A 109042-nucleotide genomic window follows, 5' to 3' on the forward strand; every position below is an offset into this window, starting at 1 on the left:
GTGGCCACAGACGGCACACGCGACCTCGCTTGCGGCCTTCTCGAAGAGCGTCTGTTCGTTCTCGCAATCCGGACAGGCGACGGTGACGAAACTACCTGCCATGGTTACTCCTGGAACTCCAGTCGACCGGCGCGCCATCCCTCTCGGAGGTGGGCCTTCCCACAGTCCGAGCAGATGTACTTCAGGTCGGTCTTCTTCGTGGGCTTGTCCCCACCGGGGACCTTCGAGAACTTACCTTTGTTCCCGATACCGGACCCGCGCCGCTTTCGCTGGCGGTCGTTGACCTTCTTCATACCGGACGAGCGGCCCGAGCGGACCTTCTCGACCTCGTGTTCGTTGTGCTCGTTACAGTGCGGACAGTACGTGTTGAAACGTCGCGGCATCTCCATAGATATCGACCTTACAGGTCGGTTTGGCATGACCGCTTAAAACCCCGACGGTTCGAGTTCCCCGCCGAGTGCCCGGTCGCGCTCCTGCGATACGTGACCCGTCTCTCGGCCGAGTACACAGCAGTGGCTCAGAGGTGTTAGAGAGACGGGATAGGTCAGTCAGCGGTGACCCAGGTGTTGGACACGTGGGCTGAAAGGTGCTGTCAGACCGTGCCGTCTACGTACTTCTCTCGCCCCGCGACGTAAAGCCCCTCCGGTCGGCGCGGCGCCCGGAAGCCGACGGCCAGGGGCTCCTTCGAAGTGAATAAGTACGCCGTTTGCCAACTGTGGGGTATGAAGAAGCTCATCATCCGCGGCGACCCCGGCCTCCGGAAGGGCGGCCGCATCGAGTACGACGGCGAGGAGTACGAGGTCTTTGCGGTCGCTCGGCAGGGCGACTGGCACGGCCCCGACCGGGTCCAGCTGTGGTGTACTATCGGTAGCGAGGACGAGCAGGAGACCTTCTCGAAACAGGACTACATCCCGATGCATCTCGAGACCGACAACGTCGACGCCGAGGCCGTCACCGTCCTGCGCGAGCGAGCCGAGGCCTGACGTTCTGTCGCCGCAGTGGAGCCGACGATTCTACCAGTGCAGTCTGGTTGACGTGGGAGCTACGATTCTGCTAACGCAGTCTGGTTGACGCGGTAGATGACGACCTCGCCAGAGCGGTGGACTTCCGTCACGCCCTCCAGTCTGTTGACCGTGATGGCGCCGTAGCGGGCGCGTTCGGCCGGCCCGTTGTAGACGTACTCGACGGCGTATTTCTGGAGCAGCTCGCGCTGTCGGTCGGGATCGCCCCGATAGATAGCGCCGACGTCGTCGACACGGGCGTTGTAGACACTGGCGTTGCGGTACTGTATCTCGTGGTTCCAGCCGGCAACCGTCGGAATCCCGGTCAGGCTCGACGGGGCGCTTGCGCCTTTCCCGTCCTCGGGTTCCCAGTAGTAGCCGGACGGGGCCGCAGTGACGATGGTCGGACGGCCGTCTATCTCGCGGTCCAGCCAGCGGATGGCTTCGGCCTCACCCGGATGGGAGTCATTGAGATACGCCCGCCCGTCGAGGGTGGGCTCGTCGGCGCGGCCGACGTGGTTCGGCAGCGCGATGGCGGCGTACACCGACGTCGAACAGATGAGGACGACGACGAACACCGTCGTCCCGTTTCTGACGAGCTCTCGGGTCGTCTCGCTGTCCGGGCGCCAGCGCGTCAGCAACCACGCGAGTATCGGCCCGACCGCAGCGGCCCACAGCACCCACACCTGCATATACGTCTTGAACACCGTGTTCATCCGCCCGACGTTCTCCTTGATGAAGACGAACTCCACGAGGATGACCAGCCCGGCGCCGGCGACCAGCAACACCGTCTCGAAGCCGACCGAGCGCTCGCCGCCGTCGGCCAGCGCCGGCAGCGGGCCCTCGGTCGACTGGCCGGTCGGCGACCGGGCGAACAGCCACGCGCCGACGAGCAGTGGGAGGACGAGCCCGATAGCGGCCAGGTCGATGAGCGCGCCGACCGCGACCGTCGCGAGAAAGCCGAGCCCGACGTACCGGGTCTGTCTGGTGTCGAGCGACCGGCCGACCTGGGCGTACAGATACAGGGCAAACGGTGCGACGAAGAGTCCGTGAATGCCTATCAGCTCCGCGATGGAGCTGCGGTCGGGGAGATACGTCACTTCGCGGCCGCTGCCGACCCCAAACCAGAAGGGAAGCGACCAGAGCAGGCCCAGTCCGACCACGCCCACGGCGACGGCGACTGCGAGGCCGATGCGAGACCCCTCACCGGCCGCCCCCTTCCGGGGGATTGGGTCACGGAGCGCGGCCGGTAGGAGCGACCGCGGGCTGGCCGGCGCCATGGCGACGGTCACCATCGCGAGCCCGGCGATAGAGGGGAACGACCAGGTGTTCGTCACTGCCATCAGTCCGGCGACCGCCGGCAGCGCCCCGAAGAGGAGCGCCAGGCGGCGTCGGCGCTCCTCGGCAGGCGTCTGGTAGTAGCTGAAACACAGCGCCGCCGCCAGGACGAGAAAGCCCGTGCTCATCATGTGGGCGTGGAGGTCGCCGTTGAGCCAGGCAAAGAGCGGGAACTCGTTGACGCTGTACCCTCGCGCGGGCGTGTACGTGGCGAAGTCTGCGGGGTCGTCTTTGATCACGCGACTGGCGTCCCAGAAGTAGAACTCGTCGGGCCCGTTCGCGAGGCCGCTCAGTTCGTAGCCGACAGCGCCGGCCAGCGCGCTGGCGACGCCGTCGGGCAGCAGCCAGAGCAGCCCGCGGGCCGGCGTGGTGAGGTTGGACGCGATGCCGACAAAAAACGCCGAGAGGCCGGCGGCGAGACGGCGAGGGACGTCCCGGGCGGCGGCGACGGCTCCCGCCAGCCCGTAGACGCCCGTCACCAGCGTCGCGTAGAAGCCGGCCAGCGCGAGGTTGTAGGCGTACTGCCCGGCCGTCCCCGTCAGCGTGGTGAGAATCGCCGTCAACAAGTGGCCGCCGTAGTAGTAGGCGACGGGTTCGCCGGCGAACCACATGTCCTCCGGTGGGAGGGTGTCGGCCCGAAGCAGCGACTGGACCAGCCCGAAATCGAGGAACTTCTCGCCGGCCAGCGGCGAGATGGCCGGGTCGAGCGCGCGAATCCAGACGACGAACAGAAAGGCGACGGTGAAGACGGCGGCGACCTCGCCAAAGGAACGGAGGTCGACCGGCTCACGGCGAGAGGCGACCGCGACGGCGCCGGCGACGAGGGCCACCACGCCGAGCCAGATGCCGGCCGTTATCGAGACGCGACCGAGGAAATACGTGGACAGCCAGAGCACCACCAGTGCGACCGGCAATCCGAACGCGATGCCACGTTCGGCAAAGCGGGGGAACAGCACCGAGGCGATGGTCGCCCCGACATAGGTCAACAGGAGATAGAGAGCGAGCCAGATGACAACGAGACCGTACTCCATCAACGGAACAGAGTTGGGGGAACCCCTATACGTTTTTTGTTTTATTCGGCCAGAGCCCGACCGAACGGTTTTTACTCACAGACCGTACAGGGTGATACTATGTCGACGACCGTCGGTGTAGTGATTCCCGCATTCCGCCCCGATATCGCGGAACTGCGGCGGTACGTCACGGCGATCGAGGAGACGCTGGCACCGGAGACGGTCGTCATCGAACTCGACTCGCCCAGAGACGGTGTCGCGGCAGAACTCGACGACCTCCCGGCCGCCGTCGAGACCGTCCCATACCGGCGCGGCAAGGGAGCCGCTATCACCGCCGGCTTCGAATATCTCGAGACGGACGTGCTGGTGTTTGCCGACGCCGACGGGTCGACGCCGGCCGACTCGCTGGCTGCCGTCGTCGACCCCGTCACCGACGGCGAGGCCGACCTCTCCGTCGGCTCCCGTCGCCACCCGGAGTCGGAGGTCGGGAGCCACCAGACGTTCGCCCGGCGGTTCCTGGGTGACGGGTTCGCGTGGCTCGCCGGCACCTTGCTTACAGTCTCGCTGTACGACTACCAGTGCGGAGCGAAGGCCATCACGGCCGACGGGTGGGGACAGGTCCGCTCGCACCTGTATGAACCCGGCTTCGCGTGGGACGTCGAACTCGCCGCCATGGCAGGGGCGCTCGACCTCCGCGTCGCCGAGGTGCCGATTCACTGGGAGGACCGCCCCGGCTCGACGGTTTCGCCGGTCCGGGACTCGCTGGCGCTGTTCCGGGCGCTGCTGTCGGCCAGACACCGCGCGAAACAGCTGAGTGACGACCGGCTGCACACGGCCATCGCAGCCCGGCGCGAACAGCCCACCGCACTTATCGAACGGGACCGATGAACGTCGGCGACCGGCTCCGCCGGGTAGTCCCCGACCGCTTCGAGTCGCTCGTCTCCGGCGTCCGGTTCGGTCAGTTTCTCTCGGTCGGTATCGTCGGAGCCATCAGCGACAACGCCACGCTCGCAGTGCTGGGCCTGGCCTTTGGCGTCCCCGAGCTCTGGGCGAAGGCCGCCGGTATCGAGACTGCTATCCTCGTCATGTTTCTGGTCAACGAACACTGGACCTTCTCAGAGGACGGCAAGGCCGGCCTGCGGCCGTTTCTTCGGCGGCTTGGGAAATCCCATCTGGTCCGAACCGGTGGCGTCACCGTCCAGCTGGTCGTCTACTGGGTGCTGACCCAGCAGCTGACCGTCGAGCTCGTCGTCGCCGGCCGGGACCTGTGGTTCATCGCCGCGAGCCCCATCGCCATCGCCGCCGCGATGTCGGTCAACTACGTCTTCGAGAGCCTCTTTACCTGGCAGGTCCACCGCGACGACACGCCGTAGCGCGACAAGAATTCACGGACGGCAGTCGAATCACAAGTCTTAATGAGGGCACTCGGGTATGAACAGGTAGCGGGATGGGATAGCCAGGAGATTCCGGCGGGCTCATAACCCGCAGATCGGTAGTTCAAATCTACCTCCCGCTATACTTTTGCTGCGAGCAAATTCGCGAGCAGCAAATATCGCCGAGTAGATTTGAACGAGAGAGTGCCGAGCGAAGCGAGGTACTCGCGTAGTTCAAATCTACCTCCCGCTACTCTCGATTTCGGTACCGATACCTGCCTGAGAACCGCCGTGAGTATGTTCGAAATTCAGTGCGACCCTGAGCGAAGCGGCGAGGCAAATCCGGTACCGGATATTGCCTACCGGTTGAGTGGGAAAAAACACTGACCAGAGCCGGGACCGCCCTACCCGTCGCCGTTCTCGTCCGTAATCACCACGTCGCCGTCCTCGACGACGACGTTGATGAGCGTCTTGGCGTCGTAGCCCGCCTCGGCGAGCTTGTTCTTCCCGTCGTCTTTCTTGATGACACAGACGATGTCACAGATGTCCGCGCCGATGTCCTCCAGGGCGCCGGTCAGGGCCGCCAGCGTGCCGCCGGTCGAGAGGACGTCGTCGAGGACGAGTACGCGGTCGCCGTCGTAGACGTCGTTGACGTACATCTCGTTCTCGGAGTAGCCGGTGACCTGCGAGAGCGCGACCTCGCCCTCCAAGCCGTACTGGCGCTTGCGCACCACCACGAGCGGGATGTCGGTCATCAGCGACACCGCCGTCGAGAGGTGGATACCCATCGCCGCGGGTGTGACTATCTTGTCGACGTCGTCGAGTTCGGCCTTGCGGATAATCTTGATGACGATCTCGCGCAGGAGTTCGGGTCGCAGCATCGGCACGCCGTCGCTGATGGGGTGGACGAAGTAGTGGTACCCCTCCTTCTCGATGATTGGCGCGTCGAGCAGCGACTCTTTCAGCTTTTCCATAGCCGTGCTTCTGGGACGGCGTACTAAAGTTCGTCGTCAGGCGTCGCTGATCGGCTGATAAATCGACAGGTGAATCGGACGGGCCAAATTGCGGAGCGCCTGCCTAGCACTCGGCGATTATCTGGGAGCCGCTACCATCTGGATTGTTCCATCGAATCTCCTCGTCGCCGTCGATTGCCGGGGTCCCCGAGACAGTGGAGCCGTTTACCAGCTCATCACCAGCAGTGTAGGTGCCGCTGTCAATCGACTTGGAACTGCTGCCGGCGTTGAGCACGTCCAGCTGGTCACCCTCGACGTTGTCGCCACCTTCGTGCGTGATGACGTCGTCCGCGGCGTTACACTCGATACTGACCTGCGGTGCCACGTTCCCCGTCGAGTCGTCCAGCCCGAGCACGAAACTCCCGGCGACCGCAGCGAGGATGACCGTGATTGCAACCATCAGAATGACCCCGACAACCGGCGAGACCCCAGCATCGTCCTCGAATATTTGTTTCCCCACCATATGAGTAATATTTTTCCTGATATTATTTAAATCTGTACGTTCGGTTGGTAGCAACTGACCGCTCCGGACGACGACGATGCAGTGGCAGTGTTCTCACAGTGATGTCACTGGTCAGCTGATAAATTGGAAAAGGAATCGAGCGGACCGACTAGTTAGCGGGCGTTAGCACTCCGCGATGATGGAGGAGCTACCACCGTCGGGGTTATCCCAGCGGACTTCCTCGTCGCCGGAAACGTCAATATTATCATCGCTGTTGTTTGCGAGGTCCACTCCAGAGGTATAGGTCCCGTCAGGGATATCGTAGTCACCGCTGTTGTTTATCAGTGTGAGTTCGTCTCCTTCGACGTTATCACCACCGGCATGTGTGATGTTGTTATTCGCTGCGTCACACTCGATACTGAGCTGCGGTGCGGCATCCCCTGCTGAGTCGCCGAGCCCGAGAACGAAGCTCGCGATAACAGCCGCGAGGATAACTGTGATAGCGACCATCAGGATGACCCCGATGACCGGCGACACTGCGTCGTCGTCGTGGATGAGTTGTTTGATGTCCATAGTTTGCCCTTTGTTGTGAATGACACATCGCGTGTCTCCGACTGCCACCCCAACCTGGGGGAGTCCCGCGAGTGTGCTGTCTGGGGCCCATGCGCTATCCGACCTTATATTCACCCTATCCTTCATTGATTCAGCACTGGCTTGAATCCGGTCAAGGGCGACTGTCCAGGTGGAATCGGCTTTGAGAGCGGGCGCGTCGAGTCTTGCGATTTGCACTATCTGACCTGACTGTGCGAGACGACAAAACGCAGTAATCGAGGTAACAAATGTCATGGAGAATAGTCACACGGGGCAGTGTCGTGCTCTGCCGCGCCACCTGCCCGTCTTCACTGTCGGTAGCGGCCAGTCGACTGGCGAGGCGCGCGCTGGTTCGATATCGGCGTTGCCACTACGGGACTATCGGTCAAAAAACGAAAATCGGTTAGTGACTGTCCGTTAGCACTCGGCGATAATCGAGGAGCTGCCACCGTCTGGGTTGTCCCATCTCAACTGATCGCCGTCGTCAACGTCATCAGCGATGGTATCGCCAGCCGTGAAATTCGAAGCGGAGCCATCGACAGTACCGTTACCGACAATTTCAATATTCGATGGGTCAAGTTCGTCACCGCCATCGTGATCCATCGTCGTCGGGGTGCTTCCGAGGTCACACGAGACACTGACCTGCGGTGCTGCGTCTCCGGCTGAGTCACCGAGACCGAGCACGAAGCTCGCGATGACTGCTGCGAGAATAACTGTGATAGCGACCATCAGAATGACCCCGATGACCGGTGAAACTGCGTCGTCGTCGTGGATTAGTTGTTTGATATCCATGTGTTGTGTCCTCCAACACACCGCGTGTGTCCGGGCAGGCACCTCCAACCCATGAGATGGACCCCGAGGGTGTGTTATCTACTCCCCATGTGGGGTCCAAGCTTATACCCAGCCCATGTTTCACGCGTTCAGCACCGCCTTGAAATCGGCTTCTAAAGACTAATAATGCCAGATTTTGAGTTGAGAGGAGAAGTTGTTTGTCGGAGTGAACGTTCCGTCCAGACTCCGCCGTAACGGTGCCTGCGTGAAACGCAACCAGTCTGTCTCGTCGAACAGGTCGCTATTGGGAGCGGTCTCACCAGAACTCGTCTGTCGGCGTTGCCACTGCAGGACGAGCGGTCAAAAAAACGAAAATCGGTTAGCGACTGTCCGTTAGCACTCAGCGATGACCGAGGTGCTGCCACCGTCGGGGTTTTCCCAGATGAGCTGGGAGTCTTCACTGACGTCCTTGGCGATTGTGTCGCCAGCACTATAGTTACTACCCTGGAGATCTCCCCCGTTTTTGATATCGAGAGTGCTGTTGTCCAGATTGTCACCACCAGTGTGATTCATATACGTGTCACTGCCACCGAGGTTACAATCGACACTGACCGATGGTGCGGCGTCTCCGGCCGAGTCGCCGAGTCCGAGTACGAAACTCGCGATGACTGCTGCGAGGATAACTGTAATCGCGACCATCAGAATGACCCCGATGACCGGTGAGACTGCGTCGTCGTCGTGGAGTAGTTGTTTGATATCCATGTGTTGTGTCCTCCAACACACCGCGTGTGTTTGGGCAGGCACCTCTAACCCGTGAGGTGGACCCCGAGGGTGTGCTATCTACTTCCCATGTGCGGTCCAACCTTATACCCACCCCACGTTTCACGCGTTCAGCACCGCCTTGAACGCCATCAAGAGCCACCTGTACTGCCGGAATTCGGTTTCAGGAAAGACAACAGTCTGTCACGATTCTGCACCATGAATTATCATCGTTGATTGCCGAGGACTCAGGCGTCGTCGCGGTCGCCGTCGTCGGCGAACTCGGTCAGCGTCATCTCACGGGCGACCATCGTGTGATACAGCGCCGAGATAGTGAGTACGACCGCAAACAGCGTCGCCCACACCAGTGGAGGAATGAGCGAAAAGGGGTAGACGCCGACCCACAGCACCGTCACGACGGCCAGGCTGATTGCGCCAAAGGAGAGGTAGTACTCGCGCCAGGGGAACTCCCCCTCGGGGACGATTTCCAGGTAGACCGTCAGCTCCTCTGTCTGGTCGGTCGTGCTGATGACGCCCTCGTCGCTGTCGTACTCGACGATACCCACCTCGTCCATCTGGGGGAGGTGAGACTGCTGGAGGGTGGTGTAGACGCGCTTGCGCTGGGCGCTCGTGACTTCCTCGCAGTTGCAGTCGTACTCCGCGGCGGCGACGTGGTCGGCAAGGTCACCGAGCGAGACCGGCCCGCCGTGCCGGCGGAGATACTGCAGGACGTGCCGACGGCGCTCGTTCTGGAGCACGTCGAAAATCTCCTCGTTCGACAGCCCCTCCTCGGATTCCGCGCGTCGAAGCTGCTGACTCATCTGCGACGCTCACCTTGACCCCACGGCAGTGGCATTCTATCACGCAGTGAGAGACAGGAGCTAATAATGTTGATGGTCGATTGGAATAATTAAAGTTCAGCTGACGTGTTAGTCCGTCCAGGCGTCAGATTCCCGCTGTCAGCGGCTGGATTAGGCCGAATCCCCGTCCCAGGTCGCAACCGTGGTCGAACTGCCGTCCGTGGCGTGGACGAGCCTGACCGTCGCGCCGGCGTCGACGGTGACAGTCACGCTCGAGCCGGCCGTCACCTCCCCGCTCCAGCCGAGCGCGCTCTCGCCGGCCGTCCCGCCGGGCTGGGCCCTGACCTCCAGGTCCGACGCGTCCATCGTGTCACCGCCCGCGTGAGCGATGGTCAGCGCCCCGGAGTTACCGCTGTCAGTGAGGTCAGCGCTCCCGGTGGTACCGGCGTCGTAGGTGAACTCGAACGACGCCTGCGGGGACGTCGAGACGAGCGCGTTATCACCAGCGACCACGACACCCGCCGTGACGGCTGCGAGCGTGATACTGATGGCAAAGAGCAGGACGACACCGACGACTGGTGAGACCGCATCGTCGGCCGGCCTGAGCGCACTGACACCCATATTCCTGTTCACGGACCGAATAATTGTATTTAGTTCCGCGATTATATGACTGTTAGGAACTGATTGGAATCTTATATTCCCCGTGTCGCCACTGTGCGTGTAAGTGAAAGATAGCGGCCAAAAAGTGGCCGTAGAGGCGGTCGAATCAGCCCGTCAGCAGGGGGCAGATCGGAGCGTCGCCGAGCTGCCGTCCGCCTCCCAGGTCAGCGGGGCCCGGGATTCGTTGAACTTGGTTGCAACCGTGTCCCCAGCTGTGACTGAATCCGGACCGTACGTACTCAGTGAGTCTGTGTTGTTCGCCAGGTACAGATTATCGCCATCAAGTTCGTCACCGCCGTCGTGCACCAAGTCGCCAGCGTCGTTACACGTGAAACTGGCCTGTGGCGCCTGATTACTGAGCGAGTCACCCAGACCGAGCACGAACGTCGCGATAACGGCCGCGAGGATGACCGTGATTGCGACCATCAGGATGACCCCGATGACCGGCGAGACTGCTTTATCGTCGTTGTGGAATAGCTGTTTGAGTTCCATTGGAATATGAAGTAGGTTTCTGGTCAGATTCAGCTAGTCAGACTATGCACAGGTACTACTTCGGAGGGTAGCCGAACTCCCATCAGACCTCCATGTGAGGGGAGACTGGTCATCTCCGAAGGGGCTGACAATCGTGTCGCCAGCGGAGTACGAGTCTCCGAGCGAGTTGTCACTGTTGTTTGCCAGGTACAGGTTGTCTCCGTTTAGTTCGTCACCACCGTCGTGGACTAGCGCGTCTCCATCACACGTGAAACTCGCCTGTGGTGACTGGTCGCTCAGCGAGTCACCGAGTCCGAGCACGAACGTCGCGATAACGGCCGCGAGAATAACTGTAATCGCGACCATCAGGATGACGCCGATGACCGGCGAAACCGCGTCGTCGTCTTGAATGAGTGTTTTCAGATCCATTGTTGTGTCCGACACGTTCTGAGAAGCTGGTTTCACACCGCTACCAGTTTCGTCCCAGTCGTGTCCCTACCCCCAGAACTATCGCAGATACGTATAAAGGTACAGCACCGATTATCCGCTGTGAAAACACCCTGTATATTCAGGGCAAGAGAAGTAGCACGACTGTCACGAAAACGGCGAGTACGAGGATGCTGACGCCGATACCGGCCCGGAGTGGGTTCGAGTGGTCACCCTCGACTACCTCCTCGTAGACGGTATCAGGATTTGTAACTGAGTTGACGACGGTGCTCGCCCCGGCGACGGCCGCCCGGTCGACGGCAGCATAGAGGTCGGTGAGGCCGACGACCAGTCCGCGGGTCCCGTAGAACACGGCCGGGTTGGTGAGACTATCTATGTCGGGGACTCGACCGAGTTTCGAGAGCGGTTTCTTCGCGAGCGCGAAGCCGACGAGGCCGATGAGTCCCAGGATAACGCCCTCGACGACGTGGACGACGGTGTAGGTCGTGTACACCTTCTCGACGGCGGCCTTGCTGGTGACGTCGAAGGGGAGCAAAGAGAAGAGCGCCCCGTCGAACAGCCCATAGAACACACAGAGGGCGGCGATACCGACCATCGCAACGCTCTGGCCGCGGTTGGCGTCCTCGACGTCGCCGTCGTACTCGCCGTGGAAGAAGGCGTAGTAGCCGAACTTGATGAACGACATGAACGTACCGACCCCACCCAGCAGGAGGAGCCACTCCAGGGTCGTCCACTCGTACACCGGCACCGGACCATCCACGAACGTGTAGTGAGCACCGTCGATGACGATACCTTTGCTGACGAAGCCGTTGAAACCGGGGAAGCCGGCGATAGAGAGCGCCGCCACGGTGAACGCACCGGCCGTAATCGGCATCTTTCGTGCCAGCCCGCCCAGTTTCTTCAGGTTCTCCTCGCCGGTTCGATAGACGACGACGCCGGCGGTCATGAACAGCAGCCCCTTGTAGAGGATGTGGTTGAACACGTGGGCGAAGGCGCCGGCCTGCGAGAGCGCCGACCCGATGCCGACGCCGGCTATCATGTAGCCGACCTGGGACTGGATGTGATAGGAGAGCAGCCGTCGCATGTCGTTCTGGAAGAGGGCGAAGGTGGCGCCGAAAACGGCCATCCCGCCGCCCATGTAGGCGATAGCGACGTGGCCGTCGGGGAACGCCCGGTACATCCCGTAGACGCCGGTCTTCGTCGTGAACACGCAGAGGAAGACGCTAGCGGCAATGTGTGGCCGGGGGTAGGTGTCGGGCAGCCAGGCGTGCAGGCCGATGAAGCCGACGTTAACGCCGATACCCACCGCGGCGAGGGCCGCTGGCAGACCCGCGGCGATACCCATCGTCTCGGGCCCACCGGGAACCGAGCCAAAGAGGAAGGTCCCCTTGATGGCGTAGTTCTGGAGGATTGCAGCCATCAGGAGGGTCCCGCCGATACCGTGGAAGATGGCGTACCGGTAGCCGGCACGGACCGCCTTCCCGCGGTAGTGCCACACGAGCAGCGTGCTGGTGACGGCCATCAGCTCCCAGAAGAAGAGGAGCGTCAGCCAGTCACCGGCGAAGACCGCGCCGTAGCTGGTGGCGACGTAGGAGTACGCGAAGGCGGTCTGGACGCTCTCGGCCTCGCTGGCGTACGAATAGAGGACCGCCGCGACCCCGATGATGCCGAAGATGACGCCCATCAGCCGGGAGAAGTCGTCGACGTTCAGCAGCACGGCGTCGAACCCGAGGAACGTCGTCCGGAGGAAGGCCCCGGAGGGGACGGCCCACGCCCAGGCGAGTGCCGCCCCTGAGGCGACGATACCGAGTGCGTGGCCGGCTCGCCGGGGCAAAGCGGCGATAGCTATCGCGACGGCGAGCAGGACGACCACGGGCGGAACGGTAGTCAGCGGGCCCGCCATCAGCCCATCACCCCCGGCAGTCCGCCGACGATACTCTCGACGATACGCAGGAACACCGCCAGTCGCGGCGCGATACCGAGTGCCAGCGACAGCGTCGCCGCGGTCAGAATCGGGCCGAGCATGAACCAGGTGCTCTCCTGACCCTGCCAGCCCCGGCGGTCCCAGCCGCCCTCGGGCGGGCCGCCGTGGTGTTCCTCGTCCTCGTGGAACTTCCCGAGGTGGTCGACGTGAGCCGGGTCGGGCACCGACTCGTCAGCCTCGGAATCCGGTTCGTCGCCAGCGCCGGGGTGGTCGGCGTCTTCGGCTGGCTCTTCCCGGGTCAGGTCTGGCGAGCCCGACTGGCTTGCCTCGGCGCCGTCAGACTGTGAGTCCGACGAGGAGCGGGGACTGTCGGTCCCCTCGCCGCCGTCGGAGCGAACGGCCTCGCTCCCCCCGAAGACGGCGCTGACAAGCGGTTTCTCGTCGTGGTGTTCGGGCGTCTCGAAGTACGCCTGGTAGACGATGGGCCAGAAGTACGCGATGTTCAGCACCCCGGAGACCAGCAGGGCGGCGGCGAAAATCGACTGGCTGCCCTCCAGCGCCCCGATGACGAGATACCACTTGCTGACAAAGCCCGCAACGAGGGGAATGCCGGCCATCCCCGCCGCGGCGACAGCGAAGGCGGCCATCGTCAGGGGCATCCGTGTGCCGATACCGGCCATGTCGCTGATGTCGTCGGTGTGGGTCTCGACGTGGATGGCGCCCGCACAGAAGAACAGGGTGAGCTTCATGAAGGCGTGTGCGGGGATGTGGAGCAGGCCGCCTATCAGGGCGTTCCCCTCGAGGAGCGCGAGCCCCAGGACGATGTAAGAGAGCTGGCTGATAGTGGAGTAGGCCAGCCGGCGCTTGAGGTTGTCCTGGCGCAGGGCGATGACACTCGATGCGAGCAGGGTGAAGGCGGCGACCGCGGCGAGGGGCAGTGCGACCCCGAGGTCGGCCATGAGGTCGGTCCCGAAGACGTCCAGCACGACCCGGGCGATGCCGAAGACGCCGCTCTTGACGACCGCGACGGCGTGGAGCAGCCCAGAGACGGGCGTCGGCGCGACCATCGCGTCGGGCAGCCAGGAGTGAGCGGGCATCAGCGCCGCTTTCACGCCGAAGCCGGCCGCGAGCAGGGCGAAGGCGGCCTTCGCGAGCGTGGGGTCGGCCGTCGCCAGCGCCTCGATACCGCCGGGCGTGAACGCGGTCGTTCCGGTCAGGAAGTAGACCAGCAGCGTTCCGCCGAGGACGGCGACACCGCCGCCGAAGGTGTAGGTGAGGTACTTCCGGCCGGCGGCGCGGGCCTCGTCGGTCTCGTCGTGGGTGACCAGCGGGTACGTCGACACCGTCAGCAGTTCGTAGAAGACAAAGAGAGTCAGCAGGTTCGCACCGAAGGCCACGCCGATGGCTGTGGCGACGCTGGCCGCAAAGGAAGCGAAGTATCTGGTCTGGGCGTGTTCGCTCAGCCCGCGCATGTAGCCGATGGAGTAGAAGCTGGTGACGACCCACAGCAGGCTCGCGAGCAGGCCAAAGAGGATACCGAGCGCGTCGGCCTGGAGCGCGAATACGAGCCCGTTGCCCAGGTCGACCACCTCGGTAACGTACGTGGTCCCCGACAGCACACCGGGGACCATGCTGGCGACGATGGCGAGTTTCGACCCGGCCACGAGGAGGGTGACGCCCTCGCGGACGTCGGGTCGCGAGTCCAGCGAGAGAATCACGGGGATAGCTAGCGCTGAGACGAGCACGGCGGCCAGTGGTCTGAGGGATGCGACGTCTGTCATTGTATGAGTGGCGGCAGTGTCTCTGTCAGGAGCTGTTCGAGCGCCGGGACGGCAGCCGTCAGCGCGACGGCGAGGACGGCGGCGACGACGAGCACAGCGAGCATCCCGGTGGAGACAGCGTTCTCACCATCGTCCCCGTCACCGCCCTCAGAACGGGGTTCTGACGAACTTCGCGACCCTTCGGCTCGCTCACCCCCGTCGGACCCCTCTCCCCCGTCGGCGATGGCCCCCTCTTCGCGGATGGTCGGCTCGGCGAAGTAGAGCCGCTCACCGAGCCGGGCGAAGTAGGCAAGGGTCAACAGCGTGCTCGCGAGCAACACGGCGACGACCGGCCATAGCTCGGCCTCGACGGCGCCGACGAGGATGTACCACTTGCCGACGAAGCCGATAGCTGGCGGGACGCCGACCATGCCCAGCGCGAGAACGGTAAAGGCGCCGGCGGCCAGCGGCGTCCGCCCGCCCATCCCGGCGTAGCCGCCGATTGTCGTGGTGCCCGTCTCGCGCTCAATGATGCCGGTCGCGGCGAAGAGCCCGCCTTTCATTACGGCGTGGCCGACGAGATGGACGGTCGCGCCGACCACCGCGATGGGCGTCGCGACGGCGAAGCCGGCGATGACGAGCCCGAACTGCGACACGGAGGAGTATGCCAGCATCCGCTGGACGCTGGCCTGCGAGACGGCTAGCGCCGACCCGGCGACGATGCTCACCGACGCGACGACGATGAGCGCCCAGCGCGCTGCGGGTACCGCGGTCAGGAAGTCGACGGTAAAGACCGAGAACAGCAGGCGCGCGAGCGCGTACGCCGAGACCGTCGAGACCAGTGCCGAGATAAAGGCGCTGACGCTGTCGGGGGAGTTCGCGTAGGCGTCGGGCTGCCAGGTGTGTAGCGGGAACAGCGCGACTTTCACCGAGAGGCCGCCGACCATCAACCCGAAGGCGGTCAGGACCAGCGTCGAGTCGTAGCCGACCGCGGCGAGTTTCCCGCTCATATCGGCCATGTTGAGCGTGCCCGTCACGGCGAGTGCGTAACCGACGCCCAGCAGATACAGCGAGGCGCCGACGGTCCCGATGATGAGGTACTTCAGCGCCGCGACGGCCGCGCTGGCCTCGCGACCGCTGGCGACGAGCCCGTAGGCCGCGAGCCCGGTGATTTCGAGGAAGACATAGAGGTTGAATACGTCGCCGGTCACCGTCATCCCCGTGAGCCCGGTGACAAGCAGGAGCAGCTGGCTGTAGAACGTGTTCTCGTGGGGCCCGGCGTGTCTCGCGTACGCGAGCACGCCAAGCGTGATGGCGCTGATGAGAAGCACCACGGCAAGCGAGAGCCCGTCGACGACCAATTCGATGCCGTATGGCAGTGCGAACCCGCCGACGGCGTAGCTGACGACGGTGTCGGGCCAGACCTGCTGGGCGAGCAGACCCGCGAGCGCGGCATAGGCGAGCATCGTGAGGACGGCGATTGACCAGCCGATCCGATCGGTGTACAGACTCGCAACCAGCGGCACCGAGGCGCCGATAATTGGCAGAACGACCAGCAGGACGGGGAGATGTTCAATCATAGTAGAGTTCCTCCAGGGTGTCTTCGTCGAGCGTGCCGTACTCCGAGTAGATACGGACGATGAGCGCGAGGGCGACCGCAGTGAGGGCCACCCCGACGACGATGGCAGTCAGGATGAGGACGTGTGGCAGCGGGCTCGCGTATGGACCCCCTCCCTTCGTCACAATCGGCGGGTTCCCGCCGGTCCGGTAGGCCAGCGTGACGAAAAACAGGAAGATACCCGTCTGGAAGATGTTCATCCCGATGACCTTCTTCACGAGGTTGGGCGACTCGATGAGGGTGTACAGCCCGATACCCAGCAATAGCATGACCGCGTAGTAGTTGTACCGGCTCGTCAGCAAGTCGAGCTGGAGGGGGTCGGCCGTCATCGCTCACCCTCCCCCGTGACGTGACCGAAGCCGGCCGCAATCAGGAAAAAGAGCCCGATGGCGACGCTGGCGACGATACCGCCGATACCGAGCTCGACCAGCTCGATACCGTACTTGCTGGCCTCGTAGTAGTACGGTTCGTAGACGTTGTACTGGAGGAAGTTCCCACCGAGCGCCATCGCCCCCAGCCCGATACCGGCGAAAACGAGGACGCCGCCGGAGGCCAGCGCCGCGACGACGCGCACGTCGACCCACTGGCGCGTCGAGTCGATGCCGTAGGCGAAGGCGAGCATCATCACGACCGAGCCGGCGATGACGCCGCCCTGGAACCCGCCCCCGGGCGTGTCCGCACCGTGGAACATGATAAAGAGGGCGAAGGTCAGCACGAAGGGGGCGACGACCCGGACCGTCGTCATGATGATGGTGGACTCGACGTACAGCCCCGGCCCGTCGTCGGCGCTCATGCGAACACCTCCCGACGGAGCACGGAGAGGGCGACGACGCCGGCCGAGAAGACCACGACGGCCTCCCCGAGGGTGTCGAAGCCACGGTAGGCCGCAAGCACCGCTGTCACCGCGTTTTTCACCTGCGTCTCCTTCTTGGCGTTTTCCAGGTAGTACTGGGTGACCTCGCCGCCGACGACGGGCGCGGTCGGGTCGCCGATGGCCGGCAGCGACGGCACCGTCGCGGCCATCACGAGCACGAACCCGCCGACGAAGAAGACCGTCCGCCAGCGGACCGACTCGAAGAGCGTGTCTACCTCCGGCGTGACCGTGTTGGCCAGTGCCAGCAGGAACAGGATGGTCATGATACCAGCGCCGACGGCGGCCTCGGTCAGCCCCACGTCGGGGGCCTGGAGGACGAGCCAGATGATGGAGATACCCAGGCTGTAGGCGGCGAAGGCGATGACTGCCGCCAGCGTGTCCTTCAGTAGCGCCGTGCCCAGCGCACAGGCCAGTACGAAGAGTAGCAACGCCCCTTCGAGCAGGGTCAGACTCATTGTTCGTCCTCCGTCGTCCACGGTTCGATACCCTGGTCCTCCGCGGCCCGGGCGATTGCGTGGGCCGCCGTCGGGTTCGTGAGGAACATGAAGATGACCAGGAAGACGGCCTTGACTGTCGAGAGACTCGATTCGAGAGCCAGGGCGACCGCGGCGATGGTGAGCACCGCACCGAGCGTGTCACTCTTCGATGCCGCGTGTGCGCGCGTGTATATGTCGGGCATACGAATGATACCGATGGCGGCGACGGCACCGAAGAAAGCGCCAAGCAGCGCCAGCGCGACGATGGCCCACTCGACTGGCGTCATAGCACACCCCCGTGCTCGACGTTGAACTTCGAGAAGGCTATCGAGAGCAGGAAGTTCAGCAGTGCGTAGACGAGCGCGACGTCCAGAAACGCCGACTCCTCGAAGGCCGCGGCGACCAGCGCGATGGCTATCACGGTGTTGGTGCCGGCGACGTTGACGGCGATGACCCTGTCGTGGATGGTCGGGCCGACGAACACCCGATAGAGGGCGACGACGGCGAAGAGGACGAAAGCCGCGGCGATAGCTAGCAGCGATGTCGAGAACTCAACCATCGCTGTGCCCCCCGTCGTCCCCGCGTTCACGCGGGGTCGCGATGGCCGCAGCCTCCCTGCCGTAGAAGACGAACCGAACGGCGCGTTCCAGCCCGCCGTCGAAGAGGTCCGCCCGCGAGCCGGCGGTCAGCGAGTGGATGGCGAAGGCCCGGTCGGTGACGCTTACCGTCAGCGTCCCCGGGGTGAGCGTGATGCTGTTTGCCAGCGTCGTCACCGCGGTGTCGCCCCAGACGGCCGCCTTGAGCTCGACCACTTCGGGGTCGATAGGCAGGTCTGGGTGGAGGACCACGTAGGCTATCTGGAGGTTCGCGACGGCGATCTCCTTGAACAGATAGGGCGTGTAGATTGCCATCCTGACGGTCTGTTTAGCCACGCGGGTGAAAGAGGGCTGGTCGCTGAACGCGACCGGGGCGAGCAGGACGGCGACAAGCGTCGCCGTGAGAAAGCCGGTGAAAACGTCGATGGGTTTCCACGCCGAGAGCAACATGTAGAACAGGTAGGAGGCGCCGAAGACGGCGAGGTACTTCGGGAGCGAGGCCGCCCGGGTGAGCACTGTCCGTTCCGTCCGGCGCTCGACGGGCGCTTCCTCTATTGCCACGTCGCCGCGGGCCAGCTCGATTGTCAGGGGCCGCAGCATGGGACCTGCGCCTCCGGGGCTGTATTCGGGGTCCAGAACGATTCGGTCGATAGCCTGTTCGTCGGCGTAGGAAAGCAAGACGTCGGCGTAGTCGCCGGGACTGAACAAGTACTGGTCGGCGCCGAGAACCTCGGTGACCAGCGAGAGATTCGACGGGCGCTCCCCGCCCGTGTCCTCGTCCACCCAGGCCTCGACCCGGTCGAGCAGGTCGCTGGCGGCGGCCAGTTCCGCCGGCGCGTCCGGGTCGACCGCGCGGGTCGAGGCGACGTCGACGACGTGGAGTTCGACGGGCCGGTCCGCGGCCGCCTCGGTGGCCACGTCGACCGCGTACGCGACGGTGTTTCGCACCGTCACGGAGTCGGCGACGGGCACCAGCAAGCGGAAGGCGTCGGAAGTAGTCACGGTAGGTTATGAGAATCCTGAATCTGTGTCTCTGAGAGGCGCTACAGTCGTTACCGGAAGCGAGCGTCGGGATACGCAAAACTATTTCGCAATCACTCGGCCACGGACGATTGTTCGCCCACTTTTTCGGCCAGTTTCTTGGCGACAGCGACGCCAAGCCCCTGTTTGTCACCGGTGTACTCGGCGTGGCCCTCGCCCTCGACGAGCAGGGCTCTGGTCCCCGCTTCGCCCATCACACCGGCGTCGTTCGCGACGACGAAGGCGAGGTCGACCCGTTCGATGAGGTCACGGGCGCGGGCGAGCAACCCCTCGTCCCCGCCCGTCGACTCGACCTTGAACCCGACGATGGGCAGGTCTGGATGGTCGGCCCGGACGGTGTCGATGAGCTTGGGCGTCGGTTCGAGCTCGAGGGTCAGTCGCTCCTGGCCGCTGCGTATCTTCTCGGCGGCGGCGTCGACGGTGTAGTCCGAGATGGCGGCGGCCGAGACGAGCGCGTCGGCCTCGTCGGCGACCTCGGCGACGGCGGCGGTCATCTCGGCGGCCGATTCGACGCGTTCGACGGTCGCGTAGGGGACCTCCATGCCATCCTGAACCAGCGTCACCTCGGCCCCGAGAACGTGACAGGCCCGGGCGACCGCTCGGCCGGTCCGGCCCGAGGCGCGGTTCGAGAGGGTCCGCACCGGGTCGATTGCCTCCGTGGTCGCGCCAGCGGTGACGACGACGTGCCGACCCGTGAGGGGTCGGGCGCCCGCCGCCCGCGCGACCGCCGTGACGATGGCCTCCGCCGTCGCGATTTTCGCCTTCCCCTCTTCGATGCGGGGGTTCACAAAATCGACGCCCCAGGACTTGACCCGGGAGATGGCGTCGAGCACGCCGGGATGGTCGTACATCGGCTCGTGCATCGCCGGGGCCACGACGACGGGCAGACCCGCACCGAGCGCCGTCGTCGCCGTCGTCGTCACTGGCGTGTCGTCGACGGCGGCGGCGACCTTCCCCACCGTGTTCGCGGTCGCCGGCGCGAGCAGGAGGACGTCGCCCCACCCGTCGACGCCACAGAGCTCGACGTGTTCGACCCGGCCCGTGAGGCCGGTCACGACGTCGTTCTCCGTCGCAAACTCGACGGCCCAGGGGTGGACGATACCCGTCGCGCTGTCGGTCATGACCGCCCGGACCGCGGCCCCCTGGCGGCGAAGCTCGTGGGCCAGTTCCACGGTCTTGACCGCCGCGATGGAGCCCGAAACACCGAGAACGACGTTGACTCCCTCCAACATACCCCTCCCTTAGCCGTCGCGGCCTAAAAGTTCGACCGTCCCGGCGACTCGCTCGGCGGCTAGTCTTCGTCGACGAGACTCGGGTGCATTGTCGGTTCTTCGGGGTGTGGCTCCGCGAAGGCCTCCCGCATCCGCTCAATCGACTCTGCCTCGCGCCGCTCGCGCGCCGCCTCGTCTATCTCCGTACATCCCGGCGGGACATCGCGGCCCCGCTCGGTGAAGTAGCCCTCCGGGACCGTCCAGTCGTGGTAGAAGTCGACGTCGCTGTCCTCGACGACCGCGAGACCGACCTGTGCGCCGTGGCCGGCGGCGACGACGGTCTGGTGGTGTTGCTCGGACAGGCGGCCCGCCACGTACAGGCCCTCGACCGTCGTCGAGCCGAAGTCGTCGACGCCGACGAACGTCTTCGAGCCGCGGTCGAGGAAGTCCACGTCGAGGCCCTCCAGATACGTCGCGTCGGACCACGAGGCCGCGACGACGTAGTCGGCCTCGTAGCTGTCGCCGTCGGCGGCCAGCAGTTCGAACCCGTCACCCTCGCGGGTCACACGCTGGATACGCCCGTCTGCGAACGTGGCGCCCGCGTCTTCGACCTGTTCCTCCAGCAAGTCCAGCAGAAGCCGGGGGTTGACCCCGGCCGGGAAGCCCGGGTAGTTCTCGAGGTGGGCGTTGCGCCGCAGGATTGATTCGCCGGTCGAGACGACGGTCGTCTGGAGCCCCGCCCGGCCAGTATAGAGGGCCGCCGAGAGCCCCGCGACGCCGCCACCGACCACGACCACCGAAGTGTCCGATGTTGCCATACGAGACGTTGCCCACGACCGGAAAGAAAACTGCCGGTTCACCCACCATCCGAGTGAGTGCCGTCTTCGGGGTCCTCCGGGTCGCTACTGCCGGTATCGGTATCTGGCACTACCCGAAGCCTCTTAATGATTCACCCACTAGTAGGGCCATAATGACCGACACCGTCGACGAGGTGGACCTGCCCTACGACGAGGGCGCCTCCATGCAAAAGAAGATCGAGGCGCTGCAGGAGCGTCTGGAGGTGCTCGAATCCCAGAACGAGGAGATGCGGGACAAGCTGCTTGACGCCAACGCCGAGAACAACAAGTACCAGCAGAAGCTGGAGCGACTCACTCACGAGAACAAGAAGCTCAAGCAGTCGCCGCTGTTCGTCGCCACGGTCCAGGAGCTCAACGACGACGGTGCTATCATCAAACAGCACGGCAACAACCAGGAGGCCCTGACCGAGGTCACCGACGAGATGCGCGAGGACCTCGCGCCGGACGACCGCGTCGCCGTCAACAACTCCTTATCAATTGTCAAACAGCTCAACGACGAGACGGACGTCCGCGCTCGCGTGATGCAGGTCGACCAGTCGCCCGATGTCACCTTCGCCGACATCGGCGGCATCGAAGAGCAGATGGAGGAGGTCCGCGAGACCGTCGAGATGCCGCTTATCAACCCGGGGATGTTCGAGGAGGTCGGCATCGAGCCGCCAAGCGGTGTCCTACTGCACGGGCCGCCCGGCACCGGCAAGACGATGCTCGCGAAAGCCGTCGCCAACGAGACCGACGCCACCTTCATCAAGATGGCCGGCTCAGAACTGGTCCACAAGTTCATCGGCGAGGGCGCAAAACTCGTCCGTGACCTGTTCGAACTCGCCCGCCAGGAGGAGCCCGCCGTCGTCTTCATCGACGAGATAGACGCCATCGCGGCCAAGCGGACCGACTCGAAGACCTCCGGCGACGCCGAGGTCCAGCGGACGATGATGCAGCTGCTCTCGGAGATGGACGGCTTCGACGACCGCGGCGACATCCGCATCATCGCCGCGACCAACCGCTTCGATATGCTCGACCGCGCTATCCTCCGTCCGGGCCGGTTCGACCGCCTCATCGAGGTGCCCAACCCCGACGTCGAGGGTCGCGAGCAGATCTTCCAGATTCACACCCGCAGCATGAACGTCGCCGACGACGTGGACTTCGGCGAGCTCGCCGCCGAAATCGAGGACGCCTCCGGTGCCGACGTGAAGGCAATCTGTACGGAGGCCGGGATGTTCGCCATCCGCGACGACCGCACCGAGGTCCGGATGGAAGACTTCCACGACGCCTGGGTGAAGATTCAGCAGGACGAAGAAGAGGACGAGGACGTCTCGAAGACGTTCGCCTGAGCGGCGCCCGAGGCCGGCTCCGTTCCAGAACACGGAAACCCCTCGAATTCTCAGTTCCGGTATGGCCGTCGCAGACAGACTCCAGTCGCAGGCGAGAGCCTCCCCGCGCCGTGTCACCGCCGTGTTATCGCTCGTCGGCTACATCCTCGTCTTCGGGACGTTCGGCGGGGTCTTCCCGTTCCCATCCATCAGCAACGAGACCGTCATCCTGCTGTCCGACGCTATCGCGGTCGTCAACACCGCAGCGCTGACAGCCATCGTCGCCGGCGTCTACTTCATCCGGACCGACCAGGTCCGCAAGCACCGGGCGGCGATGCTTTCCGCGTTCGGACTCATCCTCGCCTTCCTCGTGCTGTACCTCCTGAAGGTCGGCGGCGGCTTCGAGAAGTCGATTCTGGTCGAGGGACCGGTCTACTACGCCTATCTGATTATGCTTGCCATCCACATTCTCCTTTCCGCCGTCTCGGTGCCGGTCGTCGTCCACGCCGTCGTCCTGGGACTGTCACACACGCCCGAGGAACTCCGACAGACCGCCCACGCAAAGGTCGGGCGCATCGCGGTCGCCGCGTGGGGGCTCTCGCTGTTTCTCGGCATCGTTACCTACGTCATGCTGAACCACATCTACGGCTGGGTGCCACGCGGTGAGGACGCCGCCCTGTTGCTGGCCATCGTCGGGCCGAGACTACGGCGATAGGGCACCGCTCGTCGGACCGGCCAATCGAATCAGCTAACTTGTTGGTGTGTGGACATATACCATGGGCGCGAGCACTATCAGTTCACCACTCGACGACGTCGAGTACCTCTCGCGGTCCCACCACCGCGTGGCCGCACTCGATGCGATGGCAGAGCGTCCCCGAAGTCGGGCCGAACTCCTGTCGGTTACTGCCGTCTCAGACTCCACCCTCAGGCGTACGCTACGGGCGTTCGAGGAGCGACGCTGGGTCCGACGTCGGGACGGGCAGTACGAGGCGACGGAGCTCGGGACGTTCGTCGCAACCGGGATGACGGAGTTCCTCGACCGGCTGGAAACCGAACAGGCACTGCGTGACGTGTGGGGACTGCTACCGACCGGTACGAGCGGGTTCACCGTCTGGATGTGGTCGGACGCGGTCGTGACGACCGCGGTGTCTGCAGACCCCTACCGCCCGGTGAACAGATTCGAGTCGTTGCTCGAGTCGACCAGTGAGGCCCGGGTTGTCGGGGCTGGCCTCGCCGTACTCGAACCGTGCATGGACGAGCTCTGTCGGCTGGCGACCGACGGCACCGTCGAGATAGTCGATACGCCGACCGTCGTCGAACAGCTCCACAGGACCCACGCCGAGCAAGTATCCCGAATCACAGACAGTGAACAAGTCGCGGTTCGAACCCACGAGGACCTGCCGCCTCACGGGTTCGCCGTCTTCGACGGCCGCGTGGCCGTCACCGGGTGCGACCCCGAGAGCGGGACAGTGCGCGTGATTATCGATGCCGACGCCCCCACGGCACGGGAGTGGGTGGCGTCACGCTGTGACGCCTACCGGGGAACGCACCCACCGCTTGCGTCCGGTCCAGCCGGTGGTCGGTAACGCCGGGCCAGCCACTGCCCGGCGGGCAGCGACTGACAGTCGTGCAGTCGCTGCCGTCGTATCAGTCGATAGCTACCTCACGCACGCTCTCGTCAGTTCAATAGAGTGAGAGAGAATGACAGACGCACATCGACTCGACTGTGAGACACAGGCCAACGACTGCCGGTTCATCGTCCAATCGGAAGACGAGTCCGAGGCCATCAGCCTGGCACAGAACCACATGCGAGACGAACACGGAAAGGAGTTCACCGACGAGGAACTCCGCGAGGAACACCTACAGACAGTGTGAGACGAGCTATGGAATCCACAGAACAGACGGTCACAGGAACCGAAGTCGAGCGCAGTTCGAAGCTCCAGCAGGGGTCCATCCTGATGACGCTCGCAGGCGTCGCGTTCGTCGGCTACGGCGTCGTCTTCCTGGCGCTGAATTTCCTGGGAAGCGGCTTCGAACTCGGCGTGAGCACGCTCGGCGGGCTGACGCCGGCGGAGCTGAACCCGGCCGTCGCCTACTACATCAGCCACCTGCACGTCGCCACGGCGGCCTTTATCATCTCGACGGGTATCGCGGTGACTGCGCTCTCGTGGTACGGTATCCAGCAGCGCCTCAGATGGGCGTGGGCAACGGCGGTCGTCGCCGCGGTCGTCGCCCTCGCTCTGGCGCTCCCGATGCACTGGACGGGCGGGGCGTTCGCCCACGACTGGCTGACGCATCTCGGTCCCATCTACCTCGCCACGGCAGTGTTCGTGGTCGGGGCGGTCCTCGCCTACCAGGGGATAGCCGAGTCGTGAGGATCACCGCGGTATTTTTCGACGGGGAGAACACGCGCACCCCGACGGCTCAGTCCGTTCGAGGCAACAGCCACGCGCCGACAGCGAACGATACGACGGCACAGACCACAAGCACTGCCAGCGGCACCACTATCTCGCCGTTTCCGGTGCTGACCGCTCGCACCCCCCGGGAGAAGTAGGTGAGCGGCGAGAGCCACGTGGGGAACCACGCCGGAAGCAACTCCGGCGGGACGAACGTCTCCGAGAGGAAGAGCAAGGGCAGCGCGATACCGTTGCTCGCCGAGATGACGCCGTCCTGGGAGCTCGCGAGACTGCCCAGCATGGCGCCGACGCCACAGAACAGCGCGACGCCGAGCACGACGAAGGGCAGGAGGAGCGGCGAGAACACGATGTCGGCGCCGGTCAGCACGACCATCAGGCCGAGCAGGAGCAGTCCCGCCAGCCCGATGATGACCGTGTTCACGAGCGTCTGTGCCAGCAGCCACTCGGGCCGGGTCAGCGGTGTGGTCGCCAGCTTCTCGAAGCGGTTGCCGTCGCGGTGGCGCGCGACCTCGCTGCCGACCCGCGAGAGCGGCGTGAAGAGGACGACCACTGCGAGATAGCCCGGCACGTAGTAGGCCGGTTCACGGGTGAACAGCCCCCCGCCGCCGGGTCGCGTCTGGACCAGCACGCCGAAGATGACGACGATGATGAGCGGGAAAAAGAAGGTGAAGAAGACGGCTGTCCGGCGTCGCAGGAACGCGCGGCTGGCCGCGCGGGATTCGGACCGGAGCCGACCGAGGCGGCTCATCTGGCCCCTCCCGCGGCCGCGGAGGCGGTCTCTCTCGGCTCGCCCGACCGGCCGACGCCGGTACCGGTCAGTTCCAGATAGACGTCCTCGAGGTCCGGCTGTTTCCACGTCAGGCTGTCATAGCCCAGTCCGGCCGCGTCGAGCGCGTCGACGACGCCCCCGATGGACTCCGGACGGACGCCGTAGACGACCAGCCGGCCGTTCCGGAGCGTCGTCTGTGCCGGGTAGTCGATAGCATCGGCGGCCCCCGCATTGAACTCCCCGTCGACGAGGAGCTGGCTGTCGCCGCCGTGGTCGGCCACCAGCGCCTCGGGGGCGTCGAGCGCGACGAGCCGCCCGTCGGCCAGCAGCCCCACGCGGTCGGCGAGCCGCTGGGCCTCTTCCATGTAGTGGGTCGTCACGAGGATGGTGACGCCCCTGTCGGCCAGCCCCTCAAGTAGGTCCCACAGCGCCTGCCGGCCGGCCGGGTCGATGCCGGTCGTGGGCTCGTCCAGCACGAGCAAGTCGGGGTCGTTGATGAGCGCCGTCGCCACACAGGTCCGGCGCTGCTGACCGCCCGAGAGGTTCTCGTAGTGGGTGTCGGCGGTGTCGGCCAGCCCGACGTCGTCCAGGACGGCGTCGACGTCCCGGGTCTCGTCGTACAGCCCGGCGTAGTAGCTGACCAGTTCGCGTGCCGTCAGTCGTTCGTGGGGGGTAAAGGACTGCGGGAGCAGGCCGATGCGGTCGCGGTCGACCGCCGTCGGTGCCGCCCCGAACAGTTCGACGCGCCCCTCGGCGTCCGTGGTCCCGGTCAGCGCGCGAACGAGCGTCGTCTTGCCGGCCCCGTTCGGGCCGACCAGCGCAAGCACCTCGCCCGCCGTCGCCGACAGCGATACCCCGTCGAGTGCGACGGTGTCGCCGTAGCTTCGGCGGACCTCCTCCGCGACGAGTACCTCGGTCATACCCGTGGGTCAGAATCGATGGCCGAAAGCCGTTCCGTTCTCGGGGCGGCTACAACCGGTCCCGGACCTGCCGGACGATACCGTCGATGTCGTAGTCGTCCTCGCTTTTCTCGTAGACCGCCTCGCCGTCGACGGTGACGCGGAAGACGCCGTGGTCGCCCGTCACCAGGCTCACGCGGTCGAGCTCGGTCTCCAGCGCGTTCAAAACCGCGCGCTGTACGTCCAGTGCTCGGTCGCGAAAGCCACAGGGAACGCAGTATTCTATTTCGACAGCCGTCATATCCGTTGAGAGCAACGCCGCGGGTAAATGTCTGTGGCTGTTCGACCGGCGTCAGTCGAGCACGTTCGCGCGGAGCCAGCTGGCGACGGTGATGTCGAACCGGTGGACGGCGTACAGCAGCCCGACCGAGACGAGAAAGACAGCCGTCGAGAGCCCGTAGGACTGGCTCATCGCGACCTGGTACAGCGCCCCGCCGGCGCCGATGGCCCCGCCGACGACGGACGCGACGATGGGAAGCACACAGCTCACACACGAGAAGAGGCCGACCACGCCGCCGGCGAGCCCGCCGCTGGCGTCGACGACGGTGACGTAGACGAGATACGACAGGGCCAGATAGCCCGCCACTTTCCACGGCGTGAATACGACCGCGAGGGTCGTCCCGCTGTAGACGAACGACGGAGCAAAGCCTGGCGGCGCCGCGAGCACGACGCGGAGTCCCGTACCCGCGCCGCCTGTGCCGAAGACGCCGCCGACGTAGCCAAGCAGGAGGCCGTAACCGACGGCGACGGCCGCGGCGAGGTATCGGCGGCGGTCAGCGGCGGGCGCGGGTCGCACTCGCAGGAGCACCCAGGCGGCGACGTTGAGCCAGATAAAGGGGAAGGCGAGCAAGAACGCGTCCGTCGCGGCCCCGGGGAGCAAGAGGAGATACAGCAGCACCAGCAAGAGCTCCGTGTTGATGACGACGGCCCAGAGCGCGAGCGAGCGCCCCTCGGGTACCAGCCCGCGCCAGTCGTTCTCGAGCGTGCTCATAGGGCGAGTGAGTCGACGACGATGGCCACCAGGAGCAGGCCCAGATAGGCGTTCGAAGCGTGGAACGCCCGGAACGCGGCGCCCTCGGTCTGCTCGCGATGCAGCCGGATGACCGCCCAGAGGAAGACGGCCCCCACGCTCGCTGAGGTCAGGGCGTACAACCAGCCCAGCGAGGTCATCGCTGCCAGGACGCCCGACCCCACCAGCGTCGCGCCCAGGTAGTAGACGATGTGTTTACGTGTCTCCGTCTCGCCGCGGACGACCGGCATCATCGGGAAGCCGCCGGCCTCGTAGTCGTCCTTGTACGCCAGCGCGAGGTTGTAGAAGTGGGCGGGCGTCCACAGGAAGATAACGCCGGCCAGCGCGATGCCGGGCAGACCGAGGCTCCCCTCGACGGCGACCCAGCCGATGAGCGCCGGTAGCGCCCCCGCGGCCCCACCAATGACCGTGTTCTGGACGGTGTTCGGTTTCAGCACGAGCGTGTAGATGACGCTGTAGAACAGGATTGCGGTGAGTCCCAGCGCCGCCGCCAGCACGTTGACCTGCCAGAACAGGACGAGGGCTGCGGCCGCGAGCGCGACACCGAAGGCCATCGCGTTAGCCACCGGAATCCGGTGAGTCGCGATGGGTCGGTCCGAGGTACGGTCCATCCGCTTGTCGATATCGCGCTCAAGCACGTGATTGAACGTCCCGGAGGCGCCGATAGAGAGCACACCGCCGCCCAGCGTCAAAAGGACGGTCCGGGTCGTCAGCGCGGGTCCGGCCGCAAGCGCCATGCCGGCGGCGGCGACCAGACACAGCAGCCACATCAGTCGCGGTTTCATCAGCCGGAAGTACGCGCCCAGGGTCCCCAGCACGCGCTCTTTCCTCGAGAGTGCACCGACCGGGGGCGGCGAGTCCGTCTCCTCGTCGTCGGGCATCGGCGCCGGCGAGAGGTCCTCGACCGGGGTCTCGTCCGCATCGCCCGTCTCGAACTCCAGCTGCCACGCGAGCGCGAGCACGAACGAGACGAAGATAGCCATCCCGACGCCGAGGTGGGCGCCGGGGAGGGCTGCCGGGCCGGCAGTGGCGACGAACGCACCCAGCGCAATCTGGACGGGATACAGCGCGATACCGACGAGCAGTGCGACCGTGACACGCCGACGCGTCGCCGTCCGGAGGCCCAGCGAGACCGTCCCGAGCGCGAGTGTACCGACGACCGCCGCAAGCAAGCGGTGCCCACGCGCTATCAACAGGTCGGGCTCGGCGAGCGTCACCGGCCCCTGGCACAGCGGCCAGGAGGTACAGGCGGCGACGGCGTCAGTGATGGTCGCCGTCGCACCGGCGATGACCAGCAGATAGACACCGACTGCCGTCGCGGCCAACAACCCGGTGAAGGTCCGACTCTCTGCCATTACTACCTTCCTTTGACGGCGCACACTTAGACTCCTCGCTTTTTCTCGTGTCCTGGGAGAACCACGCAGTGTCCGCTGGTGGCGCCTGGGCCGATTCTACGACAACGACCAGTTCCCCGGGTCGAGACAGCAGTTATTTATCCCCGAAATCCTAAGCCGCGCACATGACTCGGAGACGCGCCGGTCTGGTCGCACTCCTCGGCGCTGCGCTGCTCGCGTTCGCCGCCGAGCCGGTCGCCGCACAGCCATCGGCCTCTACGTCCGTAGAGCAGATATGGAACCTCAACAATAATCTGCTCTACGTGGCCATCCCCATTACCGTACTGGTCGAGGGGATTCTCATCTACACCGTCTGGCGGTTCCGCAACCGCGAAGAGCCCCTGCCGACGATGGAGAACCGCCGGCTAGAGATCACGTGGACGGTCGCGACGGCCGTCATCCTCCTGTTCGTCGGTATAGCGTCCTATCAGGTGATGGCCAGTCCCTTCGTGACGGCCGAATCGACCAATCAGGCTGATCTCCAGACCGAAGAGGTCGAGCACATCGAGGTCGAAGCGTACCGCTACGGCTGGACGTTCTACTACAATGGGTCGAGCTTCGATCAGGGGACCGACGTCACCTCGACCGAGACGCTCCGGCTACCGGCCAACCAGGAAGTGAACTTGCGGGTCACGTCCACTGACTGGCTCCACGCGTTCCACGTGCCCAGCCTCGGGCTAAAGGCCGACGCCTTCCCCGGTCAGTACAACCAGCTCCGAACCGTCCCGACGGAGACGGGTTCCTACCAGCTGTACTGTGCGGAGTACTGTGGCTCGGGCCACTCCGAGATGCTCGGGACCGTCGAGGTGATGCCACAGGATGAGTACGACCAGTGGATACAGGACCAGCAGTCCTCGAGCAGCGGAAACGAGACCAGCGACAACAGCACGGCCGACAACAGTACGTCGGGCAACGCGACGGCGACCCCGACCCCCACCCCGGCCTGAGCGCTCTGTTTTTCCGGTACCGTTAGGCCGCGACCGGCCCTTGTGCCCGTATGAACTATTTCGAGGGGCTTGCCGTCGGAGACACCGACAGTTTCGGCGAGTGCGAGGTCACAGCCGAGGCGGTCACGGACTTCGCGGGTCAGTACGACCCACAGCCGATACACACCGACCCGGAGGCCGCAGCGTCGTCGATGTTCGGCGGGCTGGTCGCCAGCGGCTGGCACACGGCGGCGATGACGATGCGGCTCCTGGTCGACGGCTGGCTGACCGACTCCCGAGCGCTGGGGGCACTGGGTGTCGATTCGCTCCGGTGGCCCGAGCCGGTCCGCCCCGGCGACAGGCTCTCGGTCAGCACGGAGATACGCGAGAAAGAGCCGTTCGACGAGGACCGCGGTCGGGTCGCCATCGAGGTGGCGACGACGACACAGCACGGTGACACCGTCCTCTCGATGGTGGCACAGGTCCTGTGGGAACGTCGGTGACATCCGCCGCACTGTGAACGGAGAGAGAGAGCGGCTCCCTCAGGCCGACGACGCCGGAATCCTCTCGCTGTTAGCAGCCTAGCCGGAGGTGTCAACAGAGGTTGACGGTCGCGTAGACGGCTCCGGAGTTCGTGACGGTGACGCCGACGCCGATACGGTCGGCGTTCTGGTAGGTCAGCCGGTCACGGAAAATCGAGGTCGACAGCCAGTCCTCGGTCAAGCTGTTGGCGACCGCCGTGTCGTTCTCGTTGAACTGCTGGGTCCCGTTTTCGGGGTACTGCTGGCCGGCGTAGGTCTGCCCGATGACTTCGAGGTCGTTGTCCTTGGCGTTCTCGATATAGCTCTCGACCTGGAACTGACAGGAGTCATAGAGGCCGTATTGCTCGTATCGGTCGGCGCTGGCGACCTCGTCGATAGTGTGACCGGCCCGACCGGCATCTGCCATAGCGGCGCTGTGACTGTCGGCCATCCGTTCTACGTCCGCTGCCGTACCACCACTTGTCGACAGTGAGTCTAACCCCTCGCTCTCTCGGGCGTCGTTGATGTTCGCGACGATAGTGGTACTGATGTTGCGTTCGTTGAACTCCCGCGCCGGAATCGGCTCGCGCTGGACGATCTCTTCGTCATCGGTGTCATTGCCGTCCGACGGTTCCGTCGTCGAGTCGGACCCGGAGGGCGTCGTAGTGGCCTGTGTGTCGGTTTTCTGTGGGCTCGTCTCCGAGGCTGCTGGGCTGTCAGGCCCCTCCTCAGAGAGTCCGCCGACCTGCATCCCGACGAAGACCCCTGTGCCGAACACGGCAAACAGCACGACTGCTGCGAGACTGAGGAAGGCTTTGTTGACCATCTGGGGCCCAGTTGTATGTACAATCATGTAAGTGTATACCTTCCCCGGGACCGTCGGAAAAACACATAAGTCAGGGGTGGCGACTGTCGGGCATGGTCGAGAACGTCATCTGGCCGGTCGCGTTCGACGCGGAGCGCTCGCGCAGCGAGGGGCGCCGCGTCCCAAGCGACCTGGCGGTGACAGAGCCGACAGTCGACGAGATAGCGAAGGCGGTCCAGCAGGTGGGCTACGACGCCGTCATCGAACGGGACAAGACGTACCCCCGCGAGCGCGAACAGCGGGGTCGCGTTATCGTCAAAGACGCCGACGACGCCACGAAGACCGACCTGCTGGGCGCCGTCGCCGCCTACGTCCAGGTACTGCGCGAATGAGACGCGTGGGCTCGGTCGAGTGGCTGGCACAGGGGCTCGCCGTGGTCCGGGCCACCGACGAGAGCTACACCGATATCGGGACGCGAGTCGTGGACGACGAGCTCACGTCGGTCGGCGAGGTGGTCGACGTGTTCGGACCGGTCGAGCGGCCCTACATGGCCGTCTCGCCGACCAGTGGGGTCCACCTCCCGGCGCTGCTTGGGACACCGTTGTACGCGCGATGACGGCAGGCCGCGCAGCTGGGCCCCCTCAGAGCAGTCCGTAACGCTGAAATCCGGGCCTGTGCGACGGATGGCATGGACAGACGCTGGCGCGCCGTCGCCGGGTGTACGCTCATCGGTCTCATCTTCCTGTTCGTCCAGGTGGGCGCGCTCGCCTTGGTCGAGCCGTTCGAGACGGCCGGCTACCAGGCCGTCGAGGACCCGTCGGACCCGACCAACAGCATCGTCTACGTCGTGGCCATCTTGGTGGCCACGGGCGGGATGTTGCTCGCGTTCAGGTACGACGCCGACCAGCTCATCCGCGGACTCATCGTCTTCTCCAGCGCGTGGCTCTCGCTGTACATCTTCCGCCTGGTCGCGCCGCCGGTGTACGTCGGTGGCTTCAACGTCGTCGCCCTCGCCCTGGCGACGCTGCTGGGGGTCGCCTTGCTCGTGTATCCGGAGTGGTACGTCATCGATACCGCCGGCGCGGTGATGGGCGCGGCCGCGGCCGGCCTCTTTGGCATCAGCTTCGGTATCCTCCCCGCCCTGCTGTTGCTGTCGGTCCTCGCCGTCTACGACGCTATCAGCGTGTACGGCACTGAGCACATGCTGACACTCGCCTCGGGGGTGATGGACCTCAGAGTCCCCGTTGTACTCGTGATTCCGCTGTCGCTGTCGTACTCCTTCCTCGATGCGACGACACCGGACCCGGCGGACGAAGACGAGAGAGACGGGGAGACGACTGAATCGGACGACGACGGAGCGGCCGAGACTGGGGACGACGAAGCGGACGAGGCGGAGGCCGACGACGCGGCGCCGGCGACAGACGCGGAACCGGCCGACGACGAGATGGACCAGGGGCCACTGGAGCGGGACGCGCTCTTTATCGGCCTCGGCGACGCCATCATCCCGGCCATCCTCGTCGCCAGTGCCGCCTTCTTCGCGCCCGCAGACGTGCAGACAGTGGTCGGTGTGCCGCTCCCGGCGGTCACGGCCATGGTCGGGACCTTCCTCGGGCTCGCGGTGTTGCTGTGGCTGGTGCTCAAGGGTCGCGCGCACGCGGGACTGCCGCTCCTGAACGGCGGCACTATCGCTGGGTACCTGCTGGGGGCGCTGGTTGCCGGCATCGGTCTCGTCGAGGCGCTCGGACTGGGGCCGTACGTCTAGCGGCCCCTCGACTAACAGTGGATTCAGCTATCAGTGATTACGAGAGCCGGAGATGTTTCGCGTCGCTGGACGCTTCTCCGATAGGGAACTCAGTTACTACCCATCGCCTCGCTCGCGGGCGCGAAGTCGATCTCCTCGCCGACGCCCGCCTCGACGGCGCGGTCGTACAGCATCCTGGCGGCCGCCACGGTCTCGATGGCCGTCCCGCCCGAGTCAAAGACCGTGATATCGTCGGGCGACTCCCGTCCCGGCGCATCACCCACGAGCACCTCGCCGAGTTCGGCGTGGACGTGGTCCTCGTCGACGACCCCCTCTTCTACGGCGTGGATGAACGACCCCGCGTCCCGTGTGACGCGAGCACGGAGGTCAGGGACGTAGGTCGCCCGCTCGATGGTTGTCGTGTCGAGTTCGCGCTTTCCCGGGTGATACTGCCCCATCGCCGTGACGTGGGTCCCCGGCTCCAGCATCTCGCCGTCGAAGACGGGCTCGTCGGCATTGGTCGCGGTAATAACGACGTCTGCGCCCTCAACGGCGGCAGCCGAGGAGGCGACCGCGGCCACGGTAGCGTCTAACTCCTCGTTCATCTCGGCGGCGAACTCCTGACGGTGTGATTGGGTGGGCGAGTACACCTCGACACGGTCGAACGCCCGCACCGTCGCGGTCGCCCGGAGCTGGCCGCGGGCCTGGGTGCCGCTCCCGATGACCGCCAGGTCCGAGGCGTCGACCGGGGCCAGAGCGTCGACACCGACGGCACCGGCCGCACCCGTCTTGTGGGGGTTCATGCTCGCGCCGTCGAGCAGGGAAAGCGGCGTACCGGAGTCGGGGTCGAAGATAGGCAGCGCGAAGTGGGCGTCCCGGTCGTCAAAGCCGGCGGCGTACGTGTACCCGCCCATAGCCCCCGTCTCCGGGAGGATAGCCAGATAGCCAGTCAGCATCCCCGCCGGGGCGTCCGAAAACAGCGTCGTCCGGGGCTCAGCCGGGGCGCCGTGGCCGCGTTCTCGGTAGCCCGCACGGACCGGGTCGACGTACTCATCGGGACGAGCGAGCTCTGCGATTTCGGCGCTCGACAGAAACAGGGCGGTCGACATAGTCGATAGTAGGTCCGTCAGCGACTTAACGGCGATGGGCGAGCGGAAAGAACGAGAGACGAGAAGCGAAAGGGACGGGGTCAGTCTGCGGTCTGGACCGGGTCGGACTGAACGGTCTCGGTCGGGACGGGGTCGACCGGTGCGTTCACGAACATGGCGTGGCCGATGAGGGCGACAGCGACGACCGACGCCAGCGGAATCGCCGTCGTCAGCGCGAAGCCAGCCAGGACGAGGACGCCAGTGATTCCGGCCATAGCAAGTGGGATAAGTCCGAGAACAATGTCGTAATAACCCATCATGATTGTAAATTATAGTATGGGAGAGGGGTACATAAGAGTTTCGCGTAAATCTTGCATAGGATTTTTTGTAGGCACCGAATACTTCTTTCGATTAATATTGCTACTATTCTCATAAGTTATGGGGATATGGAGAAACGATTGTCTCTGGACCGCTGACATCGATAGTGCCGATATATGGGTGTAGAACCTCTCGTAGTCGAATTTCGCTTTGGAGCTACTGTCGTCGGCCCGGGTCCCACTCCGAGACGGCCGCATCGTCCGGGCGGCAACCCACCTGTCAGCGTCCGCCCTGCGCCCCGTTTTCAGAAGGTGAAATCGGTCATCCCTCCTTTTGATTCGGGAGCGGGCGTTATTTTATCGAATGATAACTGGGTCCGAGTGCTTATAATCGGTAACGAGGTAACAAGCATCGGAGGGAGTTCCCGGGGTCTGCCCCGGCGAAACCAATGAGTACGAACGCCACGGACGATACGAACGACGCCCGAAGCGAGGAACCGGCACGGCGATACGCCGAGTTGAACATCGGTGACGAGGAGTTCGTCATCTACGACCGGGAGAACCACCAGGCGTGGATCCAGTCGTCGACCTCTCTCGACGTAGCCGACCTCCGGTAACTGTCGCCCCCGCGGGCGGACCACCGCTGCCGAATCTATCAGTTCTACGGTCGCTTATCTCGCGAGTGTCACCGTCGCGGCGACGCGCCACAGCGTGAGCAACAGCCCGCCCACGAGCACCGAGACGATAGCGAACGTGAGCGCAGCACCACCGTGGAAGACGCTCGTGGCCCGGAGCCCCTGGGCGATGGCAACGGCGCCGATCCAGCTGAGCAGCGTCACGAGCGTCGCGTTCGCGAGCGTCCCCGGTGCGTCACTGGCGTACAGGCCCGCGGCGCCAGCCACCAGCAGCCACCCGATGAGGAAGGGGGCGAACGTCCCCGCGACCCGTCCCACGTCCACGAGCGGGTTGTAGCCGTGGGTGTACTCGCCGACGGCGACAAAGAGGAGGATGGCACCCAGGTCACCGGCCGCCAGCAGGGCCGTCTTCGAGGAGAACTCAACGTGGCTCCGGTCGGCCGTCGCAACGCTCATATCCGGGTTTGGTACTCCTCGTACTTCGGTTCCCCGTTTTCCGCCACGCTCGCGGGCCGCCGTGACACATCGAGCGCCGTGCCGTGGGCGGGAACTACATGACAGGCGGTGGTAGCGGGCCCATGGAGTTCGCGCTGTGTGGCTGGCCCGACGACGAGCATCCCCTCCGGCTGGACTACCGGGAGTTCGCCTACGCCGGCAAGTTCGTCATGACCTCGACCGGCAAGGCCGTCGCGGGCGACGACGGCGTCGTGGCCGCCGCGGCGTTCGACGAAGACCGGACCGACAGGGACACCCTGTGTATCCGCTACGTCACCGTCCGACGGGACCGCCAGGGAGAGGGGGTCGGACCGCGGCTGTTACGGTTCGTCCGGGAGCGAGCGAGCGAGCGGGGCTACGAGCGTGTCACCATCGGCGCGAACAACCCCTTCTCCTACGAGGCGGCCTACCGGGCGGGGTTCTGTTTCACCGGTTCGGAAGCCGGACTCGCGGAGCTCACCCTCGAATGGCCCGGCGACCGGAGCACCGAGCGGTACCAGTCGGGGCTGGCGCTGTTCCGCCAGCGCGACCTCTCCGAGGCCGAAGAGGCGTTTCTGGCGGCGAAACTGGACGCCGAGCCGCCGGCCGTGGTCGAGGTGCGCGCCGAAGCGAGACCCGGATGATTCAAATCGCTGTCCCCCGAACGCCCGCCCAATGGGAAACGCTGACCTCCGTTCACTTGCGGCCATCGAAGACGTGGCCTTCGAGGACTTAGACGGCGGCGTCGTCGCCGTCGACGCGCACAACTGGCTCTACCGGTATCTCACGACCACGGTCAAGTTCACGAGTGACCACAAGTACACCACCGACGACGGCGAAGAAGTGGCCAACCTCATCGGCGTCGTCCAGGGGCTGCCGAAGTTCTTCGAGCACGACCTCACCCCAGTCTTCGTCTTCGACGGCGCCGTGACCGAACTCAAGGACGACGAGGTCGAGAAACGGCGCGAACAGCGCGAAAAGTACGAGGCCGAACTCGAAGACGCCCGTGAAGCCGGTGATTCGGTCCGGGTGGCCAAGCTCGACTCGAGAACGCAGCGGCTGACCAAAACCATCGTCGAGACGACCCGAGAGCTGCTGGCACTGCTCGACGTCCCCGTCGTCGACGCCCCCGCCGAGGGCGAGGGGCAGGCCGCCTACATGGCCCGCCAGGGCGACGTGGACTACGTCGGTACCGAGGACTACGACGCCTTGCTGTTCGGCGCGCCCTACACGCTGCGCCAGCTGACCTCCAGCGGTGAGCCCGAACTGATGGACTTCGAGGGGACGCTCGACTCGACGGGACTGACGTGGGAGCAGCTGGTCGACGCGGCCATCCTGATGGGGACGGACTTCAACGAGGGCATCTCAGGTATCGGCCCGAAGACGGCAGTCAAACTGCTTGACGAACACGGCGATCTCTTTGCAGTCCTGGAGGAACGGGGCGAGCACATCGACCACGCCGACCGCATCCGCTCGCTGTTTCTGGACCCGGCGGTGAGCGACGACTACGAAGTTCCGACGGAGCTGGACCCGGACCTGGAGGCCGCCCGCGCCTTTGTCACCGAGGAGTGGGAGGTCGACGCGGAAGAGGTCCGCCGCGGGTTCGAACGCATCGACGAGTCGGTCGTCCAGACCGGGCTGGACCGCTGGACGTAGCGGGACGCCGACTGGCAGTTCGTATCGCGGTCTCAGAGTTCGTCGATCTCTGCGTCCTCGTCGGCGGCGAGGCGGAACTGGTCGACCAGTTCGAACACCTCTTCGCTCATGACGTTGAGGTCCTGAGAGCGCCCGGCAACCTGGTCCATGGCGCTGGCCTGCTCGTCCAGCCCGGCCGATATCTGCTGGACTGAGGCGGTAATCTCCTCGGAGAGCGCCGAACTATCCTCCACGACGGCGGCGACCGATTCGGCGTTCTCGGCCTGGGTCTCGACGGCGTCGGTTATCTCGGCGACGCCGTCGCTGGTTTGTGCGACGCGCGACTGTATCCCGTCGAGATGGTCACCGACGGTTTCGACGGCGTCAGCCCCCTCCTCGACCTCGCGATTGGCGGCCTGGATACTGTCGACGACCTCGTCGGTCTGGGTCTGGAGCTCCTCGATGATGGATGCGACGTCGTCTGCCGACTCCTGGGAGTCCTCTGCGAGACCCTTCACCTCGTTGGCGACGACGGCGAAGCCCTCGCCGGCGTCACCGGCACGGGCCGCCTCGATGTTGGCGTTCAGCGCGAGCATGTTGGTCTGCTCGGCGATGTCGCTTATCATCTCGACGATATTCTCGACCTCCTCCATCTTCGCGTCCAGCGAGTCGATATCGCTCGCGACCCCGCTCGTGGCGTCGGTCGCCGAGCGTATCTGCGTGACGGCCGTGTCGACTTCCGTGACGCCCTCGGCGGCCAGTTCCTCGGCCTCGGCCGACCGGGCGTCTATCTGCTGGATGGAGGCAGTTATCTCTTCTATCGACGCCGAGAGGTCATCGACGTTCCGGTTGGCCCGCTGGGTCTGTTCGGCAAGGTCTTCGGAGCCGCCGGCCAGCTCGGTCGAGGAGGCGTCGATTTGCTGTATCGAAGCTGTCACCTCCTCGGCCGAGGCCGAGAGGTCCTCACCCGTCGCTGCCAGGTCGTCGGACTGTTCGGTCAGCGACTCAACGACCCCGCGGATGTTGTAGACGGCCAACCCGAGATTCGAGTTCATCGCCTCGAACTCGTCGTGGACGGCCCGGAGGGCCTCGAAGTCGGCGTCGGGCTCGGGGACCGTCGGGTCGATAGTCAGGTCGCCCTCGGCCAGTCGTTCGAGCTTGTCCTGGAGGTCCTCCAGCGCCCGGCGCTGGTACTGCTCCAGTCGCTCTGTGCGCCGTTGCTCGGTCCGGCGCTCGCTGATGTCTCTGAGGACGGCCATCGTTCCGGTACAGCTACCGTCGTCGTCGTACAGCACCGAGACCGTCTGGCTGACCGGCGTCGTCTCTCCGTCGACCGTCAGCGTCCCCTCTCGGTCCTGCAGGTCCCGCTGCTCGTCAAGCGCCGTCGCCACGAGGTCGCCGACACCGTCGTTCAGGTCCGCGACTGACGCCTCCCTGGCAGCCGGTCGCGTGGTCTCGAACCGTTCGGCCGCTTGCTGATTGATATGTGTGACCGTGCCACACTCATCCGTCACGACGGTCGGTTCGGTGAGCCCGTCGATGACGCTGCGGAGCATCGCCTGAGCTTCGTCTGCCCGGTCCCTTCCGGAGTCCATCCCGGTCGACTCCGCCTGTATCTCGCCCGGCTCGAGTCGAGTCGGCCCGTCCCCATCGGCGCCATCATCAGTCTCGTCGTCGTCGTGGTCGCCGACGACTGATGCGAGTAGGTGGAACATCTGTGTGGTACTGGCCGCCATACCGGTATAGCACCTCTGCCAACTCGTGTAGGCCGTCGTCAGGGCGGCCCTACACACATAGGGCCTCAGCTATCAGCGGCGAGATTGGACTACAAGGGGTCGATATCACCCCGTTCGATAGCCCGCCCGACGAGTTTCGCCTCGGCGCGACGGAGGTGTTCCAGAAACGTCGGCGCAGCGATATCGAGTGACGCTGCGATATCTTCTCCGGTACTCTCGCGGGGCCAATCGTAGAAGCCGCGCTCATGGGCCACGGCCAGGGCCTCGCGCTGGCGGTCAGTGAGTTCGTCTGTGAGCTGGTCCTGACTCGGTTCCCCGTGTTCCCGACGGGCCAGCAGTTCGACGTCCTCGTACTGGGACGTAAGCAGGCGGGTGAACTCGCTGACCCGTTTGGTCGAGGGGACGGTGACGACCAGGCGGCCCCGGTCCGCCCCGACGTGGAGCGCTTCGAACATCCCGCCGTGATCGGCGACAGGTCCGGCGAGACAGGGGCCGGTGACGTGGAGTTCGAAGCGCACGCCGTCCTCGACCGCTGTCGCCTGCAGGACGGCGAAATCGTGACTCTCCCGACCGCAGGCCTCGACCGTCGTCGTCGAGACCCCCTCGGCGACGCCATAGACGAGCGAGCCCCCATCCGACCGCGGGACGACACGATGAACCGTCACCGGCACCGACAGCGCCCGGGCGAACTGAAACAGCGTGGTCGGCTGGGCCGCCATATCGAAGGCGAGCTGGACCTGCTGGTCGCCAAGCAGCGCCTGCCGCTGCTCGACCGCTGCGAGACTGTGGGCGACCGTTCCAGCGAAGTCGGCGAGCAGCTCGCAGGTCTCCTCGTCGAACGCGCCCGCGTCCGTCGCGTACATCGAGAGCGCGCCGTAGGGCACGTTGTTGTGTCGGAGCGGGAAGCTGGCCACCGCCCGGTAGTCCCGGTTCAGCGCCGCGCGCTGCCACTCGCCGTCGCGGAGCCCCGCAGCGACGGTGTTGTAGACGACCGGCGCCGAGCCCGTCGCCGCGCCGACGGTCGGCTCCGGTCCGTCGGCCGACGGGGCGAGCGACACCGTATCGAGATAGCCAGTACTCGCCCCGGCCGTCGCGTCGACCGTCACCCGACCGTCGATGTGGTCGAACTCGCCAACACAGACGAATCTGTAGCTGTCGATCTCCGCCAACCCCTCACAGACGATAGTCTCGATTTCGTCCCGCGTAGTGGCGCCCACGAGGTCGTGTGCGACTCGTCTGAGACGTTCGTTGACCGCGTCGAGGCGTTCCAGCCGGCGGTTTTGCTCGCGCAGTTCCCGCTCGCGACGCTGGATGCGCCGGTCGCGTTCCATCCGGTCGTAGGCCGCCTGGGCGCTGGCCGCGAGGAGGTCGGCCAGCTCCGCGGTCCGCTGGTCGTAGGCCGCTGTCTCCACCGCCCCACAGAGGAGCAAGCCGTGGTCCCCGATCGGCAACAGCAGCTCCGACCGAATCTCGGTGTCGGGGTTATACACGTCGGGGTCAGCGGTCACGTCGTCGTAGATGCGGCGCTCGCCGGTCATGAACGTCTGCCACGCGATACCTTCGCCCGGACCGAAGGTCGGCGGCTCACCGACGACCGCTTCGGTGGCCTCGGGGACGGCTTCCGGATAGAGACGGTTCTCCGTCTCGTCGAACCGATACACGCCGACGGCTTCGATATCGAGTATCTCGTCGGCCGCCGCCGCGATGATGTCACTCACCTCGGTCGAGCTCTCGGCCCCGAGCAGCGTACGGCTCGCGTCGTGGAGCTCCGTCAGCGTCCGCTCGTGGGCCCGGCGGTCGCTGATGTCCCGCGTGACCATGGCGGTCCCCCGATGGCGCCCGTCCTCGATAACGGGCGCGATGCGGCTCTCCGCCGGGAACGTCGTCCCGTCCCGTCGCTCTACAGTGACCGTCACCGTCATCACCTCCGCGTCCCCGCACCGGAGCACGTCCGCGATACACCGCTGCGTGCGTTCGACGTCCTCGGGGGAGAGCAGGCGGTCCAGTCCCGCACCCAGCAGCGCCTCGCGGTCGTAGCCGGTCATCGAACAGACGGCGTCGTTGACCATCTCGAAGCGGTCCTCGGTGTCGAGCCGGTAGATGCTGTCCGCCGCTGTCTCCAGTGCCGCCTCGTAGCCAAGCAGCTCCTGTTCTCGCTCCTTGCGCTCGGTGATGTCCCGCTGGAAGCCGACGAAGTTGGTCACCTCGCCGTCCACCGTAACAGGCTGAATCTGGACGCGGTTCCAGAACGCCGTCCCGTCTCTCCGGTAGTTACACAGCTCCGCAGTCACGCTCTCGCCGGCGTCGATAGCCGCCCGAATACGCCGGACAGCGTCCGAATCGGTGTTCTCGCCCTGCAAGAACCGACAGTTCCGGCCGACGACGTACTCGGGGCTGTACCCCGTGACGCGCTCGAACCCGTCGTTGGCGTAGACGACCGGGTTATCGGGCAGGGACGGGTCAGAGATGGTAATGCCGATTTCGGCCCCGTCCATCACCCGGTTCTTCAGCCGGAGTTCGGACTGGCTCTCTCGCTGTGACAGCTCGTACCGAACCCACTGGGTCAGGAGCTTGACGAAGCTCCGCTCCTCTGCGCTGAAAGAGCCCGCTCGGGTGTCCTCGTCGGCGAAACAGATAGTGCCGTACTGCTCGCCCAGGTCGATGCGGCCGCCGAGATAGCAGGCCAGCCCGAACCGCTCGTAGGCGCCGTCGTCCACCCAGTCGGCGTCGCGGAGGTCACCGAATCCGACCACGTCGTCGTTCTGTACGGTGTACTCGCAGTAGGCGGCCGACAGCGGCGCGCTGGAGCCGGCCTGTAGCTGGTCGTGGTCGCCGACGGCGGCGATAACGTGCTGGGTATCACCGTCGATGCTGGTGACGAAACCGTAGGGGAGCCCGAGCCGCCGACAACCGATGGTGACGACGCCCTCTAACCACTGCTCGACCGGTGCGGTGTCGTCCAGTTCGTACAGCGACTCTAGCGCGTCGATGGTCGCCGCTGAAAGCGCCGATTCCCGGCCGCCGCCGATGGTCCGCTGGACGACATCGGCGACGCGGTCGGGGTCCCCCGGGGACAGACGGCGCAGACGCCGGCGGCGTCGGCGGCCCGTGACGGGACGCCGTCGCCGACGACCACGGCCGGCACGCCATGTCGCTCCCGGGCCACGAGCGCGAGCTCGATACCGGTGAAGCTGCCGGCCGCTGTGCCGACCACGAGACAGCTGACGGAGTGGTCCGCGAGAACGGACAGCGCTTCCTCGCCGTCGCTGACGGCAGTTACGGTCATCGGTACGGCAGCGAGCGTATCGGTAACCGACGCCGCGAGCCCGACGGCGAGGACCTCCGGACGCGACCGACGTGTATCGGACATTGTAGCGGGTGACTTACCTGGAGTAGACGAACAGCGCGGGAAAGCCTACGGGTGAAAATATCACCGGTGATAACCTACAGGTGGCGCGCTGGGGCCGGACGCGGGCGCCGTCGGTCGTCGAACAAGCAGCACCTGCACCGGGTCGGGACAGTCGACAATACTGGCGAGGACGGCGGGGACCGGTGGGTTTTACGCCGCGGCGTTCGACCCCCGAAATATGAGCGACGAGTTCAGAACCGAACAGGACAGCCTCGGGGAGATGCAGGTGCCGGCCGACGCTTACTGGGGAGCCCAGACACAGCGGGCGATTCAAAACTTCCCCATCAGCGACGTGACCTTCGGGCGGCGGTTCGTCCGCGCGCTCGGCATCGTCAAGAAGGCTGCCGCACAGGCCAACCGGGACCTCGGACTTGTCGAGGAAGAGAAGGCCGACTGCATCGTCGAGGCCGCAGACGAGGTCATCGCGGGCGAGCACGACGACCAGTTCCCCGTCGACGTGTTCCAGACCGGCTCGGGGACCTCCTCGAATATGAACGCAAACGAGGTCATCTCGAATCGCGCCACCGAGATATACGGCGGGGAGATCGGGACCCGCGAGATTCACCCCAACGACCACGTCAACTACGGCCAGTCGTCCAACGACGTCATCCCGACCGCGATGCACGTCGCCAGCCTGGAGGCCGTCGAGAAGGACGTCGTTCCCGCACTGAAGACGCTTCGGGACGCGCTGGCCGAGAAGGAAGCGGAGTTCGACACCGTCGTCAAGACCGGCCGGACCCACCTCCAGGACGCCACGCCCATCACGCTGGGCCAGGAGTTCTCGGGCTACCGCACCCAGGTCGAGAAGGGCATCTCGCGGGTTCAGGACACTCAGGGACGCCTCGCTGAACTCGCACTCGGTGGCACCGCCGTCGGGACGGGGCTGAACACCCACCCCGAGTTCCCCGCGAAAGCAGCGGAGTATATCAGCGAGGAGACCGACCTCACCTTCCGCGAGGCCGACAACCACTTCGAGGCCCAGGCCGCCCACGACGCGATGAGCGAGGCCCACGGCGCCCTGCGTACGGTCGCCGGGTCGCTGAACAAAATCGCCAACGACCTCCGGCTGCTCGCCTCCGGCCCGCGCAACGGCCTGGGCGAGATCGACCAGCCCGAGAACCAGCCCGGCTCTTCGATTATGCCCGGGAAAATCAACCCCGTCGTCGCAGAGTCTGTCAACCAGCTCCACAAGCAGGTCGTCGGCAACGACGCCGCCGTCTCGGCCGGCGCGGCGGAGGGCCAGATAGACCTGAACCTCTACAAGCCCGTGCTGGCCTCGAACTTCCTCCAGTCCGCCCGCCTCATCGCCAACGGCAGCGAGGTCTTCGCCGAGAAGTTCGTCGCCAAACTGGAAGCGGACGCCGACCACTGCGAAGAGCGCGTCGAGCAGTCGATGGCGCTGGCGACGGCGCTCAATCCGGCTATCGGCTACGACAAAGCGAGCAAGGTCGCGAAGAAGGCCCTCGCGGAGGACAAGACGATTCGGGAGGTCGTGCTCGACGAGGGGTACCTCGACGAGGACGAGGTCGACGAGGTGCTGGACCCGGCGAAGATGACGGAGCGGGGGATTCTGGGCGACGAGTAGGGACTGGGCAGCTTGCGACGGAGCCGTGCGATTGCCGGGACCCGAAGGGAGCGTTTTTTGGCCCCCGGTCCCGCAGACGACGATAATGACTGACGCCGATTTCGACTACGAGGACCTTGGACTCGTAGCCGGCCTGGAGATCCACCAGCAGCTCGATACGGCCACCAAGCTGTTCTGTGCCTGTCCGACCGAGCTGCGCGAGCCCGAGGCTGCCGACCACACCTTCACCAGATACCTCCACCCGACCAAGAGCGAGCTCGGCGAGATAGACGACGCCGCCCTGGAGGAGAGTATGGTCGACCGCGAGTTCGAGTATCTCGCCTACGACACAACCTGTCTCGTCGAGGAAGACGACGAGCCACCCCACCGGGTCGACCGGGAAGCCATGGAGACGGCTATGGAAATCGGCCGGCTGATGGACATGAACGTCGTCGACCAGGTGAACGTGATGCGCAAAATCGTCGTCGACGGCTCGAACACGACGGGGTTCCAGCGCTCGATGCTCGTCGCCAACGACGGCGAGATAGCGACGAGCGACGGCCCGGTCGGCATCGAGGACATGTTGCTGGAAGAGGAGTCCTGCCAGCGCGTCGAGGAGACAGACGACGGGGTGCGGTTCTCGCTTGACCGGCTGGGTATCCCGCTGGTCGAAATCGGGACCAAGCCCGACATCAGCTCCCCCGAACAGGCCCGCGAGGCAGCCCAGCGTATCGGGATGTTGCTTCGCTCGACCGGGAAGGTCAAACGCGGCCTGGGGACCATCCGCCAGGACGTCAACGTCTCCATCGCCGAGGGCGCCCGCATCGAACTCAAGGGCGTCCAGAGCTTAGAGGACATCGACGACCTCGTTCGCAACGAGGTCCGCCGACAGGTCGAACTCGTCGACATCGCCGACGAACTGGGCGAGCGCGACGCCGCGGTCGGCGAGCCACAGGACGTGACGGCCGTCTTCGAGGACACGGACTCGGGGGTCATCGGCGGCGCACTCGACAGTGGCGGTGCAGTGCAGGCCGTCCGCCTGCAGGGGTTCGACGGCCTCGTCGGCCGGGAGATACAGCCCGACCGCCGGCTGGGGACCGAGTTCTCGGACCACGCAAAGCGCCACGGCGCCGGCGGCATCTTCCACACGGACGAGCTGCCTGCCTACGGCGTCACCGAGGACGAGGTCGAGCGCCTTCGCGAGGCCGTCGACGCCGGTCCCGAGGACGCTGTCGCCCTCGTGGCGGACGATCCCCAGACGGCCGAACTGGCCATCGAGGCGGTCGTCGAACGGGCCGAGACCGCCCTCGAGGGCGTGCCCGAGGAGACCCGCGACGCCCTGCAGGACGGGACCTCCCGGTATCTCCGACCGCTGCCCGGCGCGGCGCGGATGTACCCCGAGACGGACGTGCCGCCCGTCGAACCCGACCCGAGCGAGGTCGAGACCCCGGAACTGCTGACCGAGAAAGTCGCCCGCTACGAGTCCGATCACGGCCTCGACTCGGGGCTGGCCGAGCAGGTGGCCTACGGCCAGCGGTGGCCGCTGTTCGAGTCGGTCGTCGCCGAGGGCGTCGACGCGACGCTCGCGGCGGGCGTCCTCGAATCGACGCTGACAGAACTCCGACGGGACGACGTGCCGGTCGAGCGACTGTCCGATACGCACCTCCGGGAGACGCTCGCGCTCGTCGACGGCGGCGACGTGCCCCGCGAGGGGGTCGAGGACCTGCTCACGGCCCTGGCCGAAGAGCCCGACCTCACCGCCGAGGAAGCCGTCGACCGCGAGGACCTGGGCGGGGTCAGCGACGACGAGGTGCGCGAGGCCGTCGCGGAGGTCGTCGAGCGCAACGCAGACCAGGTGACCGAGGAGGGGATGGGCGCGTTCTCCGGGCTGATGGGCGAGTGTATGGGGGCGCTGCGCGGGAAGGCCGACGGTGACACCGTCAGCTCCGTGCTGCGAGAAGAGATACAGAAGCGGGCCTAAGTAGTTCGCTCGTCAACAATTTCGGCGATAGACTTCTAATCCACCCGTTCCTAAGGCCGCTATGTTTACTGTTGGGTCGTTGCTACCGGTCGAGGGTGTTCCACCCGGCTCGACGCTGCTTATCGTCGGCCCACCGATGACCGGCAAGCGGGGACTCGCGATGGAGCTGCTGGCCGCGGGGTTCCAAGCGGAAGCGGCCGCCGTGGTCTCGACGGACAGCAGCGCCGCCGACGTTCGGGACTCGATGACCCGGTACGCCGATACGCCGGCCGACCAGGTGCCGCTTGGTGTCGTCGACTGTGTGGGTGATTCCCACGGGTCGGCGTCGCTGGGCCCCCTAGACAGCCGCGTCAGCTCGCCGGCCGACCTCACCGGTATCGGCATGGAGCTGACGACGCTGATGGAGCGACTCTACGGCGAGTACTCCCCACGTCTCCGCGTCGGGCTGCTCTCGCTGACGACGATGTCGATGTACGCCGCGCCCGAACAGGTGGTCCGCTTTCTCCACGTCGTCACCAACCGTATCAGGGAGGCCGACGGCGTCGGGTTCGTCGTCGCCCACGCCGATACGATGGACGAAGCGCACCTCCAGCGACTGCGCTCGTTCGTCGACGGTGTCGTCGAGGTCCGCGAACACGACGAGGAGACACAGCTCCGTGTGCTCGGCTTGCCCGAAGGCAACACCGAGTGGACGGGCGTCCAGGCTGAGACCCGACCGGCCGCTGTCGAGGCGACGGCCGAGCCAGCGGTCACGGCGGCCGATAGCGACGCCAGCGGATCGGCCCCGGCTGACGCCGAGCCCGGTACCGCACCGGCGACAACGGCCGACGGGTCGCTCCGGGAGATATTCGACGCGGTGAAAGACGAGGCACCGACCCTGACAGTTGCCAACTACAGCGGCCCGCCCGAGGAACTGGCGGTCGTCGAGCGGTACTTCGACCGCCACGGGGTCGACGTCCGAGAGGCCTCGATGGACGTCGACCAGCCACGGTCCGTGGCGCTGTTACACCGGGGTGACGACCTACTGGCCAGTGAGTCCGTGCCCGCGGTACGGGGGGCCATCGACATCGATGCGGGGACGACCGACACCTTCGAAGAGCGCCATACAAGTGACCTCCTGACGAACCTAGAGCGGTCTGTGTACGGCGCCTCCGCCGCCGACAAGGGGTTGCTCATCGACGTGAGCCACAACATCGAGTTGCTGGCCAACCGGACTGGCTCGGGACGACTCCACGCCGGCTTCCAGTCTCTGTCGAACCTGGTCGGGGACGCACAGGCCGCCCGCATCTACGAGCGACTCGCCGCAAGCGGTGTCGAGGTCCACGTCTACGGCGTCCCCGATACGGAGACGACGGTGCCGGGTGTGACCGTCCACGAGGAAGACACCGAGGAGATGGCCGACTCGTGGTTCGTCGTCTACGACGGGGACGGCGACCCCGAGCGACAGGCGGCGCTGCTGGCCCACGAACTCGATACCGACAACGTCTACGACGGGTTCTGGACGTACAAGAGCGACATCGTCACCAGAATCGACGACTACCTGACCGCGACGTATCTCGACGGCGCCGCCACCGTTGGCGGGCGCTCCGACTGAGGTTCATCCGTATCAGTCGTCGTTTTCAGCCCGTTCGACTCGCCCGCTTGCGCGGCGGAACACACCTCTGAGCGTCTTCGTCTCGCGGCCGGTCGGATGGGCACGGCCCACGAGCCGACGGAAGAGCCGACGGACGCGGTGGCGTTTTTCCTCTGGGTGGTCGATTGTGTCCAGGAACGCCGCGAACTCCTCGTGGAGCCCCTCGACGGCGGCCTCGTCGGCTCTGGCGTGGATATCCTCGGGGTGCTGGTCGCGCTCGACGGTCAGGTCGCGCAGTTCGTAGAGGACGATAGTCGCGGCCTGTCCGAGGTTCAGGACGGGGTAGTCGGCGCTGGCCGGAATCGAGCAGATCTCGTCTAAGCGTTCGAGTTCGTCGTTGGTCAGGCCGACCCGCTCGCGGCCGAAGACGACGCAGGTGTCTGTCTCGACGTCGGCCAGTGAGTCGGCCAGTTCTCGGGGCGTCTTCGCGGGGTAGCGGACGTGGCTGGAGTCGTCCTCGTTCGTCGTCGCGGTGCAGGCGACGGTGTGGTAGTTCTCGACGAGAGAGTCGAAGCTCACCTCTCGGGCGTTCGGGAGGATGTCCTCGCGGGCCTGCCCGGCGAAGCCGTAGGCCTCGCCGTCGGGGTCGAGTGCCGGCGGGTCCACGAGCAGCAGTTCCGAGAGACCGAAGTTCTTCATCGACCGGGCGATGGTCCCGACGTTGCCCGGCGTCTCGGCGTCGACGATGGCGACCGATATCATACGTCGAGGTCGTCGAGGTTGATGTCCATCGCGTCGAGGTCCGCCTCGTCGAGCCCATCTATCTCCTCCTCGAAGCCGGGGATTGCCTCGTTTCGCCCCGGAGCCTCCGGGAGCGAGGTCGGGTCCTCGTCGACGTGTTCGAGACCCTCGTAGTCCTCGGGGGCGCGGTTACCGTCGAGAATCCACTGGTGGAAGGCATCACGGAGTTCGAGTTCGCCGGCGAAGTCGGACCCGCCCGCCTCACGGAACCAGTAGAGAAAGTCCGGTTCGTGGGCAGAACACAGCACTACCTCCCCGCGGGGTTCGCCGTAGATGACCTCTGCGACGTTGCACTCCTCGATGCGGTTCTCGCCGTACTCCAGCCAGCAGGCGTCACAGGGGTCCACAACCCGGTCTGCGAGTACGAGGATGCGCTGGCGGTCCTCTGGCTCCATCGTCGCCAGCGGGCGCACCCGGCCGTCCTCGCCCAGCACGTCCTCGTCGAACCGCCAGCCGCGTAACCCGATGTTGACCTTGCCCATACGCGACGGTTGGGCGACTGCGAGATTAAAAGGGCACGGTGTTCGCGTCCGTCTGCCCGCCGGGCGGCCATATCTCAAGAGATGATAGGGAGGTGGAGACCAGGTGGACGGCAGGTGTGAGTAAGAGAAAGCTTATACCGGAGGCGTCAGTAGTTTGGCGTGAAAGCCGAAAGGGCACCCGGGTAGGGGTACACGGACGTGCCACTTCGGCTCAACCCGCTTTATCTGGCACCAGCCCTTCAGCGACAGCTATGGACTTTCAGACCTGGGAACCGGTGTACGAGGGGCTGCTCGCGTCGTTTGGCTACCCCCGCGACGGAGACGAACGGGCCCGAGACCGACTCGGTGCGTTGCTTTCCGACACCGAGACCTACGACCCATCGACGCTGGCCCTCGAGGGGAAGACAGTCGCTGTCGCCGGCGCCGGCCCGTCCCTGGAACGCGAGGCCGACCGGGCGGCCGAGGCGGACGCGGTGCTTGCCGCCTCGACGGCCGTCGACCGCCTGCACGAGCGGGGCGTCGCCGTCGACGCGATGGTCACCGATCTCGACAAGAACCCAGCGACGGGGCGAGAACTCACAGAGGCGGGGACCCCGGTGTTCGCCCACGCCCACGGCGACAACGTCCCCGCCGTCGAGGAACACGTCCCGACCTACGACCCCGCCTTCGTGGTGCCGACCACACAGGCCGGCCCGACCGACCGGGTCCACAACTTCGGCGGGTTCACAGACGGCGACCGGGCGGCCTTCACCGCCGACCACTTCGGCGCCGCCGAAATCCGGTTCGTCGGCTGGGACTTCGACGACCCGGACGTGTCCCCCGAGAAACGCGAGAAGCTCCGGTGGGCCGAACGGCTGCTGTACTGGCTGGAACGCCGCCGCGGAGAGCGGTTCGCCGTCCTCGACGGCCGTCGGGACGACATCGTCCCGGTAGCTGGGGCGGAGTAATCGTCTGTCAGGGCGAAAGCGCGGCCATCGTCGCCTCGATATCGGCCCGTTCGGCCGCTCTGGGGAACGAGACGTTGATGGCGTCGACGCCGTCGATACCCTCGAAGCGCTCGATGTGGTCCCGGCACTCCTCGGGGGTCCCGGCCACGGCGAGGGCGTCTAGCAGCTCGTCGTCGATAGCGGCCATTGCGGCCTCGCGGTCGCCGTCGTTCCACTGCTCGAAGACGGACGTCGCGGTGTCTTCGTACCCCTGCCGGGCGAGCGCGTCGCGGTAGTAGGTTCCCATGCCGCCGACGTAGAAGGCGACGTGCTGGCGAGTCATGGCGCGGGCGCGCTCGCGGTCTTCCAGCGCACAGCAGGGCACGGAGAACGTGACCCGCTGGCTCGCCCGGTCGCGGTCGCCGAGCTCGGCCCCGCGGTCGAAGTCCTCGAGGCGGTCGGCCATGCCCTCGACGGTAAAGAGCAGGGCGTGCCAGCCGTCGGCAAAGCGCCCCGCGAGTTCGACGGCCTTGGGCCCCAGCCCGCCGGCGTCTATCGGGGGAGTGGGGTCCGGCGGGTCACAGCGCAGCCGAAACCCCGAGAGCTCGAAGAAGTCGCCGTCGTACTCGACGCTCTCGCCCGACAGCACCTGCTTGACGACGTCGATTGTCTCCCGGGTCCGGCGCAACGGTCGCTCGAACGATTCCCCGTGCCACCCCTCGATGACGCGCGGGCCGGAGGGCCCGAGCCCGACGCGCAGGCGCCCGTCGGACGCTTCCTGGAGCGTGGCGGCAGTCTGGCCGATGAGCGCCGGCGAGCGCGAGTAAACGTTCAACAGGGAGGTACCGATGCCCACGCCGTCGGTTCCGTGGGCGATGCTGGAAAGCGTGGTCACGGCGTCCCGGCCCCAGGTCTCTGGCAGCCAGACCCGTTCGTATCCCTCTACCTCGGCCAACTGGCTCAGCCCGACCAGCGTCGAGACCGAGGGCTGGGCGGCGACGGGGAGGTAGATATCTCTGGCCGTCATCGGTCGGCTGTCTCGGGTCGCGGTCGTATCGGTCGAACGCTGGAGGCGGCTCGTGACGGTGGAGTGGGACGTATCGCCGACATACCCGTATCTCCGAACCGGCATGGTATAAAATGACAGGCACACCAGCGAAGCGTCGTTGAAACTGGTTCCAACGGGCGTCCCGTTGCCGGGCTCGAATCAGCACAGTCGGACGCCGGGCGTCCGTTTCAGTCCAGTCGAGAGCCGCTGGAGCGCCCGAGTGCGTCACGGGAGGCCGCCAGCACGCTCGCCGGTGCCAGCGTCGTCTCCGTCCACGCGGGGAGTCTGTCGTCCGGGCCCGGCGCCCGGATGCTCTCCGCGTAGGACTGTACCTGTGAGCGCTCTGCGTCGCGGTCGTAGGTGAGCCCGTTGACCGCGGCGTCGGCGCCGTACTGCCGGACGAGCGTGTCGGCCGCGTCCCGGTAGGCGTCGGGCAGGCGCTCGTAGTCGGGCTGGAGGCCGTGGTCCTCGAGGACCCGAAAGAGCGCCTCGCCGACCTCCTCGGCCATCGTCGAGAGCCCGCCACGGCCGCCGACGGGTCGGTGGTCGTGGCGATGCATCCCGAGGTCGACCTGCGCGGTGGCGGTCTCGCCGACCACGTCGTAGGCCTCCCCGAGCATCCCTATCTCCAGCCCCCAGGCCCGCTGGGCCCGAATCGAGCGGGCCGCGTCGGCGGTAACGGCGAACTCGCCGGCCAGCGGGTAGCGAAACGCCGAGAGATACGCGAGTAGCGGGTCGTCGTGGGCGCTCGAGAGCGCCCGTAGCAGTGGTGCCACGAACAGCCGCGCGAGCCGGCCGTAGAGTTGGCCGTCCTCGACACGGGCGTAGTACCCCTTGACGAACTCATAGCCCATCTCCAGCCCGGCGAGCAGGCGCGGCACGTGTCTAGGGGAGTAGGTGGAGGCGTCGGCGTCGTGGACGGCCACGTAGTCGGCCCGACTCGCGGCCAGCCCGAGCCCGAGCCAGACGTCGCGACCTTTCCCCATCGCGCCGTCGAGCCCGTGGTCGTCGAGCAGCGACGGGAGGGTGGGGGCGTTACACCACAGTGTCGTCACGTCGAGGTCGAACTCGGCGGCCCAGCGGTCGAAGGCTGCGGCGACCTCCTTGGGACCCCGCAGCGGGACCACGACCGCGTCGGGGCCGACGGTTTCGAGCGCCTCGAAGACGTGCGTGGGCGTGACGGCCGCCTCGCTCTCCCCGGCGATGGGGACGACGACCGAACTCTCGCCGTCGGGCATCGCCGGCACCGCGTCGGTCAGGTCGTGCAGCGTCGTGATACGCTCCTGAAGGTAGTCCATCTATGGGTCGGTACGGAGCGCCTCGACGACCGGTTCGAAAGCGGGTTTGCCGGCGAGTTCGCCGGCCGCCGCTCGGAGCGCGTCGGGTCGCCCGCCAAGCAGAACGCCGCCGTCACCGGTGGTGGCGACGAGGCCTGCCGACTCGGCGACGTCGGCCAGTTCCGCGGCGGCGCCAGGGTCGAGCCCGGAGACCTCGAAGACGCGGCTGACGTAGGCCTCGCTGTTGTCGGTCGACCCACCGAGCGTTTCGAGGTGACGTGCGACCTCGGTGGCCCGTCGGGCGTCGAGTTCAGTCACCGTCGGGCTGTCGCCGACGACAGTGGTCCGCTCGGTGAACGCCGCGCCGATTTTGGCGGCGTCGACGGTCTCTTTGACGTCGTGGGTCCGGACGATATGGGCGCCCCGTTCGACCGCCATCGCTGTCGCCGCGAGTGAGACGGGCAGGGCCTCTTCTGTCGAGCGATCGGCGATAGTTCTGAGGAAGTTCTTCCGGTTGATGGAGACCAGAATGGGGCGGCCGAAGCCGCGGAACTCACGCAGGCGCTCGAAGGTCGCGTGGTCCTCGGCGATGGTCTTTGCCTCGCTCCAGCCGCCGAAGGCCGGGTCGACGATGGTCTTCTCGGTGAGGCCGTTCTGTTTGAGCGCCTCGTACACCTTGTCGACGTAGTCGGCCGACTCGGCCCACTCGGGGGACTTGCGGGCGGCCCAGTCGGTCTCCTCGACGGCCCCGGGCCGTTCGAGGTCCGGCGGGCTCGCCATCTTCGCGACGGCCACGTCGTACTCACGGCAGATTTCGGGCATCTCCGGGTCGGCGAAGCCACAGATGTCGTTGACCATGTCGAAGCCGCCCTCGATGGCGGCCTCGGCGACCTCGGCGTAGCGGGTCTCGATGGAGAAGATAGCGTCGCCGCTGACCGACTCGATGGTCTCGATGGCGGTGTCAAGCCGGTCGAGTTCGTCCGCCGCCGACAGGACATCGAGGCGCTTGTTGGCCGACTCAAGGCCCACGTCGACGATGTCGGCGCCCTCGCCGATGAGCTCCTCGTCGACGTAGGTGGCGGCCTCGGCCGGGTCGTCGTACACCGAGGGCGAGTACGGCGACTCCTTGCTGACGTTCAGCACGCCCATGATGCGTGGGGGGTGGTCGTCACCGATCGAAAGCCCTGCCGCGTCGACCGTTTGCATAGCCGTCACCAGGGACTGGGGACGGTAAGCGTTGGCGTTTCCGGCACCGCCGTCGGGCTCGACTGGTCGAGTCGGGCGGGTCCCGTTGACCTGTCAGGCGGTCCCCTCGGCCGGGTCGAGCGGCGCTTCGTTGACGTACTCGATAACGTCGAAGTCGTCGTACTCGTGGCGCTCGGTCACCGCCCAGTTCGTCCCCAGGTAGGGGAACACGCGGCTCCCGGTCTTTGTCTCGGGCAGTTCCGATACGTAGGCGCGGTCGGCGTACGGGAGAAACATCGCGTAGACGGACTGGCCGCCGATGACGTAGCCGGTGTCGCGCTGGGCTTCGACGGCTTCGAGGGCGTCTGGGACGGTCGAGACGAAGGTTGCGCCGTCTTCCTCGTACTCGTCGGGCGTGCTGGTGAGGACGACCGGGTGAGTCCCGCGGACCCGCGTCATCCCCATGTGGGTCTTGCGCCCGACGATTACGGGGTGGTCGGCGACGCGCTCTTTGTACTGCTGTTCGTCCTCGTCGTAGTGCCAGGGAATCGTCTCCCCGTCGCCGATGGCACCCGTCCGAGCCACTCCGGCGACGAGTCTGAGTTCGACCATGGCCGGTGTTGGGGTGGGCCCCCTAAGCGAGTGTCGCCGGCAGATACCTACCGCCCCATACTTATCACGCCAGCGTGCGTAGTGTTACCATGGTAGGTATCACGTACGAAGACTTCCTCGACCTGGACCACGACCCCGACGGGACGGAGCTCGTCTGTGCGTTCTACGTCGAACCCGCCGCCGACCAGTCCCCGGAGTCGGCGGCCAGCCGCGTCGCGAGTGAGTCCTCGAACGGCACCTGGGCCGAGCTGCAGGTCGAGGGGTCGGTGACTGACCTCTCGGCGACGGCCTGTGGTATCGAGGAAACGGCGGTGGCCGGGCGGGCCGACCGCGAGGGCTACCGCGTCCGCGTCTCCTACCCCGACGCGCTCTTCGAGCCGGGGAACATGCCTCAGGTGCTCTCTTGCATCGCGGGCAACATCATCGGGATGAAAGCCGTCGACCGCATCCGGCTGCAGGACTGCGAGTGGCCCGAACCGCTGACGACATCGTTCCCCGGCCCACAGTTCGGCACCGGCGTCCGAACCAAAATCTTCGACGCTGGCGACCGGCCCATCACGGCAACGGTCCCGAAACCGAAGGTCGGCCTCTCGACGGACCAGCACGCCCAGATAGGGTACGAGGCCTGGACCGGCGGGCTCGATCTCCTGAAAGACGACGAGAACCTCACCGACCAGGCGTTCAACCCCTTCGAGGACCGCCTGACCGAGTCGCTGGCGATGCGCGATACGGCCGAAGACGAGACCGGCGAGAAAAAGTCCTATCTGCTGAACGTCACCGGAACCGGCCACGAGATGCTCGAGCGGGTTGACCTGGCCGCCGAGCACGGCTGTGAGTACGTCATGGTCGACGTGGTGACCTGTGGGTGGGCCGCCCTCCAGCAGGTCCGGGAGCGCTGTGGGCACCACGGGCTGGCCATCCACGCCCACCGGGCGATGCACGCCGCCTTCGACCGCCTGCCGGACCACGGCGTCTCGATGCGGGTCATCGCCCAGATAGCCCGACTCTGTGGCGTCGACCAGATTCACACCGGGACCGCGGACCTGGGCAAACTCGCCAACGAGGACACGGTGGGGATCAACGAGTGGCTCTACTCGGAACTCCACGGACTCACCGACGTGTTGCCGATGGCGTCGGGCGGCCTGCATCCGGGGCTGGTCCCGGAACTTGTCGACCGCTGTGGAACGGATATCGGCGTCCAGGCCGGCGGCGGCGTCCACGGCCACCCGGACGGCACCCACGCCGGCGCGAAAGCGCTGCGTGCGGCTGTCGACGCCGTGGCCGCCGGTCGTGACATCGAGACGGCCGCCGAGGAGACGCCCGAACTGGCGACGGCACTGGCAAAGTGGGGAACCGAAACGCCGCGATAGCACCGCAGCGGATTCAACGGTCGGCTCTCATACTGGTGGCTGTAACAAACTACGGAACTCGCTACCCTGAGGTGGCGATTATCTGTACGAACGTACAGCCACCAGTATTAGTCCGGGCTGTATCGCTGTGCGCCACAGACGCGACAGGCCCACAGTCGTCGCTCGGGCTGGTCCGGCGTGTCCGCCTGCGGGTCCGAAGCGTCGTGTTCGGTCACAGCACCACAGTCGACACAGTAGAGCGGGTTGCCAAAGGCGTCGGGTTCCTCGGGCAGCGAGTATCGCTTGACGATACCGGGTACGACCCAGTACTGTACGTCGGCGGTATCAATAACCGCCGCCAGCGTCTCGACATCCTCGCCGTCGGCCACAGTCGCGCCGTCCTCGCAATAGATAGTCGGGTCTGTCGGCTCGGGCGACTCGCACCGAGCGGTCGCCGTCTCGAAGAGCGACTGCCCGGCCGCGGACCTAACCGGGACGGCACTTGGGAGGGGTGGCCAGCCCTCGGTCGGCTCACTCGGCAGCGACGTCTCGAACGCGGCCCGCAAGGTCACCTCGCCGTGGGAGACGTCCGGCCCGCTCACGATTGTCCGGCCTCGGGCGAAGGCGATGGCAGCCGACGCCCTGGCCGCACGGGCCCCGTCGGCGGGGACGACAGCGAGGACGACGCGGTCGTACGACCACGGCTCCGCGTCGTCCCGGCAGTCCCCGTCCGGCGTGACACAGTGTGGGCACCGAACACTGCCCGGCGGAATCTCTTGCCAGCAGGTCGCACAGGTGCTTGTCTTTGACTGGTCAGCCGCTGTCGGCTCGTCCGTCGGCGCCGCTGATTGCTCTGTGTCCGCTGTCTCGTCATCACTACCGTTGCCGGACCCTCCCACGGGACCTGGCCCACCCTCGTTCCCCATTCACTCGCTTTAAAGGTTACACGACTGATAAATCTTCCTCTCTTTTCAGTCGGAGAAAACGCGGCAGCCCCGGACGTGTCGGGACGGCGGTACCGTTCGCCCGGTCTGCTCGGCTCGGTCCCCCACGGCGGACGGACACTGACAGTTTTATTTAGCCAACCCTCTTAGCCGCTCGCAGTGTCGACGCCGGAAGACGACATCCGTGCTGTCCTCGACGAGTCGGGGCCGGACTACAACGGATTCACGTTCGAGACCCCTGGCGGCGGTCACCAGAGTGATGTCTATATGGTGACGCTCAACCACGGCGGCGAGGAGTACGAGGTCGTGGTGAAGTTCAAGCCGGACGGTGACATCCCGTTCGACATCGAGCCCAAACTCCACGAGTACGTCGCCAACCGGACCGACGTGCCCGTCCCGCGCATTCTGGTGTTCAAACAGCAGCCGACGGTCGACGTGCGACCGTACTTCGTCACCGAGCGGGTCCACGGGGAGAATCTCTCACAGGAGTTCGCGACGCTCTCAGCCGAGGACCGCCTGCGCGTCATGCAACAGGCCGGCCATATCCTCGGCGACCTCCACTCCGAGATCGGCTTCGAGGCCTTCGGCCGGCTGGACCTCCACAACGGCCGGCTCATCGTCCGGGACTGGATGGGGAGCTGGCGAGAGTACTTCGAGCAACTCACGCGTGGGCACCTCTCCCGACTCGACGACACGCCGTTCGCTGACGTGAAAGGCCGCGCGCTGGAGAAGATAGAGCCGGCCCTCGAATTCGTCCCCGAAGACGGCGTCCCCCGGCTGGTCCACGACGACTTCCGGCCGGCGAACCTCCTCTTCGAGGCCGGGACCGAGCGACCGATCACGGCCGTGCTGGACTGGCAGGACGTGCTCGCGGCCCTGCCCGAGTACAACCTCGCCCAGACCGAGTTCCTCTTTATCGACTCCTCGTTTACCGACCCCGACGTGCGCGAGAGTCTGCGCACGGAGTTCCACGAGGGGTACACCGAACACCGGCCGATGGACTTCGAGGACGGCTACGCCGACCGCCGGCCGCTCTACCAGCTCTCGACGCTGCTGTGGCGGATGGCCGGTTTCGAGGCCGTCTTCGACGACGACTCCGGGCTCGTCCAGGCCCGCGCCGAGGCCCAGTACCGCCAGCAGTTCGAGCGGCTTCTCGACGCGATGCCGGAGTAGCGGTTTCTCATACTGGTGGCTGTACGTTCGTGAAGCTATTCGCCACGCCGGAGTGGCGAATTACGTCAGTTTGTTACAGCCACCAGTATCACCTCTCGCTTGGCCCGATGTCCAGCAGCGCCTGGACGTCCCGCCACTCGACCTGGACCCGGGCGCCGGGTGTCCGCGCCGCCAGCGCTCCGCAGGCGTTGCCGACCGCGAGCGCCCGCTCCAGGTCGTCCCCACGAGCGACCAGAAAGCCCGCGGCGAAGGCGTCGCCGGCACCCGTGGTGTCCACCGGGTCGACGGCAAACCCGGGATGGTACACCTCCCGGCCACCGTCGAACACCGTTGCACCGCCCGACCCCTGTTTGATGACCAGCGTCGAAACCGCGTCGGCGAACCCATCCTCGCGGAGGACGGTCGCCTCGCGCTCGTTACAGAACAGCAGGTCGGTCCGACAGATGGTCTCGGCGAAGTCCCGGTCAGCGAGCCGCCGGCCGGGGTCGAAGCTCACTGATAGGCCCGCCTCCTCGGCAGTGTGGGCCAGTTCGGCGGCCGTCTCGGGCCGCTGGCTCGTCAGGTGCAGGTGGTCGGCGGCGGTGAGCTGGCGCTTCGAGAGGTCGGCGGCGGCGTAGGCTTCGTTTGCCCCGTCGTTGCCGAACATCAGCAGCTCGCCCGAGTCATCGACCACGAGATACTTCACGGCCGTCTCGCCGTCGGTCTCGACCAGCGCCGTCTCGACGCCGGCGTCCTCGAGTTCACGGCGGACGAGCCAGCCGTTCTCGTCTCGACCGACACTGCCAAGCAGCAGCGGGCTGGCGTCGAGTCCCGCCAGCGCGACGGCGACGTTCGAGGCGCTACCGCCGCCGGACTGGTACTGGTCGGCGATACAGGCCTCGCCGTCCGGCTCGGGGAGCCGGTCGACCCGCAGCGTCACGTCCCAGTTGACGTGGCCGGCACAGATGACCCGCAACGGCGCGCCCTCCTCTCCCTTCATCATCCCTCCTGCCACGGTTCAGTCGGACCCTCGCCGAAGAGCTCGCGCATCAGCGTGACGACGCTCTCGGGCGGGAACTGGCCGCGCTCGGTGACGATGGCGTCGATGTACCGGGGCGGCGTCACGTCGAAGGCCGGGTTCTCGACGGTGACGTCACCGGTGTTCTCCCGGTCGGTCTCAGCGAGGACTTCCGACTCGTCACGCATCTCTATCTCGACGGCGTTGCCGGTCATCGTTGCGGGGTCGAGCTTCAGCGTCCCGGCGGCGACGACGGTGGGCGTCCCGCGTTCCCGGGCGACCACCGCCAGCCCAGAGGTACCGACCTTGTTCACCACGCTCCCGTCGGCGGCGATAGCGTCCGCCCCGACGATGACGTGGTCCACGTCGTCAAGATACCGTCGCGCGGCGCTGTCGACAACCAGGGTCACGTCGACGCCGAGTTCGCGCAGTTCGCGGGCGGTGATGTGGCCCTGCTGGCGCGGCCGCGTCTCCTTGACGATGGCCGACAGTGTCTTCCCGTCGTCGACGGCCGCCTCGACGCAGGCCAGCACATCGGTCGAGTGGCAATGGGTCATGATAGTGTCGCCGTCGCGCAGTCGGTTGGCGCCGACCCGTCCGAGGTCGTCCTGTGCGGTCTCCAGCCTGTCCCGGAACTCCGCGGCGCTCTCGACGGCGTTCGCGCGAACCGTCTCGACGGCCTCACCCGTCGCCCGGCGCAGGACGTATCGGCAGGCGTTCGGGAGGCTGACCGCGGTCGGGCGGGTCGAAAGCAGAAATCGAGCGGCGGCCCGAAGCTCCGCCAGCAGTTCCGGGGCCGTCTCCGCGTCGCTCTCGACGGCCTGTGTCTCGAGTGCATCGGCGGTCGCAGCGGCGATGTTCGCCGCCCCTCGCGTCTCCATCGTCTCGATGGCCCCGGCCACGTCGTGTACGCGCGGCTGGAGTGCTCCCCGGTCCATGGTACCTACTACCACAGTGTATGCCTAAAGTACAGCGGTCGATGGCCGACTAGGTCCAGCGGATGGTCGGCTCGATACGCCCGAACGACTACGGCAGCGCTTCGACGCCCGCCTCGAGCCACGGCTCGGTGCGGTCGACAGTGACGGTGTCGAACTGGGCCAGCCACGCCTCGTCGCCACGCTCGAAGGCGTCCAGCGCATCGCCGACCGTGTAGACGTGGTCGCCGTCCGCACAGGGGAAGACGGACTGCAGGCGCTTCTCGTCGTAGATAGCCAGCGAGACCACGGGGAAGACGACGACCTCGTCGACCTGGTCCATGCCCACGTAGGTGCGCGTGCGGTGCTCGAAGGCCGGCTCCAGCGACGACCCGTTGCGGTCGGCCCAGTCGGCGAACTCCTCGTAGGTCGCCAGCGCCCCCGAACGGGTGTCCTCGGCCATCGTCCGGATGCGCTGCCACTCGCCGGTCACCATCGACTCGGTGAAGACGCCGTTTGCCTCCAGTCGGTTGACCCGGTTCAACACCTGCTGCTGAGCGTCGAATGTCCCGTACGTGTCACCGCGAAGATACAGTTCCGCTCGGAGGTGTGTTTCGTCGGTCATCGGTTATCTCGTCTGGGATATCTGTCGAGTATAACTAAACTCTTTCCCAGCGACAATAGTTGACATACGTATATTTGCCCACAAAGGTAATACGACAAAACAAGTTTTTGAGACCCTCTAAACACGTTTCTGTGAAAGAATTGTTGGTTGGATTTGACTTAGAATCTATAACTTAATTTTTGCGCTGGTCGATTCAATGTTCGTCTATCGTCGAATATCGAGCAGTGATTACTGGACGGTCCTGTCGGTCATCATCTCGAAACGATAGTTCCTACGTGAGAAATATTTCCGCATCGTTCGACTGTTCGAGAACGCGTCGCCCGCTCGCTACAACGGAGGATAAACACGCTGCTCGCGGGTCGCTTTGCTCGCGCGACCTCGCTGCTCGCGGATGAAACCGCTCGCCGGTTCAATCGTTTCGCGGGTCGCTTCGCTCGCGGTTACACCGCTCGCCATCGAGGCACTTCGTGCCCCCCACTCTCGACTAAACATTCGAGGTCGCTACGCGACCGCTCTGCGCGCGGCTCACTACGTTCACCGCACGCAACAACGTGGTTCTCGCTACGTCGTCGGGCGGCTTCGCCGCCCGACTGCCCGAGGGACCGCTGGTCCCTCGCTGCTCGAACCACGCTAGTCATCCGCTGCCCGGATAACTGACTACTCGCGGATGAAACCGCTCGAACTGTCAGTCATCCGCTGCCCGGATAACTGACTACTCGCGGATGAAACCGCTCGAACTGTCAGTCATCCGCGCTCGCTTCCGCACCACTGTCCGCGACGACTTCGATTTCGCCGGCGTCGAGCTCCTGTTCGACCTCGCGGGCGGCCTGCACCATGTTCTCCATCTTGCCGCGAGCGATCTCGCGGGGCAGGAGCTTCACGCCGCAGTCCGGCGAGACGGTCAGGCGCTCCGGCGGAACGACTTCCAGACCCTTCTTGATATTCTCCTTGATCTCCTCGACGGACTCGACCTCCGCGGTGTGGGCGTCCAGCACGCCCATGGCGAAGTCCTTGGTGAACTCGTGGTCTTTGAACACGTCGAGCTGTTCGTAGTTGCCGTTGGCCAGTTCCAGGTCGTACTCGTGGACCGGGTAGTCCAGAATCTCGGGGTAAATACGGGAGTAGTCGCCGTAGCAGACGTGCAGGCCCAGGCGCACGTCGTCGGGAATCTCGTCGACGATGCGTTCGAGACACTCGCCGACGATGGCGTGGTCGTCCGGCGTCGTCGCGAGGGCGGGCTCGTCTATCTGGATGTAACGGGCGCCCGCTTCGACCAGCGCCTCTATCTCCTCGTTGACGAGGTCGGCCAGTTCGTAGGCCAGCTGCTCCTCGCTGTCGTAGACCTCGTTGAACGACCAGTTCGCGAGCGTGTACGGCCCCGTGATGGGAACCTTGACGGGCCGTTCGGCGACCTCGTCGGTGAACTCGAACTCCTCGACGAGCCACTGCTCGCCGTACTCGACCTCGTCGGCGACGGAGGGCTTGTCGAAGTAGTTGTGGCCCCACACCTTCACGCGGCCGTTGAACTCGTAGCCGTCGATGCGGTGGGCGAAGTACTCGACCATCTCGTTGCGGCGCATCTCGCCGTCACAGACGACGTCGATGCCACAGCGCTCGTGCTCGTGAGTGATGAGCCGCGAGGCGTCGTCTTTCGACTCTTCCCACTCCTCCTCGCCGAAGTCGGCCGTCTCGTCCTCGAACAGCTCGCGGGCGCGGTCGTGCCACTTGGGCTTTGGGTAGGAGCCGACGACGGTCGTCAGCAGGAAGTGCTCGTTCTCGTGGTCCTCCGGTCGGAACTGCTCTCGTGGTCCTGTCATTGGTCTGCCTCCGTAGCCTCCAGTGCTGCCGCGTTCGCGAGGGACTGAATCTTGTCCTCGAACTTGTTAACCGGCAGGTAGAAAGTCTCGGTGTTCGTGGTCGCGTAGACGGTGTCGTAGGCGGTGTTGGTCTGCTGTTCGAACCAGTCGACGCGGTCCCGAATCGTCTCGGGCGACTCGACGCGGGTGTTCTGTCCGTCTACCACGCCCAGCGCGACGGCGTCCTTGGTGCCGTACTCCTGGACGTTGTAGACGTTCTTCTCGTGGTCAGAGACGAGGTCGAAGCCGATGGCGTCGACGTCGGCGTCCATCAGATGCGCGTAGGTCTTCTCCTCGATCGGGCCCCAGTAGGTGTGGGTGACGACCTCGGCGTCGACGGCGTTCGCGACGGCGTCGATGGCCTCGCTAGCGCGCTCGTCCGCGCCGTCCTCGGGCGGGCTCTCGACGAGCGACGGCTCAAGCAGGAACAGCGTCTCGACGTCGGGGAACTGCTCGACCTCGCCGACGAGGAAGTCAGCGACGGCGTCGAGGAACGCGGCCTCGTCGCCGTAGTGCTCGTCGGTCGCCAGGTCCGCGAGCGAGTACGGTCCGGGGAGGACGGCCTGCAGGCCCGAGTCGACCAGCTCGGCGGCGGCGTCGAGCTCCGCGGCGACGTCGCCGTCGGCGGTCAGGTCGTCCGTGACAACCGGCTCTCGGTAGAAGTTGTTGTTGTCGTAGTAGCGGACGATGCCGCGGGTCTCGACGCTGTCGTGGACCGCCAGCGGGTGCGCGAGCATGTCGTCCCAGCGCAGCTGCCCCTCGCTGATGCGGTCGAGACCGGCGTCGCTCTGGAGGGAGACGACCTCATCGCGGGCGCGCTCGTAGGCGTCGGTAATCTCGTCGCCCTCGTCGCCGCTGATTAGGTCCGTCTTCTGGTGTCCTTTCAGGTCGGACAGCTCGTCCTTGGCCCAGTCCGGTAACGGAAACAGGCCGGGTGTCGTCGCAACAATTTCTGGCATTAGACGAGGCTATGAAATGACGAGCTTTAATATTTCCTATTCCAGAAAATGCCCTCTAGTAATTATAATTCGGAGAACCGCAGGACGACGAGCTCCTCGTAGGGGTGTTTCTCGTTAGCAAGCACCTCGCTTTGGAACCCCCTCTTGCGAGCGTATGCCCGGACAGCGTCGGGGCCTGTGAGACTACTGACGAGCAGCAGTGCCTCGCCGCCAGGTGCGAGCACCCGACCCACAGATTCCAGGAAGGGGTCGACGAGCCGGCGGCCGTCCTCGCCGCCCGACAGCGCGTGTTCCATCCAGTCGTCCCACTCCGCGTCCTCGGGCGTCGGCAGGTAGGGCGGATTGAACGAGACGAGGTCGAAACTGTCCGCGCGAAACGGCGCGACGAGGTCGCCGCGGACGACCCGAACGCCGTTCTCGGCCGCCTCGCGGCAGGCCAGCGGGCTGAGGTCGACGCCGACTGCCTCGGCACCTGCCTCGGCCAGCGTCGCGGCGACGTAGCCCGACCCGGTTCCCACGTCGAGTACTCGGTCGCCCGACGTGACCCGCTCGGCGGCCGCCCGGGCGAGCAGGTCCGAGTCCGCTGCGGGCTGGTACACCGTCTCGACGCCGCGCTGGTCGGCTAGGGCGGGGCGACCGCTGTCAGTGCCCTCACCGGCACTCTCTTCAGTCATCGTCGTCGGGCTCGCCGACCTCGTAGGAAAGCGTCGCCAGGCCAGCGAAGTCGGCCGGTGTGAGTTTGCCCGCGCGGGCACTCATGAGCGCCTCGTCGGCCGCGTCGACGACGGCGTCGGGGTCGGAGAGTCCGGAGATATGGGCCGTGTTTCGGACCGCGTTGCGCATCGTCTTCCGACGCTGTGTGAACACCGCCTTCAGGAAGTCCATGAAAAAGTCGTCGCTCGGAACCGAGTAGTCCGGCTCGCGTGGCGTCGTCCGGACGAGCGCGCTCGTGACGCGGGGCTGTGGGTCGAACGCCTGCTTCGGCACGGTCTCGACGATTTCGGCGTCGGCGTAGTGACCCGCCGTCACCGACAGCCGGCCGTAGTCGTCGGTTGCGGGCTCGGCGATCATCCGCTCGGCGAACTCCTGCTGGAACATGAGAACCATCGGCTTCCCCTCGGGGAGCAGGCGGAACGCGATTTCGGAGGACGCGCCGTAGGGGAGATTCGAGACACTGGCGGTAAACTTCGGCAGATCGACGTCGAGTGCGTCGCCCTCGAGAACGGTCAGCCGGTCTGCCGCGATGGCGTCTGCGAACTCCTGGCGCAGGTGCGCCGCGAAGTCCGGGTCGCGCTCGACGACGGTCACCCGGTCGGCCACCGCGAGCAGTCGGTCCGTCAGTGCCCCCGGCCCGCCGCCGATTTCGAGGACGTGCGAGCGGTCCATCTCCTCGGCGTAGGTCGGAATTCGGTCCAGCACGCGGTCGTCGACCAGGAAGTGCTGGTCCTGTCGCGTGTCGGCCCGCTTGCCCGCCCGCCGGACCAGCGCGTCCGGGTCGCGGTTCCCATACTCGGTCATTACCGTCCGTAGACGGTCGGTGAGTGAAAAAGGCCGCTACTCGCGCGTGGGGTCGGGAGGACTACTCGCCCTGTTCTGCGGTTCGCTACCGCTCACCGCTTCACCACGAGGATGGGTGACCGAAGGGAACCCATCCTCGCCCTGTTCCACGGCTCCCTACAGTCGCCGTTCCACTTCGAGGGTGAGTTCGCTACGCTCACTCACCCTCGCCCTGTTCACTGCGCCGCACGAAAATCCGATACTTCAGGTCGTCGTCCCGCAGTTCCTCCTGGATACGCTCGACGAGTACCTCCCTTGGGTTGTGGAGCCCGCTGACGCGCTCTTCGAGGTCTTCGAAGCTCTCGAAGGGCTTGCGCTTGCGCTCGTCGAGGATAGTGTTGCGCAGCTTCTTCCCGATACCCGGCAGCAGGTTCAGCTGGTGGAGCCGCAGCGTGATGGGCTGGGCGTCGTTATAGAAGTCGACAAACCGCCGTTCGTCGGCGTCGACGATCTCCTCGACGGCGTACTCCAGTTCCTGTCGGGCGCCGCTTGGCAGGTCCTCGAAGTCGACCTCCGTCAACCGACCGAACGCCGTCAGGTCGATGCGGTCGCCGAAGGCGATGTCGTCATCCTCGTCGAGCGAGAGCTCGTAGATGTGGAACTCGTCGACCCCGAGGGCGTACGCGAGCGGCTCTTTCTGGTGCTGGGGGCGGTCGTCGTCGCTCCGGCCGTGCGGAAGCACGTCGAGCACTGCCGCCACCAGATCCTCACCACCGCTCTCGGTGCTGCTCATGGGCAACTGTATGACGAGAGTACACTTAATGCATTGGATGACCGCAGGGCAGACCGGTGACACCGGGACCGACGGCTCCACCGGCTACTTCATCGAGAAGTGTTTGGCACCGGTCGGTGCCGAAAAGCGACACGGAGAGAGAATTACGCGTACTGCTTGACGACGGCGAGGATGTCGTCGAGTTCCTCGCCCGACAGCGAGTACCGCTCCTGGGCGTAGATGGCGCGCAACTCGTCGCGGTCGAGCGGGCGCAGGTTCGCAATCTTGTAGGCGGTCGCCTCGTCGACCTTCTCCAGTTCCTGGAGCTGGTCGACGAACTCCAGGGACTCCTCGGGGTCCAGCATCGCGAAGTGGTTGACGTGCTCGATGGAGCGTTTCAGCTCGTAGCGCATCTCGCGGTCCTCGTCGGCCGCTCGCTCCATCTCCAGGTCAGCCAGTATCTCCTTGGTCTCGGCGGTCGTGAGATACTCCTCGGAGACCTTCTCCTTGAATATCGTCATCGCTCAGTTCTCTTGGCGGCGCATGTGGGCCGGCTTCACGATGACCGTCTTGGTTTTGCCACCGTCGACAATCTCGACCTTGTAGGCCGTCCCCTGCTCGCCGATGACGGTACCGGTCTGGCCGTCAAAGCGCGGGTGGAACCGGCCTTCGGGGACCGAGGGGTCGATTTTCAGGTGGACCTTCTCGTCGGCCTCGTACTGCTCGACGGCGCGCTGGGGCGGCGAGGTACCGCGGTCGCGGGGCTTGTTCTTCAGTTTGTTTCGTGTTCCTTCGAGGGGGCCGTTTGAACTAGGCATTCTTGCTCATCGGTTATCCACTCGTCCATATAAAACGTGCGTTCCGGGTCCGCCAGCCGAGAAACGGAGTGTTCACCGAATGGCATGGGCTGCGGGACTGGGCCCCAGCCGTCGAACACAGTATCGACGTGCTGGGAAACGTATCCAGCCTCCTGAACCCAGCACCTGAGGAGCAAAATATAAAAATTATATCAGTCAATATGCGCATCGATGCCCAGTGAACGAGCTGCCAAATGGGCCCAATGGGCACCATATGCCGTTATTTGCGGCTCGCTTGTGGTCGGTATCTCTGCGACCATCATTAGCACCAACGTGACACACCCATTGATTAACTCCACGTCTGGGTACCTGCTGTCTGCGGTTGGTGCCTCTGTGTACTCACTCACCATGTTGTACACACATGGATTTATGCTACTGTACCCGGACGAAGCCGTCGAACACGAAATAGACCCCCCGACTCCAGGGTTCGGCACTGGCCCGCGTAGCGGCACTCCCGAGACGGCAGGCGAAGCAAAGGAAAGCGGAGTAGTGATGATGGTACTGTTCAGTCTGACACTACTGGGCGGTATCGTCGCGACAGGAGTACTGACACTCAAGCTGCTATCGTGATGTCCCTGTCTGTACCGCTCGGACTCCAGTACGCCGTATTAGAGTCGGCCGACAGTGTCGACGTCGACAGATTCGACGCCGTCGACGTCGGCGAAGGCGTCCTCGACGGCGTCGGTGCCGCCGGCCTCGTCGGGGATGATGACCGTCGGGAACAGCGCGACCAGGCCGAAGGCCACGTCGTCACGCTCGAATCCCTTGATTTTCGCTCCTTCGGGAAGTGCACCTTCGAGACGCTCCTGGAGCGCGTCGAGGTCAACTTCCGGGCTCTGCGGCATGATCTTGATCTTGGCTGCTACTTTTCCCATTGTTATGGTCCCGTGAATCCGCAGTCGGGGCACTTGTAGAGGTTGCTCTGCTTGCGACACTTCGAACAGCGGTAAATCTGCTGTCCGCAGTCCGGACACTTGAACGCGGCCGCGTTCGTCGTGGCGATGTTGATGCCACACGAGACGCATTTCTGCGCTCGCTTCTGCTGGCTCTCGCTCATACCACCCCGTACCCGACCGGCGCTTTTAACGGTTGTCAAACGCCGCCAGCGCCACGTCACACGGTGGCACGACGCATCGAGGCAGCTCCCGGTGGTCGCTTCCTCGCTAGTGCTCGCGGCTCCCTTCGGTCACCGCTCGCCTTGTCCGAGGTCCCTCCCGATGGTCGGGACCTCGCTAGCTTCCAGGCAGGATATCGCCCAGCGCCGCCCCGATGGCCATCGGGACAAAGGCGACGGCACAGATACACAGCGATTCCCAGACGAGCGCGGGGTCACTCGACCACTCCACCAGCCCCCACCCGGTCAGCAGGGCGACCGAGGTACCAAGCGCCGTCAGCGTCACACCCGCCAGCCGCCGGGGGACGACACCGAAGATGCGGTGGGCGACGCGTACGTCCTGGAAGTCGGCGACATAGAGGATACCCACGACCATCGCGACCGCGGTCGCGACCGTCCCGAGGAAGTAAAGCGGGTGCTGGGCGATGTGGCGGCCGGCGTCGACAGTGCCGCCCTCGACGGCCATCGGAATGCCAAAGAGCAGCGACCCGAGCACCGCTTCGGCGAAGTCCTCGCGGTCGAACCCCCAGATGACACGGCCGAAGACGGCCGGGTCGTCGTCCTGTGCGTCGGCGGCGGCCCGCATCGCCTCACGGACCTGCTTGCGTTCTTCGTCGCTGTCGACGATGTCCGCCAGTTCCTCCAGTTCGTCGAACAGCTCGCCGATGCCCTCCGTCTCGGGTGGCCGCTCGCTCATCGGCCGCCCAACCCGTACTGTGCCGGTTTCACGGGAGTAGCCAGCGCCTTCCACACCCTTGGGGGACCCCGCTCGCGGTTCGAGAGAATGTCGCGCGCGCTGTCACGTGCTCGGTCGACAGCGACAGTGGGCCACCTGAGCGACCTCATGTATTCAGATAACTGCACACGCCCGGGGGTTAAGGCTTTGTTCGCCCCCCTGCGAGCGCGATGTAGGCGGGACGTACGCTCGGTACCCACCCATTTCTCCCAAACATTTATACGTAATTAGCTGTTCTCCGTAAAAGAACACATGGAACGGCCGACGCGCCAGCGGGACACGGAACAGGAGGAGGCTGAGCAGTCGTCCGAGAGCACGGGCCAGCAGACCTGCCCCGAGTGTGAGTCGGAGTCAATCACCAGCGATGGTGGTGGCGAACTCGTCTGTGAGGACTGCGGACTGGTCATCGAAGACGAGAACATCGACCGCGGGCCGGAGTGGCGCGCGTTCAACCACTCCGAACGACAGTCGAAATCCCGTGTCGGGGCCCCCACGACACAGACGATGCACGACAAGGGGTTGACGACACAGATCGACTGGAAGGACAAGGACGCCTACGGCCGCTCACTCTCCTCAGAGAAACGCTCACAGATGCACCGCCTGCGCAAGTGGCAGGAGCGCATTCGCACGAAGGACGCCGGCGAACGCAACCTGCAGTTCGCGCTGTCTGAGATAGACCGCATGGCCTCCGCACTGGGTGTCCCGCGCTCGGTGCGGGAGGTCGCCTCGGTCATCTATCGGCGCGCCCTCAACGAGGACCTCATCCGCGGGCGTTCCATCGAGGGTGTCGCCACCGCCTGCCTGTACGCCGCCTGTCGGCAGGAAGGCATCCCCCGCAGCCTGGAGGAAGTGTCGGACGTCTCCCGCGTCGAACAGAAGGAGATCGGCCGCACCTACCGCTACGTCGCCCAGGAACTCGAACTGAAGATGGAGCCGGTCGACCCCAAGCAGTACGTCCCGCGCTTTGCCTCGGAACTGGACCTCTCGGAGGAGGTCCAGTCGAAGGCCAACGAAATCATCGACACCACCGCAGAACAGGGGCTGCTCTCGGGCAAATCGCCAACCGGCTACGCCGCCGCCGCGATTTACGCCGCCTCGCTGCTCTGTAACGAGAAGAAGACCCAGCGCGAGGTCGCCGACGTGGCCCAGGTGACGGAAGTCACCATCCGGAACCGGTACCAGGAACAGATCGAAGCGATGGGCATCCACTGACAGAAACTGGGAGAGTGCCGTACCGTATGTGCCGACCCGGGTCGGTGCCAGCCGAAGAGAATCCACGCCGTTCCTCGTAACTATTTCTCCGTCTCAGTCGGCCGTGAGTGCAGTCCCGTCTGCGACAGTCACACTGTCCATCGTCATCCAGGCGTGTAAGGCGATGAGGCCGAAGCCGACCTTCGTCACGACGTCAAGATAGACGATGACCAGCGACGCCGTCTCGACGTCCATCAGGCCGATGCCGGACGCACCGAGCAGCCAGACGACGGGGTAGACCGACCAGAGGACGACGACGAAGTTCCTGAGTGTGCGGTAGAGGCTGGCCTCCACGTCCGAGAGCGAGGCGACGGCCGCACCGGCCACGTCGTAGTACAGCAGGTAGACGACGCCGGCGAACGCGGCCGAGCCGAGTGCGAACAGTGCGTATGCGAGCGCCCCGCTGGTCACTGCGCCGGCGAAGCCAAAGACGATGGTGAGCGCCTGGAGACCGACCAGTTTGCCGATGGTCTCGCGGTTCGCGTTGGCGAGCAGCCCCAGATAGAGGACGTTTATCGGCGTCGTCAGCAGCCAGTCGACGTACCGGACCACGTAGACAGTGTGGCCGCCGCCGTCGATGGCGCCGACATCCAGAACCAACAGGAGATACGCGAAGATGGCGATACCAGGAATCGCGACCAGCAACAGATACCGTTTCCGCGTCGCTTCGGGGACCAGCGTGTACCCGTAGGCCAGCAGCGCGGTCCCGAGCAGTTCGCCGAGCAGTCCCAGCGTGAACCAGGTCGTTATCGTGGTCATGTTCAGTCGTCCCCCGTCGCGGCCGCCTCGGTCGTATCGTCCAGCCCGTCCTCGTCGACATCGAACTGGTCGAGGACCGATTCGAGGTCCTCTGCGCGGGCGCGCAGTTCCTGGGCGGAGTCGGTCACCGTCTCGATGGAGGCCGCCTGGTCGTCGGCCGCGCCGGCGACGGTGTCGGCCTCAGCCGCCGTCTGCTGGGAGATACTGCTCAGTTCGTCGATGGTCGTCTGTACGTCCTGTGCGGTTCGGGCCTGCTCCTCCGTCGCGCGGTCTATCTCCTGGATGCCGGTGTCGACCTCCTCGGTGTACTCGACGATGGTCTCCAGGGCATCGACGGTCTCCTCGACGGTCTCGACCCCCTCTGAGATGCGCTCGCTCGTCGACTCGATGGTGTCGACGGTGTCACCCGCCTGGGACTGGATGCGCTCGATACGGTCCTCGATGTCCGCGGCGGCGGCTTTCGTCTCCTCGGCGAGTCCCTTTATCTCGTCGGCGACGACGGCGAACCCGTCGCCGTCCTTGTCGGCGTGTGCGGCCTCGATAGAGGCGTTCAGCGCCAGCATGTTCGTCTGCTCGACGATGTTCGTGATGACGCTCACGATGTCGCCGATCTCCTCCAGGTCGGCCTCCAGCGCGTTTATTTCGCTCACCGTCTCGGCGGTCTCCTCGTCGATGGCGCTCATCTCCTGGATGGCGTCCTGGGCGGCTTCGCGGCCGTCCTCACCGACATCAGCGGCCGACTGGGACGTGCTCGCTACCTCCTGGGCCGAGGCAGCCACCTCTTCGGCGGTCGCCGAGAGGTTGTCCATCTCGGCCGACCCCTCCTGGAGGCGCTCGCTCTGCTCGCTCGCGCCCTCGAATATCTCCTCGATGGACTGTGAGACCTGCTGGCTCGCCATTCCGACGCGCTCGGCGTTGGTCTCGACCCGGTCGCTGGCCCCCATCACGTTGTCGGCGAACTCCTGCATATCCGTGATAGTGCCAGCGAGCGCGTCGAGGGTCGCGTTTATCTCGCGGCCGACGTCGGCCATGGCATCGCTCATGCTATCGATGTCGACGCGAGCGGTGAGGTCGCCGTCGGCGGCCGATTCCAGCGTGGTGGAGTACTCCTCTGCTTTCAGTTCGAGGTGACTCGAGAGGGCCTGCATCTCGTTGCGCTCGGCCTCGACCTCTGTCTGTGCTTGCTCGGCCTCCCGTTTGGCCGACTCCGCCTCCTCGCGGGCGGCTTCCGCGTCGGATATCTTCGACCGGAGGTTCGTCCGCATGTTGTCGAACGCACCGTACAGCGTGCCGAACTCGTCCGACCGAGCGGTCTCGAGGTCGACGTCGAGGTCTCCGCCGGCCATCGCCTCTGCCTTCGAGGAGAGCCGGCGCAGCGATGCGATGGTGCTGCCGCCGATGGTCACCCCGACCAGCCCGAGGTTGATGACCGCAAGCAGGATGAGCCCCACGAGGTCCGAGTTAATCTGGTCTGCGAGGGCGTAGGCCTGGGTCCGGTCGGCGTGGACCATCACCGACCAGTCGTGGCTCTCGAGCCGAGAGATTCCCATCAGCGTCTCGTCGGTCTCGACGAACGTGCTCTGGCCGCTGTCGAGTGAGCTCACCGGGTTGTCCGCACCCGACGCGACCGGTGCGCTCGAACCGATACGCGAGGTGTTCGGGTGGGCGATGAACTCACCGTCCCCGTTGACGACAGTGGTGTAAGACCCCTCGCGCTGGTTCGATATCGACTCGGCCCGAGCCTCGAGGTCTGTCATGTAGACGATGGAGCGGTTCTCTGCCCCGGCCACCGGCGAGACGACGGCGATTATCGGATGGTCGACGACGGACACCGAGAACGGGTCGGTGACGTGGGTGTCGTCGGGCCCGCTGAACTCGGGCGGGTCAGTCGCGAAGGCCGCGCCCTGTTCGGTGGCGTTGACGCCGACGAACTGCTCGTTCGAGCTGGCGGTGATGGTCCCGTTCGAGGTGTCGACGTAGTGGACCGCCACGACGTCGGGTGGCACCTCCTCGTTCTCTACGAGGCCCGTCAGTCTGTCCTGGACGGCCGACTGCGAGCCGTCCGCGAAGACGGGCAGGCGCGAAGTCGTTCGAACGTCCCGGCGGGCCGTCGTCAGCCAGCCGTCGAGCTGTGCCGCCTGCGTATCGGACAGCGCCGTCGTGTCGCCCTCGACGTCCTCCGCGAGCGTCGACGACGCCTGGACGCTGATGACAGCGCCGAAGGCGACGACGACGATGATGGCGAACGCGAGTGCGACGCCGAGTCGCGCGGCGTAACTGTCGCCGACGAAACTCGGCAGCGGCGAATCCCGGTCTGTTGGCATCCGTTGTGTATCAGGCAATAACAAGCTAAAGCGTTCCTCCGCTATTCTCAGGGTTGAAAACTGGGGGGGGGCGCGAACGGAGTGTCAGTGACTCACCCAAACAGTGATATGTGCGGACAGCAGATGGTAGTTTTATCTGCCAATGACCTCGGAGAGAGACCCCCGTGCGCTCGTCGCCGAGGTCCTCACCGCGACCGACGTGGACCGTGACCACGTCCCGCGACTGCTCGACCTCCTCGACGCCGGTGACCGGCAGGTCCGCCTGGGTGCGGCGACGGCACTGTGTGTCGTCACTGACGAACATCCCGGTGACGTGGCCTCGCTGGTCGGGCAACTCGCGGACCGCACCGACGAGAGCCTGGCCGCCACGCTCGCACTCGAGTACGTCGCCGACCGGTATCCGACTATCGTCGAGGAGCGGCTGGACCAGTGGGAGTCGACCGTCGAACCCGCCCACGGTGTCGACCGGTCGACGCCTACGCGCGGCGGGTCCGACGGACGTGACGTCGGCCGGACCAGAATCGCCGGCGAGGGGGCCACTGACGGCCGTCAGGTGTACACCGACGACGGAGACGACGAGAAGCGACCGCACGCGACCGACGACGAGGACAACAACACCATCGGGCAGCGACCCCAGGCGGCCGACGCCGAGTGGCGCTCGCTCGTCGAGTACGAGAGTCGGTTCGACCGCCTCTCGATTTTGGCTCCGCGTGAGCGCCGCCGCTACGGCGACACCTACCGGACGCTTGGCGTGGTCGACGAGACCGAGTACGCCGTCGCCCTGCGGCTACTCGACAGCCCCGAGGGGGGCGACGCGGCCTTTGCCGCCCAGCTGGCGACCCGGCTGGAGGAGTGGGGCGCCGTCTCCGACGTTGACAACGTCGTGACGCTGTACGACTGGAAAGCCGACCCGCGGCTGTGGCTGGCGACCGAGTACACGGCTGAGACGCTGGCCGATCAGGGGCGGTTCCCGCCGGCCGAGGCTGCCTGGCACGCCGAGCGGCTCGCGGCGGCGGTCTCGACACTCCACGAGCGCGGGGTGGTCCACGCCGGCATCGACGCCGACGCGGTCGCCTACTACGGGAACGTCATCGAGGAGGGAGACAGGCAGCCGCCGCTGCTCGATGACCTCGGGCTGCTGTCGGTGTACCGCCACCAGTTCGACCCGGCGCAGTTTCTCGACCCCCGGTACGCCGCCCCGGAGTACTATCAGCGACGGTTCGGCCGTATCGACCACGCCACCGACATCTACGGGCTCGGTGCGGTCTGTTACCGACTGTTCACCGGGGAGCCACCCTACACCGGTGCGTTCGAGGCGGTCCGTGACGAGGTCCTGTCGTCGGGCCCACCGGACCCCTCCGCTGTCGCGGACGTCCCGCCCGCGGTCGACGACATCGTCGGCAAGGCGATGGCCCGGCGGAAGCTCGCCCGCTACGAGACGGCTGCCCACCTCCGGCAGGAGCTCCGGAGCCTGCGGGGTGACGATGCGTAGCATCGCCGTCGGCCTGCCGTACGCGCCGAACAACCCGAACCTGACGTTCATTTTCTTCATCGCGCTTTCGCTGCTTTCGGTGCTCGGCGTCCGGTTCAGTTACTACGCCTACCGGAACCGCCAGACGAGCGAGGTCGGAACGGGCGAGCGCCTCTGGGAGTCACTCGTCCTCGCGGGGCTGTGTTCGGTCGGCTTTGCCCTGCTGGGGCTGATCGAACTGCTGACGGTGTACGTGTTGCCGTTCAAGATGGGGCTGCTCCTGGCGGCGGTGTTCGTCCTCGCAGTCGCGCTTCGGGTGCTGTATCGCAGCGTCGTCCCGGCGAGGGCCGGGAGCGAGGCCGACTCGGAACGGGGGTTGACCCGGGCGGCCGTCGTCGGTGTCGGCGTCGTCTTCGCGGGGCTGGCACTGGTCGGTCGCCACCCGCTCTTGCTCGCGGTCATGGGCGTGAGTGCCCTCGGATTCGCGCTGGCGGGCGGGCTCTACGGCCGACGCGGGGCGGCGGAGGCGCGCGTCCAGGGCACCGTCGTCGATACGCTGTTGCGCCACCTCCTACCGGTGTTGCTGTTTGCGGCGCTGGTGCCGGCGCTCGACCTGGCCGTCCTCGTCGGCCTCGACCGTATCGTCGTCCTGCATATCCAGGTCGTCTTCGTCATCATGACCGCGACGACCCTGATGACGGCGACTATCAAACTCCGACAGAACCTGGCGAGCCTGTAACCGGCCCGCTGTCAGCGGTCGTCGTGTCTGCCGACCGGAACTTTTTGCAGGCCGGGGCCCTCGGTTCGCTCATGTCCGTCAGCTTCGATTTCGACGGTGAGGTCGCACTGGTCACCGGCGTCGGCGGGGCGCTGGGCAGTTCCGTCGCCAACGCCTTCCTGGAAGCCGGCGCCACGGTCTGTGGCGCCGATGTAGTCGCACCCGACAGCGACGACTTCCAGCTCGAGGACCCCGACCGCATCCACTTCCACCAGGGCGACTTCACCGACGAGGGAGACGTCGCCGACACAATCGAGGCCATCGTCGACGAGCACGGCCGGCTCGACTACCTCCTGAACATCGCCGGAACGTGGCGCGGCGGCGACCCCATCCACGAGACCGACGCGGACACCTTCGATTTCCTCTTCGGGGTCAACCTCAAGACGATGTTCCTGGCCTCGAAACACGCGCTCCCGCACGTCCAGGAGACCGAGGGGAGCATCGTCTCGGTCTCCGCGCGGTCCTCGCTGGAGGGCGGCGAGGGCGACGGCCTCTACCGGGCGACCAAAGCCGGGGTCCGCATCCTGACCGAGACCATCGCCGAGGAGAACCTCGGCACGGTGCGAGCAAACAGCGTCATGCCGAGCGTCATCGACACGCCGATGAACCGCGACATGATGCCCGACGCCGACTTCGACGCGTGGGTCGACCCCGAGGAAATCGCCGCCGTCATGCTGTTTCTTTGTTCGGACGCGGCGGGGGTCACGAGTGGCGCCGCCGTGCCGGTCTACGGCGAAGCATAGCGAGGGTCCGACCGCAGGGAGGACCCTCGAAGCGAACCGGAGCGGGACCGGGGGTCCCGCAGGCAGTCGGGCGGCACGGCCGCCCGACGACGGCGAGCGGAGCGAGCCGGAGAGCACTGGCGAGCCACAGACCGAGCAGAGGCAGCGCCCTGACGAGCAACGAGCCGTGCCGGTCGCCGTCCCGTCGGCGACCGAGCAGTCACTAGCTGTCGGACCCTGTGGCGACAATGGACCGAAAGGAAAACAACCACAGTTGTTAACAGCGCTGCGGGAGTAGTTCGGCACGGAAAATGGCAGAACGTGAAACGTGGGCGACCCGTCCTGGGTTTATACTGGCAGCCATCGGGAGCGCAGTCGGTCTCGGGAACCTCTGGCAGTTCCCGTTCAAGACCGCGACCAACGGCGGGGCGGCCTTTGTCGCCTTCTACCTCCTCGCCGTCGTCGCCATCGGCTTCCCGGCGATGCTCGCGGAGTTCGTGCTGGGCCGGCGGACCAACGTCAACGCCGTCGACGCCTTCGCCAGGCTGGGCCACCGGCGGTGGCGGGCCGTGGGCGCGCTGGCCGTCCTCACGGGCTTCTGGATCCTCTCGTACTACAACGTCGTCGGCGGGTGGGTGTTACGCTATATCCTGGGGAGTGCCCGGGGCGCGTACTTCGCAGACCCGGGGGGGTACTTCGGCGCGGTGTCGGCGGGTCCAGAGGCGGTGCTCGCCCAGGCGCTCTTCCTGGCACTGGTGGTCGGTATCGTCTCGCTCGGCATCGAGGACGGTATCGAGGCGGCGACGAAGCTGATGGTGCCGAGCATCCTCATCCTGATGGTCGCCCTGGCCGTCTGGGTGACGACCCTTCCCGGCGCCGGTGCTGGCTACGACTTTTTCCTCTCGCCGGACCTGTCGGCGATGGTCGCAAACGCCGGGAGCATCATCCCCTTCGCCGTCGGACAGGCCTTCTTCACGCTCTCGCTGGGGATGGCCATCATGGTGACCTACTCCTCCTACGTCGGTGGCGACGACAACCTCGTCGTCGACGGAGGGGCCATCGTCGTGACGAACACGCTCGTCGGCGTGCTCGCCGGCCTGGTCGTCTTCCCCATCCTGTTGACCATCGGTGCCGACATCACGACCCAGACCGGCGGCGCGGGCGCGCTGTTTGTCGCCACCGCCGCGGGCTTTGGCTCGGTCCCTTTCGGCCGGCTGTTCGGCGTCGTCTTCTTCGGTGTCGTCCTCATCGCGGCCCTGTCCTCGGCCATCAGCCTGCTCGAGGTGACTGTCGCCTACGCCAACGACAACTACGACGTGTCCCGGACGGTGCTCGCGCCAGCCATCGGTGTCGCGCTCTTCCTGCTGGGGCTGCCCTCGGCGTGGGACACGGACTGGCTGACCTGGTTCGATAGCGTGGCCTACCAGCTCTTCCTCCCGCTGTCGGTGCTGGCGACGACTATCTTCGTCGGGTGGGTCCTCGGGGCCGACGCCGTCGCCGAGTTGCGCGAGGGGACTGACGGGCTGGGGGCCGGCGGTGACGCGTGGCTCTGGACGCTCCGTATCGTCGTCGTGGTCGCCGTACTGGCGACGCTCGCACTGGGGGTCAACGAACTGTTCCTCGTCGAGGACGGCGCCTTCTTCGCGCCCTTCTGACACCGTGCACCCGACGCGATTTTCACCGCACACACCGAGCGGGGGACGATGACGAGAGCGACGTGGGGAACACGACTCGGGTTCGTGCTCGCGGCGGTCGGAAGTGCCGTCGGGCTCGGGAACATCTGGCGGTTCCCCTGGCTGACCGCGACCAACGGCGGGTCGGCGTTCCTCCTGTTGTACGTGCTCTTGATACTGCTCGTGGGCGTCCCGGGACTGCTCGGCGAGATGGTTATCGGCCGCCGGAGCCGGCGCAATCCCGTCGGCGCGTTCGACGCGCTCGGGGGTCGCCGCTTTCGCGCGCTGGGCGGGCTCGCGCTGGTCGCGTCAGTCGTCGTCCTCTCCTTTTACAGCGTCGTCGGTGGCTGGATACTGCGGTACACGGCCGCCAGCGTGACGGGAGCGTACTTCGAGGCCCCACAGGCGTACTTCGCCGCCGTCGACTTCGGGCCCGCCGCGGTGGGCTTTCACGCACTCTTTCTGCTGGCGACGGTCGCCGTCGTCTACGCCGGCGTCGACCGCGGCATCGAGGTCGCGACGACGGTGATGGTGCCCGGCATCGTCCTCCTCTTTGGCGTGCTCGCAGTCTGGGTGGCGACGCTGCCGGGCAGCGCCGGCGGCTACGAGTTCTACCTCTCGCTAGATCTCGCGTACCTCCGGGCGAACTTCTTCGACGTGCTCGTCGCCGCGGCCGGGCAGGCGCTCTTTACCCTCTCGGTCGGGGCCGGCGCGATGCTCACCTACGCCTCTTACATCGACGAGGACCGCTCGCTGGTCGCCGACGGGACGCTCATCGCCGTGTTGAACACCGGCATCGGCGTCCTCGCGGGGCTGGTCATCTTCCCGCTGCTGTACTCGCTGGGTGTCCCACCGGGGTCGGGCGGCCCCGGCGCGCTGTTTGTCAGCCTCGCCGGCGCGTTCGCCGACCTGCCCGCCAGCCGGCTCGTCGGCGTCGTCTTCTTCGGCGTCGTCCTGCTGGCCGCGCTGTCCTCGGCTATCAGTATCTTCGAGGTGCTCGTCGCCTATCTCGTCGACGAACACGGGCTCGGCCGCTCGCGGGCGGTCGCGGGCGTCGGCGGCCTGTTCTTCCTCACGGGCAGCGCCGCGGCGCTGTCGCCGTCGCTGTTCGCGCTGCTCGCGGACACGATAGCGAACCTCGCGCTCACCGTCACGCTGCTTGGCTTCCTGCTGTTCTGTGGCTGGGTGCTCGGCCGGGACGCGATAGCGGAGTACGAGCGCGGAGCCGGTCGGGTCGCTCGACTGACCGGCCGGCCGTGGTACTACGCCGTCGCCGTCGTCGTCCCCCTGTTCCTCGCGTTTACCCTCGCGACGGGGGTCGGAACACTGGTCGGGGCCCCTGTCTCGGCCCCGCAAGCAGCGGTCATCGCCGTCGCGGCCGTCGGCGGGACGGCCCTTGCCACTCGATTCCTGGTCGAGCCGACCTGACGCCGGCACGCGGATAGAAACCCCGATACGCGTTCAGGCCATCCACCCGGCAATGGAACGCGGAGCCATCGACGTGGCGTCGCTGCCGGGCGGTATCGACCTGCAGGCGACCGTCGAAAGCGGCCAGTCGTATCTGTGGGACCGCGAGGACGGGCAGATGTACGAGCAGACAGCCGCCAGCGGCGGCGACGCCTGGTACTGGACGACGCTGCGGGTCGACGGCGAGCCCGAGGTCGTCCGGGTGCGCCAGACCGACAGCCGGCTGGAGTGGGAAGCGACGTTCGACGCCGCCGACGCACTCCACACGCTGCTCGGACTCGAGGACGACCTGCCGGCGATTCGCGAGACGGCACCGTCAGACGCCGTCGTCGAGGAGGCCTTCGACGCCTACTGGGGGATGCGCATCGTCCGCGACCCGGCCTTCCCGACGCTCGTCTCGTTTATCTGCTCGGCCCAGATGCGCGTCGCCCGCATCCACGGGATGCAGCAGGCGCTTCGCCGGGAGTTCGGCGAGCCGGTCGCGTTCGACGGCGGGACCTACCGCGCCTTTCCGACCCCAGAGGCCCTCGCCGAGGCCAGCGAGGCCGACCTCCGGGACCTCAGCCTGGGGTATCGGGCGCTACGTCAAGCGCTCGGCGGCGCTCGTCGCCAGCGGCGAGGCCGACCCCGAGGACGCGCGGGGCCTGGCGTTCGAGGACGCCCGCGACCACCTCACCCAGTTCGTCGGCGTCGGCGACAAGGTGGCCGACTGCATCCTGCTGTTCTCGCTGGGCTACCTGGAGGCCGTCCCGCTGGACACGTGGATACAGACGACCATCGCCGAGTTCTACCCCGAGTGTGACCGGGGCAACTACGCCGACACCTCGCGGGCCATCCGCGAGGCCCTCGGCGGCGAGTACGCCGGCTACACGCAGACGTATCTGTTCCACTATCTCCGTTCCGGCGGGCGGGACCTGTAGCAACAGCTCGACGCTGCGCGCCGACCCGACAACCACCCGGCGAAACGCCACAAACACTGTCTCGACCCACGAAGATAACTACCGCCCGCGAGAATCCCGACGTATGCCACGAAAACGAGCACACGTGTACGTCTCGGGGAAGGTACAGGGCGTCTTCTTCCGGGCGACGACGCGGGACAGAGCACAGGAGACAGGCGTCGACGGCTGGGTGAAGAACCTGGACGACGGGCGGGTCGAAGCGGTGTTCGAGGGCGACCCGGACGCCGTCGACGCGATGGTGGACTTCTGTTATGAGGGCAGCGACATGGCAAGCGTCAGCACGGTCGAAGTCGAGGAGGAAGCGCCCGAGGGGATAGACGGGTTCGAGATAGCGTACTGAGCCCCCATCGTTAGGGCGGTGGCGGGCGAAGCGCCGGTATGCTCACTGGCTCCGAGATGGCCGTCGTCGACGCAAACGCCGAGGCTCTCGGCGTTCCGCGCAAGCAGTTGATGGAATCGTCCGGGAACGCCGTCGCGCGGGCGGTGCGCGACCACGTCGACCCCGGCGCGTCGGTGACTATCGTCACCGGCCGCGGGAACAACGGCGGCGACGCGCTCGTGGCGGCCCGCTTTCTGGACGACTACGACCTCCGAGTGCTGTTGCTCGGCCGGCCCGAAACCATCACCACCGATATCTCGCGGGCGAACTGGGACGCCCTGCAGTCGGCCGACTACCCGACCGAGCAGGTCCGCGATTCCTCCCAAGTCGACCTCGGCGAGCCCGACCTCGCGGTCGACGCGATGCTCGGGACCGGTATCAGCGGCGCGCTACGGGAGCCGGCCGCCACCGCCGCCGCGGCGATGAACGACTCGGACGCCACGGTCCTCTCGGTCGACGTTCCGTCGGGCCTCGACTGCGAGACCGGCGAACTCGCCGCGAACGCCGTCGACGCGGACCACGTCGTCACGTTCCACGACACCAAACCCGGCCTTGCCGACCTCGCGGCGTCGGTCACCGTCGCCGACATCGGTATCCCAGCGGCCGCCCAGCGGTTCGTCGAACGGGGCGACCTCCAGCGGCTCTCGCGGGACCCCGCGAGCCACAAGGGGGACAACGGCGAGGTGCTGGTCGTCGGCGGCGGGCCCTACACCGGCGCGCCGGCGCTGGCCGCCCAGGCGTCGCTGCGGGCGGGTGCCGACCTCGTCCGGGTCGCCGCCCCCGACGCCGTCGCCCGCGAGATACAGGGGTACAGCGAGAACCTCATCGTCCGCGCGTACGACGGCGACCGACTCGCCCCGACCCACGTCGACTGGCTGGCCGACCTCGCGGCCGACCACGACACGCTCGTCCTCGGGCCTGGGCTGGGGAACGCCGACGAGACGCTGTCGGCCGTCGAGTCCCTGCTCTCGACGTTCGCGGGCACCGCCGTCGTCGACGCCGACGCCCTGCAGGTCGTTCCTGACGTTGAGACCGACGCCGACCTCGTCTGTACGCCCCACCAGGGCGAACTCGTGGGAATGGGCGGGGAGACCAGCGACGACTGGCGCGAGCGGACCGAGCTGGTCGAGGCCTTCGCCGCCGATATCGGCCACACGCTGCTGGTGAAGGGTGCCTACGACGTTATCTCCGACGGCGAGCGGACACGGGTCAGCCGCACCGGCAACGCGGGGATGACCGTCGGCGGGACCGGCGACGTCCTGGCCGGGGTGACCGGCGCGCTTTCCTGCGTCCTCGACCCGCGTCACGCCGCCGCTGTCGGGGCCTACGCCAACGGCGCTGCTGGGGACAGTGTCGTCGAGGAACACGGTGCCGGACTCGTCGCGACCGACCTCCTGGAAGCGGTTCCGGGCGTCCTCTGGGACTGATACTGCTCTCGTGTTTAGGTAGGGATTAGAGTACGAACAGCCAGAAAGCCCCCGCGTTCTCGACTCGCGCGGCTCGCTGCGCTCCTCGCTTCGCTGCGGTGCTTGCGTCGCCGGGCTTCGTCGAGAACGCGGCCCCTTTCAACCCCACCCATGCCGGCTGGCCAACCGGCTACGGGCGGGACTGAAAGGGGCGGCTGGCTCCGGGAAGACGGCCGACGCAAGCACTGGAACGAACGCAGTGAGTGAAGCGCGTCGTTCGAAAGACGCGAAGCGTCTTTCGTGATCACGAGAGAGCTGTGCTCTCTCGGACGACAGCGAGGCCCTCAACCGGAGCCAGGGCGAGAGCAGAGCTCTCGCGGGCAATCGGACGCTTCGCGTCCGATGACAGCCGGGGCTTTCTGACTCTCAGGAGCAATCGCTGCTAAACTAAACACTGCCGATACTGCGGCTGTAACAGGCGGCTCGACCGCTCAGGCCGACGCGCCGACGAGGTCGCCCGCCTTCGACCGGGACTGCTCGACGATGGCGGGACGGGCCTCGAACTCGATGACGACCTCGTCGCCGTAGTCGACGGTCTCGACGTGGGCGTGGTCGTGTATCCAGGAGACGACGCTCATCGTCTCGTCGGTCATCGGGAGCACCAGCCGTTCGCGTTCGTAATCGGGTAGCTCGAGGTCGATTCGCTCGGCCAGCGACTCGATGTTCAACCCCTCCGCGGCGCTGACCGCGACGGGGTTCGGGGCCAGTGCGGAGAGGGCCTCGCGCTTGCGCGCTATCTCCTCGTCGTCGACTTTGTCCGTCTTGTTCAGCACCGTCACGATGGGGGCCTCGTTGCGCTCGTAGAGGGTGTCGTGGCTCGTCACCAGCTTCTCGCGTATCTCCTCGACGGACTCGGAGACGTCGACGACGAGCAAGACGAGGTCGGCCCGGTACACCGAGTCGAGCGTGGACTTGAACGACTCGACGAGCCAGTGGGGGAGGTCCTGGATGAACCCCACCGTATCGGTCACGAGCACCTCGCGCTTGCCGACCGAGGCGCGGCGGGTCGTCGTTCCGAGCGTCGTGAACAGACGGTCTTCGCTCTCGGCGGTCGTGTCGAGGTCCGGATGCAGGTCCTCGTTCTGGTCGACCTCGAGATCCTCGGCGAGGCGTCGCAGCAGCGTCGACTTCCCGGCGTTGGTGTAGCCCGCAAGCGCCACGAGGTCAAAGCCCGATTCGCGCCGTTGTTTGCGCCGGTGTCGCTCGGTCTCCTCGATGGATTCGAGCTCGTCCCGGATATTGGCTATCTGCTTTTTGATGTCCTCTTCGCGGGACTCGTCGTACTCGCCAAGCCCCATGAAACCGGGTCGCTCGTCGCGTTTCGCGAGGCTGGCTTTCGCTTCGGCGCGTGGCAGCTCGTAGCGAAGCTCGGCGAGTTCGACCTGGAGCTGTGCCTTCCGGGTTTGGGCTCGCTGGCCGAATATCTCGAGGATGAGCCGGAACCGGTCCATCACGGTCACGCCCGTGGGGAGCTCGTTCCCGATGTTGTAGGTCTGATAAGGACCCAGCTGGTTGTCGAAAATGACCGTCGTCGCCCCCTCGCGGGCGACGATGTTGGAAAGCCGCGTCACCTTCCCCTGACCGAGGTGGTAGGCCGGGTCCTCGGTGCGAGTCTGTGTTATCTCCCCGACCACGTCGTAGCCGGCCGCTCGGGCGAGGTCGCGAATCTCCGCCGTGTCGGCCTCGCCGCTGTCGACGCGTTTTGCCACGACTGCGCTGTCTGTGGTGTGTGTCGCCGTCACTCACTCGGACGTAGGCCGTCCGATTATATAATCTCCGGGGTCGGTCCGAAAACCACCGGACGTCGACCGAAGTCCCACAAAGGATATACACCGTGACGAGCAGGTACCCAGTATGGCAGGGTTAGCGTTACAGCTGGATTTCAGTCTCCAGCAAATCGGACTCGAAATGGGTACCGGTGCCGTCATCGGTGGTATCATCGGCTTCGCCGCGAAGAAGGTCGCGAAGCTCATCGCGGTCATCGTCGGCCTCGAGCTGGCGCTGTTTAAGTTCCTTGAGACCCGCGGCATCCTCGAGGTGAACTGGCAGGCCATCGGCGGCGCCGCAAAGAACACGACGAGCACCGCGACCGCCAGTCAGCCCCCGGGCTGGCTCACGTCGCTGCTGTCGGCCCTTCCCGTCTCGGCCGGCTTCTCGGGCGGCTTCCTCGTCGGCTTCAAGCAGGGGTAACTAGCGCGTCCCGATTTCGTCTTCGTCCTTGATAATTCGCGTCTCGGCCTCGCCGCTCGTGTGCTCGTTGACCACGTCGTAGAAGTCGTTTTGCATCCCCGCGGGGAAGGTAAGCACACCGACCCAGGAGCCGTCGGCCTGCCACTCCTCGCGTTCGAGTTCGCCGAAGGTCCGGATTTTGGCCTGCGCACTGCCGGCGTAGTCTGCGGGCACCTGGACGGCCACGGTTATCTCGTCGAAGCGAATCGGAATCACGGGCCGCAAGGCGTCAAGGGCGTCGTCGACCTGCGTCTCGACGGGCTCCATCGGGTCGATTCGGAAGTCCGTCTCTTCCAGGGCCGACTCGATGCGTTCGGGCGGGTGGGGCGCGTCGTCCATCTGGGGGTTGACCGCGTTGCGCGTGATGCGCTGGACGAGCTGTTTGTGTTTCTGTTCTATCATCTCGCGGCGCTGGTCGGCCGTTATCTGTATCTCCCCGCGCTTGATGACTTCGGGGATGATTGCCATCGGCTCGGTGGTCTCGAACACCTCTTCGAGCATGTTCTCCGGCGGACGGTCGCCGCGGTCGGCGTCCTCGAAGACGTCTTCGGCGGCGATGACGTCCTCCAGATCGCCGTCGAACTCGTCGCGTTTGATCGCCAGTGCCGCGTCAGGGTCGACCAGTACCTCGAATCGCTGTCCGTGGGATTCGAGGCGCGCCGTAACCGCCTCGTCCAGTGATATCATACCAGCGGGTAGCGGTGGGGCAGGTAAAGTCCTTACTGCGATTCGGGAAAGACTGATTACACAGCGTTCGGAAAAGGAATCTATCAACGGGGTCCCTATAAGGAACAACTATGACAGATGGCACCGATGACGGACGACTCTTCGAGTGGTATCGAACGTATATTGGCGAGCCGGACCGCGAGGTCGACGTCTATCTCGGGTTCGCGCTGTTCTTCGCGGGAATCGGGTTCGGTATCGCCGCGTTCGTCATCGGCGCCGTCGGCCAGTTGACGGGGGCCGGCGGCGAGTCGGCGGACTTCATCTACCGGGAGGCGGCCATCGCGACGGGGATGCTCGCCCTGCCCGCGACGCTGTCGAGTGTCGTCGTACTCCTGCCTGTCAGCAAGCGCGCGCTCTACGGTGCGGCCACTGGCTCCGCTATCTCGCTGGCCGGTCTGGGCGGGTTCATCTGGGCGTACCCGTACAGCTGGGCGGTCGGACCGGGTCCGACCTACAGCGTCCAGGTCCTGTTCGTCTACGGCGTCGGTCTGGCCGCCCTGCTGGCGGCGACCGGCGGCGCACTGGTCGCCTACCACATCGACCGGGCGAAACCCCGACCCGGCGATTTCCCCGCCGAGGGCGACGACGCGGGCGAGGAGATTACCGACGAGCAGATCGAACAAGACATCGAGTCCGCGATGGAAGACGTCGACCTCACTTGGGGCGGCGTCGAACGCAGCGAGGGCAGCGAGCTGAAGATCCGGACGAGCGAGACCGAGGCGGAGATGGACGCGACGGGCCTGGACGTCGAGGCCGAACGCGTCCATCGCAGCAGCGTGGACGAACAGGTCCAGGGCCTGGCGATGGTCAAGGGCGGCCAGAAGAAGACTGACCGCTCGACGTCGACGGTCGACGACCAGACCAACAAGCTGGCCGAGCTCCGCGAACAGAAACGGAAGGAGGCCCAACAGGAGGACGAAGAGACCGTCCTGGGCAGTCTACTGGACCGCGTTGCGACGCTGCTCGGCCGGAACTGAAACCACACGGTGGCTCCGTTCTACGGACTCTACACAGCCCCAGCCTGAAATATCATGGTTCTATTCGCGCCGTTCTAGTCAGCTAAAAACAATAACGAATCAGGTAGATACGTACATTTATGTGGGGTATACGGGAATTATTAGTGAACTACTCATGGCAAAAGGACTCGACGTTGGGACGATGAACCTTATTTCGGCACAGCAGGACGGCAACGACACGGTGTTCGTCCAGCAGCGAAACTCGTTCGTGGAGATCGAGTACAGCGACATGGCCGAGCGGATGCTATCCCGTTCGGACGTACTCCACATCCGGAAAGACGAGGACGTGTACGTGCTGGGCGACGACGCCCTGAACTTCGCAAACATCTTCAATCAGGAGACACGGCGGCCGATGTCCCAGGGGATTCTCTCCTCTGACGAGCAGTCGGCCATCCCGATGATGAAACTCATCATCGAGCAGGTCGTCGGGTCGCCGGACCACCCGAACGAGAAGCTGTACTTCTCCTCGCCGGCCGACCCCATCGACTCGGACCTGAGCACGCTGTATCACCAGAAGACCATCCAGTCGTTCCTCAACGACATGGGCTACGACGCAGAGCCAATCAACGAGGGGATGGCAGTCATCTACTCGGACCTGGCTGACAACAACTTCACCGGGCTGGGAATCAGCTTCGGCGCCGGGATGACGAACGTCTGTCTGTCCTACTACGCCGTGCCGGTAATGAAGTTCTCCGTCGCCCGCGGTGGCGACTGGATCGACGAGCAGGCCTCCACGGCGACGGGCAAGCCAGTCGACAAGGTCACCTCCATCAAGGAGGGGGACTTCGAGCTGGACTTCGAGACCGACGTCGGCGGCGTCGAAGGGGCCCTCTCGATCTACTACGAGAACCTGCTGGACTACGTCATCGAGAAGATTCAGGAGGAGGTCGACGAGGAGGACATCGAAGAGGGTCTGGATGTCCCGGTCGTCGTCACCGGCGGGACCTCCTCGCCGGACGGGTTCAAGAAGCTGTTCGAGCAGCACCTCGAAGACGCGTCGATTCCGTTCTCCATCAGCGACGTGCGCCACGCCGACGAGCCGATGTATAGCGTCGCACGCGGGTCGCTGGTCGCCGCCCGCTCCGAGGAGGAAGAGACGGGCCACAGCGGCGCTGAGGAGTCCGAAGAGGAAGAGGAAGTCGAAGCCGACGACTGAACCAGCTTCCGTCGTACCGTTTTTTCGCGCCCGAATCAGCCCCTAGCGATGCGTTCAGCGACTCACCGACTACCAGGCACAGCGACTACGACTGGTGCGTACCGCAGAAAACGTGCCCCGGGTCAGTCGATCACCGCTAAACAGCTACAACGAACCGTATCAGTGGGTCGCGTCGGCCGATTCGCCGTTTTTGCGAACGTCCGCGCTGGTCTCCTCGTCCGCGCCGGTCTCCTCGTCCGCGCCGGTCTCCTCGTCCGCGCCGGTCTCTTCGTCCGCGCTGACCTCGTCGAAGACGGGGAGGACTAGGTCGCCGCCTTCGACCAGTTCGTCGCCCATCCCGTTTATCAGTTGCTCGCCCGTCGATTCGGCGGCGGGGGGCACGTCGACCGGCAGGTCCTCCCGCCTGATTGTCGCGACCGACTGTCCCTGTTCCTCGAAGCGGTCGATGGCGTCGTCCCATGATTCCGGGGGGCCGTGTTCGGCCGTGTGGTCTATCGTCACCCCGACGTACTCACACTCCTGACAGCCGACGGTCTCCCGCTCGCCTAGCTGATAGCGCGTCAGCGTTCCCCCACACCGTGGACAGTTCATACTGCACGCTTTGCCACTCTGGGGCTTAATTCTATGGTCGGCTGCGAAAAGGAAACCGGCTATCTTGATTCAGCGAGAGAATCCCGGCCTTCAGGCCGGGCGTGAATCGCGTACGCCCTGTGGTACAGTCCACGCGGGTCTGCCGGGCCGGATATTCCACTTCCACTCCGGTCGGCAAGCCATTATGTAGCCAGCCCGTCACAGGCTATGTGTAGCGAATCAGGCATGCGCACCTACGTTGCATCCATCCGCAACCATCAGCAGGTGCGTGACGACCTCGATTCGCTCGGGTTCGCCGCCTCAAAACTCTGGAACGTCGCCCGGTGGACGTGTGACCGCATCTGGCACGAAACCGGGACGATTCCAGACCACGGCACACTCAAAGCGTACCTCAAGAACCACGAACGCTACGCGGATTTGAACGCACAATCCAGTCAGGCAATTCTCGAAGAATTGGCTGAGGCGTTCGAGTCGTGGTACGCCCACCGCGAGAACGGTAACGAGGACGCGAACCCACCCGGCTACCGCAAGCACGGCGACGACCATCCGCGCTCGACGGTCACGTTCAAAGAGGACGGCTTCAAGCACGACCCTGACCACAACAGGATTCGACTCTCGAAAGGGTCGAATCTCAAAGAGTCGTGGTCCGACTTCGTTCTCTGTGAGTACGCCGCTGACCCGGACGTGGACGTACAGAACGTCCAGCAGGTCCGGGCGGTCTGGACCGGCGACGAATGGGAGTTACACATCGTCTGTCGCGTCGAAACTGGCGACCCGGAGCCACCGGGCGACCGGATTGCAGGTATCGACCTCGGCATCTGTAATTTTGCCGCCGTTGCAGTCGGTGATGAGGCCCTACTGTACCCCGGTGGCGCACTCAAAGAGGACGACTACTACTTCCAGAAAGAGCGAGCGAAATGCGACGACAGCGACTCCTGCCAAGCACGACGACTGGACCGCAAGCGCCGGGGCAGACGTGACCACTTCTTGCACGCTGTTTCAGCGGATATAGTGGCCGAGTGTGCCACCCGCAACGTCGGGACGATTGCCGTGGGCGACCTCTCTGGTATCCGCGAGGGAACCGACTGGAGCGACCACGGCAATCTGGACCTCCACGGGTGGGCGTTCGACCGCTTCATCGAGATGCTGGAATACAAAGCCGCCGAGCGCGGCATCAGCGTCGAGCGCGTGGACGAACGCGAGACCTCGAAGTCGTGTGCGTCTTGCGGAACCACCGACGACAGCCAGCGCGTCGAGCGTGGGTTATACGTCTGCAAGGAGTGTGGGCTGGTCGCCAACGCCGACGTGAACGGGGCTGCGAACATCCGACAGAAGGTACTCCCGAATCTCGCCCGTGACGGGGGAGATAGGGATAACGGCTGGATGGCACAGCCAGCGGTGCGCCTGTTCGACAAATCAACGGGGCGAGTAGCCCCACAAGAACAGGCGAACCGCGAACCATAATATCCCAACGCTTGGGAAACCGCGCCGTTTACCGCGCGGAGGATGTCATTCCTCGTCGACGTCGTCCGCGTCCTCGGCGTCGGGGTCGGCCAGCAGGTCGGCCGCCTCCAGATGCTCGCGCTTCTCGTCGTCGGAAAGCTCGCCGAACTCTTCGGTCTCGACGTCGATGGTCGCGATGCCGATACCTTCGGGAGCGAGTCCGTCCTCGGCGACCGACGCGAGCGCTTCGAGCGCGAGGTCGACGCCCTCGGACAGTTCCATCGACTCGTCGTAATGTGCTTCGAGGTAGTCGCGGATATCACCCCGGTCGGCACCCACGGCCAACGCCTTCCACTCGTAGGGGGTCCCCGAGGGGTCCGTCTCGTAGAGACGGGGCTCGCCGTTGGCGATGCCGGCGATGATGAGCGCGACGCCGAAGGGTCGGGCCCCGCCGACCTGCGTGTACTGCTGGATGTAGTCCGTGATCTCCTTCGTGAGCGTCTCGACGCCGACGGGCTCGCCATAGCGCAGGTGGTTGACCTGGGCCTGCCGGCGAGCGAAGTCGATGAGCTGGCGGGCGTCGGCCACGTGGCCGGCGCTCGCGATACCGATGTGGTCGTCGGCCTTGTGTATCTTCTCGACGGAGGAGCGTTCCATCAGCGGCGAGCGGATGCGCTTGTCGACGGCCAGGACGACACCGTCGCTCGTCCGGATGCCGATGCTCGCCGTGCCGCGTTTGACCGCCTCGCGGGCGTACTCGACCTGGTAGAGACGCCCGTCCGGAGAGAAGATAGTGATCCCGCGGTCGTACGCCTGCTGTTGGTTTTGTCCCTGCATAGTGTTAGATGTCGAGGTCTGTCGCGCCGACGAACCCGTCGTCGGTCGCTACGTCCACCCGCCCGTCGCGGGCGACCGCACGCCGGTCTCGGGTCTCGAACACGACCTGTCTCTGTTCCGGCCCTTTTGCCGGGCCGCGTATATATTTTTCCTCACACGCGCGCACGGTGCCGCTGGTGCCGGTGACACTGAGACCCACGGGCGCGCCGTCGACGCTGTCCAGACAGGCGAGCGCCGCGCGGGCGGCCTCGGTGTGGCCGCGTCGGACCCGGACGATAGCGTGGCCGACACCGTCCTCGTGGGTAAAGCGAAGGACGGTCATGTCCGCGTCGGCGCTGCCAGTGTCGCCAAGCAGGTTCTGGGTCGCGTACCACACCTCACGCTGGAAACTTCGCCGGTTCAGGTCGGCGTCGGGCCACGTCTCGATAGCGACGGCGAGATAGCGCCAGCGGGGCTGGAGATGTTTCGGCAGATGTTTCACGGGGAAACACCCCCGCAGTCAGCGTCCATACCTCGCGTTAGCGGGCCGGAGTGAAAACGGATGTCATCGCCGTCTCGTTGCGATCACCGGAGTGTCGACCCGTGTCGACTGGCACTGTCGGACTCGTCGATGTTGGACGGTTCTATCCGCTCGACCGGACTCCGGACGAGCAGATACAGGACAGACAGAACCATCCCGAGGCTCTCGACGACAATGACGGGGTCAGCGGCCCGAAGCGCGGGGGCGCTGAGCGCGATGACGCCGAGGAAGACGGCGATAGTCATCTGTCGGGACAGGACGAACGCACTGACCAGCGCCCCGGTGACGAGTCCCAGGATAGTCCCGACCGCGAACGTCACCGGGACGGAATCCAGGACCAGAACCGAACTGAGTGACGTCGCATCGACCGACGCCAGTGCGCCCCCCAATAGGTACTTTGTGCCCACCACGCCCGCAAGCGAGGCGACCACGAGACCGCCGAACTTCGGGCTCGTGTTTGCCATATATTAGCTTTGTGGCCCTCATGGTAAATAAAGGTAGGAGGTTTCAGGAAATCATCACGAATCGTCCAGTCGGACCCCGGGCTCGACGTACGAGTCACCCATCCGCTCGCGGTTGCGGTCGGCCAGGCGGCCCCACTCGGCCAGCCCGGAGCGGATATCGTCGGGGTCGAACCCGATTGCCTCGCCCAGCGCGGCCAGCTCCCGCGGCGCGCGAAACTCCAGGTGGCTCCGCGGGTCGGCGCTGACGACGAAGGGCGCGTCGGCGTCGGCGACGAGCTCACGGAGTTTCCGGAGGCCACGCAGCCGGCGGACACGGCTGCCGCCCTCGCCCTGGATGACAGGGCGGAGAGTGAACTCGACGCGGACGTCGTTGTCGGCAGCGGCCGTGGCCAGCACGTGGTTGAAATCGCCGTCGCCCGCCATCGGGTGGGCGAGCACGTCGACGGCGGGGTTCTCGACGGCGAAGCGGTTGATCGCGCTGTCGCCGCCGTGGACGACGACGAGCGTCCGTTTCGAGCGGTAGTTACCCACGAGGCCGCTGGCCTGTGCGGGGTCGTCGGCTCGAATCTCGACGCCGTCGACCACGTCCACGTCGACCGCCTCCCGGACAGCCGCGATATTGTCGGGCTGTCCCTCGTTGCCGTGGTTCCGGACGACAACGCCGTCGAAGCCGTAGTCGGCGGCGGTCTCGACCTGTCGAGCGAGGGTGCTCGGCCCGTCAGGCCGTGCGTGGACCGCCTCGTACATCACAGTTCGGCCAGCAGGTCCCGGGCGTTCTCGACCGCGTTCTCGCGTTTGGCGGGATAGGCCTCCACCTTCGCGCGGAACGTGATACCGTCGCCCCGCCGGACCTCGCCGCCGAAGGCGGCCTGTTTGTCGAGCGTGAGGAAAAACGAGCAGTTCTCGTCGACGCGGTCGTCAAGTTCCGCCCGCACGTCGTCGATGTCATCGAGTGTCGCCACCTGCGAGAGGACGTGGCGAACCTCGTCTGCGTTCTCGACGCGGGCAGAGAGGACCACGATACGGTCGCCGTAGTGGCCCTCGCTCTCGGCGCGCTCGATGGGGTACTCCTCGGGGAGATAGGTCCGGAGCGCTGCCTCGACGCGTTTGTCGTCCTCGGTGGCGTAGCAAAACGCCCGAAGGTCGACGTAGTGGAACGGAACCGACGGCACCTTACTCCTCGCTAGCTTCGAGGTTGTCCTCGGGGACGCCCTGCTCCTGGCCGTCCTCGAAGGAGACCGTGTAGTTGGCGTCGCCGAACATCGTGTCGACGACCTGCGTGATGGTCCCAGTCTCGCCGTCGTAGTCGCTGTGCTCGTCGTGGAGAATAACCTCGTCGTCTTCTTCGAATGCCATACCCGCCGATACTCGATGGCTGCTCAAAAAGGGACTGATTCATCGGGCGGGCCTCCGGACAGCGGGAAGTCGGTGTGTCGAAGGGTTATAGTGATTCTCTCGCGTACCGCCCTCCATGATTGGTCCGTCTCGCCCCCCGCTGTCCGCGTGCGATAGCCACCACGGTCCGCTCGGAGACAGATGACCACCGTCGACGAACTGTGGTATCTCGCCGACGTGGCCAGTCAGCAGGCCGAACAGACCTACCACGAACTGGGAGAGCAGTACGACGAGTTCTTGGAGTTTACGCGCCACCGGCGAGTCAAGCGCCCCCGCTTTCGCACCGTCGCCGAGGACGCCCGGGACCACGGCGCCCCCTTCGGCGCGCACACGCTTCCCTACCGTCCCACCGGCGAGCTCCTGCTGGTGCGCCACGACGGCGTCGGTCGGTGGGTGTTGCCCGGCGGCGAACTCGATCCCGGCGAGTCGTTCAGGGAGGCCGCCCTCCGGGAGCTCGCCGAGGAGAGCGGTATCGAGGCCCGCATCGAGGGGCTGGGGATGCTCGGGCGCGTGGAGTTTTACTGCGAGAACAACAACACCTGGGGACTGCTCCCGGTGTTCGAGGCCCGCGCCGAAACGACCGAGATAGACGTCCGGGACCCGGACGGCGAGATCAGCGAGGCTCGCTGGTTCGACGAGCTCCCGGAGGATACGCGAGACCGCGAGGAGATTCTGCGCTGGCGCGAGCGGCGGTTCGACCGGGACTAGAGTGTCGAGCAGACACCCGGCGGCGCTCACTCGGTCGCGCCCAGTTTGTCGCCGGCTTTCGCCTTCGCGGACTCTTTGGCCCGCTCTACCACCGGCTCGGCGTCGGCCCACTTCTCGCCGACCATCGCACCGACCAGGGCCCCGATGCCGGCACACGTGCTCGCGAGCTTCGGGCTGAGGAGTCCGCCGACGGCGCCACCGACGGCCCCGCCGGTGGCTGCGTACTTGGCACGGCTGAGCGCGCGGTTGATTCGTTGTCGCATACCTGAAAGTTCGACGCACGGACGTAAAAAGCCACGTGGCGACTGCCGGGCCTTTAGTCCGGGCCGAAGGACTGTCCCTCGCGGGCGTCCGCACCGAGCCGGCGAACCGTCGCCCGGGCGTTGCTAGCGTCGTAGCCAAAGAGCACCGAGTGGCCGTACTCCGCGGCCACCTCGGTCGCTTTGGCGAGGTCGTCGATATCGACGTCGACGGCGTACAGCTCGATGCTGAAGGGCGTCGAGAGGCGGTCGCGGAACCCCTTCGCGAGTATCTCCAGCCAGTAGGTCGTCGAGTAGGCCATATCGTAGATGGGGACGACGAACTCGTCGACGTAGGGTTCGATGTCGTCGACGGCGACGCCGGTGCGGGCCTCGAGATGGCCCGGATACGGGTCCGGGTAGAGTGTCAGATAGAGGTCCCCGGGGACCCGCTCGCGGGCCGCCGCGACGAAGTCGGTCATGACCTGGGTCCGCCAGGCCCCCCAGTCGTCGAAGTCGCTGTCGGCGAAGCGTCGCTCGCAGCGGTCGCAGTGGCAGTACTCCTCGCGCGGGAAGCCGACGTCGTCGAGACGGACGTCGCCGTTTACCTCGGCGGCCTCCTCGACGATGTCGAGCAGCCCCTCCCGGTAGCGGTCGTGGGTCGGACAGACGTAGGTCCAGTCGAAGTAGGGTTCGTTTCGTGTCGCAGCGGTTCCCTCGTCGTCGAACGCGAGCAGTTCCTCCTCGCCCTCGACGGCGTTGTCGCCGAAACACGAAACCATGTTCACCGCCCCCTCAACGGGCTCGGTCGCCCGCCCGGTGACGTCTTTGACCTCGTAGAACGCCCGGTCGAACTCCGACCACTCCGTCTCCTCCTCGTTTCGCGTGACGACGCCGTACATGCCCACGGCTAGGCCGGTCGGTCGGGTAAGCGTTCTGAAAAGGGTGGTTGGATACGATACGACGGCAGGAGCCGCGTTACTTCTTGACGACGTACGCCGCGCCGATAGCGGCGACAACCGTGAGCAGGAGGAGTATCTTCTTTGACATCGTTTCGTCGTAGGCAACCGCCTCATAAAGAACTATCGGAGCGTTGAGTTTAACCGTCGTCCCCGACCGCACCAGGTGGTATCGACGCGCCGTCGTGCGTGCCGACCGGCGGCCGGTTCACCTCGGCGGCGGGCGAGTCGCCGGCGTCGGTGCGCTCGTCTCCCGCCGTCTCGATATCGGCCATCTCGCCGTCTTCGCGGGCGTCCTGGTCGATACGCATCGAACAGAAGTCGACGCCACACATCGAGCAAAAGCGGGCCTCCTTGTAGTTATCACCGGGGAGGGTCTGGTCGTGGTACGACTTGGCGCGCTCGGGGTCCAGCGCCAGGTCGAACTGCTCGCGCCAGTCGAAGGCGTAGCGGGCCTCCGAGAGCGCGTCGTCCCACGCGCGGGCGCCCTCGCGACCGTTCGCGACATCGGCCGAATGCGCAGCGATACGGTAGGCCGCCAGCCCGTCCCGAACGTCGTCCTGCTCGGGCAGTCCGAGATGCTCCTTGGGAGTAACGTAACAGAGCATGGCGGCGCCGGCCCGGGCGGCTTCGGTCGCCCCGATAGCGCTCGTGATGTGGTCGTATCCGGGCGCGATATCGGTCACCAGCGGCCCCAGCACGTAGAACGGCGCGCCGTCACAGACGCGCTGCTGGCGCTCGACCTGCTCGGCGACCTGGTCCATCGGGACGTGACCCGGCCCCTCGACCATCACCTGCACACCGCGGTCCCAGGCGGTCCGGGTCAGTTCCCCGAGCGTGTCGAGTTCGGCGTACTGCGCCTCGTCACCGGCATCGGCCAGCGACCCCGGCCGCAGTCCGTCGCCGAGGCTGAACGTGACGTCGTAGTCGGCGAAGATGCCGCATATCTCGTCGAACTCCGTATACAGGGGATTCTCCATCCCGTTTTCCTCAATCCACTGAGCCAGAATCGACCCGCCGCGCGAGACGATACCCGTCTTTCGGCCGTCCGTCAGCGGGAGATGTTCCATTAGAACGCCGGCGTGGATGGTCATGTAATCGACCCCCTGTCTGGCCTGCTTCTCGATGACGTCGAGCAGGAGCTCGTGGGTGATGTCGGACGGTTCCTCGACCCGCTTGACCGCTTCGTAGATGGGGACCGTCCCGATGGGGACCGGCGAGTGTTCGATGTTGGCTTCGCGGATAGCGTCGAGGTCGCTCCCGGTCGAGAGGTCCATCACGGTGTCGGCGCCGTAGTGAACCGCAGTGTGGAGCTTTGCCAGTTCGCCCTCGAGGTCGCTCGTCTCCTCGCTGTTCCCGATGTTGGCGTTGACCTTCGTGCCGAACTCCCGGCCGATAATCATCGGGTCGAGCGAGTCGTGGCCGACGTTCGCCGGGATGACCGCCTGTCCGTCGGCGACCTGCTCGCGGACGAACGCCGTCTCGACGTTCTCCCGCTCGGCCACGCGTTCCATCGCTCCGGTCACTGTTCCGTTGCGAGCCGCCTGGAGCTGTGTCATCGATAACCTAGTTATACTACTAGGTTATAAATTTCGGGGGCCCCCGCAGACGCCGCTTCTGACCGGGCTCGAAGCAACAGACAGCGTTTGGAACCGGATGACTACCGTCTCGTCGCCTACCGGGAACACAGATACCAAAGCGTCCGTCTCCGGCAGTGGTGTGGCGCCAGACTGATAGCGAGTGTGGGGCCTAACACTCCCGCTCGTGGGCCCAGAACTCCTCGTCGACGGTCACTTCTTTCTTGAACAGCGGGACCTCCTCTTTCAGTCGGTTGATACCGTCCTGGACCGCCGCGAAGGCCTCCCCGCGGTGGCCGGCCAGGACGACCACGAAGACGATATCCTCCCCGGCCTCGACGACGCCGGTCTTGTGGTGGAGCCGGACGGCGTGGACGCCGTCGCGAGCTTCCAGTTCACGCCGCAGCGTTGCCATGCGCTCCTGGGCGACCCCGTCGTAGCGCTCGAACTCCAGGAACTCCGTCGGCGGATCCTCGGGCCCGTCTCTCGCCCGCACGCGGCCGGTGAAGGTGGCGATAGCCCCCGCTCGGTCTTCGTCGGGTGAGCGCTTGACCGACTCGACGAGCGTCGAAAGCGTGACGTACGGGTCCCGCTCGTCGAGGGTCGCCAGTATGGCCTCGAGGTCCGCGACCTCGCCGCTGTCGAACCGGGAGAGCACCGGATCGGCGGCCTCGCGCTCGCCCAGGACGACCTTCGGGAGCGAGGCGTCGCTGTACCCCTCGAGGAAGGCGTAGTCGTAGTCGGGCGCCAGCGCCTCGAGCGTGTCGGTCAGCGAGCGTGACTCGCCAGTGGCGAACCACTCGCCGTCGTCGGTCAGCGCAACGGTCTGTGCGGCGCCGGCTGCCCGGTGCCGGGCAGTGTCTTTCCCTTCGGTGTCGATATCCGGCGAGTCTGTACAGTGCTTCACGGTAGCGATTCGGCCGTCACAGCGCTCGACGAGCCGTTCGACCAACGTCGTCTTCCCGCTGTCGGAGTCGCCCACAATCCCCAGGACCTGCATACGACTGTTTTGCTGGCCGTCCCACGTAGGTGTTTCCGCTCGGGAAACAACCACCACGTCGGCCACCAAGCACTTGCCCGCCTGGCCGATGTATCAGTTGTGAACCGACGACAGTATCTACAGACAGCAGGGGTCGCCACAATAGCTGGCCTGGTCGCCGGCTGTAGCGGCTCGACGAGCGGAGACAGCGAGAAGACCTACGGGACGCTCTCGACGAGCGTCACCGACCAGCCGGCTGACATCGACGACTTCGAATCCTGTGTCGTGACGCTGCAGGGCATCTGGATAAAGCCGGCCGAAGGCGGAACCGAGTCGACTGAGGAGACGCCGGAGACGACCACCGAGGACAGTACCGACGACGACGGTCGCCGCTACATCGAGTTCGAGGAGGCCCAGGAAGCCGACCTGGTGGAGCTCCAGGGGTCGAACACCCAGCTCATAGACGAGACCGAAGTCGAGACGGGCGACTACGAGTACCTGCAGCTCGACGTAAGCGGCGTCGAGGGGACGCTCACCGACGGGAGCGAGACGACAGTCGACACGCCCGGCGAAGCGCCGCTGAAGTTCAACGCGGCGTTCGAGATTCGGGAGGAGGAGACGACCAGTTTCATCGCCGACTTCACGCCGGTCAAGCGCGGCCCCAACGGCTACATCATCCAGCCGGTCGCCTCGGGCACCAAGGTGCTGTACGGTGACGACGAGTACACCGCCGAGGACGCGACTATGACCGAGACGGCGACCGAAGACGCGAGCGCGACCGAGAGCTAGGCGCTCGCCGTCGGGCTACTCGCCCAGCGCCGACTTCGTCTTCTCGACGACGCGTACGTCCTCGATAGCCGCCGTCGGGTACTGCCCGTCGCCGTCTTTCTCGCTTGCTTTCACCATGTCCCAGACGACGTTCAGCCCCGTCGTCACGCCCTCCAGGGCCTCCATCTCGCAGCCAGTCTTGCCGACCGTCTCGACGGCGACGGTGCATTCGACGGCGTCGTCCCCGACCGCAAAGTCCGTCTCGACATTCGTGATGGGAATCTGGTGGCACATCGGAATCGTCTCCCAGGTGTGCTTTACCGCCTGGATGGCGCCGATGCGAGCCGTCGTCAGCACGTCGCCTTTGCCGATGTTGTCCTCAGAAATCGCCTCGAGCGTGGCCGCCGAGAGGCGAATCTCTCCCCGGGCGACCGCCCGACGCTGTGTATCGGCCTTCTCGCCGACGTCGACCATCTGGGCGTCGCCGTCCTCGTCGACGTGTGTGAACTCTTCAGTCATGCGTCGGCCTACCGCGACCGCCCCCAAAACGCTGCGGGTTCTTACCGCCTGACGAGCCCCAGCAGGTGGCCCACAGCGGGGGCGACCAACTGCTCGCTCCCGGTGCGCGCGGCGTTCTCGCTGCCAGGCAGACAGAAGACCAGCCGGTCGGCGACGACGCCGGCGGTGGCCCGCGAGGCCATCGCCATCGGGCCGACTTCCTCGAATGAGACGTAGCGGAACAGCTCCCCGAAGCCGGGAATCTCGCGGTCGAACAGCGGGCCGACGGCGTCGACGGTCACGTCGTCGGCCGTCAACCCGGTGCCGCCGGTCGTCACCACCACGTCGGCGCCCGCCTCGAGGGCGCCCGTCACCGCGTCGGCGATGGCGACCCGGTCGTCGGTGACGAGCAGTCGGTCAGCTACGTCGTGACCGGCGTCGACGAGCGCCGTTTCGATGACGTCCCCGCCGGGGTCGTCCTCGAGCGTACGCGAGCAGGAGACGGTCACGACGGCGATGGAGACGTCGTCTTCGTCGTGTGTGTGGTGGTCGTCGGGGGCGTGGTCCTCGTGGTCGCTCATACGCCCGACAGCGGCCCCGTGGAGCAAAACTGTCGGGGATACCTGCAGGTACTACGTCGACGGCGCTGTCCGGGAGCGGTCGCTGACCGGCGTCGATACCAGAGCGCGACCGTCAGCGGAAGTAGACGAGCGGACCCCTACTCCGCGAGGATGTGGGCCGGCAGGTTATCCCGGATAATCGTCTCGCAGTACTCACACCGCACCCCGTCGTCGACGACGGCGAAACGGGACTTGACCGGTTCGTCCTCCGTCGAGATGCAGTTGTGGTTCGGACATTCGAGGACCCCTTCGACCATCGAGGGGCGCTCGACGCGGGCCTTCTCGACGACCTCGAAGTCCCGGACAATGTTGATAGAGGCTGCGGGCGCGATGAGCGAGAGGACGTCGACCTCGTTCTGGGAGAGCTCCTTGCCCTCGACTTTCACGATGTCTTTCTTCCCGAGGCGGTCGGAGGGCATGTTCATCGCGACTGAGACGGAGTCGCCGCTGGTGCCGTCGATGCCCAGAATGGCGAGGACGTTCAGCGCCTGGCCGCCCGTGATGTGGTCGATGACGGTGCCGTTGCGTATCTTCGAGACGCGGAGTTGCTGGTCGTCGTCGGTCATTCGTTTGCCTCCAGAAGCATATCGAGCAGCGCCATCCTGACGGGGACCCCGTTGTGGGCCTGCTCGAAGTAGGTCGCGTACTCGGTATCGTCGATGTCGTGGGCGATTTCGTCGACGCGGGGCAGCGGATGCATCACGGTCAGGTCGTCCTTCGCGGCCGCTAAGGTCTCGCTGTCTATCTGGTACTGCCCGGCGACCTCGCGGTACTCGCTCTCGTCGGGGAACCGCTCGCGCTGAATGCGGGTCACGTAGAGCACGTCGAGTTCCGGAAGCACCTCGTCCAGCTCGGTGTGTTCACGCACTTCGGCACCCTCCTGGTGGAGGTCGTACCGAACGGAGCGGGGCAGCTGCAGGGACTCGGGGCTGATGAAGTGCTGGTGGGCGTCGACGTTGGTCAGCGCGTGGGCCAGCGAGTGGACGGTGCGGCCGTACTTCAGGTCGCCCATGATACCGATACTGAGGTCGTCGAAGCCGGCGTTCTCCCGTATCGTGTAGAGGTCCAGGAGCGTCTGGGTGGGATGTTGGCCGGCGCCGTCGCCGGCGTTGACCAGCGGGACGTCGACGAACTCGCTGGCCATCTTCGAGGACCCTTCCATCGGGTGGCGCAGGACCAGCGCGTCGGCGTATCCCTCGACGACTCGCACCGTATCGGCCAGGGACTCACCCTTCTTGACGCTGGAGGACTCCACCGACCCCATGTCGACGATGTCCCCGCCCAGTCGCTTCATCGCCGTGGTGAAGCTCATCTTGGTGCGCGTGCTGGGTTCGAAAAAGAGCAGCCCCAGCAGTGTGCCGGCGTGCCGCTCGGCGTAGGCCTCCGGGTCCGCCGCGATGTCGGCCGCGTGGTCGAGCACCGCCTCGATGTCGGCCCGCGACAGCTGTTTGGCGCTGATGATGTGGTCGTGCCGCATCTTACTCCCACACCCGCCCCCGACGCTCTTGAATCTCTCGACACGGCGAGCGCCTGGTCATGTTCGGTTTGGCTGTGCCTTCCGCACCCGTTTAGCGAGCGGAGCGACCGGCGGCCCCTGGAACTAAAACTGCCTCCTAGCCCGACCGGAGCGTTAAAGTCCGGTTGCAGTAGTCCAACCTAGTATGACACGGTCCCCGGAGGCGACACGGTTCGTCCTGGTCGCCGGGACGACGGAGACGGCGCGACGAACGGGTATCAGCGCCGCTGGCGCTGACGCTGACCTGCTGGCGACGACGCCCGCGGCCGACGCGGAACTGCTCGCGTACGGACGGCCGGTCCGGACAGAGACGGTGCCGGTGAGTCCGAGCGGCTGTCCCACGCCGGCGCTGGTGACACGAGCGGTTCGAGAACTCCTGGACGTCGAGCTGACGGTCGTCGACGGCGGGCTTGCCGAGCCGACGGGTGCACCAACGGTCTCGGTCGGGGCGGGCGTCGGCCGGGACATCGGCGAGCAGGACCCGGTTCCGACTGCGTATGGCGCCTTCGAGGCGGCCCGGCAGTTCGGCCGTCGACTCCCGACGAACGAGCTCTGGCTGGCCGAGACCATCCCCGGCGGGACGACGACGGCACTGGGCGTGTTGCGGGCCCTGGGCGAGGACGCGATGGTCTCCTCGTCGCTGCCCGAGAACCCAATCGAGCGAAAGGAGGCGGCCGTCCGCGAGGGGCTCGAAGCGAGTTCGATGGAACCGGGCGACGCCGCGGGTGAACCCAAGCGAGCGGTTCGGCGGATGGGTGACCCGGTGCTTGCGACGCTCGCCGGACTCACGACCGGTGCCCTCGAGACCGACACGGCGGTGACACTGGCCGGCGGCACACAGCAACTCGCCGTGGCGGCCCTGGTACGGCACACCGGCTACGAGGGGCGGCTCGGACTGGCGACGACGAGCTACGTCGCCGACGACCGGACGGCGGACCTCAGGGCGAGCGCCGGCGAGCTGGCCCTCGACCTGACCGTCACCGACCCCGGCTTCGACGCGAGCGACCACGTCGCCATGGAGCGGTTCGTCGCCGGGGAGGCCAAGGAGGGCGTCGGTATGGGCGGGGCGCTGGCGATGGCCGACCGCGCCGGGATACCGATGGCCGACGTCCGCGAGCGCTTCGCAGTGGTGTACGACGACCTGCTGGGTGAGCACGCGGCCGACACGACGACCACCGGCGGTGCGTCCCGATGAAGGGAGTCGTGCTGGGCGGGACATCGTCGGGCGTCGGCAAGACCGTCGCGGCGATGGCGACCATGCGAGCACTGGACGCGGCGGGCTACGACCCCCAGCCCGCGAAGGCCGGGCCGGACTTCATCGACCCGAGCCACCACACCGCCGTCGCGGGCACCCCTTCGCGGTCGCTGGACCCCTGGCTGGCCGGCGAGGAGGGCACCCGACGGACCTACTGGCGGGGCGAAGGCGACGTCTGTGTCGTCGAGGGGATGATGGGGCTCTACGACGGGACGAAGGTCTCGACGGCCCGCGTGGCCGAGGTGCTCGACCTCCCGGTCGTCCTGGTGGTCGACGCCAAAGCGGGGATGCAGAGCGTCGGCGCGACGGCGCTTGGCTTCCAGCAGTACGCCGCCCACGCCGGCGTCGACATCGACGTCGCCGGCGTCGTCGCCCAGCGCGCCCACGGGGGCGCCACGCCGACGGCATCCGCGAGGCGCTGCCCGACGATATCACGTATCTCGGACGCGTGCCGCCCACGCCGGACCTGGAGATTCCCGACCGGCACCTCGGTCTGGAGATGGGCGCCGAGTCGCCGGTCGACGAAGCGGCCCTCGACGAGGCGGCCGAGACTATCGACGCCGATGCCATCGCCGAGCTCGCCCGCGAGCCGCCGGCAGCCTCGCCCGAGCGACCGCTCGAACCCACCGACTCCGGACGCACGCTCGCTGTCGCCAGTGACGCCGCGTTCTGTTTCCGGTATCCGAGCCTGCGGGAGCGCTTCGACGGCGCCGTCGACCCGTTCTCGCCGCTCTCCGGTGACCCGGTGCCCGACGCCGACGCCGTCTACCTCCCCGGCGGCTACCCGGAACTGCACGCCGAGACGCTGTCGGACTCCGCGACGCTCGACGAACTCGCGGCCCGGGCGGCCGACGGACTCCCGGTCTACGGGGAGTGTGGCGGGCTGATGGCGCTCTCAGAGTCGCTGACGACCGTCGAAGGAACGACCTACGGGATGGCCGGCGTCCTCCCGGCAACCGTCGAGATGCGCGAGCGCTACCAGGCGCTGGACCACGTGGAACTGCGCGCTCGCCGGGACTCGCCGGTCACACCAGCGGGGCGCCGTCGGCGGGGCCACGAGTTCCACTACTCCGCCGCGTCCGTCGACGGCGACGCCACCTTCGCCTTCGACGTCGAGCGGGGCGAGGGAATCGACGGCGAACACGACGGCCTGACCGAATACGCCACGGTCGGGACCTACTGTCACGCCCACCCGGAAAGCGGTGCCTTCGACGAACTGCTGGCCGACTAATCGGTCTGGGATCGGCCGTAATCTGTCAGACGGAACGCCGACGGACGGCTGACCGCCCATAAGGTTTTTTCCTGTTTGCCGTCGTGATACGGACAATGAACGAGTTGCGCGACCTGGTCGAGGGACTGGTCGCAGATATCGACGCCGTCTTTCTCTTCTCGCCGAGTTCGAGCAACTACGAGACGCTCAGAGAGGCCGACGGCACTGTGGTCGTGGTGGGACCGGAGAACGCCGTCGACGCCGACGAGTTCGTGCAACTCCCGATAGACTTCACGGACCTGGAGGGACGCATCCGCTTTGGCATCGAGGGCGCCCTGGAGCAGGAACTCATCGAAGAAGGCGACGAGGTGGCCTGCGTTAGCGACTTCATGAACGGGACGGCCAACGCCGTCACGCGCATCCAGACAAACGAGTTCTCGCCGTCGGGCGTCTACGACCTCTTCGTCAACTCGCGGGCCGAACCCGGCGTCGTCAGGGACGTCTTCGAGGTGGCCGTCGAGCTCGGGAAGAAAGGCCAGAAGGGCAAGCCAGTCGGCGCCCTCTTCGTCGTCGGCGACGCCGGCAAGGTGATGAACAAGTCACGGCCCCTCTCGTACAACCCCTTCGAGAAGTCCCACGTCCACGTCGGCGACCCCATCGTCAACGTGATGCTCAAGGAGTTCTCCCGGCTGGATGGCGCATTCGTCATCTCCGACGCCGGGAAGCTAGTGTCGGCCTACCGCTATCTCGAACCCTCCGCGGAGGGCGTGGACATCCCGAAGGGGCTGGGCGCCCGACACATGGCCGGTGGGGCCATCACCCGCGACACGAACGCGACGGCGATCGTCCTCTCGGAGAGTGACGGGCTGGTTCGGGCGTTCAAAGGCGGGGAACTCGTTCTGGAGATCGACCCAGAGGAGTACTGACGATGCAGTCGATTCAGGACTGGCCCGACCTCATCCGGACGCTGTTCTCGCCCCAGGGGACCTTCGTCGTCTCGCTCGTGATTCTGGGTGTCGGCCTGCTCGCCGGCTTCATCGTCTGGCGGGCCGCCCGCCAGTTCATGGCGGAACTCGGCGTCCCGGAGACCGTCGAGGGGACCCCCTTCGAGCGGACCGCCCGCAGCCTGGGCACCTCGACGGTCGGCATCATCTCGAATCTGGCCGCGCTGTTCGTCTACATCATCGCCATCACCGTCGCCCTGAACATCGCCCAGCTCGTCCAGCCCGAGGCCTACTGGACCCGCTTTACCGCCTTCCTCCCGAACCTCTTTATCGCCGTCTTCGCCATCATCATCGGCCTCATCGCAGGCGACAAGGCGAAGCTGGTCGTCTCCGAGCGCCTCCGCAGTGTCAAGCTCCCCGAGGCGGGCGTGGTCCCGGAAATCGTCAAATACAGCATCTTCTATCTCGCTGTCCTCGTCGCACTCGGCCAGCTGGGCGTCGCGACGCTCGCCTTGCTCATCCTCCTTGCCGCCTACGCCTTCGGGCTGGTCTTTCTCACCGGACTGGCGCTGAAAGACCTGCTGGCGGCCGCCGCCGCCGGGCTCTATCTGTTGCTCACCGAACCCTACAGCATCGGTGACGAGGTCGTCATCGGCGACCAGCGCGGCATCGTCCAGGAAGTGGATATGTTCGTCACGCGCGTCGAGGCCGACGGGAAAGAGCACATCATCCCGAACCAGCAAGTGATGACAGAGGGTATCGTCCGCGTACGCGAGTAATCGGTCGACCCGCTCAGCGCTCGTTTTCGTCGGTTTACTCGCCGTTCTCGTCGCCGTCACCGGCGCCCAGCGGCTCGGCCGGAACGCCGGCGACTGTCTCGCCGGCCGGCACGTCTTCGACGACCAGCGAGTTCGCGGCGACCTGGGCGTCGGCGCCGATTTCGACCCCCGGCAGGACGACAGCGCCCGCGCCAATCATCGCCCGCTCGCCGACGACGACCTCGCCGGTGCGGTACTCCGCTTGCAGGAACTCGTGACACAGCAGCGTCGCGTCGTAGCCGACGATGGCGTCGTCTTCGACGGTGATGAGCTCCGGCCAGAACACGTCCGGCGTCGATTCGAGCCCCCAGGCGACGCCCTCGCCGACGGTCATCCCGAGACGACCCAACAGGTAGTTCTTGAGCCTGAGACTCGGGGAGACCCGACAGACGAGAATGACGACGTAGTTGAGCATCACCCGCAGCCGGCCTTTCCCGTCCGGCCACGGGAACAGCGAGTTACGCGGCCCCGGCGTCGCGACGCGATGGAGTCGGTCGTGGCGCCGCTCTGTCGCTGACTCGTCCGGCTCTGTCGCGTCGCTCACGCCTGTCGCTTGGACGGCGCCCCCCTTGAACGCCTCGCTAGCAAAAGCAGGGACTGTCGTTACCGGCACCGAAACTATTGTTCCAAACAGCCAGAAAGCCCCGGGTTGCTACACTCGGGGGGCTCGTTGCGCCCTTCGCTCACTTCGTTCGCTCCAGTGCTTACATCGCCCGCCTTCGTGTAGCAACCCGCCCCTTTCAGTCCCACCCAGGCCGGCTGGTCAACCGGCTACGGGCGGGACTGAAAGGGGCCGGACGCTCAGGGAGCGAGACGATGCAAGGACCACAGCGAACGTAGTGAGCGAGGACCGCAGCGAGTCACAGCCCCTGAGCGTCCGGGGGCTTTCTGGCTGTCAGCAGTCACGCTATCGCTGGTTTGGCTTGCGTTAGTGAAAACGTCAAAAACGGAAACGACTCTTCCTAGTCCCGGATCTCGTCCATGTGGTCGATGCGCTGCTGGACGAGGTCGGGCGTGCCGATGTCGTGGCGCACGCGCAGGCCCTCGGTCCCGGCCCGCTCCAGGGCGCCCTCGGCGATGGCCTCGGCTTCGCTGATAGTGTCGGCGATACCGACGACAGCATACGAGCGAGAGGTCGTCGTGTAGATGCCGTCCTCGCGGTCGTCGACGGAAGCGTAGAACAGCAGCGCGTCGCCGGCGTTCTCGGCGTCGATAGTCACTTTCGCGCCGGCCTCGGGGTCGGTCGGATAGCCGTCGGGGACGGCGTACTTACAGACCGTCGCCTTGGGCTGGAAGGAGAGCTGGGGAATCGACCGCTCCTCGCGGGCGGCGACGAGCACGTCGAGGAAGTCCGTGTTGAGCACGGGCAGGGTGTTCATCGCTTCTGGGTCACCGAAGCGGGCGTTGAACTCCACGACGCGGGGACCAGTCTCGGTCAGCATGAACTGGCCGTACAGCACGCCCTTGTAGCCGTCCAGAGCGTCGACGGTGGCCCGAAGCACGTCGACAGCGGCGTCGTAGTCGTCCTCGGTCATGAACGGCAGCTCCAGGCTGGCGTCGGAGTAGCTGCCCATCCCACCTGTGTTTGGCCCCTCGTCGCCCTCGTAGGCGCGCTTGTGATCCTGGACGGCGGGCGTGACTCGGAGCTGGCCGTTGGCGACGAGTGCCTGAACGGTGAACTCCTCGCCGACGAGGCGCTCTTCGAGGACGACGCGGTCGTACTCCGACTCGCGGAGGTACTCCTTTGCCTCCTCGGCGGTACACTGGTCACCGATGACGCGGACGCCCTTGCCACCGGTCAGCCCGGCGGGCTTCACCGCTAAATCGCCGTCGTACTCGTCGATGTAGTCGCAGGCGGCGTCCATGTCGTCGAACGTCTCGAAGTCCGGACAGCCGGGGATGTCGTGTTCGGCCATGAACCGGCGCTGGAAGGCCTTATCCGTCTCGATGCGGGCCTCGTCGGCCTGCGGACCGAAGGCGTAGACGCCCGCTTCGTCGAGCGCGTCGGCGACGCCGGCCGCCAGCGGCGCCTCCGGGCCGACGACGGCGAGGGTCGCGCCGACGTCCTCGGCGTACTCGGTGACGGCCTGCGGGTTGGTCGTCTCCAGCGTCTCGAACCCCTCGGCGAGGTCGACGATACCGGGGTTTCGGTTGCCCGCACAGGCGTAGAGGTCGGCGTCGGAGTCTGCGAGCGCACGCGCGACGGCGTGTTCGCGGCCGCCGCCACCCACGAGCAGCACTGTCTCTGTCATACCCGATATCCCAGTCGGTACCGGCCTAAATGTTGCCTTTCGCCGGCCCCGATGACCGACTCCTTTTGAGGCCGGCCCGCCGAAGCACAGTCATGAGCGACAGCGCCGACCCCACCGAGCGGAACCGCCTCGACGAGGCCGAGAGCCCCTATCTGCGCCAGCACGCCGACAACCCAGTCAACTGGCAGCCGTGGGACGAGCAGGCCCTCCAGGCCGCGAAAGAACGGGACGTCCCCATCTTCCTCTCTATCGGCTACGCCGCCTGTCACTGGTGTCACGTCATGGAGGAGGAGAGCTTCCAGGACGAGGCCGTCGCCGAGACCCTGAACGAAAACTTCGTCCCGGTCAAGGTCGACCGCGAGGAGCGGCCCGACCTCGACAGCGTCTACATGAGCATCTGCCAGCAGGTGACCGGCGGCGGCGGATGGCCCCTCTCCGCGTGGCTCACACCCGACGGGAAGCCCTTCTACGTCGGGACGTACTTCCCGCCCGAGGAGAAACACGGCCGTCCCGGCTTTGCCCAGCTCCTGGACCGGCTCGCCAACTCCTGGTCGGACCCCGAACAGCGCAGTGAGATGGAGAACCGGGCCCAGCAGTGGACCGACGCCATCGAGAGCGACCTCGAAGCGGTCGGCGAGCCCGGCGACCCCGACGAGAACATCATCGGGACGGCCGCGACGGTCGCCCACCGCGGTGCGGACCGCGACCACGGCGGCTGGGGGTCGGGCGGGCCGAAGTTCCCCCAGACCGGTCGTCTCCACGCATTATTGCGGGCCCACGCAGACGGGGAGCGACCGAGCGGCGGCGGGCTCGCCGGACCACAGGGCGGCGACGGGCCGTCCGACGACTACCTCACGGTCGTCGAACAGACCCTCAACGCGATGGCCGACCGCGGGCTGTACGACCACGTCGGCGGCGGCTTCCACCGCTACTCGACGGACATGCAGTGGGCGGTGCCCCACTTCGAGAAGATGCTGTACGACAACGCCGAGATTCCGCGGGCCTTCCTCGCGGGGTATCAGGCCATCGGCAACGAACGCTACGCCGCCGTAGTCCGGGAGACGTTCGAGTTCGTCCAGCGGGAACTTCAGCACGAGGACGGGGGCTTCTTCAGCACGCTGGACGCAGTGAGCAGGCCACCCGTGAGCGACCAGGACGCCGACACCGAAGAGGGCGCCTTCTACGTCTGGACGCCCGAGCAGGTCCACGACGCCGTCGCGGACGAGCAGGCGGCGGATATCTTATGTGAGTACTTCGGCGTCAGCGACGGGGGCAACTTCGAAGGCGCGACCGTCCTGGGCGTGCGAAAGCCCGTCGAGGTCCTGGCCGAGGAGTACGAACTGAGCGAGGCCGAGCTGACCGAGAAGCTGGAGACGGCCCTCAACGAGGCCTTCGAGGCCCGCGAGGAGCGCCCGCGGCCCGCCCGCGACGAGAAGATACTGGCCGGCTGGAACGGGCTGATGATATCGACGCTGGCCGAGGGCGCCGTGGTGCTCGACGACGCCTACGCCGACGTGGCCGCCGACGCGCTGGCGTTCGTCCGCGAGCACCTCTGGGACGAGGGAGAGCACCGGCTCTCGCGACGCTTCAAGGACGGCGACGTGGCTATCGACGGCTATCTGGAGGACTACGCGTTCCTCGGTCGGGGCGCCGTCGACCTGTATCAGGCCACCGGCGAGGTCGACTATCTGGCGTTCGCGCTGGAGCTGGCCGACGCTATCGTCGAGGCGTTCTGGGACAGCGAGGAGGGGACGCTGTATTTCACCCCGACCGGCGGCGAGGCGCTCGTCGCCCGCCCGCAGGAGCTGACCGACCAGTCCACGCCCTCCAGCACCGGCGTCGCGGTCTCCCTGCTGCTGGAACTGTCCCACTTCGGCGAGGACGACCGCCTCGCCGACGTGGCCGAGCAGGTCATCCGGAGCCACGCCGACCGGGTCTCGGCGAACCCGCTCCAGCACGCCTCGCTCACCCTCGCGACGGACACCTACGAGCGGGGGTCGCTCGAACTGACGCTCGTCTGTGACCCGGCCGACCCGCCCGGCGAGTGGACCGAGACGCTCGCCGACCGGTACGTCCCGCGTCGACTGCTGGCCTGGCGGCCCGACGACGACGGCGCGTTCCAGTCCTGGCTCGAGGGCCTGGGCCTCGAGGAGGCACCGCCGATATGGGCCGGTCGCGACGCCGCCGACGGCGAACCGACGGTGTACGCCTGCCGGGACTTCGCCTGTTCGCCGCCCCGGCACGACCTCGATGAGGCCCTCGACTGGGGCGAGAACTAGCCCGGCGCCGCTCAGTAGTGCTTGAACAGGAGCCCTCTGACGTCGTCTTTCGTCCGGACCGTCTCCGTCGTCCCGTCCGGCAGGTCGACCTCGTACGGCGAGTCGCTCCCGCCCTCGCGCCACTTGTCCTCGTGGTCTGTCAGTAGCTGGTTAGCAGCCGAGAGGACCGCGCCCGGTCCGTCGCTGGCCGCTGCCGAGGTCGACGTGCTGCCGCCACTATCGCCGCTCTCCGTCTCCGTGCCCGTATCGGTCCCGTCGCTCTCCGTCTCCGCGCCCACGTCAGTCCCGTCTCCAGCCTCGTCACTCGCCGCCTCGTCACCCGCGTCAGCGCCCTCCTCCGCATCGCTATCGGCGTCCGTCTCCGCCGCCGACGGTGTCTCCGATGACGACTCGTCGGTCTCACCACTCTCCGTCACCTCGCTCTCGGCTGCGCTCGCCGCGTCGTCGCCCTCGACCTCGGCGAGTCGCGCCGCGAACTCCCCGACCCCCAGCGTCGAGAGCAGCTCGCCCCGCATGGTCTCGGCGTCGATGCCGCTGCCGGGGACCCCTTCGACGTCAGTCGCGACCGCCTGGAGTGCCCCGAACTCGGCTGTGGCGATTCGTTCGTGGGCGACGTCGCCCTGCTGCTCGGGGGGCGTGTACGTGTCGAGGAGATACTGGACGACATCCGTCGTCCGGATGTGGCCGTACGTGTCGATGTACGCCGCCTCTATCTCTTCCTGAATCGCCTCCAGACGCTCACGCTGTGACTCGGTGACGGTAATCTCGGGCATTAGTACCCAAGTTTCTATCGTCCAGGTTCGTGTAGTTTACCCCCGATCCAGCGGCCGGACGAGGCGTCCCAGCGTCGAGGCTATCGCGATTCGACGGCGGCTCCCGGCCCGCTCGTTCGCGCAGTGCAAGCGGTTATCACTCCCGCCCGGAGTAGGGTACGGCCATGGCCCGGGCTGAGAGGGTACGGCATGTGGAGCGGGTGTTCGAGGCGTTCAACGACCACGACGCGGACGGTATCGTCGCCGAGATGGCCGCCGAGGGGACCTTTACCGACCCGTTCCAGGACGAACCGCTCGCGAGAGACGAGTTCCACGAGATGTGTGTCGGCTTCTTCGACGTGTTCCCCGACGCCAGGTGGGAGCGCGAGCGGGTTATCGGGGGTCAGGACAGCACTGTCGCCGTGCAGGCGACGCTGTACGGGACGTTCGCGGAACCGCTGGAACACGTCCCCCCGACCGGCGAGTCGCTCGCACTGCCCGCCGTCTCGCTGTTTACGATGTCCGAGGCGGGTATCACGACGTGGCGGGACTATTGGGACCAGGCGACGTTCAGACGGCAGCTCGGCCTCTCGTTTCCGGCGGT

At 66.0% G+C, this 109042-nt stretch carries 119 protein-coding genes, 1 tRNA gene and 2 pseudogenes (2 of these 122 cut by a window edge); 44 read left to right on the plus strand and 78 right to left on the minus strand.

All coding sequences use genetic code 11. The features are described from left to right. Both P1K32_RS01985 and P1K32_RS01990 read right to left on the minus strand, forming a co-directional pair. On the minus strand, positions 1-102 hold the 5' portion of the coding sequence (locus P1K32_RS01985; RefSeq protein WP_276251052.1) for a 30S ribosomal protein S27e. The gene continues 72 nt to the left of window position 1, outside the view; only the first 102 of its 174 coding nucleotides appear in the window; it begins with the start codon at positions 100-102; its stop codon lies beyond the left edge, outside the window. Positions 103-104: 2 nt separating this feature from the next. After that, a complete protein-coding gene (locus tag P1K32_RS01990) occupies positions 105-389 on the minus strand; it encodes a 50S ribosomal protein L44e (protein ID WP_276251053.1) in 285 nt (94 codons plus the stop codon). A 333-nt stretch (positions 390-722) separates the two neighbouring features. Here P1K32_RS01990 and P1K32_RS01995 point away from each other — a divergent pair, with 333 nt between their 5' ends. After that, complete coding sequence (locus tag P1K32_RS01995; RefSeq protein ID WP_276251054.1) at positions 723-983, plus strand: HAH_0734 family protein; 261 nt, start codon at positions 723-725, stop codon at positions 981-983. Between the two features lie 59 nt (positions 984-1042). Here P1K32_RS01995 and P1K32_RS02000 read toward each other — a convergent pair whose 3' ends face one another. Beyond that, complete coding sequence (locus tag P1K32_RS02000; RefSeq protein WP_276251055.1) at positions 1043-3370, minus strand: DUF2298 domain-containing protein; 2328 nt, start codon at positions 3368-3370, stop codon at positions 1043-1045. A 99-nt stretch (positions 3371-3469) separates the two neighbouring features. Between P1K32_RS02000 and P1K32_RS02005 the strand changes: the two genes are divergently transcribed. The 3 genes from P1K32_RS02005 (at position 3470) to P1K32_RS02015 (ending at position 4865) form a co-directional block, all read left to right on the plus strand. After that, positions 3470-4237, plus strand: a complete 768-nt coding sequence (locus P1K32_RS02005; RefSeq protein WP_276251056.1) for a glycosyltransferase — start codon at positions 3470-3472, stop codon at positions 4235-4237. After that, the gene (locus tag P1K32_RS02010) at positions 4234-4722 is read left to right on the plus strand and encodes a GtrA family protein (RefSeq protein ID WP_276251057.1); all 489 of its coding nucleotides are present in this window, start codon (positions 4234-4236) and stop codon (positions 4720-4722) included. The genes P1K32_RS02005 and P1K32_RS02010 overlap by 4 nt, the downstream gene beginning before the upstream one ends. Positions 4723-4790: 68 nt before the next feature. Continuing rightward, a tRNA-Met gene (locus P1K32_RS02015) sits at positions 4791-4865 on the plus strand. A gap of 261 nt (positions 4866-5126) precedes the next feature. Here the strand turns inward: P1K32_RS02015 and hpt are convergent. The 20 genes from hpt to P1K32_RS02115 form a co-directional block, all read right to left on the minus strand. Then, positions 5127-5696: a hypoxanthine/guanine phosphoribosyltransferase gene (gene hpt, locus P1K32_RS02020; protein WP_276251058.1), complete on the minus strand. Its 570-nt coding sequence runs from the start codon at positions 5694-5696 to the stop codon at positions 5127-5129. A 103-nt stretch (positions 5697-5799) separates the two neighbouring features. Further along, entirely contained in the window at positions 5800-6198 is a 399-nt protein-coding gene (locus tag P1K32_RS02025; RefSeq protein WP_276251059.1) for a type IV pilin N-terminal domain-containing protein, read from the minus strand. A gap of 162 nt (positions 6199-6360) precedes the next feature. Continuing rightward, positions 6361-6966 carry a type IV pilin domain-containing protein gene (locus tag P1K32_RS17740; RefSeq protein ID WP_419181059.1) on the minus strand — a complete coding sequence of 202 codons (606 nt, stop codon included), beginning with the start codon at positions 6964-6966 and terminating at the stop codon, positions 6361-6363. Positions 6967-7185: 219 nt separating this feature from the next. Continuing rightward, positions 7186-7560, minus strand: a complete 375-nt coding sequence (locus P1K32_RS02035; RefSeq protein WP_276251060.1) for a type IV pilin N-terminal domain-containing protein — start codon at positions 7558-7560, stop codon at positions 7186-7188. 372 nt (positions 7561-7932) lie between these two features. Beyond that, on the minus strand, positions 7933-8301 hold the full coding sequence (locus tag P1K32_RS02040; RefSeq protein WP_276251061.1) for a type IV pilin N-terminal domain-containing protein: 369 nt from the start codon (positions 8299-8301) through the stop codon (positions 7933-7935). Positions 8302-8546: 245 nt separating this feature from the next. After that, positions 8547-9119 (minus strand): DUF7344 domain-containing protein, encoded by a 573-nt coding sequence (locus P1K32_RS02045; RefSeq protein WP_276251062.1) that lies wholly within the window; start codon positions 9117-9119, stop codon positions 8547-8549. 150 nt (positions 9120-9269) lie between these two features. Continuing rightward, entirely contained in the window at positions 9270-9719 is a 450-nt protein-coding gene (locus P1K32_RS02050; protein ID WP_276251063.1) for a type IV pilin N-terminal domain-containing protein, read from the minus strand. Between the two features lie 153 nt (positions 9720-9872). Then, positions 9873-10250, minus strand: a complete 378-nt coding sequence (locus P1K32_RS02055; protein ID WP_276251064.1) for a type IV pilin N-terminal domain-containing protein — start codon at positions 10248-10250, stop codon at positions 9873-9875. Between the two features lie 42 nt (positions 10251-10292). Continuing rightward, complete coding sequence (locus P1K32_RS02060) at positions 10293-10658, minus strand: type IV pilin N-terminal domain-containing protein (protein WP_276251065.1); 366 nt, start codon at positions 10656-10658, stop codon at positions 10293-10295. Between the two features lie 139 nt (positions 10659-10797). Next, a complete protein-coding gene (locus tag P1K32_RS02065) occupies positions 10798-12579 on the minus strand; it encodes a Na(+)/H(+) antiporter subunit D (protein WP_276251066.1) in 1782 nt (593 codons plus the stop codon). Beyond that, on the minus strand, positions 12579-14381 hold the full coding sequence (locus P1K32_RS02070; protein ID WP_276251067.1) for a proton-conducting transporter transmembrane domain-containing protein: 1803 nt from the start codon (positions 14379-14381) through the stop codon (positions 12579-12581). The genes P1K32_RS02065 and P1K32_RS02070 overlap by 1 nt, the downstream gene beginning before the upstream one ends. Further along, a complete protein-coding gene (locus P1K32_RS02075; protein WP_276251068.1) occupies positions 14378-15940 on the minus strand; it encodes a monovalent cation/H+ antiporter subunit D family protein in 1563 nt (520 codons plus the stop codon). The genes P1K32_RS02070 and P1K32_RS02075 overlap by 4 nt, the downstream gene beginning before the upstream one ends. Continuing rightward, positions 15933-16307 (minus strand): cation:proton antiporter subunit C, encoded by a 375-nt coding sequence (locus P1K32_RS02080; protein ID WP_276251069.1) that lies wholly within the window; start codon positions 16305-16307, stop codon positions 15933-15935. The genes P1K32_RS02075 and P1K32_RS02080 overlap by 8 nt, the downstream gene beginning before the upstream one ends. Further along, positions 16304-16771 (minus strand): Na(+)/H(+) antiporter subunit B, encoded by a 468-nt coding sequence (locus P1K32_RS02085; protein WP_276251070.1) that lies wholly within the window; start codon positions 16769-16771, stop codon positions 16304-16306. Before P1K32_RS02085 ends, P1K32_RS02080 begins: the two co-directional genes overlap by 4 nt. After that, entirely contained in the window at positions 16768-17307 is a 540-nt protein-coding gene (locus P1K32_RS02090; protein ID WP_276251071.1) for a DUF4040 domain-containing protein, read from the minus strand. Before P1K32_RS02090 ends, P1K32_RS02085 begins: the two co-directional genes overlap by 4 nt. Then, a complete protein-coding gene (gene mnhG / locus P1K32_RS02095; protein WP_276251072.1) occupies positions 17304-17615 on the minus strand; it encodes a monovalent cation/H(+) antiporter subunit G in 312 nt (103 codons plus the stop codon). The genes P1K32_RS02090 and mnhG overlap by 4 nt, the downstream gene beginning before the upstream one ends. After that, positions 17612-17887, minus strand: a complete 276-nt coding sequence (locus P1K32_RS02100) for a cation:proton antiporter (protein WP_276251073.1) — start codon at positions 17885-17887, stop codon at positions 17612-17614. The genes mnhG and P1K32_RS02100 overlap by 4 nt, the downstream gene beginning before the upstream one ends. After that, on the minus strand, positions 17880-18878 hold the full coding sequence (locus tag P1K32_RS02105) for a monovalent cation/H+ antiporter subunit E (RefSeq protein ID WP_276252156.1): 999 nt from the start codon (positions 18876-18878) through the stop codon (positions 17880-17882). The genes P1K32_RS02100 and P1K32_RS02105 overlap by 8 nt, the downstream gene beginning before the upstream one ends. A 140-nt stretch (positions 18879-19018) precedes the next feature. Continuing rightward, positions 19019-20197, minus strand: coding sequence for a bifunctional phosphopantothenoylcysteine decarboxylase/phosphopantothenate--cysteine ligase CoaBC (gene coaBC, locus P1K32_RS02110; RefSeq protein ID WP_276251074.1), 1179 nt, complete (start codon positions 20195-20197; stop codon positions 19019-19021). A 59-nt stretch (positions 20198-20256) separates the two neighbouring features. Beyond that, positions 20257-20994: an FAD-binding protein gene (locus P1K32_RS02115; RefSeq protein ID WP_276251075.1), complete on the minus strand. Its 738-nt coding sequence runs from the start codon at positions 20992-20994 to the stop codon at positions 20257-20259. A gap of 152 nt (positions 20995-21146) precedes the next feature. Between P1K32_RS02115 and pan1 the strand changes: the two genes are divergently transcribed. The 5 genes from pan1 (at position 21147) to P1K32_RS02140 (ending at position 24715) form a co-directional block, all read left to right on the plus strand. Beyond that, positions 21147-22361 carry a proteasome-activating nucleotidase Pan1 gene (gene pan1, locus P1K32_RS02120; RefSeq protein ID WP_276251076.1) on the plus strand — a complete coding sequence of 405 codons (1215 nt, stop codon included), beginning with the start codon at positions 21147-21149 and terminating at the stop codon, positions 22359-22361. 61 nt (positions 22362-22422) lie between these two features. Beyond that, complete coding sequence (locus P1K32_RS02125; protein ID WP_276251077.1) at positions 22423-23055, plus strand: DUF420 domain-containing protein; 633 nt, start codon at positions 22423-22425, stop codon at positions 23053-23055. 61 nt (positions 23056-23116) lie between these two features. Continuing rightward, positions 23117-23926: a helix-turn-helix transcriptional regulator gene (locus P1K32_RS02130; RefSeq protein ID WP_276251078.1), complete on the plus strand. Its 810-nt coding sequence runs from the start codon at positions 23117-23119 to the stop codon at positions 23924-23926. Positions 23927-24041: 115 nt separating this feature from the next. Next, positions 24042-24215 carry a DUF1059 domain-containing protein gene (locus tag P1K32_RS02135; protein ID WP_276251079.1) on the plus strand — a complete coding sequence of 58 codons (174 nt, stop codon included), beginning with the start codon at positions 24042-24044 and terminating at the stop codon, positions 24213-24215. Positions 24216-24223: 8 nt separating this feature from the next. Continuing rightward, complete coding sequence (locus P1K32_RS02140) at positions 24224-24715, plus strand: hypothetical protein (protein ID WP_276251080.1); 492 nt, start codon at positions 24224-24226, stop codon at positions 24713-24715. A gap of 49 nt (positions 24716-24764) precedes the next feature. Here P1K32_RS02140 and P1K32_RS02145 read toward each other — a convergent pair whose 3' ends face one another. The 5 genes from P1K32_RS02145 to P1K32_RS02165 are packed head-to-tail and all read right to left on the minus strand — an operon-like array spanning position 24765 to position 28870. Then, entirely contained in the window at positions 24765-25505 is a 741-nt protein-coding gene (locus P1K32_RS02145) for an ABC transporter permease (protein WP_276251081.1), read from the minus strand. Beyond that, positions 25502-26446 carry an ABC transporter ATP-binding protein gene (locus tag P1K32_RS02150; RefSeq protein ID WP_276251082.1) on the minus strand — a complete coding sequence of 315 codons (945 nt, stop codon included), beginning with the start codon at positions 26444-26446 and terminating at the stop codon, positions 25502-25504. The genes P1K32_RS02145 and P1K32_RS02150 overlap by 4 nt, the downstream gene beginning before the upstream one ends. 49 nt (positions 26447-26495) lie before the next feature. After that, positions 26496-26726 (minus strand): Rdx family protein, encoded by a 231-nt coding sequence (locus P1K32_RS02155; RefSeq protein WP_276251083.1) that lies wholly within the window; start codon positions 26724-26726, stop codon positions 26496-26498. Between the two features lie 51 nt (positions 26727-26777). Then, positions 26778-27476, minus strand: a complete 699-nt coding sequence (locus tag P1K32_RS02160; RefSeq protein WP_276251084.1) for a DUF7546 family protein — start codon at positions 27474-27476, stop codon at positions 26778-26780. Further along, positions 27473-28870 (minus strand): heme o synthase, encoded by a 1398-nt coding sequence (locus P1K32_RS02165; protein WP_276251085.1) that lies wholly within the window; start codon positions 28868-28870, stop codon positions 27473-27475. The genes P1K32_RS02160 and P1K32_RS02165 overlap by 4 nt, the downstream gene beginning before the upstream one ends. A gap of 164 nt (positions 28871-29034) precedes the next feature. Here P1K32_RS02165 and coxB point away from each other — a divergent pair, with 164 nt between their 5' ends. After that, positions 29035-29856 carry a cytochrome c oxidase subunit II gene (coxB, locus tag P1K32_RS02170; RefSeq protein WP_276251086.1) on the plus strand — a complete coding sequence of 274 codons (822 nt, stop codon included), beginning with the start codon at positions 29035-29037 and terminating at the stop codon, positions 29854-29856. A gap of 50 nt (positions 29857-29906) precedes the next feature. After that, positions 29907-30338 (plus strand): MaoC family dehydratase, encoded by a 432-nt coding sequence (locus tag P1K32_RS02175; protein WP_276251087.1) that lies wholly within the window; start codon positions 29907-29909, stop codon positions 30336-30338. A gap of 91 nt (positions 30339-30429) precedes the next feature. Here the strand turns inward: P1K32_RS02175 and P1K32_RS02180 are convergent, their stop codons facing one another. Next, positions 30430-31182 carry a CAP domain-containing protein gene (locus P1K32_RS02180; RefSeq protein ID WP_276251088.1) on the minus strand — a complete coding sequence of 251 codons (753 nt, stop codon included), beginning with the start codon at positions 31180-31182 and terminating at the stop codon, positions 30430-30432. A gap of 92 nt (positions 31183-31274) precedes the next feature. On the opposite strand from P1K32_RS02180, the gene srp19 reads away from it, so the two are divergent. The 3 genes from srp19 to P1K32_RS02195 all read left to right on the plus strand — a co-directional run bounded on the left by srp19 (position 31275) and on the right by P1K32_RS02195 (position 32923). After that, positions 31275-31553: a signal recognition particle subunit SRP19 gene (srp19, locus tag P1K32_RS02185; RefSeq protein WP_276251089.1), complete on the plus strand. Its 279-nt coding sequence runs from the start codon at positions 31275-31277 to the stop codon at positions 31551-31553. Continuing rightward, positions 31550-31777: an H/ACA ribonucleoprotein complex subunit GAR1 gene (locus tag P1K32_RS02190; RefSeq protein WP_276251090.1), complete on the plus strand. Its 228-nt coding sequence runs from the start codon at positions 31550-31552 to the stop codon at positions 31775-31777. Before srp19 ends, P1K32_RS02190 begins: the two co-directional genes overlap by 4 nt. A gap of 72 nt (positions 31778-31849) precedes the next feature. Next, complete coding sequence (locus tag P1K32_RS02195) at positions 31850-32923, plus strand: presenilin family intramembrane aspartyl protease PSH (protein WP_276251091.1); 1074 nt, start codon at positions 31850-31852, stop codon at positions 32921-32923. 89 nt (positions 32924-33012) lie between these two features. On the opposite strand, the gene P1K32_RS02200 is transcribed toward P1K32_RS02195, so the two are convergent. Both P1K32_RS02200 and P1K32_RS02205 read right to left on the minus strand, forming a co-directional pair. Beyond that, positions 33013-34011, minus strand: coding sequence for an ornithine cyclodeaminase family protein (locus P1K32_RS02200; RefSeq protein WP_276251092.1), 999 nt, complete (start codon positions 34009-34011; stop codon positions 33013-33015). Positions 34012-34091: 80 nt separating this feature from the next. After that, entirely contained in the window at positions 34092-34310 is a 219-nt protein-coding gene (locus P1K32_RS02205) for a DUF8015 family protein (protein WP_276251093.1), read from the minus strand. 446 nt (positions 34311-34756) lie between these two features. Between P1K32_RS02205 and P1K32_RS02210 the strand changes: the two genes are divergently transcribed. After that, on the plus strand, positions 34757-34924 hold the full coding sequence (locus tag P1K32_RS02210) for a DUF7331 family protein (RefSeq protein WP_220587035.1): 168 nt from the start codon (positions 34757-34759) through the stop codon (positions 34922-34924). Positions 34925-34978: 54 nt separating this feature from the next. Here the strand turns inward: P1K32_RS02210 and P1K32_RS02215 are convergent, their stop codons facing one another. Then, complete coding sequence (locus P1K32_RS02215) at positions 34979-35398, minus strand: DUF3054 domain-containing protein (RefSeq protein ID WP_276251094.1); 420 nt, start codon at positions 35396-35398, stop codon at positions 34979-34981. A gap of 122 nt (positions 35399-35520) precedes the next feature. Between P1K32_RS02215 and P1K32_RS02220 the strand changes: the two genes are divergently transcribed. Together P1K32_RS02220 and fen are read left to right on the plus strand one after the other, a co-directional pair. Beyond that, positions 35521-36060, plus strand: coding sequence for a GNAT family N-acetyltransferase (locus P1K32_RS02220; RefSeq protein WP_276251095.1), 540 nt, complete (start codon positions 35521-35523; stop codon positions 36058-36060). 31 nt (positions 36061-36091) lie between these two features. Continuing rightward, a complete protein-coding gene (gene fen, locus P1K32_RS02225; RefSeq protein ID WP_276251096.1) occupies positions 36092-37072 on the plus strand; it encodes a flap endonuclease-1 in 981 nt (326 codons plus the stop codon). Between the two features lie 32 nt (positions 37073-37104). Here fen and P1K32_RS02230 read toward each other — a convergent pair whose 3' ends face one another. From P1K32_RS02230 to P1K32_RS02240, 3 genes are all read right to left on the minus strand, one after another. Continuing rightward, a complete protein-coding gene (locus P1K32_RS02230; RefSeq protein WP_276251097.1) occupies positions 37105-38787 on the minus strand; it encodes a methyl-accepting chemotaxis protein in 1683 nt (560 codons plus the stop codon). Positions 38788-38876: 89 nt separating this feature from the next. Beyond that, positions 38877-41540 carry a PAS domain S-box protein gene (locus tag P1K32_RS02235; RefSeq protein WP_276251098.1) on the minus strand — a complete coding sequence of 888 codons (2664 nt, stop codon included), beginning with the start codon at positions 41538-41540 and terminating at the stop codon, positions 38877-38879. Between the two features lie 224 nt (positions 41541-41764). Further along, positions 41765-42157, minus strand: a complete 393-nt coding sequence (locus P1K32_RS02240; RefSeq protein ID WP_276251099.1) for a hypothetical protein — start codon at positions 42155-42157, stop codon at positions 41765-41767. Positions 42158-42374: 217 nt separating this feature from the next. Between P1K32_RS02240 and P1K32_RS02245 the strand changes: the two genes are divergently transcribed. From P1K32_RS02245 to P1K32_RS02255, 3 genes are all read left to right on the plus strand, one after another. Further along, positions 42375-43781: a class II fumarate hydratase gene (locus tag P1K32_RS02245; protein ID WP_276251100.1), complete on the plus strand. Its 1407-nt coding sequence runs from the start codon at positions 42375-42377 to the stop codon at positions 43779-43781. Between the two features lie 85 nt (positions 43782-43866). Continuing rightward, a complete protein-coding gene (gatE, locus tag P1K32_RS02250; RefSeq protein WP_276251101.1) occupies positions 43867-45741 on the plus strand; it encodes a Glu-tRNA(Gln) amidotransferase subunit GatE in 1875 nt (624 codons plus the stop codon). Between the two features lie 61 nt (positions 45742-45802). Next, complete coding sequence (locus tag P1K32_RS02255; protein WP_276251102.1) at positions 45803-47335, plus strand: DUF7504 family protein; 1533 nt, start codon at positions 45803-45805, stop codon at positions 47333-47335. Positions 47336-47347: 12 nt separating this feature from the next. Here P1K32_RS02255 and P1K32_RS02260 read toward each other — a convergent pair whose 3' ends face one another. Both P1K32_RS02260 and P1K32_RS02265 read right to left on the minus strand, forming a co-directional pair. Then, a complete protein-coding gene (locus tag P1K32_RS02260) occupies positions 47348-48076 on the minus strand; it encodes an RNA methyltransferase (protein WP_276251103.1) in 729 nt (242 codons plus the stop codon). Next, complete coding sequence (locus tag P1K32_RS02265) at positions 48073-48597, minus strand: DUF8114 family protein (protein WP_276251104.1); 525 nt, start codon at positions 48595-48597, stop codon at positions 48073-48075. Before P1K32_RS02265 ends, P1K32_RS02260 begins: the two co-directional genes overlap by 4 nt. 251 nt (positions 48598-48848) lie before the next feature. Between P1K32_RS02265 and P1K32_RS02270 the strand changes: the two genes are divergently transcribed. After that, complete coding sequence (locus P1K32_RS02270) at positions 48849-49544, plus strand: 6-hydroxymethylpterin diphosphokinase MptE-like protein (protein ID WP_276251105.1); 696 nt, start codon at positions 48849-48851, stop codon at positions 49542-49544. 7 nt (positions 49545-49551) lie between these two features. Here the strand turns inward: P1K32_RS02270 and P1K32_RS02275 are convergent, their stop codons facing one another. From P1K32_RS02275 to P1K32_RS02290, 4 genes are all read right to left on the minus strand, one after another. Then, positions 49552-50550, minus strand: coding sequence for a TIGR04024 family LLM class F420-dependent oxidoreductase (locus tag P1K32_RS02275; RefSeq protein ID WP_276251106.1), 999 nt, complete (start codon positions 50548-50550; stop codon positions 49552-49554). 209 nt (positions 50551-50759) lie between these two features. Then, positions 50760-51869 (minus strand): glycosyltransferase family protein, encoded by a 1110-nt coding sequence (locus P1K32_RS02280; RefSeq protein WP_276251107.1) that lies wholly within the window; start codon positions 51867-51869, stop codon positions 50760-50762. Continuing rightward, the gene (gene folP / locus P1K32_RS02285) at positions 51870-53054 is read right to left on the minus strand and encodes a dihydropteroate synthase (RefSeq protein WP_276251108.1); all 1185 of its coding nucleotides are present in this window, start codon (positions 53052-53054) and stop codon (positions 51870-51872) included. Positions 53055-53147: 93 nt separating this feature from the next. Next, positions 53148-53645 carry a dihydrofolate reductase gene (locus tag P1K32_RS02290; protein WP_276251109.1) on the minus strand — a complete coding sequence of 166 codons (498 nt, stop codon included), beginning with the start codon at positions 53643-53645 and terminating at the stop codon, positions 53148-53150. An 89-nt stretch (positions 53646-53734) separates the two neighbouring features. Between P1K32_RS02290 and rbcL the strand changes: the two genes are divergently transcribed. After that, positions 53735-55015, plus strand: a complete 1281-nt coding sequence (gene rbcL / locus P1K32_RS02295) for a type III ribulose-bisphosphate carboxylase (RefSeq protein ID WP_276251110.1) — start codon at positions 53735-53737, stop codon at positions 55013-55015. A gap of 107 nt (positions 55016-55122) precedes the next feature. Here the strand turns inward: rbcL and P1K32_RS02300 are convergent, their stop codons facing one another. Further along, positions 55123-55920: a hypothetical protein gene (locus P1K32_RS02300; RefSeq protein ID WP_276251111.1), complete on the minus strand. Its 798-nt coding sequence runs from the start codon at positions 55918-55920 to the stop codon at positions 55123-55125. Positions 55921-56097: 177 nt separating this feature from the next. Here P1K32_RS02300 and P1K32_RS02305 point away from each other — a divergent pair, with 177 nt between their 5' ends. Then, positions 56098-57111 (plus strand): phosphotransferase family protein, encoded by a 1014-nt coding sequence (locus tag P1K32_RS02305; protein ID WP_276251112.1) that lies wholly within the window; start codon positions 56098-56100, stop codon positions 57109-57111. Positions 57112-57199: 88 nt separating this feature from the next. Here the strand turns inward: P1K32_RS02305 and P1K32_RS02310 are convergent, their stop codons facing one another. From P1K32_RS02310 to P1K32_RS02370, 13 genes are all read right to left on the minus strand, one after another. After that, on the minus strand, positions 57200-58090 hold the full coding sequence (locus tag P1K32_RS02310; RefSeq protein ID WP_276251113.1) for an ATP-dependent ribose-1-phosphate kinase: 891 nt from the start codon (positions 58088-58090) through the stop codon (positions 57200-57202). After that, positions 58090-59046: a ribose 1,5-bisphosphate isomerase gene (locus P1K32_RS02315; RefSeq protein WP_276251114.1), complete on the minus strand. Its 957-nt coding sequence runs from the start codon at positions 59044-59046 to the stop codon at positions 58090-58092. The genes P1K32_RS02310 and P1K32_RS02315 overlap by 1 nt, the downstream gene beginning before the upstream one ends. A gap of 88 nt (positions 59047-59134) precedes the next feature. After that, positions 59135-59647, minus strand: a complete 513-nt coding sequence (locus P1K32_RS02320; protein ID WP_276251115.1) for an HTH domain-containing protein — start codon at positions 59645-59647, stop codon at positions 59135-59137. Between the two features lie 740 nt (positions 59648-60387). Continuing rightward, complete coding sequence (locus tag P1K32_RS02325; protein ID WP_276251116.1) at positions 60388-61464, minus strand: methionine synthase; 1077 nt, start codon at positions 61462-61464, stop codon at positions 60388-60390. Further along, complete coding sequence (locus P1K32_RS02330) at positions 61461-62462, minus strand: 5-methyltetrahydropteroyltriglutamate--homocysteine methyltransferase (protein WP_276251117.1); 1002 nt, start codon at positions 62460-62462, stop codon at positions 61461-61463. Before P1K32_RS02330 ends, P1K32_RS02325 begins: the two co-directional genes overlap by 4 nt. Positions 62463-62524: 62 nt before the next feature. Continuing rightward, a complete protein-coding gene (locus tag P1K32_RS02335; protein WP_276251118.1) occupies positions 62525-63136 on the minus strand; it encodes a HemK2/MTQ2 family protein methyltransferase in 612 nt (203 codons plus the stop codon). Continuing rightward, positions 63129-63980, minus strand: a complete 852-nt coding sequence (locus P1K32_RS02340; RefSeq protein ID WP_276251119.1) for a 16S ribosomal RNA methyltransferase A — start codon at positions 63978-63980, stop codon at positions 63129-63131. Before P1K32_RS02340 ends, P1K32_RS02335 begins: the two co-directional genes overlap by 8 nt. Positions 63981-64176: 196 nt before the next feature. Next, positions 64177-64752: a DUF655 domain-containing protein gene (locus P1K32_RS02345; protein WP_276251120.1), complete on the minus strand. Its 576-nt coding sequence runs from the start codon at positions 64750-64752 to the stop codon at positions 64177-64179. A gap of 143 nt (positions 64753-64895) precedes the next feature. After that, positions 64896-65252, minus strand: coding sequence for an RNA polymerase Rpb4 family protein (locus P1K32_RS02350; RefSeq protein WP_276251121.1), 357 nt, complete (start codon positions 65250-65252; stop codon positions 64896-64898). Between the two features lie 3 nt (positions 65253-65255). Next, positions 65256-65549 (minus strand): 50S ribosomal protein L21e, encoded by a 294-nt coding sequence (locus P1K32_RS02355; RefSeq protein ID WP_220587002.1) that lies wholly within the window; start codon positions 65547-65549, stop codon positions 65256-65258. 647 nt (positions 65550-66196) lie between these two features. Beyond that, positions 66197-66463, minus strand: coding sequence for an elongation factor 1-beta (locus P1K32_RS02360; RefSeq protein ID WP_220587001.1), 267 nt, complete (start codon positions 66461-66463; stop codon positions 66197-66199). Between the two features lie 2 nt (positions 66464-66465). After that, positions 66466-66645 (minus strand): HVO_2753 family zinc finger protein, encoded by a 180-nt coding sequence (locus P1K32_RS02365; protein WP_220587000.1) that lies wholly within the window; start codon positions 66643-66645, stop codon positions 66466-66468. A gap of 175 nt (positions 66646-66820) precedes the next feature. Next, the gene (locus P1K32_RS02370; protein WP_276251122.1) at positions 66821-67399 is read right to left on the minus strand and encodes a DUF2391 domain-containing protein; all 579 of its coding nucleotides are present in this window, start codon (positions 67397-67399) and stop codon (positions 66821-66823) included. 291 nt (positions 67400-67690) lie between these two features. Between P1K32_RS02370 and P1K32_RS02375 the strand changes: the two genes are divergently transcribed. Then, on the plus strand, positions 67691-68650 hold the full coding sequence (locus P1K32_RS02375) for a transcription initiation factor IIB (RefSeq protein WP_220586998.1): 960 nt from the start codon (positions 67691-67693) through the stop codon (positions 68648-68650). Between the two features lie 93 nt (positions 68651-68743). Here P1K32_RS02375 and P1K32_RS02380 read toward each other — a convergent pair whose 3' ends face one another. Further along, positions 68744-69448, minus strand: a complete 705-nt coding sequence (locus P1K32_RS02380) for a bacteriorhodopsin (RefSeq protein ID WP_276251123.1) — start codon at positions 69446-69448, stop codon at positions 68744-68746. Positions 69449-69450: 2 nt separating this feature from the next. Further along, a complete protein-coding gene (locus P1K32_RS02385; protein WP_276251124.1) occupies positions 69451-71772 on the minus strand; it encodes a methyl-accepting chemotaxis protein in 2322 nt (773 codons plus the stop codon). Between the two features lie 142 nt (positions 71773-71914). On the opposite strand from P1K32_RS02385, the gene P1K32_RS02390 reads away from it, so the two are divergent. The 8 genes and pseudogenes from P1K32_RS02390 to P1K32_RS02425 all read left to right on the plus strand — a co-directional run bounded on the left by P1K32_RS02390 (position 71915) and on the right by P1K32_RS02425 (position 80648). Further along, positions 71915-73264: a protein kinase domain-containing protein gene (locus tag P1K32_RS02390; protein ID WP_276251125.1), complete on the plus strand. Its 1350-nt coding sequence runs from the start codon at positions 71915-71917 to the stop codon at positions 73262-73264. After that, complete coding sequence (locus P1K32_RS02395) at positions 73257-73982, plus strand: hypothetical protein (protein WP_276251126.1); 726 nt, start codon at positions 73257-73259, stop codon at positions 73980-73982. The genes P1K32_RS02390 and P1K32_RS02395 overlap by 8 nt, the downstream gene beginning before the upstream one ends. Before the next feature lie 71 nt (positions 73983-74053). Then, entirely contained in the window at positions 74054-74764 is a 711-nt protein-coding gene (locus P1K32_RS02400; RefSeq protein ID WP_276251127.1) for an SDR family oxidoreductase, read from the plus strand. Positions 74765-75054: 290 nt separating this feature from the next. After that, entirely contained in the window at positions 75055-76398 is a 1344-nt protein-coding gene (locus tag P1K32_RS02405; protein WP_276251128.1) for a sodium-dependent transporter, read from the plus strand. Positions 76399-76446: 48 nt separating this feature from the next. Beyond that, on the plus strand, positions 76447-77844 hold the full coding sequence (locus P1K32_RS02410; RefSeq protein WP_276251129.1) for a sodium-dependent transporter: 1398 nt from the start codon (positions 76447-76449) through the stop codon (positions 77842-77844). A gap of 52 nt (positions 77845-77896) precedes the next feature. Then, positions 77897-78803: pseudogene (locus tag P1K32_RS02415) on the plus strand (DNA-3-methyladenine glycosylase family protein). A 103-nt stretch (positions 78804-78906) separates the two neighbouring features. After that, a complete protein-coding gene (locus P1K32_RS02420) occupies positions 78907-79182 on the plus strand; it encodes an acylphosphatase (RefSeq protein ID WP_276251130.1) in 276 nt (91 codons plus the stop codon). Between the two features lie 38 nt (positions 79183-79220). Further along, entirely contained in the window at positions 79221-80648 is a 1428-nt protein-coding gene (locus tag P1K32_RS02425; RefSeq protein WP_276251131.1) for an NAD(P)H-hydrate dehydratase, read from the plus strand. 470 nt (positions 80649-81118) lie between these two features. On the opposite strand, the gene hflX is transcribed toward P1K32_RS02425, so the two are convergent. Continuing rightward, on the minus strand, positions 81119-82429 hold the full coding sequence (hflX, locus tag P1K32_RS02430; RefSeq protein ID WP_276251132.1) for a GTPase HflX: 1311 nt from the start codon (positions 82427-82429) through the stop codon (positions 81119-81121). A 112-nt stretch (positions 82430-82541) separates the two neighbouring features. On the opposite strand from hflX, the gene P1K32_RS02435 reads away from it, so the two are divergent. Next, positions 82542-82877, plus strand: a complete 336-nt coding sequence (locus P1K32_RS02435) for an FUN14 domain-containing protein (protein WP_276251133.1) — start codon at positions 82542-82544, stop codon at positions 82875-82877. Here the strand turns inward: P1K32_RS02435 and P1K32_RS02440 are convergent, their stop codons facing one another. Then, on the minus strand, positions 82878-83603 hold the full coding sequence (locus tag P1K32_RS02440; protein ID WP_276251134.1) for a ribosome assembly factor SBDS: 726 nt from the start codon (positions 83601-83603) through the stop codon (positions 82878-82880). Between the two features lie 110 nt (positions 83604-83713). On the opposite strand from P1K32_RS02440, the gene P1K32_RS02445 reads away from it, so the two are divergent. Both P1K32_RS02445 and P1K32_RS02450 read left to right on the plus strand, forming a co-directional pair. After that, positions 83714-84619, plus strand: a complete 906-nt coding sequence (locus P1K32_RS02445; protein ID WP_276251135.1) for a cell division protein CdpA domain-containing protein — start codon at positions 83714-83716, stop codon at positions 84617-84619. A 154-nt stretch (positions 84620-84773) separates the two neighbouring features. Beyond that, positions 84774-85814 (plus strand): disk-shape morphogenesis protein volactin, encoded by a 1041-nt coding sequence (locus P1K32_RS02450; RefSeq protein WP_276251136.1) that lies wholly within the window; start codon positions 84774-84776, stop codon positions 85812-85814. 159 nt (positions 85815-85973) lie between these two features. Here the strand turns inward: P1K32_RS02450 and P1K32_RS02455 are convergent, their stop codons facing one another. After that, positions 85974-86405, minus strand: coding sequence for a hypothetical protein (locus tag P1K32_RS02455; RefSeq protein WP_276251137.1), 432 nt, complete (start codon positions 86403-86405; stop codon positions 85974-85976). A gap of 207 nt (positions 86406-86612) precedes the next feature. Here P1K32_RS02455 and P1K32_RS02460 point away from each other — a divergent pair, with 207 nt between their 5' ends. Beyond that, positions 86613-87869 carry an RNA-guided endonuclease InsQ/TnpB family protein gene (locus P1K32_RS02460; RefSeq protein WP_276251138.1) on the plus strand — a complete coding sequence of 419 codons (1257 nt, stop codon included), beginning with the start codon at positions 86613-86615 and terminating at the stop codon, positions 87867-87869. Positions 87870-87914: 45 nt separating this feature from the next. On the opposite strand, the gene psmA is transcribed toward P1K32_RS02460, so the two are convergent. The 6 genes from psmA to P1K32_RS02490 form a co-directional block, all read right to left on the minus strand. Continuing rightward, the gene (psmA, locus tag P1K32_RS02465) at positions 87915-88685 is read right to left on the minus strand and encodes an archaeal proteasome endopeptidase complex subunit alpha (RefSeq protein ID WP_276251139.1); all 771 of its coding nucleotides are present in this window, start codon (positions 88683-88685) and stop codon (positions 87915-87917) included. Positions 88686-88689: 4 nt separating this feature from the next. Beyond that, positions 88690-89166 carry an Rpp14/Pop5 family protein gene (locus tag P1K32_RS02470; RefSeq protein WP_276251140.1) on the minus strand — a complete coding sequence of 159 codons (477 nt, stop codon included), beginning with the start codon at positions 89164-89166 and terminating at the stop codon, positions 88690-88692. Between the two features lie 83 nt (positions 89167-89249). Beyond that, positions 89250-89669 (minus strand): hypothetical protein, encoded by a 420-nt coding sequence (locus tag P1K32_RS02475; RefSeq protein ID WP_276251141.1) that lies wholly within the window; start codon positions 89667-89669, stop codon positions 89250-89252. Between the two features lie 54 nt (positions 89670-89723). Then, positions 89724-90416: an RNase P subunit p30 family protein gene (locus tag P1K32_RS02480; RefSeq protein ID WP_276251142.1), complete on the minus strand. Its 693-nt coding sequence runs from the start codon at positions 90414-90416 to the stop codon at positions 89724-89726. Beyond that, complete coding sequence (locus P1K32_RS02485; RefSeq protein ID WP_276251143.1) at positions 90416-90841, minus strand: RNA-binding protein; 426 nt, start codon at positions 90839-90841, stop codon at positions 90416-90418. Before P1K32_RS02485 ends, P1K32_RS02480 begins: the two co-directional genes overlap by 1 nt. Position 90842: 1 nt before the next feature. Beyond that, positions 90843-91025 carry a DUF1918 domain-containing protein gene (locus P1K32_RS02490; protein WP_276251144.1) on the minus strand — a complete coding sequence of 61 codons (183 nt, stop codon included), beginning with the start codon at positions 91023-91025 and terminating at the stop codon, positions 90843-90845. A gap of 180 nt (positions 91026-91205) precedes the next feature. On the opposite strand from P1K32_RS02490, the gene P1K32_RS02495 reads away from it, so the two are divergent. Further along, entirely contained in the window at positions 91206-91772 is a 567-nt protein-coding gene (locus P1K32_RS02495) for an NUDIX hydrolase (RefSeq protein WP_276251145.1), read from the plus strand. Positions 91773-91798: 26 nt separating this feature from the next. Here the strand turns inward: P1K32_RS02495 and P1K32_RS02500 are convergent, their stop codons facing one another. The 5 genes from P1K32_RS02500 to P1K32_RS02520 form a co-directional block, all read right to left on the minus strand. After that, positions 91799-92035, minus strand: coding sequence for a hypothetical protein (locus tag P1K32_RS02500; RefSeq protein ID WP_276251146.1), 237 nt, complete (start codon positions 92033-92035; stop codon positions 91799-91801). A 53-nt stretch (positions 92036-92088) separates the two neighbouring features. After that, positions 92089-92913, minus strand: a complete 825-nt coding sequence (locus tag P1K32_RS02505; protein ID WP_276251147.1) for a hypothetical protein — start codon at positions 92911-92913, stop codon at positions 92089-92091. Between the two features lie 76 nt (positions 92914-92989). Continuing rightward, complete coding sequence (locus P1K32_RS02510; protein WP_276251148.1) at positions 92990-93133, minus strand: hypothetical protein; 144 nt, start codon at positions 93131-93133, stop codon at positions 92990-92992. Continuing rightward, a complete protein-coding gene (gene thiC, locus P1K32_RS02515; RefSeq protein WP_276251149.1) occupies positions 93111-94529 on the minus strand; it encodes a phosphomethylpyrimidine synthase ThiC in 1419 nt (472 codons plus the stop codon). The genes P1K32_RS02510 and thiC overlap by 23 nt, the downstream gene beginning before the upstream one ends. A gap of 190 nt (positions 94530-94719) precedes the next feature. Next, complete coding sequence (locus P1K32_RS02520; protein WP_276251150.1) at positions 94720-95547, minus strand: molybdopterin synthase; 828 nt, start codon at positions 95545-95547, stop codon at positions 94720-94722. A gap of 99 nt (positions 95548-95646) precedes the next feature. Here P1K32_RS02520 and P1K32_RS02525 point away from each other — a divergent pair, with 99 nt between their 5' ends. After that, complete coding sequence (locus P1K32_RS02525; protein ID WP_276251151.1) at positions 95647-96315, plus strand: DUF4382 domain-containing protein; 669 nt, start codon at positions 95647-95649, stop codon at positions 96313-96315. A gap of 15 nt (positions 96316-96330) precedes the next feature. Here P1K32_RS02525 and moaC read toward each other — a convergent pair whose 3' ends face one another. The 4 genes from moaC to pyrB form a co-directional block, all read right to left on the minus strand. Next, positions 96331-96813 carry a cyclic pyranopterin monophosphate synthase MoaC gene (gene moaC, locus P1K32_RS02530; RefSeq protein ID WP_276251152.1) on the minus strand — a complete coding sequence of 161 codons (483 nt, stop codon included), beginning with the start codon at positions 96811-96813 and terminating at the stop codon, positions 96331-96333. Positions 96814-96854: 41 nt separating this feature from the next. Next, complete coding sequence (locus P1K32_RS02535; RefSeq protein ID WP_276251153.1) at positions 96855-97373, minus strand: MogA/MoaB family molybdenum cofactor biosynthesis protein; 519 nt, start codon at positions 97371-97373, stop codon at positions 96855-96857. 137 nt (positions 97374-97510) lie between these two features. Beyond that, positions 97511-97978, minus strand: coding sequence for an aspartate carbamoyltransferase regulatory subunit (pyrI, locus tag P1K32_RS02540; protein WP_220586962.1), 468 nt, complete (start codon positions 97976-97978; stop codon positions 97511-97513). Then, positions 97975-98889, minus strand: a complete 915-nt coding sequence (pyrB, locus tag P1K32_RS02545) for an aspartate carbamoyltransferase (RefSeq protein ID WP_276251154.1) — start codon at positions 98887-98889, stop codon at positions 97975-97977. Before pyrB ends, pyrI begins: the two co-directional genes overlap by 4 nt. A 184-nt stretch (positions 98890-99073) precedes the next feature. On the opposite strand from pyrB, the gene cobT reads away from it, so the two are divergent. The 4 genes and pseudogenes from cobT (at position 99074) to P1K32_RS02565 (ending at position 103116) form a co-directional block, all read left to right on the plus strand. Further along, a complete protein-coding gene (gene cobT, locus P1K32_RS02550) occupies positions 99074-100123 on the plus strand; it encodes a nicotinate mononucleotide-dependent phosphoribosyltransferase CobT (RefSeq protein ID WP_276251155.1) in 1050 nt (349 codons plus the stop codon). Beyond that, positions 100120-101414 (plus strand): annotated as a pseudogene (locus P1K32_RS02555) (cobyrinic acid a,c-diamide synthase). The gene cobT and the pseudogene P1K32_RS02555 overlap by 4 nt, the downstream one beginning before the upstream one ends. 95 nt (positions 101415-101509) lie before the next feature. Continuing rightward, positions 101510-102319 carry a diadenylate cyclase DacZ gene (gene dacZ, locus P1K32_RS02560; RefSeq protein ID WP_276251156.1) on the plus strand — a complete coding sequence of 270 codons (810 nt, stop codon included), beginning with the start codon at positions 101510-101512 and terminating at the stop codon, positions 102317-102319. 2 nt (positions 102320-102321) lie between these two features. Continuing rightward, a complete protein-coding gene (locus P1K32_RS02565) occupies positions 102322-103116 on the plus strand; it encodes a mechanosensitive ion channel domain-containing protein (RefSeq protein ID WP_276251157.1) in 795 nt (264 codons plus the stop codon). A gap of 34 nt (positions 103117-103150) precedes the next feature. Here P1K32_RS02565 and P1K32_RS02570 read toward each other — a convergent pair whose 3' ends face one another. Both P1K32_RS02570 and purD read right to left on the minus strand, forming a co-directional pair. Next, positions 103151-103699, minus strand: coding sequence for an acyltransferase (locus P1K32_RS02570; RefSeq protein WP_276251158.1), 549 nt, complete (start codon positions 103697-103699; stop codon positions 103151-103153). Positions 103700-104117: 418 nt separating this feature from the next. Further along, the gene (gene purD, locus P1K32_RS02575; protein ID WP_276251159.1) at positions 104118-105407 is read right to left on the minus strand and encodes a phosphoribosylamine--glycine ligase; all 1290 of its coding nucleotides are present in this window, start codon (positions 105405-105407) and stop codon (positions 104118-104120) included. Positions 105408-105499: 92 nt separating this feature from the next. Between purD and P1K32_RS02580 the strand changes: the two genes are divergently transcribed. Beyond that, positions 105500-107686 (plus strand): thioredoxin domain-containing protein, encoded by a 2187-nt coding sequence (locus P1K32_RS02580; RefSeq protein ID WP_276251160.1) that lies wholly within the window; start codon positions 105500-105502, stop codon positions 107684-107686. 11 nt (positions 107687-107697) lie between these two features. Here P1K32_RS02580 and P1K32_RS02585 read toward each other — a convergent pair whose 3' ends face one another. Further along, entirely contained in the window at positions 107698-108459 is a 762-nt protein-coding gene (locus P1K32_RS02585; protein WP_276251161.1) for a hypothetical protein, read from the minus strand. A 191-nt stretch (positions 108460-108650) separates the two neighbouring features. Here P1K32_RS02585 and P1K32_RS02590 point away from each other — a divergent pair, with 191 nt between their 5' ends. Further along, positions 108651-109042, plus strand: the 5' portion of a protein-coding gene (locus tag P1K32_RS02590) for an ester cyclase (RefSeq protein ID WP_276251162.1). 49 nt of this gene lie beyond the right edge of the window; 392 of the gene's 441 nt are visible here — the first part of the coding sequence; its start codon is at positions 108651-108653; its stop codon lies beyond the right edge, outside the window.

It is taken from the genome of Haloarcula rara (genome assembly GCF_029338235.1).
Taxonomy (GTDB): Archaea; Halobacteriota; Halobacteria; order Halobacteriales; family Haloarculaceae; genus Haloarcula; species Haloarcula rara.

Bases quoted from the DNA above. Each gene is read 5' to 3' on its own strand.
- P1K32_RS02165 (WP_276251085.1), bottom strand. From the start codon at position 28,870: ATGGCAGAGAGTCGGACCTTCACCGGGTTGTTGGCCGCGACGGCAGTC.
- P1K32_RS02520 (WP_276251150.1), bottom strand. From the start codon at position 95,547: ATGCAGGTCCTGGGGATTGTGGGCGACTCCGACAGCGGGAAGACGACG.
- P1K32_RS02445 (WP_276251135.1), top strand. From the start codon at position 83,714: ATGACAGATGGCACCGATGACGGACGACTCTTCGAGTGGTATCGAACG.
- P1K32_RS02070 (WP_276251067.1), bottom strand. From the start codon at position 14,381: ATGACAGACGTCGCATCCCTCAGACCACTGGCCGCCGTGCTCGTCTCA.
- P1K32_RS02315 (WP_276251114.1), bottom strand. From the start codon at position 59,046: ATGGACCGGGGAGCACTCCAGCCGCGCGTACACGACGTGGCCGGGGCC.
- P1K32_RS02475 (WP_276251141.1), bottom strand. From the start codon at position 89,669: ATGGCAAACACGAGCCCGAAGTTCGGCGGTCTCGTGGTCGCCTCGCTT.
- P1K32_RS02050 (WP_276251063.1), bottom strand. From the start codon at position 9,719: ATGGGTGTCAGTGCGCTCAGGCCGGCCGACGATGCGGTCTCACCAGTC.
- P1K32_RS02190 (WP_276251090.1), top strand. From the start codon at position 31,550: ATGAGACGCGTGGGCTCGGTCGAGTGGCTGGCACAGGGGCTCGCCGTG.
- P1K32_RS02140 (WP_276251080.1), top strand. From the start codon at position 24,224: ATGGAATCCACAGAACAGACGGTCACAGGAACCGAAGTCGAGCGCAGT.
- cobT (WP_276251155.1), top strand. From the start codon at position 99,074: ATGACACGGTCCCCGGAGGCGACACGGTTCGTCCTGGTCGCCGGGACG.
- P1K32_RS02435 (WP_276251133.1), top strand. From the start codon at position 82,542: ATGGCAGGGTTAGCGTTACAGCTGGATTTCAGTCTCCAGCAAATCGGA.
- P1K32_RS02065 (WP_276251066.1), bottom strand. From the start codon at position 12,579: ATGGCGGGCCCGCTGACTACCGTTCCGCCCGTGGTCGTCCTGCTCGCC.
- P1K32_RS02280 (WP_276251107.1), bottom strand. From the start codon at position 51,869: ATGGACTACCTTCAGGAGCGTATCACGACGCTGCACGACCTGACCGAC.
- P1K32_RS02440 (WP_276251134.1), bottom strand. From the start codon at position 83,603: ATGATATCACTGGACGAGGCGGTTACGGCGCGCCTCGAATCCCACGGA.
- P1K32_RS02410 (WP_276251129.1), top strand. From the start codon at position 76,447: ATGACGAGAGCGACGTGGGGAACACGACTCGGGTTCGTGCTCGCGGCG.
- hpt (WP_276251058.1), bottom strand. From the start codon at position 5,696: ATGGAAAAGCTGAAAGAGTCGCTGCTCGACGCGCCAATCATCGAGAAG.
- P1K32_RS02220 (WP_276251095.1), top strand. From the start codon at position 35,521: ATGGAGTTCGCGCTGTGTGGCTGGCCCGACGACGAGCATCCCCTCCGG.
- P1K32_RS02330 (WP_276251117.1), bottom strand. From the start codon at position 62,462: ATGCCAGAAATTGTTGCGACGACACCCGGCCTGTTTCCGTTACCGGAC.
- P1K32_RS01995 (WP_276251054.1), top strand. From the start codon at position 723: ATGAAGAAGCTCATCATCCGCGGCGACCCCGGCCTCCGGAAGGGCGGC.
- P1K32_RS02355 (WP_220587002.1), bottom strand. From the start codon at position 65,549: ATGCCTAGTTCAAACGGCCCCCTCGAAGGAACACGAAACAAACTGAAG.
- mnhG (WP_276251072.1), bottom strand. From the start codon at position 17,615: ATGACGCCAGTCGAGTGGGCCATCGTCGCGCTGGCGCTGCTTGGCGCT.
- P1K32_RS02320 (WP_276251115.1), bottom strand. From the start codon at position 59,647: ATGACCGACGAAACACACCTCCGAGCGGAACTGTATCTTCGCGGTGAC.
- P1K32_RS02360 (WP_220587001.1), bottom strand. From the start codon at position 66,463: ATGGGAAAAGTAGCAGCCAAGATCAAGATCATGCCGCAGAGCCCGGAA.
- P1K32_RS02145 (WP_276251081.1), bottom strand. From the start codon at position 25,505: ATGAGCCGCCTCGGTCGGCTCCGGTCCGAATCCCGCGCGGCCAGCCGC.
- P1K32_RS02135 (WP_276251079.1), top strand. From the start codon at position 24,042: ATGACAGACGCACATCGACTCGACTGTGAGACACAGGCCAACGACTGC.
- pyrI (WP_220586962.1), bottom strand. From the start codon at position 97,978: ATGACCGACGACGACCAGCAACTCCGCGTCTCGAAGATACGCAACGGC.
- P1K32_RS02400 (WP_276251127.1), top strand. From the start codon at position 74,054: ATGTCCGTCAGCTTCGATTTCGACGGTGAGGTCGCACTGGTCACCGGC.
- purD (WP_276251159.1), bottom strand. From the start codon at position 105,407: ATGACAGAGACAGTGCTGCTCGTGGGTGGCGGCGGCCGCGAACACGCC.
- P1K32_RS02060 (WP_276251065.1), bottom strand. From the start codon at position 10,658: ATGGATCTGAAAACACTCATTCAAGACGACGACGCGGTTTCGCCGGTC.
- P1K32_RS02260 (WP_276251103.1), bottom strand. From the start codon at position 48,076: ATGATATCGGTCGCCATCGTCGACGCCGAGACGCCGGGCAACGTCGGG.
- P1K32_RS02340 (WP_276251119.1), bottom strand. From the start codon at position 63,980: ATGACCGAGTATGGGAACCGCGACCCGGACGCGCTGGTCCGGCGGGCG.
- P1K32_RS02180 (WP_276251088.1), bottom strand. From the start codon at position 31,182: ATGGTCAACAAAGCCTTCCTCAGTCTCGCAGCAGTCGTGCTGTTTGCC.
- P1K32_RS02035 (WP_276251060.1), bottom strand. From the start codon at position 7,560: ATGGATATCAAACAACTAATCCACGACGACGACGCAGTTTCACCGGTC.
- P1K32_RS02215 (WP_276251094.1), bottom strand. From the start codon at position 35,398: ATGAGCGTTGCGACGGCCGACCGGAGCCACGTTGAGTTCTCCTCGAAG.
- P1K32_RS01990 (WP_276251053.1), bottom strand. From the start codon at position 389: ATGGAGATGCCGCGACGTTTCAACACGTACTGTCCGCACTGTAACGAG.
- P1K32_RS02535 (WP_276251153.1), bottom strand. From the start codon at position 97,373: ATGAGCGACCACGAGGACCACGCCCCCGACGACCACCACACACACGAC.
- P1K32_RS02160 (WP_276251084.1), bottom strand. From the start codon at position 27,476: ATGAGCACGCTCGAGAACGACTGGCGCGGGCTGGTACCCGAGGGGCGC.
- P1K32_RS02350 (WP_276251121.1), bottom strand. From the start codon at position 65,252: ATGACGATATTCAAGGAGAAGGTCTCCGAGGAGTATCTCACGACCGCC.
- P1K32_RS02210 (WP_220587035.1), top strand. From the start codon at position 34,757: ATGAGTACGAACGCCACGGACGATACGAACGACGCCCGAAGCGAGGAA.
- srp19 (WP_276251089.1), top strand. From the start codon at position 31,275: ATGGTCGAGAACGTCATCTGGCCGGTCGCGTTCGACGCGGAGCGCTCG.
- P1K32_RS02420 (WP_276251130.1), top strand. From the start codon at position 78,907: ATGCCACGAAAACGAGCACACGTGTACGTCTCGGGGAAGGTACAGGGC.
- P1K32_RS02175 (WP_276251087.1), top strand. From the start codon at position 29,907: ATGAACTATTTCGAGGGGCTTGCCGTCGGAGACACCGACAGTTTCGGC.
- P1K32_RS02045 (WP_276251062.1), bottom strand. From the start codon at position 9,119: ATGAGTCAGCAGCTTCGACGCGCGGAATCCGAGGAGGGGCTGTCGAAC.
- P1K32_RS02300 (WP_276251111.1), bottom strand. From the start codon at position 55,920: ATGGGGAACGAGGGTGGGCCAGGTCCCGTGGGAGGGTCCGGCAACGGT.
- moaC (WP_276251152.1), bottom strand. From the start codon at position 96,813: ATGACTGAAGAGTTCACACACGTCGACGAGGACGGCGACGCCCAGATG.
- P1K32_RS02460 (WP_276251138.1), top strand. From the start codon at position 86,613: ATGTGTAGCGAATCAGGCATGCGCACCTACGTTGCATCCATCCGCAAC.
- P1K32_RS02075 (WP_276251068.1), bottom strand. From the start codon at position 15,940: ATGATTGAACATCTCCCCGTCCTGCTGGTCGTTCTGCCAATTATCGGC.
- P1K32_RS02505 (WP_276251147.1), bottom strand. From the start codon at position 92,913: ATGTACGGCGTCGTCACGCGAAACGAGGAGGAGACGGAGTGGTCGGAG.
- P1K32_RS02495 (WP_276251145.1), top strand. From the start codon at position 91,206: ATGACCACCGTCGACGAACTGTGGTATCTCGCCGACGTGGCCAGTCAG.
- P1K32_RS02385 (WP_276251124.1), bottom strand. From the start codon at position 71,772: ATGCCAACAGACCGGGATTCGCCGCTGCCGAGTTTCGTCGGCGACAGT.
- P1K32_RS02275 (WP_276251106.1), bottom strand. From the start codon at position 50,550: ATGACGGCCAGAGATATCTACCTCCCCGTCGCCGCCCAGCCCTCGGTC.
- P1K32_RS02290 (WP_276251109.1), bottom strand. From the start codon at position 53,645: ATGGTCGAACTCAGACTCGTCGCCGGAGTGGCTCGGACGGGTGCCATC.
- P1K32_RS02265 (WP_276251104.1), bottom strand. From the start codon at position 48,597: ATGGGCAAGGTCAACATCGGGTTACGCGGCTGGCGGTTCGACGAGGAC.
- coxB (WP_276251086.1), top strand. From the start codon at position 29,035: ATGACTCGGAGACGCGCCGGTCTGGTCGCACTCCTCGGCGCTGCGCTG.
- P1K32_RS02040 (WP_276251061.1), bottom strand. From the start codon at position 8,301: ATGGATATCAAACAACTACTCCACGACGACGACGCAGTCTCACCGGTC.
- P1K32_RS02195 (WP_276251091.1), top strand. From the start codon at position 31,850: ATGGACAGACGCTGGCGCGCCGTCGCCGGGTGTACGCTCATCGGTCTC.
- P1K32_RS02425 (WP_276251131.1), top strand. From the start codon at position 79,221: ATGCTCACTGGCTCCGAGATGGCCGTCGTCGACGCAAACGCCGAGGCT.
- P1K32_RS02580 (WP_276251160.1), top strand. From the start codon at position 105,500: ATGAGCGACAGCGCCGACCCCACCGAGCGGAACCGCCTCGACGAGGCC.
- P1K32_RS02365 (WP_220587000.1), bottom strand. From the start codon at position 66,645: ATGAGCGAGAGCCAGCAGAAGCGAGCGCAGAAATGCGTCTCGTGTGGC.
- P1K32_RS02245 (WP_276251100.1), top strand. From the start codon at position 42,375: ATGAGCGACGAGTTCAGAACCGAACAGGACAGCCTCGGGGAGATGCAG.
- P1K32_RS02090 (WP_276251071.1), bottom strand. From the start codon at position 17,307: ATGAGTCTGACCCTGCTCGAAGGGGCGTTGCTACTCTTCGTACTGGCC.
- P1K32_RS02585 (WP_276251161.1), bottom strand. From the start codon at position 108,459: ATGCCCGAGATTACCGTCACCGAGTCACAGCGTGAGCGTCTGGAGGCG.
- P1K32_RS02005 (WP_276251056.1), top strand. From the start codon at position 3,470: ATGTCGACGACCGTCGGTGTAGTGATTCCCGCATTCCGCCCCGATATC.
- P1K32_RS02130 (WP_276251078.1), top strand. From the start codon at position 23,117: ATGGGCGCGAGCACTATCAGTTCACCACTCGACGACGTCGAGTACCTC.
- thiC (WP_276251149.1), bottom strand. From the start codon at position 94,529: ATGACACAGCTCCAGGCGGCTCGCAACGGAACAGTGACCGGAGCGATG.
- rbcL (WP_276251110.1), top strand. From the start codon at position 53,735: ATGGTAGGTATCACGTACGAAGACTTCCTCGACCTGGACCACGACCCC.
- P1K32_RS02375 (WP_220586998.1), top strand. From the start codon at position 67,691: ATGGAACGGCCGACGCGCCAGCGGGACACGGAACAGGAGGAGGCTGAG.
- P1K32_RS02450 (WP_276251136.1), top strand. From the start codon at position 84,774: ATGGCAAAAGGACTCGACGTTGGGACGATGAACCTTATTTCGGCACAG.
- pyrB (WP_276251154.1), bottom strand. From the start codon at position 98,889: ATGCGGCACGACCACATCATCAGCGCCAAACAGCTGTCGCGGGCCGAC.
- P1K32_RS02335 (WP_276251118.1), bottom strand. From the start codon at position 63,136: ATGACTGAAGAGAGTGCCGGTGAGGGCACTGACAGCGGTCGCCCCGCC.
- P1K32_RS02480 (WP_276251142.1), bottom strand. From the start codon at position 90,416: ATGTACGAGGCGGTCCACGCACGGCCTGACGGGCCGAGCACCCTCGCT.
- P1K32_RS02240 (WP_276251099.1), bottom strand. From the start codon at position 42,157: ATGTCCGATACACGTCGGTCGCGTCCGGAGGTCCTCGCCGTCGGGCTC.
- P1K32_RS02150 (WP_276251082.1), bottom strand. From the start codon at position 26,446: ATGACCGAGGTACTCGTCGCGGAGGAGGTCCGCCGAAGCTACGGCGAC.
- P1K32_RS02230 (WP_276251097.1), bottom strand. From the start codon at position 38,787: ATGGCGGCCAGTACCACACAGATGTTCCACCTACTCGCATCAGTCGTC.
- fen (WP_276251096.1), top strand. From the start codon at position 36,092: ATGGGAAACGCTGACCTCCGTTCACTTGCGGCCATCGAAGACGTGGCC.
- P1K32_RS02380 (WP_276251123.1), bottom strand. From the start codon at position 69,448: ATGACCACGATAACGACCTGGTTCACGCTGGGACTGCTCGGCGAACTG.
- P1K32_RS02345 (WP_276251120.1), bottom strand. From the start codon at position 64,752: ATGAGCAGCACCGAGAGCGGTGGTGAGGATCTGGTGGCGGCAGTGCTC.
- P1K32_RS02255 (WP_276251102.1), top strand. From the start codon at position 45,803: ATGTTTACTGTTGGGTCGTTGCTACCGGTCGAGGGTGTTCCACCCGGC.
- P1K32_RS02565 (WP_276251157.1), top strand. From the start codon at position 102,322: ATGCAGTCGATTCAGGACTGGCCCGACCTCATCCGGACGCTGTTCTCG.
- P1K32_RS02080 (WP_276251069.1), bottom strand. From the start codon at position 16,307: ATGACGGCCGACCCCCTCCAGCTCGACTTGCTGACGAGCCGGTACAAC.
- P1K32_RS02125 (WP_276251077.1), top strand. From the start codon at position 22,423: ATGGCCGTCGCAGACAGACTCCAGTCGCAGGCGAGAGCCTCCCCGCGC.
- coaBC (WP_276251074.1), bottom strand. From the start codon at position 20,197: ATGTTGGAGGGAGTCAACGTCGTTCTCGGTGTTTCGGGCTCCATCGCG.
- P1K32_RS02000 (WP_276251055.1), bottom strand. From the start codon at position 3,370: ATGGAGTACGGTCTCGTTGTCATCTGGCTCGCTCTCTATCTCCTGTTG.
- folP (WP_276251108.1), bottom strand. From the start codon at position 53,054: ATGCAAACGGTCGACGCGGCAGGGCTTTCGATCGGTGACGACCACCCC.
- dacZ (WP_276251156.1), top strand. From the start codon at position 101,510: ATGAACGAGTTGCGCGACCTGGTCGAGGGACTGGTCGCAGATATCGAC.
- P1K32_RS02490 (WP_276251144.1), bottom strand. From the start codon at position 91,025: ATGGCATTCGAAGAAGACGACGAGGTTATTCTCCACGACGAGCACAGC.
- P1K32_RS02500 (WP_276251146.1), bottom strand. From the start codon at position 92,035: ATGCGACAACGAATCAACCGCGCGCTCAGCCGTGCCAAGTACGCAGCC.
- P1K32_RS02115 (WP_276251075.1), bottom strand. From the start codon at position 20,994: ATGGCAACATCGGACACTTCGGTGGTCGTGGTCGGTGGCGGCGTCGCG.
- P1K32_RS02455 (WP_276251137.1), bottom strand. From the start codon at position 86,405: ATGAACTGTCCACGGTGTGGGGGAACGCTGACGCGCTATCAGCTAGGC.
- P1K32_RS02025 (WP_276251059.1), bottom strand. From the start codon at position 6,198: ATGGTGGGGAAACAAATATTCGAGGACGATGCTGGGGTCTCGCCGGTT.
- P1K32_RS02310 (WP_276251113.1), bottom strand. From the start codon at position 58,090: ATGAAGGGAGAGGAGGGCGCGCCGTTGCGGGTCATCTGTGCCGGCCAC.
- gatE (WP_276251101.1), top strand. From the start codon at position 43,867: ATGACTGACGCCGATTTCGACTACGAGGACCTTGGACTCGTAGCCGGC.
- P1K32_RS02085 (WP_276251070.1), bottom strand. From the start codon at position 16,771: ATGAGCGCCGACGACGGGCCGGGGCTGTACGTCGAGTCCACCATCATC.
- P1K32_RS02155 (WP_276251083.1), bottom strand. From the start codon at position 26,726: ATGACGGCTGTCGAAATAGAATACTGCGTTCCCTGTGGCTTTCGCGAC.
- P1K32_RS02390 (WP_276251125.1), top strand. From the start codon at position 71,915: ATGACCTCGGAGAGAGACCCCCGTGCGCTCGTCGCCGAGGTCCTCACC.
- P1K32_RS02010 (WP_276251057.1), top strand. From the start codon at position 4,234: ATGAACGTCGGCGACCGGCTCCGCCGGGTAGTCCCCGACCGCTTCGAG.
- P1K32_RS02270 (WP_276251105.1), top strand. From the start codon at position 48,849: ATGGACTTTCAGACCTGGGAACCGGTGTACGAGGGGCTGCTCGCGTCG.
- pan1 (WP_276251076.1), top strand. From the start codon at position 21,147: ATGACCGACACCGTCGACGAGGTGGACCTGCCCTACGACGAGGGCGCC.
- P1K32_RS02055 (WP_276251064.1), bottom strand. From the start codon at position 10,250: ATGGAACTCAAACAGCTATTCCACAACGACGATAAAGCAGTCTCGCCG.
- P1K32_RS02370 (WP_276251122.1), bottom strand. From the start codon at position 67,399: ATGAGCGAGCGGCCACCCGAGACGGAGGGCATCGGCGAGCTGTTCGAC.
- P1K32_RS02200 (WP_276251092.1), bottom strand. From the start codon at position 34,011: ATGTCGACCGCCCTGTTTCTGTCGAGCGCCGAAATCGCAGAGCTCGCT.
- P1K32_RS02395 (WP_276251126.1), top strand. From the start codon at position 73,257: ATGCGTAGCATCGCCGTCGGCCTGCCGTACGCGCCGAACAACCCGAAC.
- P1K32_RS02205 (WP_276251093.1), bottom strand. From the start codon at position 34,310: ATGATGGGTTATTACGACATTGTTCTCGGACTTATCCCACTTGCTATG.
- P1K32_RS02405 (WP_276251128.1), top strand. From the start codon at position 75,055: ATGGCAGAACGTGAAACGTGGGCGACCCGTCCTGGGTTTATACTGGCA.
- P1K32_RS02325 (WP_276251116.1), bottom strand. From the start codon at position 61,464: ATGACAGGACCACGAGAGCAGTTCCGACCGGAGGACCACGAGAACGAG.
- psmA (WP_276251139.1), bottom strand. From the start codon at position 88,685: ATGCAGGGACAAAACCAACAGCAGGCGTACGACCGCGGGATCACTATC.
- P1K32_RS02100 (WP_276251073.1), bottom strand. From the start codon at position 17,887: ATGGTTGAGTTCTCGACATCGCTGCTAGCTATCGCCGCGGCTTTCGTC.